At 70.3% G+C, this 113,757-nt stretch carries 104 protein-coding genes (2 of these 104 cut by a window edge); 60 read left to right on the top strand and 44 right to left on the bottom strand.

Features of this window, described 5'->3' with window-relative positions:
• Together GF068_RS09475 and GF068_RS09470 are read right to left on the bottom strand one after the other, a co-directional pair.
• A protein-coding gene (locus tag GF068_RS09475) for a hypothetical protein (RefSeq protein ID WP_153818981.1) crosses the window boundary here: on the bottom strand, positions 1-2,273 show its 5' portion. 349 nt of this gene lie to the left of the window's left edge; the window shows 2,273 of its 2,622 coding nt (coding positions 1-2,273); the start codon lies at positions 2,271-2,273; the stop codon falls past the left edge of the window.
• Positions 2,274-2,367: 94 nt separating this feature from the next.
• A complete protein-coding gene (locus GF068_RS09470; protein WP_153818980.1) occupies positions 2,368-4,131 on the bottom strand; it encodes a monovalent cation:proton antiporter-2 (CPA2) family protein in 1,764 nt (587 codons plus the stop codon).
• Positions 4,132-4,348: 217 nt separating this feature from the next.
• Between GF068_RS09470 and GF068_RS09465 the strand changes: the two genes are divergently transcribed.
• Together GF068_RS09465 and GF068_RS09460 are read left to right on the top strand one after the other, a co-directional pair.
• Positions 4,349-6,391: a monovalent cation:proton antiporter family protein gene (locus tag GF068_RS09465; RefSeq protein ID WP_153818979.1), complete on the top strand. Its 2,043-nt coding sequence runs from the start codon at positions 4,349-4,351 to the stop codon at positions 6,389-6,391.
• 13 nt (positions 6,392-6,404) lie between these two features.
• Complete coding sequence (locus GF068_RS09460; protein ID WP_153818978.1) at positions 6,405-7,778, top strand: universal stress protein; 1,374 nt, start codon at positions 6,405-6,407, stop codon at positions 7,776-7,778.
• 9 nt (positions 7,779-7,787) lie between these two features.
• Here the strand turns inward: GF068_RS09460 and GF068_RS09455 are convergent, their stop codons facing one another.
• The gene (locus GF068_RS09455) at positions 7,788-9,452 is read right to left on the bottom strand and encodes a cation:proton antiporter (RefSeq protein ID WP_153818977.1); all 1,665 of its coding nucleotides are present in this window, start codon (positions 9,450-9,452) and stop codon (positions 7,788-7,790) included.
• A gap of 131 nt (positions 9,453-9,583) precedes the next feature.
• On the opposite strand from GF068_RS09455, the gene GF068_RS09450 reads away from it, so the two are divergent.
• The 9 genes from GF068_RS09450 to GF068_RS09410 all read left to right on the top strand — a co-directional run bounded on the left by GF068_RS09450 (position 9,584) and on the right by GF068_RS09410 (position 18,268).
• Complete coding sequence (locus GF068_RS09450; protein ID WP_153818976.1) at positions 9,584-11,872, top strand: putative monovalent cation/H+ antiporter subunit A; 2,289 nt, start codon at positions 9,584-9,586, stop codon at positions 11,870-11,872.
• Positions 11,873-11,875: 3 nt separating this feature from the next.
• The gene (locus GF068_RS09445) at positions 11,876-12,295 is read left to right on the top strand and encodes a Na+/H+ antiporter subunit B (RefSeq protein WP_153818975.1); all 420 of its coding nucleotides are present in this window, start codon (positions 11,876-11,878) and stop codon (positions 12,293-12,295) included.
• Complete coding sequence (locus GF068_RS09440; RefSeq protein ID WP_153818974.1) at positions 12,292-12,639, top strand: Na+/H+ antiporter subunit C; 348 nt, start codon at positions 12,292-12,294, stop codon at positions 12,637-12,639. Before GF068_RS09445 ends, GF068_RS09440 begins: the two co-directional genes overlap by 4 nt.
• On the top strand, positions 12,636-14,147 hold the full coding sequence (locus tag GF068_RS09435; RefSeq protein WP_153818973.1) for a Na+/H+ antiporter subunit D: 1,512 nt from the start codon (positions 12,636-12,638) through the stop codon (positions 14,145-14,147). Before GF068_RS09440 ends, GF068_RS09435 begins: the two co-directional genes overlap by 4 nt.
• Positions 14,144-14,617, top strand: coding sequence for a Na+/H+ antiporter subunit E (locus GF068_RS09430; RefSeq protein WP_153818972.1), 474 nt, complete (start codon positions 14,144-14,146; stop codon positions 14,615-14,617). The genes GF068_RS09435 and GF068_RS09430 overlap by 4 nt, the downstream gene beginning before the upstream one ends.
• A complete protein-coding gene (locus GF068_RS09425) occupies positions 14,614-14,880 on the top strand; it encodes a monovalent cation/H+ antiporter complex subunit F (protein ID WP_153818971.1) in 267 nt (88 codons plus the stop codon). Before GF068_RS09430 ends, GF068_RS09425 begins: the two co-directional genes overlap by 4 nt.
• On the top strand, positions 14,877-15,497 hold the full coding sequence (gene mnhG / locus GF068_RS46955; RefSeq protein WP_338046305.1) for a monovalent cation/H(+) antiporter subunit G: 621 nt from the start codon (positions 14,877-14,879) through the stop codon (positions 15,495-15,497). The genes GF068_RS09425 and mnhG overlap by 4 nt, the downstream gene beginning before the upstream one ends.
• A 121-nt stretch (positions 15,498-15,618) precedes the next feature.
• Positions 15,619-16,698 carry a polysaccharide pyruvyl transferase family protein gene (locus GF068_RS09415; protein WP_240806752.1) on the top strand — a complete coding sequence of 360 codons (1,080 nt, stop codon included), beginning with the start codon at positions 15,619-15,621 and terminating at the stop codon, positions 16,696-16,698.
• Position 16,699: 1 nt separating this feature from the next.
• A complete protein-coding gene (locus GF068_RS09410) occupies positions 16,700-18,268 on the top strand; it encodes an FAD-dependent oxidoreductase (protein ID WP_153818969.1) in 1,569 nt (522 codons plus the stop codon).
• A gap of 9 nt (positions 18,269-18,277) precedes the next feature.
• Here GF068_RS09410 and GF068_RS09405 read toward each other — a convergent pair whose 3' ends face one another.
• Positions 18,278-21,415, bottom strand: a complete 3,138-nt coding sequence (locus GF068_RS09405) for a hybrid sensor histidine kinase/response regulator (protein WP_170319375.1) — start codon at positions 21,413-21,415, stop codon at positions 18,278-18,280.
• Positions 21,416-21,592: 177 nt separating this feature from the next.
• Between GF068_RS09405 and GF068_RS09400 the strand changes: the two genes are divergently transcribed.
• Genes GF068_RS09400 through GF068_RS09390 form a run of 3 tightly spaced genes read left to right on the top strand, consistent with a single transcriptional unit; the run spans position 21,593 to position 25,015 of the window.
• Positions 21,593-22,996, top strand: a complete 1,404-nt coding sequence (locus tag GF068_RS09400; protein WP_153818967.1) for a selenium-binding family protein — start codon at positions 21,593-21,595, stop codon at positions 22,994-22,996.
• Positions 22,993-23,640: a hypothetical protein gene (locus GF068_RS09395; protein ID WP_338046304.1), complete on the top strand. Its 648-nt coding sequence runs from the start codon at positions 22,993-22,995 to the stop codon at positions 23,638-23,640. Before GF068_RS09400 ends, GF068_RS09395 begins: the two co-directional genes overlap by 4 nt.
• Positions 23,641-23,689: 49 nt before the next feature.
• The gene (locus GF068_RS09390) at positions 23,690-25,015 is read left to right on the top strand and encodes a DUF2169 domain-containing protein (RefSeq protein ID WP_153818966.1); all 1,326 of its coding nucleotides are present in this window, start codon (positions 23,690-23,692) and stop codon (positions 25,013-25,015) included.
• A 75-nt stretch (positions 25,016-25,090) separates the two neighbouring features.
• Here GF068_RS09390 and GF068_RS09385 read toward each other — a convergent pair whose 3' ends face one another.
• The 6 genes from GF068_RS09385 to GF068_RS09360 all read right to left on the bottom strand — a co-directional run bounded on the left by GF068_RS09385 (position 25,091) and on the right by GF068_RS09360 (position 30,213).
• The gene (locus tag GF068_RS09385; protein WP_153818965.1) at positions 25,091-25,711 is read right to left on the bottom strand and encodes a type II toxin-antitoxin system RatA family toxin; all 621 of its coding nucleotides are present in this window, start codon (positions 25,709-25,711) and stop codon (positions 25,091-25,093) included.
• A gap of 162 nt (positions 25,712-25,873) precedes the next feature.
• Positions 25,874-26,368 (bottom strand): bactofilin family protein, encoded by a 495-nt coding sequence (locus GF068_RS09380; protein ID WP_153818964.1) that lies wholly within the window; start codon positions 26,366-26,368, stop codon positions 25,874-25,876.
• Between the two features lie 37 nt (positions 26,369-26,405).
• Positions 26,406-26,954: a glycine cleavage system transcriptional repressor gene (locus GF068_RS09375; protein ID WP_240806751.1), complete on the bottom strand. Its 549-nt coding sequence runs from the start codon at positions 26,952-26,954 to the stop codon at positions 26,406-26,408.
• Positions 26,955-26,964: 10 nt separating this feature from the next.
• Positions 26,965-27,522 carry an endonuclease dU gene (locus GF068_RS09370; protein ID WP_153818962.1) on the bottom strand — a complete coding sequence of 186 codons (558 nt, stop codon included), beginning with the start codon at positions 27,520-27,522 and terminating at the stop codon, positions 26,965-26,967.
• A gap of 38 nt (positions 27,523-27,560) precedes the next feature.
• Positions 27,561-29,468: a CARDB domain-containing protein gene (locus GF068_RS09365; RefSeq protein ID WP_153818961.1), complete on the bottom strand. Its 1,908-nt coding sequence runs from the start codon at positions 29,466-29,468 to the stop codon at positions 27,561-27,563.
• Positions 29,469-29,475: 7 nt separating this feature from the next.
• Positions 29,476-30,213 (bottom strand): hypothetical protein, encoded by a 738-nt coding sequence (locus GF068_RS09360; RefSeq protein WP_153818960.1) that lies wholly within the window; start codon positions 30,211-30,213, stop codon positions 29,476-29,478.
• A gap of 127 nt (positions 30,214-30,340) precedes the next feature.
• Here GF068_RS09360 and GF068_RS09355 point away from each other — a divergent pair, with 127 nt between their 5' ends.
• The 6 genes from GF068_RS09355 to GF068_RS09330 all read left to right on the top strand — a co-directional run bounded on the left by GF068_RS09355 (position 30,341) and on the right by GF068_RS09330 (position 34,478).
• The gene (locus GF068_RS09355) at positions 30,341-31,378 is read left to right on the top strand and encodes a periplasmic heavy metal sensor (protein WP_170319374.1); all 1,038 of its coding nucleotides are present in this window, start codon (positions 30,341-30,343) and stop codon (positions 31,376-31,378) included.
• 12 nt (positions 31,379-31,390) lie between these two features.
• The gene (locus GF068_RS09350) at positions 31,391-31,939 is read left to right on the top strand and encodes an RNA polymerase sigma factor (RefSeq protein WP_153818958.1); all 549 of its coding nucleotides are present in this window, start codon (positions 31,391-31,393) and stop codon (positions 31,937-31,939) included.
• Positions 31,926-32,312, top strand: coding sequence for a hypothetical protein (locus tag GF068_RS09345; protein ID WP_153818957.1), 387 nt, complete (start codon positions 31,926-31,928; stop codon positions 32,310-32,312). The genes GF068_RS09350 and GF068_RS09345 overlap by 14 nt, the downstream gene beginning before the upstream one ends.
• Complete coding sequence (locus GF068_RS09340; protein WP_153818956.1) at positions 32,309-32,740, top strand: hypothetical protein; 432 nt, start codon at positions 32,309-32,311, stop codon at positions 32,738-32,740. The genes GF068_RS09345 and GF068_RS09340 overlap by 4 nt, the downstream gene beginning before the upstream one ends.
• Positions 32,741-32,873: 133 nt before the next feature.
• Complete coding sequence (locus GF068_RS09335) at positions 32,874-33,983, top strand: S-(hydroxymethyl)glutathione dehydrogenase/class III alcohol dehydrogenase (protein ID WP_153818955.1); 1,110 nt, start codon at positions 32,874-32,876, stop codon at positions 33,981-33,983.
• Positions 33,984-34,022: 39 nt separating this feature from the next.
• Complete coding sequence (locus tag GF068_RS09330) at positions 34,023-34,478, top strand: hypothetical protein (protein ID WP_153818954.1); 456 nt, start codon at positions 34,023-34,025, stop codon at positions 34,476-34,478.
• 1 nt (position 34,479) lies between these two features.
• Here GF068_RS09330 and GF068_RS09325 read toward each other — a convergent pair whose 3' ends face one another.
• Together GF068_RS09325 and GF068_RS09320 are read right to left on the bottom strand one after the other, a co-directional pair.
• Positions 34,480-34,905: a hypothetical protein gene (locus GF068_RS09325; protein ID WP_153818953.1), complete on the bottom strand. Its 426-nt coding sequence runs from the start codon at positions 34,903-34,905 to the stop codon at positions 34,480-34,482.
• 48 nt (positions 34,906-34,953) lie between these two features.
• On the bottom strand, positions 34,954-35,391 hold the full coding sequence (locus GF068_RS09320) for a hypothetical protein (RefSeq protein ID WP_153818952.1): 438 nt from the start codon (positions 35,389-35,391) through the stop codon (positions 34,954-34,956).
• A gap of 136 nt (positions 35,392-35,527) precedes the next feature.
• On the opposite strand from GF068_RS09320, the gene GF068_RS09315 reads away from it, so the two are divergent.
• Positions 35,528-36,376: a TrmH family RNA methyltransferase gene (locus tag GF068_RS09315; RefSeq protein WP_170319373.1), complete on the top strand. Its 849-nt coding sequence runs from the start codon at positions 35,528-35,530 to the stop codon at positions 36,374-36,376.
• A gap of 3 nt (positions 36,377-36,379) precedes the next feature.
• Here the strand turns inward: GF068_RS09315 and GF068_RS09310 are convergent, their stop codons facing one another.
• Both GF068_RS09310 and GF068_RS09305 read right to left on the bottom strand, forming a co-directional pair.
• Positions 36,380-41,404: an AAA family ATPase gene (locus GF068_RS09310; protein ID WP_153818950.1), complete on the bottom strand. Its 5,025-nt coding sequence runs from the start codon at positions 41,402-41,404 to the stop codon at positions 36,380-36,382.
• A 128-nt stretch (positions 41,405-41,532) separates the two neighbouring features.
• Positions 41,533-42,087, bottom strand: a complete 555-nt coding sequence (locus GF068_RS09305) for a GNAT family N-acetyltransferase (RefSeq protein WP_153818949.1) — start codon at positions 42,085-42,087, stop codon at positions 41,533-41,535.
• Between the two features lie 193 nt (positions 42,088-42,280).
• Between GF068_RS09305 and GF068_RS09300 the strand changes: the two genes are divergently transcribed.
• Positions 42,281-42,760 carry a hypothetical protein gene (locus GF068_RS09300; protein ID WP_153818948.1) on the top strand — a complete coding sequence of 160 codons (480 nt, stop codon included), beginning with the start codon at positions 42,281-42,283 and terminating at the stop codon, positions 42,758-42,760.
• Positions 42,761-42,775: 15 nt separating this feature from the next.
• Here the strand turns inward: GF068_RS09300 and GF068_RS09295 are convergent, their stop codons facing one another.
• Complete coding sequence (locus tag GF068_RS09295; protein WP_170319372.1) at positions 42,776-43,510, bottom strand: alpha/beta hydrolase; 735 nt, start codon at positions 43,508-43,510, stop codon at positions 42,776-42,778.
• Positions 43,511-43,625: 115 nt separating this feature from the next.
• Here GF068_RS09295 and GF068_RS09290 point away from each other — a divergent pair, with 115 nt between their 5' ends.
• From GF068_RS09290 to GF068_RS09275, 5 genes are all read left to right on the top strand, one after another.
• On the top strand, positions 43,626-43,841 hold the full coding sequence (locus tag GF068_RS09290; RefSeq protein WP_153818946.1) for a hypothetical protein: 216 nt from the start codon (positions 43,626-43,628) through the stop codon (positions 43,839-43,841).
• A complete protein-coding gene (locus GF068_RS09285; RefSeq protein ID WP_170319371.1) occupies positions 43,838-44,245 on the top strand; it encodes an HNH endonuclease in 408 nt (135 codons plus the stop codon). Before GF068_RS09290 ends, GF068_RS09285 begins: the two co-directional genes overlap by 4 nt.
• A gap of 4 nt (positions 44,246-44,249) precedes the next feature.
• A complete protein-coding gene (locus GF068_RS47325; protein WP_420814113.1) occupies positions 44,250-44,375 on the top strand; it encodes a DUF5713 family protein in 126 nt (41 codons plus the stop codon).
• A 4-nt stretch (positions 44,376-44,379) separates the two neighbouring features.
• Positions 44,380-44,679 carry a DUF7677 family protein gene (locus GF068_RS09280; RefSeq protein WP_153818944.1) on the top strand — a complete coding sequence of 100 codons (300 nt, stop codon included), beginning with the start codon at positions 44,380-44,382 and terminating at the stop codon, positions 44,677-44,679.
• A gap of 261 nt (positions 44,680-44,940) precedes the next feature.
• On the top strand, positions 44,941-45,213 hold the full coding sequence (locus GF068_RS09275; protein ID WP_153818943.1) for a hypothetical protein: 273 nt from the start codon (positions 44,941-44,943) through the stop codon (positions 45,211-45,213).
• A 170-nt stretch (positions 45,214-45,383) separates the two neighbouring features.
• Here the strand turns inward: GF068_RS09275 and GF068_RS09270 are convergent, their stop codons facing one another.
• Entirely contained in the window at positions 45,384-45,599 is a 216-nt protein-coding gene (locus GF068_RS09270) for a hypothetical protein (RefSeq protein WP_153818942.1), read from the bottom strand.
• A gap of 24 nt (positions 45,600-45,623) precedes the next feature.
• On the opposite strand from GF068_RS09270, the gene GF068_RS09265 reads away from it, so the two are divergent.
• Positions 45,624-46,109 carry a hypothetical protein gene (locus GF068_RS09265; protein ID WP_153818941.1) on the top strand — a complete coding sequence of 162 codons (486 nt, stop codon included), beginning with the start codon at positions 45,624-45,626 and terminating at the stop codon, positions 46,107-46,109.
• A gap of 80 nt (positions 46,110-46,189) precedes the next feature.
• A complete protein-coding gene (locus tag GF068_RS09260; protein ID WP_153818940.1) occupies positions 46,190-48,547 on the top strand; it encodes a hypothetical protein in 2,358 nt (785 codons plus the stop codon).
• Here the strand turns inward: GF068_RS09260 and GF068_RS09255 are convergent.
• Together GF068_RS09255 and GF068_RS09250 are read right to left on the bottom strand one after the other, a co-directional pair.
• The gene (locus GF068_RS09255; RefSeq protein ID WP_153818939.1) at positions 48,544-50,442 is read right to left on the bottom strand and encodes a hypothetical protein; all 1,899 of its coding nucleotides are present in this window, start codon (positions 50,440-50,442) and stop codon (positions 48,544-48,546) included. The two genes, GF068_RS09260 and GF068_RS09255, sit on opposite strands and share 4 nt — an antisense overlap.
• Before the next feature lie 150 nt (positions 50,443-50,592).
• Positions 50,593-50,910 (bottom strand): hypothetical protein, encoded by a 318-nt coding sequence (locus GF068_RS09250; protein ID WP_240806750.1) that lies wholly within the window; start codon positions 50,908-50,910, stop codon positions 50,593-50,595.
• A gap of 170 nt (positions 50,911-51,080) precedes the next feature.
• Between GF068_RS09250 and GF068_RS09245 the strand changes: the two genes are divergently transcribed.
• The 5 genes from GF068_RS09245 (at position 51,081) to GF068_RS46950 (ending at position 56,681) form a co-directional block, all read left to right on the top strand.
• Positions 51,081-51,509, top strand: coding sequence for a hypothetical protein (locus GF068_RS09245; RefSeq protein ID WP_153818938.1), 429 nt, complete (start codon positions 51,081-51,083; stop codon positions 51,507-51,509).
• Between the two features lie 43 nt (positions 51,510-51,552).
• On the top strand, positions 51,553-52,422 hold the full coding sequence (locus GF068_RS09240; protein WP_153818937.1) for a hypothetical protein: 870 nt from the start codon (positions 51,553-51,555) through the stop codon (positions 52,420-52,422).
• A gap of 85 nt (positions 52,423-52,507) precedes the next feature.
• Positions 52,508-53,032, top strand: a complete 525-nt coding sequence (locus GF068_RS09235; RefSeq protein ID WP_240806749.1) for a hypothetical protein — start codon at positions 52,508-52,510, stop codon at positions 53,030-53,032.
• 55 nt (positions 53,033-53,087) lie between these two features.
• Entirely contained in the window at positions 53,088-53,846 is a 759-nt protein-coding gene (locus GF068_RS09230; protein WP_153818935.1) for a hypothetical protein, read from the top strand.
• A 36-nt stretch (positions 53,847-53,882) separates the two neighbouring features.
• The gene (locus GF068_RS46950) at positions 53,883-56,681 is read left to right on the top strand and encodes a TonB-dependent receptor domain-containing protein (RefSeq protein ID WP_153818934.1); all 2,799 of its coding nucleotides are present in this window, start codon (positions 53,883-53,885) and stop codon (positions 56,679-56,681) included.
• Here the strand turns inward: GF068_RS46950 and GF068_RS09220 are convergent.
• From GF068_RS09220 to GF068_RS09210, 3 genes are read right to left on the bottom strand one after another with little or no spacing between them, the layout of a single operon-like run.
• Positions 56,675-57,199 carry a hypothetical protein gene (locus GF068_RS09220; RefSeq protein ID WP_153818933.1) on the bottom strand — a complete coding sequence of 175 codons (525 nt, stop codon included), beginning with the start codon at positions 57,197-57,199 and terminating at the stop codon, positions 56,675-56,677. The two genes, GF068_RS46950 and GF068_RS09220, sit on opposite strands and share 7 nt — an antisense overlap.
• 42 nt (positions 57,200-57,241) lie before the next feature.
• The gene (locus GF068_RS09215; protein WP_153818932.1) at positions 57,242-58,162 is read right to left on the bottom strand and encodes an RluA family pseudouridine synthase; all 921 of its coding nucleotides are present in this window, start codon (positions 58,160-58,162) and stop codon (positions 57,242-57,244) included.
• A gap of 16 nt (positions 58,163-58,178) precedes the next feature.
• A complete protein-coding gene (locus GF068_RS09210) occupies positions 58,179-58,583 on the bottom strand; it encodes a VOC family protein (RefSeq protein WP_153818931.1) in 405 nt (134 codons plus the stop codon).
• Positions 58,584-58,649: 66 nt separating this feature from the next.
• On the opposite strand from GF068_RS09210, the gene GF068_RS09205 reads away from it, so the two are divergent.
• The 4 genes from GF068_RS09205 (at position 58,650) to GF068_RS09190 (ending at position 60,991) form a co-directional block, all read left to right on the top strand.
• Complete coding sequence (locus GF068_RS09205; protein ID WP_153818930.1) at positions 58,650-59,033, top strand: tellurite resistance TerB family protein; 384 nt, start codon at positions 58,650-58,652, stop codon at positions 59,031-59,033.
• Between the two features lie 61 nt (positions 59,034-59,094).
• Positions 59,095-59,487, top strand: coding sequence for a hypothetical protein (locus GF068_RS09200; RefSeq protein ID WP_153818929.1), 393 nt, complete (start codon positions 59,095-59,097; stop codon positions 59,485-59,487).
• Between the two features lie 167 nt (positions 59,488-59,654).
• Positions 59,655-60,467, top strand: coding sequence for a DUF4388 domain-containing protein (locus GF068_RS09195; protein ID WP_170319369.1), 813 nt, complete (start codon positions 59,655-59,657; stop codon positions 60,465-60,467).
• Positions 60,464-60,991, top strand: coding sequence for a PAS domain-containing protein (locus GF068_RS09190; protein WP_206079425.1), 528 nt, complete (start codon positions 60,464-60,466; stop codon positions 60,989-60,991). Before GF068_RS09195 ends, GF068_RS09190 begins: the two co-directional genes overlap by 4 nt.
• Here GF068_RS09190 and GF068_RS09185 read toward each other — a convergent pair.
• The 10 genes from GF068_RS09185 to GF068_RS09140 all read right to left on the bottom strand — a co-directional run bounded on the left by GF068_RS09185 (position 60,988) and on the right by GF068_RS09140 (position 69,618).
• Positions 60,988-61,206, bottom strand: coding sequence for a hypothetical protein (locus GF068_RS09185; protein WP_153818927.1), 219 nt, complete (start codon positions 61,204-61,206; stop codon positions 60,988-60,990). The genes GF068_RS09190 and GF068_RS09185 overlap by 4 nt on opposite strands.
• A 92-nt stretch (positions 61,207-61,298) precedes the next feature.
• Entirely contained in the window at positions 61,299-62,222 is a 924-nt protein-coding gene (locus tag GF068_RS09180) for a hypothetical protein (RefSeq protein WP_153818926.1), read from the bottom strand.
• Positions 62,223-62,284: 62 nt separating this feature from the next.
• The gene (locus GF068_RS09175; protein WP_153818925.1) at positions 62,285-62,794 is read right to left on the bottom strand and encodes a GNAT family N-acetyltransferase; all 510 of its coding nucleotides are present in this window, start codon (positions 62,792-62,794) and stop codon (positions 62,285-62,287) included.
• 22 nt (positions 62,795-62,816) lie between these two features.
• Positions 62,817-63,713, bottom strand: a complete 897-nt coding sequence (locus tag GF068_RS09170; RefSeq protein ID WP_338046303.1) for an FAD binding domain-containing protein — start codon at positions 63,711-63,713, stop codon at positions 62,817-62,819.
• Positions 63,710-64,189 carry a (2Fe-2S)-binding protein gene (locus GF068_RS09165; protein WP_153818924.1) on the bottom strand — a complete coding sequence of 160 codons (480 nt, stop codon included), beginning with the start codon at positions 64,187-64,189 and terminating at the stop codon, positions 63,710-63,712. The genes GF068_RS09170 and GF068_RS09165 overlap by 4 nt, the downstream gene beginning before the upstream one ends.
• Before the next feature lie 2 nt (positions 64,190-64,191).
• Positions 64,192-64,584 (bottom strand): lactoylglutathione lyase, encoded by a 393-nt coding sequence (gene gloA / locus GF068_RS09160; RefSeq protein ID WP_153818923.1) that lies wholly within the window; start codon positions 64,582-64,584, stop codon positions 64,192-64,194.
• Positions 64,585-64,620: 36 nt separating this feature from the next.
• Positions 64,621-66,840 carry a xanthine dehydrogenase family protein molybdopterin-binding subunit gene (locus GF068_RS09155; protein ID WP_338046302.1) on the bottom strand — a complete coding sequence of 740 codons (2,220 nt, stop codon included), beginning with the start codon at positions 66,838-66,840 and terminating at the stop codon, positions 64,621-64,623.
• 111 nt (positions 66,841-66,951) lie between these two features.
• Positions 66,952-67,992 carry an ADP-ribosylglycohydrolase family protein gene (locus tag GF068_RS09150; RefSeq protein WP_338046301.1) on the bottom strand — a complete coding sequence of 347 codons (1,041 nt, stop codon included), beginning with the start codon at positions 67,990-67,992 and terminating at the stop codon, positions 66,952-66,954.
• Positions 67,993-68,011: 19 nt separating this feature from the next.
• On the bottom strand, positions 68,012-68,641 hold the full coding sequence (locus GF068_RS09145) for a nucleotidyltransferase family protein (RefSeq protein ID WP_153818921.1): 630 nt from the start codon (positions 68,639-68,641) through the stop codon (positions 68,012-68,014).
• A complete protein-coding gene (locus GF068_RS09140; protein WP_338046300.1) occupies positions 68,638-69,618 on the bottom strand; it encodes an XdhC family protein in 981 nt (326 codons plus the stop codon). Before GF068_RS09140 ends, GF068_RS09145 begins: the two co-directional genes overlap by 4 nt.
• 85 nt (positions 69,619-69,703) lie before the next feature.
• Here GF068_RS09140 and GF068_RS09135 point away from each other — a divergent pair, with 85 nt between their 5' ends.
• A complete protein-coding gene (locus GF068_RS09135; protein WP_153818919.1) occupies positions 69,704-71,356 on the top strand; it encodes a HEAT repeat domain-containing protein in 1,653 nt (550 codons plus the stop codon).
• On the opposite strand, the gene GF068_RS09130 is transcribed toward GF068_RS09135, so the two are convergent.
• Complete coding sequence (locus GF068_RS09130; protein WP_153818918.1) at positions 71,357-73,108, bottom strand: protein kinase family protein; 1,752 nt, start codon at positions 73,106-73,108, stop codon at positions 71,357-71,359.
• 88 nt (positions 73,109-73,196) lie between these two features.
• On the opposite strand from GF068_RS09130, the gene GF068_RS09125 reads away from it, so the two are divergent.
• The 3 genes from GF068_RS09125 to GF068_RS09115 all read left to right on the top strand — a co-directional run bounded on the left by GF068_RS09125 (position 73,197) and on the right by GF068_RS09115 (position 75,259).
• A complete protein-coding gene (locus GF068_RS09125) occupies positions 73,197-73,442 on the top strand; it encodes a hypothetical protein (protein ID WP_153818917.1) in 246 nt (81 codons plus the stop codon).
• Positions 73,439-74,236 (top strand): hypothetical protein, encoded by a 798-nt coding sequence (locus tag GF068_RS09120; RefSeq protein ID WP_153818916.1) that lies wholly within the window; start codon positions 73,439-73,441, stop codon positions 74,234-74,236. The genes GF068_RS09125 and GF068_RS09120 overlap by 4 nt, the downstream gene beginning before the upstream one ends.
• 63 nt (positions 74,237-74,299) lie before the next feature.
• A complete protein-coding gene (locus GF068_RS09115) occupies positions 74,300-75,259 on the top strand; it encodes an oxygenase MpaB family protein (RefSeq protein ID WP_170319368.1) in 960 nt (319 codons plus the stop codon).
• Here GF068_RS09115 and GF068_RS09110 read toward each other — a convergent pair.
• The 6 genes from GF068_RS09110 to GF068_RS09085 form a co-directional block, all read right to left on the bottom strand.
• Positions 75,256-77,166 (bottom strand): hypothetical protein, encoded by a 1,911-nt coding sequence (locus GF068_RS09110; protein ID WP_153818914.1) that lies wholly within the window; start codon positions 77,164-77,166, stop codon positions 75,256-75,258. The genes GF068_RS09115 and GF068_RS09110 overlap by 4 nt on opposite strands.
• Before the next feature lie 41 nt (positions 77,167-77,207).
• Positions 77,208-78,959, bottom strand: a complete 1,752-nt coding sequence (locus GF068_RS09105; protein WP_153818913.1) for a hypothetical protein — start codon at positions 78,957-78,959, stop codon at positions 77,208-77,210.
• Between the two features lie 100 nt (positions 78,960-79,059).
• Entirely contained in the window at positions 79,060-79,821 is a 762-nt protein-coding gene (locus GF068_RS09100) for an outer membrane lipoprotein-sorting protein (protein WP_153818912.1), read from the bottom strand.
• Positions 79,822-79,835: 14 nt separating this feature from the next.
• Positions 79,836-82,703, bottom strand: coding sequence for an efflux RND transporter permease subunit (locus GF068_RS09095; RefSeq protein WP_153818911.1), 2,868 nt, complete (start codon positions 82,701-82,703; stop codon positions 79,836-79,838).
• 156 nt (positions 82,704-82,859) lie between these two features.
• On the bottom strand, positions 82,860-84,272 hold the full coding sequence (locus GF068_RS09090) for a serine/threonine-protein kinase (RefSeq protein ID WP_153818910.1): 1,413 nt from the start codon (positions 84,270-84,272) through the stop codon (positions 82,860-82,862).
• Between the two features lie 9 nt (positions 84,273-84,281).
• Positions 84,282-86,093 (bottom strand): hypothetical protein, encoded by a 1,812-nt coding sequence (locus GF068_RS09085; RefSeq protein WP_153818909.1) that lies wholly within the window; start codon positions 86,091-86,093, stop codon positions 84,282-84,284.
• A gap of 144 nt (positions 86,094-86,237) precedes the next feature.
• Here GF068_RS09085 and GF068_RS09080 point away from each other — a divergent pair, with 144 nt between their 5' ends.
• Together GF068_RS09080 and GF068_RS09075 are read left to right on the top strand one after the other, a co-directional pair.
• Positions 86,238-86,936 carry a hypothetical protein gene (locus tag GF068_RS09080; RefSeq protein ID WP_153818908.1) on the top strand — a complete coding sequence of 233 codons (699 nt, stop codon included), beginning with the start codon at positions 86,238-86,240 and terminating at the stop codon, positions 86,934-86,936.
• 407 nt (positions 86,937-87,343) lie between these two features.
• Positions 87,344-88,135 carry a hypothetical protein gene (locus GF068_RS09075; protein ID WP_153818907.1) on the top strand — a complete coding sequence of 264 codons (792 nt, stop codon included), beginning with the start codon at positions 87,344-87,346 and terminating at the stop codon, positions 88,133-88,135.
• 24 nt (positions 88,136-88,159) lie between these two features.
• Here the strand turns inward: GF068_RS09075 and thpR are convergent, their stop codons facing one another.
• The 4 genes from thpR to pdxH form a co-directional block, all read right to left on the bottom strand.
• A complete protein-coding gene (gene thpR / locus GF068_RS09070; RefSeq protein WP_153818906.1) occupies positions 88,160-88,744 on the bottom strand; it encodes an RNA 2',3'-cyclic phosphodiesterase in 585 nt (194 codons plus the stop codon).
• 56 nt (positions 88,745-88,800) lie between these two features.
• Positions 88,801-90,960 carry a glycoside hydrolase family 9 protein gene (locus GF068_RS09065; RefSeq protein ID WP_153818905.1) on the bottom strand — a complete coding sequence of 720 codons (2,160 nt, stop codon included), beginning with the start codon at positions 90,958-90,960 and terminating at the stop codon, positions 88,801-88,803.
• A gap of 26 nt (positions 90,961-90,986) precedes the next feature.
• Positions 90,987-92,348, bottom strand: coding sequence for a mandelate racemase/muconate lactonizing enzyme family protein (locus GF068_RS09060; protein WP_153818904.1), 1,362 nt, complete (start codon positions 92,346-92,348; stop codon positions 90,987-90,989).
• A 102-nt stretch (positions 92,349-92,450) separates the two neighbouring features.
• Positions 92,451-93,038, bottom strand: a complete 588-nt coding sequence (gene pdxH, locus GF068_RS09055; RefSeq protein WP_153818903.1) for a pyridoxamine 5'-phosphate oxidase — start codon at positions 93,036-93,038, stop codon at positions 92,451-92,453.
• Positions 93,039-93,153: 115 nt separating this feature from the next.
• Here pdxH and GF068_RS09050 point away from each other — a divergent pair, with 115 nt between their 5' ends.
• From GF068_RS09050 to GF068_RS46945, 3 genes are all read left to right on the top strand, one after another.
• Positions 93,154-93,870, top strand: a complete 717-nt coding sequence (locus tag GF068_RS09050) for a phosphoribosyltransferase (protein WP_206079424.1) — start codon at positions 93,154-93,156, stop codon at positions 93,868-93,870.
• A 239-nt stretch (positions 93,871-94,109) separates the two neighbouring features.
• On the top strand, positions 94,110-94,283 hold the full coding sequence (locus GF068_RS09045) for a hypothetical protein (protein WP_153818902.1): 174 nt from the start codon (positions 94,110-94,112) through the stop codon (positions 94,281-94,283).
• 25 nt (positions 94,284-94,308) lie between these two features.
• Positions 94,309-96,375: an NHL repeat-containing protein gene (locus tag GF068_RS46945; RefSeq protein ID WP_153818901.1), complete on the top strand. Its 2,067-nt coding sequence runs from the start codon at positions 94,309-94,311 to the stop codon at positions 96,373-96,375.
• On the opposite strand, the gene GF068_RS09035 is transcribed toward GF068_RS46945, so the two are convergent.
• Positions 96,372-98,186, bottom strand: coding sequence for a sensor histidine kinase (locus GF068_RS09035; RefSeq protein WP_153818900.1), 1,815 nt, complete (start codon positions 98,184-98,186; stop codon positions 96,372-96,374). The genes GF068_RS46945 and GF068_RS09035 overlap by 4 nt on opposite strands.
• 50 nt (positions 98,187-98,236) lie before the next feature.
• Positions 98,237-98,923 carry a cell surface protein gene (locus GF068_RS09030; RefSeq protein WP_153818899.1) on the bottom strand — a complete coding sequence of 229 codons (687 nt, stop codon included), beginning with the start codon at positions 98,921-98,923 and terminating at the stop codon, positions 98,237-98,239.
• Positions 98,924-99,000: 77 nt separating this feature from the next.
• Between GF068_RS09030 and GF068_RS09025 the strand changes: the two genes are divergently transcribed.
• The 13 genes from GF068_RS09025 to GF068_RS08965 all read left to right on the top strand — a co-directional run.
• Positions 99,001-100,428 (top strand): FAD-binding oxidoreductase, encoded by a 1,428-nt coding sequence (locus tag GF068_RS09025; RefSeq protein ID WP_338046299.1) that lies wholly within the window; start codon positions 99,001-99,003, stop codon positions 100,426-100,428.
• A gap of 10 nt (positions 100,429-100,438) precedes the next feature.
• Positions 100,439-100,969, top strand: coding sequence for a crossover junction endodeoxyribonuclease RuvC (gene ruvC / locus GF068_RS09020; RefSeq protein ID WP_338046298.1), 531 nt, complete (start codon positions 100,439-100,441; stop codon positions 100,967-100,969).
• 76 nt (positions 100,970-101,045) lie between these two features.
• The gene (lolA, locus tag GF068_RS09015; RefSeq protein WP_240806748.1) at positions 101,046-101,765 is read left to right on the top strand and encodes an outer membrane lipoprotein periplasmic chaperone LolA; all 720 of its coding nucleotides are present in this window, start codon (positions 101,046-101,048) and stop codon (positions 101,763-101,765) included.
• A 96-nt stretch (positions 101,766-101,861) separates the two neighbouring features.
• Entirely contained in the window at positions 101,862-102,263 is a 402-nt protein-coding gene (locus tag GF068_RS09010) for a hypothetical protein (protein ID WP_153818898.1), read from the top strand.
• 72 nt (positions 102,264-102,335) lie between these two features.
• Positions 102,336-103,574: a PrsW family intramembrane metalloprotease gene (locus GF068_RS09005; RefSeq protein WP_153818897.1), complete on the top strand. Its 1,239-nt coding sequence runs from the start codon at positions 102,336-102,338 to the stop codon at positions 103,572-103,574.
• Positions 103,575-103,686: 112 nt separating this feature from the next.
• Positions 103,687-104,394: a response regulator gene (locus GF068_RS09000; protein ID WP_153818896.1), complete on the top strand. Its 708-nt coding sequence runs from the start codon at positions 103,687-103,689 to the stop codon at positions 104,392-104,394.
• Positions 104,395-104,486: 92 nt separating this feature from the next.
• On the top strand, positions 104,487-105,251 hold the full coding sequence (locus GF068_RS08995; protein ID WP_153818895.1) for an energy transducer TonB: 765 nt from the start codon (positions 104,487-104,489) through the stop codon (positions 105,249-105,251).
• 39 nt (positions 105,252-105,290) lie between these two features.
• Positions 105,291-105,992: a MotA/TolQ/ExbB proton channel family protein gene (locus GF068_RS08990; protein WP_153818894.1), complete on the top strand. Its 702-nt coding sequence runs from the start codon at positions 105,291-105,293 to the stop codon at positions 105,990-105,992.
• Positions 105,961-106,386, top strand: coding sequence for an ExbD/TolR family protein (locus GF068_RS08985; protein ID WP_338046297.1), 426 nt, complete (start codon positions 105,961-105,963; stop codon positions 106,384-106,386). Before GF068_RS08990 ends, GF068_RS08985 begins: the two co-directional genes overlap by 32 nt.
• A 2-nt stretch (positions 106,387-106,388) precedes the next feature.
• On the top strand, positions 106,389-106,823 hold the full coding sequence (locus GF068_RS08980) for an ExbD/TolR family protein (protein ID WP_153818892.1): 435 nt from the start codon (positions 106,389-106,391) through the stop codon (positions 106,821-106,823).
• A 7-nt stretch (positions 106,824-106,830) separates the two neighbouring features.
• Complete coding sequence (locus GF068_RS08975; protein WP_153818891.1) at positions 106,831-109,719, top strand: TonB-dependent receptor domain-containing protein; 2,889 nt, start codon at positions 106,831-106,833, stop codon at positions 109,717-109,719.
• An 84-nt stretch (positions 109,720-109,803) separates the two neighbouring features.
• Positions 109,804-111,114, top strand: coding sequence for a T9SS C-terminal target domain-containing protein (locus GF068_RS08970; protein WP_153818890.1), 1,311 nt, complete (start codon positions 109,804-109,806; stop codon positions 111,112-111,114).
• A 166-nt stretch (positions 111,115-111,280) separates the two neighbouring features.
• Positions 111,281-113,757: the 5' portion of a cation-translocating P-type ATPase gene (locus tag GF068_RS08965; protein ID WP_338046296.1), read on the top strand. It continues 529 nt past the right edge of the window; 2,477 of the gene's 3,006 nt are visible here — the first part of the coding sequence; the start codon lies at positions 111,281-111,283; the stop codon falls past the right edge of the window.

Raw genomic sequence — 113,757 nt, 5'->3', positions numbered from 1 at the left:
CTGTTGGAGAGGACCTCGACCCAGCCGAGGTCCATGTCGATCTCGGCGCAGAGATCGGCCGGCGCGGAGGCGCGGCTGCCGAGGTCGGAGGCGCGCTCGAGCAGGTCCCGCGCCTCGGCGTACGAGAGCTCCCGCGCGCGCTGGTTGCCCACGCGGGCGAGCAGCTCGGCCACGGGGACATGCTCGACGTCGTGCTCGAGGGCGGTCTTCGTGGCCTCCTGGATGTGCGACCAGAGCTCGGTGCGCTCGCGCGCGCTCGCCTCGAGGTAGGCCATGAGCAAGAGGTCGAGCCCGTCGTGCAAAGCGGCCGTGCGTTGATCGGGCGTGGCGAGCTCGCGCACGCGCGACCGGAACGTGGGCTCGTAGGAGACGATGTCGGCCTCCTCGCGCAGGAAGCCGAGCTTGAGCAGGATCGGCAGCGCCTCGCCGAGATCCCCGAGGCGCTCGCGTGGCAGGTCGCTCTCGGCGAAATAAGCGAGGACGCGGGCGAGGCGCACGGCCCGGGGATCCTCGCGGTTCGCCTTGAGCAGGGCGCGGTCGGGCGAGACCTCGACGTCCGACTCGATGCCGGCGAGCGCGCGTAGCCGCTTCTCGACGGCGGTGAGCTCGGAGGCGTGGGCGTCGTCCGAGGCCGGCATGGGCAGCTTCTCGAGCACCTTGCGCGCGAGCTCGGCCCTGCCCTGGTCGAGCACGACCTTGCCAAACGCGGCCGCGAGCTCGGCCGGCGTGGGGAGCAGGCCGGGGAACTCGCGCGACCAGCGGCCCGGCAAGGCCATCGGCGAGAGCATGCGCATGGCGCGGTCGAGGTCCTCCAGGCCGCTCTCGATCTCGCCGTGGTGGGCCTTCCCGAGGGCGTGGGCGTGCCAGGAGAGGACGTCGCCGCCAGGCATGAGCTTGCCGAGGATGGCGCCGTGTTTCTCGGCGACCTCGCGCGAGAGCAGCCCGTCGTACATGCCCTCGCGGCAGCGCGCGATCCAGCGGAGCGCGAGCACGAGCTGCTGCGTGGTCTCCATGCGGCTCGACTCGACGGCCTCGTCGTCCTGGGGATCGTCGAGCCAGAAGAGGGCCTGCTCGGGGTGGTCGACGAGGAGGAAGGCGGCGGCGCGGAGGATGTCGGGCTGCTCGCGCGAGGGGATGGCGATGACGGCGCGAGGCTGGCCAGCCCAGAGCAGGAGGCGGCCGGCGGCCTTCTCGGGCGGGCGAGGGCGGCCTTCGTCTTCCTCGACGGGGGCATGGACGAGGTCGGCGACGGCGCGGCCGAGGGCGGCCCACTCGGCGAGCGGGCGGCCACGCTTGAGGTCGGCGCGCAGGGCGGTGACGACGCCGTGCAGGTGCTTGGAGGAGCGGAGCAGGTTGGCGAGGCGGGTGTCGGCGCACTCGGGCGACCACTCGGAGGACGGCAAGAGCTCACAAGCGCGGCCGATGCTGCGGAAGACGTCCTCGTCGAGCTCGTTGACGAGGCTCTTGGCGCAAGCGAGGCCGAGGTGCGCGGCGCCCGAGGAGGCGTCGAGGCGGAGGGCGGCCTTGTAATGCTCGACGAGGGCGGCGGGGTTCGAGCCGTCGTGCTCCTCGTGCTGGGCGGCGACGAGGTGCATGAGGGCGAGCGACTGCGCCATCGTGGGCGCCTTGGCGACGCGCGGCGCGGGCGGGCCGAGGGGGATCTTCCACTTGCGGTTGCGCTCGTAGAAGCGCTCGAGCGTGGTGACGACGCCCTCGACGCCGCCCTCGCCGTCGAGGCGGCCGGCGATGCCGACGAGGCGCTGGCGGCTGTCGAGGATGGGGCCGCCGGCCTCGTTCTCCTGGACGACCTGGAGCAGGCGCGGCAGCGGCGGCAGCGTGTCGGGCTGGGATTTGCGCGGCGGCGGCTCGTCGGGCTCGCCGGCGATGAGGGAGACGCTCGTCCAGTGCAGGACGACGGCGCGCTTGGCGAGGGCGTTCTCGACGCTGTCGCGGAAGCCGACGAGGGTGACGGGCGTGTCGAGCTCGAAGTCCTTGATCTCGTCGACCGGCATGAGCCGCAGGACGTGGGGCAGCTCCTCGGCGCAGCGGAGCACGGCGAGGTCCCCCTCCTCGGGCGGGAGGAACTGCACGACCTCGGCCGTCCGCGCCTGCTCCCCGGCGCGGAGGAGCTTCACGTAGGGGGCGTTCTCGCAGACCCGCGCGACCGTGAGCAGGTGATGGGGGCCGACCGCGACGGCGGTGAAGTGCCCGCCCCCGGGGGCGAAGGCGAGCCAGATCGCGGCTTCGACGGCGGGCTGCGGGGAGGGGGCCATGGCGGCGATTGTACCGGAAGCACGCGCCGAAGCGGTAGGAAGTGGCGGGGCGCGTGGAGGGCGCGCGTGGGAGAGCGCACGCCTCGGCGCCGATTCAGGCCCCGCCCTGCGCGTCTTGTTCGAAGAGCCGCTCGAGCTCGGCCGCGTATTGCTTCGCCGATTCGACGAGCGCCTTCTCGTCGTTGCGGTGCACGTACGCCTTGCGGACCATGATCTCGTCGTAGTCGCCGAACTTGCGCACGGTCTCGCGCGCGTCGCTCGCGGGCAGGCCGAGCTCCTCCAGCGTGAGCCGCGACGCCTCCAGGCTGCCCGCGAAGTTCTCGCGGATGACCGTGGAGACGCCGGCGTCGAGCAGCGCATACGCGTGCTGCCGGTTGCGCGCCCGCGCGACGATCTTGAGGTGGGGGAAATGCTCCTGCACGACGCGCAGCGTGCGCATGGAGGCGTCCATGTCGTCGACGGCGAGGACGAAGACCTCGGCCCGGTCGGCCCGCGCGGCCCGCAGGAGATCGACGCGCGAGGCGTCGCCGTAATAGATCTTGTTGCCGAAGCGACGCACGAAATCCACGTGCGTGGCGCTCGCGTCGAGCGCCGTGAACGCGATCCGCTTGAGCCGGAGCACGCGGCCGATGATCTGGCCGAAGCGCCCGAACCCGGCGATGATCACGCGGCTGTTCTCGTCGGGGATCTGGTCGAACGAGCGCCGATCCTGCGCGGCGAGGCGCCGGGTGATCGCGTCGCGCGCCATGAAGAGCAGCGGCGTGACGGCCATCGACAGCGTCACGACGACGACGAGCAGCTCCACCGTCTTCGTGTCGAGGACCAGGGCCCCTTTGCCCACGCCGAAAATGACGAACGCGAACTCGCCGCCCTGCGAGATGGACACGCCGAGGCTCGCCGCCGAGCGCGACGGGAGCTTGAGCGCGCGGCCGAGCGCGAAGAGCACGCCGAGCTTCACGGCCACGAGGCCGATCACGAGCGCGATCACCACGATCGGCCGCTCGAGGACGACGCCGAGGTTCGCCGACATGCCGACCGCCATGAAGAACAGCCCGAGGAGCAGGCCCTTGAACGGCTCGATGTTCGCCTCGAGCTCGTGCCGGTACTCCGAATCGGCGAGCAGGACGCCGGCGATGAACGCGCCGAGCGCCATCGAGAGCCCGACCTGCGCCATGATGAGCGCCGTCCCGAGGACGACGAGCAGCGCCGAGGCCGTGGACAGCTCGTGGCTGTGCGCCTGCGCGATGAAACGAAACGCCGGGCGGAGGAGGTAGCGGCCCGCGATCACGAGCCCGGCGATGACGGCGACGACGACGAGCGCGTGCTTCAACGAGCTGCCGGAGGAGGTCGCGGGGGCGGGCCCGAGCAGGGGCACGAGCGCGAGGACCGGGATGGCCACGAGGTCCTGGAACAGGAGGATGCCAAACGCGGCGCGGCCGTGGGGCGCGCCGAGCTCGTTTTTTTCGCCGAGGATCTGCGTGGCGAACGCGGTGGACGACATGGACACGCCGATGCCCGCGACGAGCGCCGCCGTCCACGGCGCGCCGAGCGCGCGGCCGAGCAGCGTGATCACGCCCGTCGTGAGCGCGACCTGCGCGCCGCCCAGGCCGAACACGATCGCCCGCATCTTCCACAGGCGGCTCGGCTGGAGCTCGAGGCCGATGAGGAACAGGAGGAGCACGACGCCGAGCTCGGCGAAGTGCAGCGTCTGCTCGACCTCGCCGGCGAGCTTCATGCCCGAGGGGCCGATCACCGCGCCGGCCGCGAGATAACCGAGCACCGAGCCGAGGCCGAGGCGCTTGAAGAGGGGGACCGCGACGACGGCCGCGGCGAGGAAGAGGGCAGATTGGGTGAGCATCACGAGGAGGTCGCTCCCTGCGTGCTCGGGCGCCGTCGTGGGGAGGTACGTCGCTCCACCACGAACGTGCAATCGCCCGAGCGTGACGATTTTCTTGTAGCCGTTCCCGGCGGCGACCGATACGGCCGGTCGCCCGCATTGCGTTAGAATTTGACGTCAAAAGAAGGATTGGCGTATCCCGAGGGTGGAACATGCGCCTCGACAAGGACACGCCCTGATGGGTGAAATCCCCCTCCTCGACGAAATCGCCGTCATCGCCGCCCTCGGGGTGCTCGTCACGGTCATCCTCTCGCGCCTGCGCTTGCCGACCGTGGCGGGGCTGCTCTTCTCGGGGGCCCTCGTCGGGCCCTTCGGGTTCGAGCTGGTCCACTCGATCCACTCGATCGAGATCCTCGCCGAGGTGGGCGTCGTCCTCCTGCTCTTCACGATCGGCCTCGAGTTCTCGCTCGCGCGGCTGAAGAGCATCTTCCGGCAGGTCGCGCTCGGCGGTCTCCTCCAGGTCGGGCTCACCACGGCCGTCGTGGCCGGCGTCGCCACCGCGCTCGGAGAGCCTCCGGGGCGGAGCGTCTTTTACGGCTTCGTCTTCGCCCTCTCCAGCACGGCGATCGTGCTGCGCGCCCTCGCCGAGCGGCGCGAGCTCGACGCGCCGCACGGGCGGTTCATCGTCGGCACGTTGATCTTCCAGGATCTCTGCGTCGTCCCGATGGTCCTCATCGTGCCCATGCTCGGGACGGCCGCGCAGGGCGGCGACATGGCGCAGTCGATCGGCGTGGCGCTCGGCAAGGCCGCGGCGCTCGTGGTCGCGACGATCCTCGTCGCGCGCCTCGTCGTCCCGCGCGCGCTCCGGTGGGTCGCCGCGGCGCGCAGCCGCGAGGTCTTCCTGCTGGCCGTCCTCGCCCTCTGCGTGGGCACGGCGTGGCTCACGGCGCAGGCGGGGCTCTCGCTCGCGCTCGGCGCCTTCCTCGGCGGCATGGTCGTCGCCGACACGGAGTACGGGCATCGGGCCATGGGGGACATGTTGCCGCTCCGGGACGCCTTCGTGAGCGTCTTCTTCGTCTCGCTCGGCATGCTCTTCGACTTCCGCGTCGTGATGCAGCAGCCGCTGCTCGTGTTGCTCTTGCTCGTGGGGTTCCTCGGCGCGAAGGGCTTCCTCGCGACGCTCGCGGCCTTCGCGATGCGGTTCCCGGCGCGCGTCGCGTGGCTCGCGGGCGTGGGGCTCGCGCAGTTCGGCGAGTTCGGGTTCGTGCTCGCGCGGCTCGGCGAGAGCGCGGGCGTGGTCGACGCGGCGGCGACGAAGCCGCTGCTCGCGGCCGGGATCGCGAGCATGTTCCTCACGCCCGTCTTCGTGCGCGTGGCGCCGCACCTGACCGCAGGCCAGCGCCTGCTCTTGCCGCTCGAGCGGCTCATCGGGGTGCGCAGCATCGACGAGGCGGACGGCGGCGACGAGCACGCCCTCGCGGGGCACGTGGTCATCGTGGGTTACGGCGTCGCGGGCAGGCTCGTGGCGCGCGCGCTCACGGCGTGCGGGGCGAAGTACGTGGTGCTCGAGCTGAACGCGGAGACGGTGCGGGTCGCGCGCGCGGCGGGCGAGCCGGTGTACTACGGCGACGCGACCAGCGAGGAGGCGCTCGGCCACGCGCACCTCGAGAAGGCCCGCGCGCTCCTGCTCTTGATGAACGACCCGCAGGCCGCGCAGCGCGTGGTGGACACGGCCAAGCGCGTCGCGCCCACGGTGCCGATCCTGATGCGCGCGCGGTACATCCTCGAGAAGGAGCCGCTACTCGCGATGGGCGCCACCGACGTGGTCGCCGAGGAGGTCGAGGGCGGCGTGGAGATCCTCGCGCGGCTCCTGCGCTGGCTCGACGTGCCCCGCAACGTCATCGAGGAGCGGATCGACGAGGTGCGCGCCTCGACGCAGACGACCGAGCGGAACGTGACGATCCCGCGGCGGGCGCTGGGTGATCACGGCGATCTCGCCGAGCTGAAGATCGAGAGCGCCCTCGTGACCGAGGCGAGCGCGGCCGTCGGGCGATCCGCGGCGGCGCTCGGGGTGCGACACGAGACGGGGGCGCTCATCGTCGCGATGCGGCGCGACGGGAAGCTGCTCGAGCAGACGGACCCGAACGAGCCGTTCCTGGCCGGCGACGTCGTGTACCTCGCCGGGTCGGTCGGTTCGGTGAAAAAGGCGGTCGATCTGCTGACGCGCCCGCTCGCCGGCCCGGCGCAGGCGGCCGGCGACGAATTGGGTCTGTCGGCATGACTTTTTTCGCTCGATGTCCTCAGGGGCGGCGTTCGGCGCGCTCGTGCTCGTTCGATGGGAGGTACCGGGGATGACGCTCGTCGTGGCAACCGACTTTTCCGCCGAGGCGCAGCGCGCCGGGATGATCGCGGCCGGCATGGCGGCGCGCGCAGGCGTCTCGCTTCATCTGGTGCACGCCTCGACCGATCCACGCGCCCCGTTCGTCCTCGGGACCTCCGAGGAGCACCTCCTCGCCGACGAGCGAAAGGCCCTCGCCGACGCGGCTTCGGCGCTCCGCGCGACCGCGAACATCCCCGTCGAGGAGGAGCTCGCTGCCTCCCCGATCGCCGACGCGATCACCGCCGCCGCCGAGCGCGTGGTCGCGATGGCCCTCGTCATCGCCCCGCCGCGGCGGCTGGCTCCGACGTTCGGGAGGAACATCGCGGAGCGCCTGGCGCGGCAGTCGCGGGTCCCCATCCTGATGGTGCGCGCGCCGGAGGCCTTCGAGGCGTGGCTGCGCGGCGAGCGCCCGCTGCGCGTGATGGTCGGCTCCGACGTCGGCGCCGCCTCGACGCGGGCGCTGCGCTTCGCCGAGCAGCTCACCAGGGTGGGCCCCGTCGAGATCACGGTGGCGTGCGTGGCCGGCCCCGACGAGACGAGCATCCGCCTCGGTTTGCCCTTGCCGCCGAGCGGCAACGCGCTCTTGCCTGCGGCCGAGACCGCGCTCCGCGGCGAGCTCGCGGCCCAGATCCAGAGCGCCGGCGCGCGCGTCGAGAACGTGATCATCCGGGCGGGGACCGCCGCGCCGGAGACGCACCTCTCGGTGCTCGCCGAGAACGAGCGAGCGGACCTCCTGGTCGTCGGGACGCGCAAACATTCGTGGGTCGAGGAGGTCTGGTCGGGCTCCGTCTCGCGGGGCGTGGTGCGCGCCGCGTCGACGAATGTCGCCTGCGTCCCGCGCTCGCTGGTCGAAGACAAACCCTCCGTGCCCCACACCCCGCGCGTCGTCGTCGCCGCGACCGATCTCTCCCCGCTCGGGGACATGGCCGTGCCGTTCGCGTACGGTCTCGTCGCGGACGGCGGCAAGGTGCACCTCCTCCACGTCGTCGACGCGGGGCCCTTCGTGCACAAGCTCGAGCGCGTGCGCGACGCGGAGCTCGTGAACCGGCTCGGGGAGCGGATCCCTCCCGAGGCCAAGGCGCGGCACGTGCGCACCGAGAAGCACGTCCTCTTCGGGCGCGCCGCCGACGAGATCGTCAAGTACGCCGAGCGGGCGGGGGCCGACGTCGTCTGCGTGGGGTCGCACGGCCGCTCGGGCGTCGGCGCGGCCGTGCTCGGCTCGGTCTCGCAGGAGGTCATCGCGAGGAGCCGCTGCCCGGTGCTGGTGGTGCCGGGGCCGCGGGAGTGAGCGGCGCGCTCAAGCCAGCGTGCGGCGGATCTCGCTGAGCGAGCGCTCGGCCATCGCCGCTTCGACGCCGAATCGATCGAGCGCCCGGCGGCCGAGCTCGATCGCGAGCTCCATCTCGCCCACCACCGCCTCCCCCGCGCCTTTGGACTGGAGCAGGCTGCGATCCTCGTAGCTGTGGGTGCGCGCGAGCACCGTCGTCGCTCGGCTGACGTCCTGCGCGTGCTCCAGCGCGCGGCGCGCGACCATCATGTCGGGGATACACAAAACGAGCAGCCGCGCCGAGCGTATCTGCGCCCGATCGAGCACGTCGGGCAGGCCCGCGTCCCCGAAGAGCGTGATCACGCCTCGCGCGCGGAGCTCCTCGACGAGCCGCAGATCCTCCTCGACGACGACGTAGGGCTTCTCGTGCTGCGCGAGCAGCTTGCAGACGATGCTCCCGACGCGCCCGTACCCGCAGACGACGGCGTGGTTCTCGATGGCGGGGGGCGCGACGGTGTCCGTGTCCTGCGCGGCGCGCACCTTTTGCCCCTGCACCCAGCGGAGCACGACGGGCGCCAGGTTGTTCACCATCGGCGAGAGCAGGATGGTCACGATCGTCGCGCTGAGCAGCAGGTTGAAGATCGGCCTCGTCAGCGCGCCTTCTTCGAGGCCGATCCGCGCGAGCAGGAACGAGAACTCGGCCGACTGCGCGAGCGCGGCGCCCATCAGCACCGCCACGCGCACCGAGCAGCCCACCCAGCGCGCGACGAAGGTCGTCACCGCGCCCTTGACGAGCACGATCAGCGCCACCGTGAGCAGGACGAGCGCCCAGGCGTCGACCAGGAACTTCGGATCGAGCAGCATCCCGATCGACACGAAGAAGATCCCCGAGAAGACGTCCCGCAGCGGGGTCACGTCCCCGAGGATCCGGTGGGCGAGGTCGGACTCGCCCACGACCACGCCCGTCAAGAACGCCCCGAGCGCCAGCGACACGCCGAGCAACGAGGCGCCGCCCGCCATGGCGAGGGCGAGCGTGATGACCGCGACCGCGAAGAACTCCCGGCTGCGGACCGCGGAGGCGCGGCGGAGCACCCACGGCAGCACCCAGAACGAGAGCGGAACGACGCCGAAGAAGAACAGCGCCGCCTTGCCGAGCAAGAGGCCCACGCTCTTCTCGCTGGGGGAGACGAACGCGAGGACGGCGACGATCGCCACCGTGGAGATGTCCTGCACCGAGGACCACGCGAGCCCGAGCCGCGCGTGGCGGCTGTCGATCTCCCCCCGATCGGAGAGGATCTTGCCGAGGACCGTGCTCGACGAGTTCGAGACGACCGCCCCGAAGGCATACGACGCGACGTGGCTCCAGCCGAGCGCGCGTCCGATCAGGTATCCGATCCCGATCATGGCCGCGACCTGGATGAGCCCACCCAGGATGGCGATCCGGCTCGCGCGGAGCAGCTCTCGCAGCGAGAGCTGCACGCCGATCACGAACATCAGGAAGATGATGCCGAGCTCGGCCAGCTCGGCGATGGCCTCCGTGTTGCCCATGACGCCGGGCGTGAACGGGCCGATGGCGACGCCGGCGAGGACGTACCCGATGATGAGCGGTTGCCGGAGTCGCAACGCGATCGCGGCGCCGATCATCGCGGCGACGAGGGCCGTGATCAGGTGCGCGAGGAGTCCGCCGCTCTGCATTGAATCATCTGCATTTGAAGGGTCCTATCAGCCTCGCGTCAGCGCGACGACCGTGAACCGGTCATGGCCGAGGTCGTTTGGCAGCCGGAACGCATCCGGTCCTCCCCGGCATCGAAGGGGAGGCTGCCGCGATGCTGTGGGCTGTCCTGAGCATATTCATCGGAGCTCTGCTGGCGCAAGCCCTGCAACGCGTGCTCGGTCGCCCGGCTGGCTGGCTCTTCGCGGCGTTGCCGCTCGGCGTGCTCGTGTCCGTGATGCCGTTCGTCCCGAGGCTCCTCGCCGAGGGGGAGGTGGTTCACGCGTCGCTGCCGTGGATCCCCTCGCTCGGGGTGGAGCTCGCGTTCAGCCTGGATGGGCTCTCGCTCGTGTTCCTCGCGCTCATCTGCGGCATCGGGGCGCTGATCTTCATTTACGCGAGCAAATATCTGCAATCGGATCGGCGGCTCGGGCGGTTCTACGCGTACCTCCTCCTGTTCACGGGATCGATGGCGGGCCTCGTGCTCGCCGACGACGTGTTCGTCCTCTTCGTGTGCTGGGAGCTCACGAGCGTGAGCTCGTATCTCCTCATCGCGTGGGACCACGAGCGGCCCGAGGCGCGCAAGGCCGCCTTGACGGCGCTCCTCGTCACGGGCGTCGGCGGGCTCGCCATGCTCGCCGGCTTCGTCCTCCTCGTCCTCTCGACCGGCGAGACGCTGATCTCGCGATTCTCGGGTGAAGCCGTCCGGGAGAGCCCCCTCTACCTGCCCATTTTGATCCTCGTCCTCGCCGGAGCGTTCACGAAATCGGCGCAGTTTCCCTTTTCGTTCTGGCTCCCGCGGGCGATGGAGGCGCCCACGCCCGTCAGCGCCTACCTGCATTCGGCCACCATGGTGAAGGCGGGCGTCTATCTCCTCGCGCGCCTGCACCCCACGCTCGGCGGCACGCGAGAATGGTTTCTCGTCGTGACCCTCGTCGGCGCCGCCACGATGGTCGTCGGCGCGGTCCTCGCGGTCACGCAGAAGGACCTCAAGCGGATCCTCGCGCAATCGACCGTGAGCGTGCTCGGCCTGCTCACCATGCTCCTCGGCATCGGGACCCGGGCGGCCATTTCCGCCGCGGTGGTGTATCTCATCGCGCATTCCCTGTACAAGGGCGCGCTTTTCATGACCGCGGGGACCCTGGACCACGAGACCGGGACCCGCGACGTCACCCGCCTGCGGGGCCTCGCGCGGCGGATGCCCGTCACGGCGACGGCGGCGGTGCTGGCCGCCATTTCGAGCGCCGGAGCGCCGCCCCTCTTCGGCTTTCTGGGGAAAGAGCTCTTCTACGAGGCCGTCTTCGCGTCGCCCTCGATGCGGGCCCTCCTCGGCGTGGCCGCGGTCCTGTCGAGCGTGCTGCTCGTCGTGGTGAGCGTGCTCGTCGCCTATCGGCCCTTCTTCGGCGGATCCCCCTCCGCGCCCAGGATCCCGCACGAAGCGCCGCCATCCATGTGGCTCGGGCCTTCTGTGCTCGCGGCCGCGAGCCTCGTCTTCGGCCTGGCGCCGCAATGGCTCGGAGACCTCCCGGGCGCGGCGGCGACCGCCATTCTCGGCCGCCCTGCGCCCCTCGAATTGCACCTGTGGCACGGCTTTTCGCCCGTGCTCGGGGCGAGCGCCGCGACCCTGCTCGCCGGCGTCGTGCTCTTTCGTGTCCTCTCCGGCCGTGAAGAGCGCCTCTTCGACGCTTCCACGCGCCTCGGCGCGTGGGGCCCGGCGCGCGTGTACGACGCTGCCTTCGCGGGGCTCATGCGGTTCGCCGCGTGGCAGACGCGGCGGCTCCAGACGGGGCACCTGCGCCATTACCTGCTCGTCACGGTCCTGACGACGGTCGTGCTCGTCGGGGCGCCGCTCCTCCGGAGCCTGCCCTTGTCGATCTCGCTGCGCGGCGTGGAGCTCCCGGAGCTCGTGCTCGCGGTCGTGATCCTCGGGGCCGCGGCGATGACCACGCGCACGCTCTCGCGCCTCGCCGTCGTGGCCGCGCTCGGCGCGATCGGCGTCTCCGTCATGCTCATTTACGTGATCTTCAGCGCCCTCGATCTCGCGCTCACGCAGATCATGGTCGAGGCGCTCACGGTCGTGATCTTCGTGCTCGTCCTGCACCACCTGCCGCGCTTCGTGAACCGGTCCCCGGCGCGCGTCTGGATCCCGGACGCCATCGTCTCCGTGATCTTCGGCGCGACCGTGGCCCTCTTGATCCTCATGTCGTCGACGCTGTATCCGGACCCGACCCTGAGCGAATACTTCGTCGCCAAGGGATACCCCGAGGCCCACGGGCGAAACATCGTCAACGTGATCCTCGTCGACTTCCGGGCGATGGACACGCTGGGCGAGGCGACGGTCCTCTGCGTGGCCGGGATCGGCGTCTACGCGCTCCTCCAGGTCGGCAGGCGGAGGGGAGCCTGAGCCATGCCCTCCTTGATCCTGCGCGCCGTCACGCCCGTCTTGATCCTGCTCCTGATCATCGTCTCGATTTACGCGCTCCTGCGCGGCCACCAGGAGCCGGGGGGCGGGTTCGTCGGCGGGCTCATCATTGCCGCGGCGTTTTCGCTCCACGTCCTCGCGTACGACGTCCCGTCGACGCGTCGGCTCCTCCGCGTCGCGCCCCAGACGCTGATGGGGCTCGGCCTCTCCACCATTCTTCTCTCGGGCATCCTCGGCCTCCTCGCGGGCGGCGCCTTCCTGGAGGGCGTGTGGATGGCCGTCCCCGTGCCGGGGCTCGGCCTGGTCGACGTGGGGACGCCGGTGCTGTTCGACGTCGGCGTTTATGCCGCCGTGATGGGCATGGTGCTCATGATCATCCTCATGGTCGCGGAGATGAATACATGACCCTTCTCCTCGCGATCGTCGTCGGCGCGTTGTATGCGTCGGGGCTCTTCTTGATGCTCCGGCGCAGCATCGTGAAGCTCGCGTTTGGCCTCGTGCTCCTCGGGCACGGGACGAACCTCCTCATTCTCACGGCGGGCGGCGTCGTCCGCGGCCGTCCCCCGCTGATCCCCAAGGGCGGCGCGCCCCTCGACGCGCCGCCGGCCGATCCGGTCGCCCAGGCGCTCATCCTCACGGCGATCGTCATCAGCTTCGCGGTCGTCGCGTTCGCCATCGTGCTCCTTCATCGTGTCCATCGGACGATGGGCAGCGACGATATCGACTCTCTCGAATCGACCCGCCCATGAAGGTGCTCCTCGTCCTTCCCGTCCTCGTCCCGATGGCCACGGCGGCCCTCGCGCTCCTTTTTTTTCGGCGCGAGAGGATCCAGCGCGCGCTCGGCCTCCTCGGCAGCCTCGTCGAGCTCGGCGTCGGCGTCGCCCTGCTCCGCGCCGTGGTGCGGGGAGGCATTCAATCGACCCAGCTCGGCGGCTGGCCCTCGCCGTACGGGATCACGTTCGTCGTCGACCTCTTCTCGGCGCTGATGGTCCTGCTCGCGGGGACCATCGCGGTCGCCACGTCGATCTATTCGGTGTCCGACATCGACCGGGAGCGGCGCGCGCACGGGTTTTACCCGCTCATGCACGTGCTCCTCATGGGGACGAACGGCGTCTTCGTCACCGGCGACCTCTTCAATCTGTACGTCTGGTTCGAGGTGACGCTGATCGCGTCCTTCGTGCTCCTCGTGCTCGGCAACGAGCGGCCGCAGATGCAGGGCGCGATCAAGTACGTCGCGATGAACCTCATCTCGAGCGCCCTCTTCCTCACCGGCGTCGGCATCCTCTACGGATCCGTGCACGCCCTCAACATGGCCGACCTCTCGCTGAAGGTGCCGACCCTCTCGGCGCCGATCCGGACCACGCTCGCGATGATCTTCCTCGTCGCGTTTGGCATCAAGGCGGCCGTCTTTCCCCTCTTCTTCTGGCTGCCGGACTCGTATCACACGCCTCCCGTCACGGTCACCGCGCTCTTCGCGGGGCTCTTGACGAAGGTGGGCGTCTACGCGCTCGTCCGGGTCTTCACGCTCGTCTTCGTGAGCGACGGGGAATCGACCCACGCGCTCCTCCTGGGCATCGCGGCCTTCACCATGGCGGTCGGCGTGCTCGGCGCCGTGTCCCAGCGGGAGGTCCGGCGGATCCTCGCTTTTCATAGCGTGAGCCAGGTCGGCTACATGGTCATGGGCCTCGGCCTGTTCACGTCGTCGTCCCTCGCGGGGGCGATCTTCTTCGTGTTGCATCACGCGATCATCAAATCGAACCTCTTCCTCATCAGCGGGCTCATGCGACCCGACGGCAAAGACGTCCGCCTCGATTTCCAGGGCGGACTCCTTTCGCGGAGCCCCGGGCTCTCCGCCTGCTTCCTCGTCACGGCCCTCTCCCTCGCGGGCCTGCCGCCCTTGTCGGGGTTCTGGGCCAAGCTCATTCTGGTGCGGTCGGGGCTCGAGGTGGGGTCGCGCGGGGCCGCGGCCGTCGTCGCCACGAGCCTCGCCGTCGGCCTCGTCACGCTCATTTCAATGACGAAGATCTGGAACGAGGCCTTCTGGAAGCCCGCGCCTCCCGAGGCCGAACTCGCGCCGCGCCCGCGCGTCTCGCGGCCTCGCGCGCTCCTCTACGTGCCGGTCGTCCTCATGACCGCGCTGGGCGTCACCATCGGTATGGCGCCCGAGCCGCTCCTCGAAATCGTCCGGCGGGCCGCCGCGCAGCTCGCCGATCCGACCGAATACGTGCGCGCCGTGCTGGGGGACGCTCGCCCATGAGAGCCCTCGTCCTCAACCTGTTCCTCGCCATCGTCTGGGTGAGCCTGACCGGCCGGGTGACCGCGGGGGGCCTCGCCTTCGGCTTCCTCCTCGGGTATCTCTTGCTCCTCTGGCTCCGGCGCCTCATCGGCCCCACGACGTATTTCGAGAAAGTGCCGGGGGTCCTGTCGTTTCTGCTGTTTTACGCGAAAGAGATGGTCCGGGCGAACCTCCGGGTCGCCCGCGACGTCATTTCGATCAGGCGCAAGAGCCGCCCCGGCATCGTCGCGGTCCCGCTCGATCTGAAGACCGACCTCGAAATCACCGTGCTCGCGAGCCTCATCGCCCTGACGCCCGGCACCTTCGGCCTCGACATCTCGAGCGACCGCCGCGTCCTCTTCGTTCATGCGATGTTCGTGGACAGCCCGGACGCGCTGCGCGTCTCCATCAAGAACGACCTCGAGCGCCGCGTGAAGGAGCTCTTCCGATGACCCCGCTCTTGCTCGTCGCCATCGCCGTCGTCACGGTGGCGTTCGTCGCCGCCTTCATTCGCCTCCTGCTCGGGCCGAGCCTGCCCGACCGCGTGGTCGCCATGGACCTCATGGCGACGGTCGGCAGCGCGGGCATCGCCCTGTATGCGATGGTGACCGACCATGGCGTCCTCCTCGACGCGGTGATGGTGCTGTCGCTCATCTTCTTCCTCGGCACGATCGCGTTCGCGTATTACCTCGAGCGGCAGGGGGAGTCGCCGTGATCGTCGATATCCTCGAGGGCGCGCTCCTCCTCGTCGGCAGCCTGTTCGTGTTGCTCGCGTGCGTGGGGATCCTGCGCATGCCCGACCTGTTCACGCGCCTCCAGGTCACCTCGAAGGCCTCGGTCCTCGGGATGACGTGTATCCTCACGGCGTCCGCCCTGCATTTCGGCGAGCCGGCCGTCACCACCCGAGCCATCGTCATCATTGCTTTCGTGGTGCTCACGATGCCCGTGGCCACGCACCTGCTCGCGCGCGCCGGGTACACGACCAACGTGCCCCTCGCGCCCGAGACCGTGGTGAACGAGCTCGTGGGGCATTACGATCCGACGACCCATACCCTCGCCGGAGCCGAGCCGCGGAGCCGCACGTTCGAGCTCTTGCCCGGCACCGCCGTCATCGGCAAGCGGATCGCCGATCTCGGCCTGCCTCCCGGCGTGCTCATTGGCTCCATTTACCGGGAGGGCGGCACCATCGTGCCCCGGGGTCAGACGATCCTCGAGCTCGGCGACAAGCTCGAGGTGCTCGCCGAGCCTGCCGAGATCGGGCGCGTGCGCGAGATCTTCGAGGCCCAGGTCGAGGCGCCGGAGGCGGACGAGCCCGACGGCAAACCATCATAGACAATGGCGCGAACCGGCCCCAGAGCCTCGCTCGGAGACCCGCACGCGGGCGGGGCGTGGAGGCGTGATGGACCGGGCGACAGAACCCTTCCGAATTGGCATCTCGGGCTCTTACGGCGGCATGAACCTCGGCGACGAGGCCATCCTCGACGGGATCCTCACGCAGCTCCGGGCGTCGATCCCGGCGGAGATCACCGTCTTCTCCCTCGATCCGCAGGACACGGCGCGCAGGCACCAAGTCGAGCGCGTCGTCCCCGTCCGCAGGCTCACCCGCAAGGAGGCCGCGGCCGAGGTCGGGCGGCTCGACCTCTTCCTCCTCGGGGGCGGCGGCATTCTTTACGATCGAGACGCCGCGACCTACCTGCGGGAGGTCTTCATCGCGAAGGAGCTCGGCGTCCCCGTCGCGCTGTATGCCGTGAGCGCGGGGCCGCTCCTGGATCCGGACGCGCGACAAGCCGTGCGGGCGGCCTTGAACGGGGCGGCCATCATCACGGTACGCGACAAGGAGGCCCGTCGCTTGCTCGAGGACGTCGGCGTGGACCGCGAGATTCACCTCACCGCGGATCCGGCCCTGCTCATCCACGAGGAGCCGTTGTCCATCGAGGCCATCAAGGCCGAGGGCGTCGAATTTGAGCGCCACCTCGTCGGCTTCTCCGTCCGGGAGCCGGGCCCCGCGGCGCCCGACATCGATCCCGAGGAATACTATTCGTTGCTCGCGAACGCGGCCGACTTCGTCATCGAGCGCCTCGACACCGACGTCGTGTTCGTCTCCATGGAGCGGACGGACGTGCAGCACAGCCACGCCGTCGTCTCCCACATGAAAAACGCCGAGCGCGCCGAGGTGCTTCGCCGGACGTATTCGCCGCAGCAGATCCTCCATTTCGTGGGGCACCTCGAGTTCGCGGTCGGCATGCGCCTCCACTTCCTGATCTTCTCGGCGCTGCGCGAGACGCCCTTCGTCGCGCTCCCGTATGCCTCCAAGGTGAAGGGGTTCATCGAGGACCTCGAGATGGAGACCCCGCCGCTCGGGACCATCAGCGCCGGTCAGCTCATCGCGCGGCTCGACCGCTCGTGGGACACGCGCCACGAGACCCGCGCCAAGATTCGCCGGCTCTTGCCCGCCCTGCAGGACCGGGCGCGCGAGACGAACCGCATGATCGTCGACCTCCTCTTGTCGCGACGTGGCCAGAAGGCGGCGTGACATGTACGCGATTCGCACCGACATCGCCATCATCGGCGGCGGGCTCGGCGCGTGCGCCGCGGCGCTCGCGGCGGCGCGGATGGGCCGCCGCGTGGTCCTCACCGAAGAGACGCGCTGGCTCGGCGGCCAGTTGACGAACCAGGCCGTCCCTCCCGACGAACACCCGTGGATCGAGGAGTACGGGGCGAACCGGAGCTACCGCGCCCTGCGCGACGGGATCCGCGCGTATTATCGCCGCAATCTGCCCCTCTCCGCGCCTTCGAGGGCCCTCACCACGCTGAACCCGGGTAATGGATGGGTCAGCAAGCTCTGCCACGACCCCCGGATCGCGGTCGCCGTCCTGCACGAGCTGTTCGCTCCGTACCGGCTCAACGGCAATCTCTTCGAGTTGCGCTTCCACCGGCCGATCTCGGCGTGGACGCACGGCGACCGCGTGAGCGGCGTCGTGGTCCGGGGTCGGGAGTCGGGCCGCGACATCCTCATCGAGGCCGACCTCTTCATCGACGCCACGCCACACGGCGAGCTCCTCGCCCTCGCGGGCGTCGAGCATGTCCTCGGGCAGGAGGCGCGCGCGGAGACGGGCGAGCCACACGCCGCCGAGGTGGCGAACCCGAGGGCCCAGCAGGCCATCACGGTGTGCTTCGCGATGGAGCACCTCCCCGGGGAGGACCACACCATCGACAAACCCCGTCAATACGATTTCTGGCGCGAATGCCGGCCGCCGAACTGGCCGGGCCGCCTGCTCGACTGGACCCACGTCCGCCCCGACACCGGCGAGCCATTGACGCGTGGCCTCTACGCAGGCGACGACGGCCACGGCTTGTGGACCTTCCGGCGTATCCTCGACAAGGACGTCTTCGAGCCGGGCTTCGCGCGGAGCGACGTCACCATCGTGAACTGGCCGCAGAACGATTACTGGCTCGGCCCCGTCTGCGGCGTCGACGCGGCGGAGGCCGCGCGGAACGAGGACGCCGCGCGCCAGCTCAGCTTGAGCGTCCTCTACTGGCTCCAGACCGAGGCGCCGCGCCCCGACGGAGGCGCCGGCTACCCTGGGTTGCGCCTGCGCTCCGACGTCGTCGGAGGCACCGCGGACGGCCTCGCGCCAGCGCCGTACATCCGCGAGTCACGCCGCATCCGCGCGGAGTTCACGGTGCTCGAGCAACACATCGCGCACCCGCTGCGCCCGCATGGCCCCGAGGTCTTCGACGACAGCGTCGGGATCGGTTGTTATCGCATCGACCTGCACCCGCGGGTCTCCGGCGGGGGGTACCTCGACATGGGGTGCTGGCCCTTCCAGATCCCGCTCGGAGCCCTCCTCCCGGTGCGCGTGGAGAATCTGTTGCCCGGGGGCAAGAACCTCGGGGTGACACACATCACGAATGGCACCTTCCGGGTCCACCCGGTCGAGTGGGGCGTGGGCGAGGCGGCGGGGATGCTCGCTGCGTTTTGCCTCGATCGCCGCGTCCCGCCGCGCCACGTGCGCGCCCGGAGAGAGCTGCTCGCCGATTTCCAGGCCCTGCTCGTCCAGAATGGCGTCGAGCTCGCCTGGCCGAAGCTCCGCCCCTTGTGACGGGCGTCGTCAGGCGCACCGCTTCATCTTCGACGCCACCCCCTCCACGATGCGCTGCACCTCCCCGACGTCCACCGGCTTCGTCAGGTGATGGTCGAACCCTGCCTCGCGCGCTTGCCGCCGGTCTTCCTCGGTCCCCCAGCCCGTCAGCGCCACCAGCACGACCTGGCCGAGCGCCTCCTCGGCCCGGAGCCGTCGCGCCACCTCGTAGCCCGTCATCCCTGGCAAACCGATGTCCAGGAACACCACGTCCGGCTCGAAGGTCCGCGCCGCCACGAGCGCCGCCGGCCCCGTGTGGGCCACCTCCGTCTCGTGCCCCGAGAGCTTCAGGAGCTCGGCCAGGCTCTCCGCGCCGTCGACGTTGTCGTCCACCACCAGCACCTTCAGGCCCTTCGCCGCTCCGCTCGTGGGCAACCCTCCGCTCGGCCCGTTCGCCGCCGGCGTCTCCTCCGCGGCCCCGAGCGGCAGCCGCACCGTGAACATCGAGCCTCGGGACGGGCCTTCACTCGTGGCCTCCACTGTCCCTCCGTGCAGCTCCACCAGCCGCCGCACCAGCGTCAGACCGATGCCCAGGCCGCCTTGCGCCCGCTCGATCGAGCGGCCCACCTGCGTGAACATGTCGAAGACCTTCGGCAGCATGTCCGCCGGGATGCCCACCCCCGTGTCCTCCACCCGCACGACCATCTGCGCGCCCTCCCGCGCCGCGGCGAGCCGGATCCGCCCGCCCGCGGGCGTGTATTTCGCGGCGTTGTTCAGCAGGTTCGCGAGGATCTGCGACAGGCGCGTCGGGTCCGCCGAGAGCCACAGCGGCTCGTCCGGCAGCGACACCAGAAACACGTGCCCCGCGGCCTCGATCAGCGGGCGGCTCGTCTCCAGCGCGCTCTCCAGCACCACGGCGAGCTCCACCCGCTCCTTGCGTAGCTCCACCTTCCCCCGCGTGATCCGCGAGACGTCGAGCAGGTCGTCCACCATTCGAACCATGTGCCCGACCTGCCGCTCCATCATCTCCCGCACGCGCCGCCCCTGGCCCTCGTCGCGGGCCATTTGCAGGAGCGACAGGCCCGTCCGGATGGGGGCGAGCGGGTTTCTGAGCTCGTGGGCGAGCGTCGCCAGAAACTCGTCTTTGCGCCGATCCTGCTCCCGCAGCTCGTCATAGAGCCGCGCGTTCTCGATCGCCACCGAGGCGATGTGCGCGAGCTGCACCAGGATCGCCTCGTCCTGCTCCGTGAAATCGCCCTCGTATTTGTCGGAGAGCTGGATGAGGCCGAGGTTCTTCCCGCTCCGTGCGACGAACGGCGCCGCCAGCCATCCGCGCAGCGGCGGGTGTTTGTCCCCCTCGCCGCTGAAATTCCGCCACGCCGGGTGGGCCAGGAGCTCGGCCTGCGTGAGCCGCATCGGCCGGTTCGACTGGCAGACCAGCGTGTAGATGCCCTTGCCCGTCGCGTTCGTCTTGTAACCGCGATAAGGCTCGTATTTGGCCGACAGCGACGCCGTGCTGATCGCCTGGGACCAGTCGTTGCCCATCGTCAGGCTCGTGACCGACTGGTGCGCCCCGATGATCCGCCGCGCCTCCTCGGTGATCACCCCGAGCACGCTCTCCAGCGACCCGGACGCGTGGATGGTGAGCGCCGCGTCGGCCACCTGCTCGAGCAGCCGGCCTTGCTCGCGCTCGCGCTCGAGCAGCCGCGCGAGCCGCTCCTCGTGGAGCTTGCGCATGGTGGCGTCGACCGTCACCCCGTCGAACCGCCGGGGCTTGCCGTTGGGTGAATAGGCCGTCCCGCCGAGCGCGCGGATCCATTTGATCGCGCCCGTGACCGGATCGACCGTCCGGTAATCGATGTCGTAAGGCGTCCCCTCGTGGATCGAGGCCTCGATGGCCTGGCGGGTCCGCGCTCGATCGTCCGGGTGAATCCGCGCGTAGAACGTCTCGATCGTCACGCGGGCCTCGGACGGGAGCCAGAAGTGCTCCTTGACCCGCTCGTCCCAGACGAGCTCGTTCTCTTCGAACGGCAGGTTGCAGTTGAAGAAGCCGATCCCGGAGAGCCGGACCGCGAAATCGAGCCGCTCGTCGCGCTCCCGCAGGATCCGGACCGTGCGGGCCCGCTCGAGGGCCTCCCAGCATCGGTCCGCGACGGTCTGGACGAGCTCGATCTCCTCGAGCGTCCAGCGCCGCGGCGTCGCCTGGTCGACGGCCAGCGCCGCGATGAACCGGCCGGCCTTGTGCAGCGGCACGCAGATGCCCGCCTGGATCTTCGCCCGCCGATAGGCCGAGAGGTCGCCGCCCGCCCGCGGATCCTGGTCCACGTCGTCCATCACGTAGGGCTCGTTCGCCTGCATCGACCGCTCGAACGCGGCCCCGAAGCCGGCGGCCGGCCATCGCCCGACCATACTCGGCACGTCTCGCGTGTGGTCCCCCATGATGACGAAGATTCGCTCGTCCTCGATCTCGGCGTACGCGCACCGATCGACGCCGAGGTGCTCGGCGAGCAGGCGCGCCGTCACGGCCATGATCTCGCTCGGATCGGTGAGCGGCTGCGTCCGGGCGGCGAGGGTCGCGAGGAACCGGTGGCGCACGGCGCTCGCGCGGAAGGCCTCGCTGGCCTGCCTGCGCTCCTCGGCCTGGGCGAGGACCTTCATGGCGTTCGCGGCGAACCGCGACAGGCTCGTGAGCAGCCGGGCGTCCTCCCGGTCGAATTTCACCTCGTCGGAATGGGCGACGGCCCAGACGGTCCCGACGGGCGTGCCGCCGTCGTGAAAAGGGACGGCCAGGGCCTCGACGACCGGGGGCTCGAACGTGGTGCACTCCGGGTAATGGCACGCCGGGTGGACGACGAGCAGGGGCGCGCCATGGTCGATGACGGCGCCGCAGACGCTCGTGTATCGGGGCACCACCTGGCCGACCTTGGTGTCGAACGCCCCGGCGACGGCGCGCCAGCGGAACACCGGCTCGCCGTTCTCCTGGTCGAGGACGCTCACGCCGGCGGACTCGGCGCGGCAGAGCTCGAGCGCGAGGGACACGAGCTTCGGCAAGATCTCCTCCGGGGGCCCGGTCAGCGCGCCGGCGAGCTCGACGAGCGCGCGATTCTCGGCCGCGTGATCCGGCGCCCGGGACGACCTTCGGGCGAGCTCTGCCTCACCGTCTTGCAAAGAGTCCCCATCGCTCGGGGGGACTGTCTGTACACGCATGAACTCTATCCATCGAAACCTGGAGAGAGAAGCAAGCGTAACTGACCTCACGCTGCGGAGCAACGAGGCGGGCCATTTGTCTTCCAAGCGAGCGCGACCTGGGCCATCCTCGTCCGCGTCGCAACGGAGAAGCCAGCCATGCCCTTCCGACCTGATCCCACGTTTTATCCGTCGCCGCGGATGGCCATGGACGCGCCGCGCGAGCGTCTCGCCTATGTCACCGCCCCCGACGCGAACGCCGTCCTTGGACGGCCGGACCCGCTGCGTGACGGCCTCGCCACGGTCGACCTCGACCCGCGGTCGCCCACGTACGGCCAGATCATCGCGCTCGCCGAGGTACCGAATTATGGCGACGAGCTGCACCACTCCGGCTGGAACGCGTGCAGCGCCGCGCTCTGCCCGTACGCGCCGCACCCCCACGTCGAGCGCCGTTATCTGATGCTCCCGGCCCTGCGTTCGTCGCGGATCTACGTCTTCGACACGAAGCCCGACCCGAAGAACCCCAAGCTCGTGCGCACCATCGAGGCCGAGGAGATCGCCAAGCGCACCGGCTACTCGCGCCCGCACACGCTCCACTGCGGGCCGGACGGCATCTACGTCTCGGCGCTCGGCAACCCCGAGGGCGACGGCCCCGGCGGCATCTTCGTCCTCGACTGCGAGAGCTTCGACGTGCTCGGCCGCTGGGAGCTCGATCGCGGGCCGCAGCACCTGCACTACGACTTCTGGTGGCACCTCGGCCACGACACCCTCATTTCGAGCGAGTGGGGCACGCCCAAGATGATCGAGGCCGGCGTCAACCCCGACCTCTTGCTCGGCAAGAAGTACGGCCACCGGCTGCATATCTGGGACCTGCGGCGCCGCAAGCACCTGCAGGCGCTCGACATCGGCGACGAGCACCAGATGGCCCTCGAGCTCCGCCCCGCGCACGATCCGACGAAGGCCTACGGCTTCATGGGTGTCGTCGTCAGCGTCGCGGACCTCTCGGCCTCGGTGTGGCTCTGGTATCGCGAAGGGGAACGCTGGGCGATCAAGAAGGTCATCACGATCCCGGCCGAGCCTGCCAGCGCGGACCAGTTGCCGCCGCTGCTCAAGGGCTTCGGCGCGGTGCCGCCGCTCGTGACGGACATCAACCTCTCGCTCGACGACAAATACCTCTACGTCTCCTGCTGGGGCACGGGCGAGCTGCGCCAGTACGACGTCTCGGACCCGCACGACCCGAAGCTCGTGGGCTCGGTGCACATCGGCGGCATCGCGCGGCGCACGCCGCACCCGCGCTCGGGTGGGCCGCTCACGGGCGCGCCGCAGATGGTCGAGGTGAGCCGCGACGGCAAACGTATCTATTTCACGAGTGCCCTCTACACGACCTGGGACGAGCAGTTCTACCCGGACGGGCTCAAGGGCTGGATGGTCAAGGTCGACGCCAAGGAAGGCGGCGGCATCTCGCTGGATCCGGAGTTCTTCGTCGACTTCGGTCCGCGCCGGGCCCACCAGATCCGGCTCGAGGGCGGTGACGCTTCCTCCGACTCGTTCTGCTACCCGTGACGAGCGCCTGGCCCTGGATCACGCTCGCGCTGCTCGGCGCCTACCACGGCTTGAGCCCCGGCATGGGCTGGCTCTTCGCGGTGGCGCTCGGGCTGCAAGAGAAAAGCGGCAAGGCCGTGCTCCGCGCGCTCGTCCCGATCGCCATCGGCCACGCCGCGAGCGTGGGGCTCGCGGTCGGGCTGCTCGCCGCCGGCAAAGCGAGCATTCCGTCGGGGATCCTGCCGTGGATCACCGGCGGCGTGCTCGTGGGCTTCGGCGTCTTCAAGCTCGTGCGCCCGCGCCACCCACGCTGGGTGGGCATGCGCGTGAACATGCGTGACCTCGTCGTGTGGTCGTTCCTCATGGCCACGGCGCACGGTGCGGGGCTCATGCTCCTGCCGGTCTTCGTGCTCGGCGAGGACAACCCCGCGCCTTGCCACGGCCCTGCCTGCCACGACGCCGCGGGCATCTCGCTCTCGAGCCCCGGCGGCTACCTGGCCGCGATCTCGCTGCACACGCTGGCGATGCTCCTGGTCTCGGCGCTCGTCGCGCTGGTCGTCTACTACAAGGTCGGCCTCGCGATGCTGCGGCGCGCGTGGTTCGACCTCGATCGGGTGTGGGCCGGGGCGCTGATCCTCGCGGGCGTGCTCGGGCTCCTGCTCTGACGAAGAAGCCCTCGCGCCCGGCTCTCGCTCTACGTACACTGCGGCCCGCGTGGAGGTCCTCTCGCTCTGCCCCTTTCGCGCCGGGGCCTTGATCTGGCAGGCTGCGCCGGGCGCCTATTCGCTCACGGTGATCGTCAAGGCGACGTTCACGATCGTGCCCGGCGGAGAGGCGTCCATCGCCGAGGCCCAGGCGCCCGTGACGACGCTCGCCGAAGGCGGCGCCGAGGACCTCTCCCCGCTCAAGCCCCGCGTCGACGTCCTCGTCCAGGGCGCGACCGACCCCGACGCGCGTGTCGTCGTCGAAGGCGCCATCCTGCCCGCCGGCGGCCCCATGCCCCTGCACGCGCCGTCGCGTAGGCTGCTGCTCGGCGACGACGCGTACGCCTGGGCGCAGGCCGCGCTCGCGGGTGGCGCCGCGACGGCGGGCCCGCCGCCCGAGGGCTTCGAGTTCGGCTTCTTCCAGTGCGCGCCGCGCGACCAGCGGATCGACCTGCTCCGCATCGGCGCCTCCATCGGCATGGACCGCGTCCTCTCCACCCCCGGCCGCATCGAGACGCGCCTGCCGCAGCGCCGCCCGCAGGCCTTCCGCGTCGATCCCAGGGGCGGGCGCGTGACCGAGATCGCCCTGCGTTGCGACACCCTCTGCGTCGACGCCGCGCAGAAGACGCTCGTCCTGACGTTCCGCGGCCTCGCCGACCTGAAGAGCGGCGCGGAGGCCGACGTGGGCAAGATCGTGGTGGCCGCGCACCCGGAGGGCAAGCGCATCCGCGCCGAGCGGATCGATCGGTTCCTGCGCCTCGGCGAGTCGCTGGAGGAGGACGTGGAGGCCGGCCTGAACATGCTCGAGATGCGGCACGACGCGGTGCTCATCGCCCCGAAGAGCGGCGACACGATGGTGCTCCCCGAGCAAGCGGATCTGCCGCCGCAGGTCACCTCCCCGGATCCTGCGCTGCCCGACGCCTCGGCGCGGCAACACCGCCCGCAGGATCCCATCGCGCCGCCGCCGCTCCCGCCTCCGCCGCAGGTGCAGCCGCAGCCGCGCGTGATCGCGGAGCCGCTCACCGAGGACACGACGCTCGACCTGCCGAAGGCCGCGCCGCCTTCGGTCAAGCGCGAGATCGGCCGCGTGGTCGAGCCGCTCCCGAACGCCCCTGCGCCGCTGGGGCCGCGCCTCGGCAAACCCGCCGGCCCCCCGCGGCCTACACCCACCAGCCCCCCGCGGCCGTCGGTGCCACGTCCAGGGCCGGCGCAGGCTGGAAAGGTGGTCGCGCCTGCGGCGGCTGCTGCGGATGCGGATGCTTCAGTTTCTGCGCCCGCGGATGCTGCGTCGGCGACTCCCTCACCCCCGTCCCCTCTCCCTCCGGGAGAGGGGTGACTGCTGCCTCTTCTCCCCTCTCCACGGAGTGGAGAGGGGTTGGGGGTGAGGCTGGGGTTGAGGTTGGGGGTGAGGCTACCGCGCCGCGTGTTTCTTCTCGGCCTGGTTACGCACCCCCGTGACGGCCTTGTCGGCGGCTGTGCACAGCTCCGGCGTCACGACCGCGGACGGCACGGGCATCTTCGGGTCGACGAGGATCTCGAGCTTCACGATCGTCTTGTCCCCGTCCACGGCGCGCAGCTTCCACGTGGCCCGGAAATCGTCCACGTTCCCGCGCTCCATGCGCGCCGTGATGCGCTCCTCGTTCCCGACCTTGACGGGCTGCCCGATCTTCGTGACGACCCAGACCGTCGCGGCGCCGTGCAGGATCGGCACCTCCAGGTACACCTCGCTCACGCCCTTCGATCGCGAGAGCAGCTTGCTCTGCTTGAACGGCTTGATGACCTTCTCGTAGTGCCGGTAGTCCGTGACGACCCGGCGCACCTCGTCGATGGGCGCGTGGACCAGGATCGCCGCGCCGCCCGTGTCGATCGAGCTCTCCGGGTCGACCGTCTTCTGCGTGTACCGCTGCGCCTTGCCGCGGGCCTCGAGCCGCGCGGCTTCTTCGTCACCTGCGCGTGCGTCGTCGGGCGTGGCGCCGAGGGTGGTCAGGGTCGTGAGCAACACGAGGGCGAGGTGACGCAGGCGAAGCTTCATGGGTGTCTCCGGAAAACAACAAGGTGGAGCCTGTCGCTCTCCAGAGGTGCACGAGCCGTGCCGACGACGTCGACGCCCCCCGAGACCTCCACGGATCCGGGGGAAATGCGGGGCCGCGGCGGATCGCGGGGCGCGCGGATCCTGCGGGGCGTGACGGTTCGTTCACTCCCCGCCGGCGGGTGGCGCCGGGGAGGCGGGGGTCGGCGGGGCCGGGGTGGAGGGGGGAGGGGTCGCTTCTTTGCTGGTGCGCGTGTCGGCCTCGTCGAGCGGGGCCATCTTGCAGGTGCCGTCGAACTGGACGCCTCGATCGATGAAGATGGCCGGCGCGTGCAGCGCGCCCGTGACCTTGGAGGGGGCGTAGAGCTCGATGGCGGTGCGGGCGCGGATGCTCGCCGAGACCTCGCCTCCCGTGACGATGCAGGCGCCGACGAGGATATCGCCGCCGACGCGGGCGCCGTCGCCGATGACGAGCACGTCGTCGCCGCGGATCTCGCCCTGGAAGTCTCCGTCGAGGCGGACGCGGCCCTCGAAGTAGAGCTTGCCCTCGAAGCGGGTGCCGCGCCCGAGCAAGGCGTTGATCTCCGTGGGTCGATGCCCGGCCTGCGCGGCCTGGGCTTCCACGCGTTGCGGATCGTCCTGCCCCGAGAGCGGCTCCATGCCCCGAGCCTTACTCCAGCCCTGGCCCGGAGAGCAATCAGGACTTGATGAGCGAGCGCACCTCGATCTCCAGGTTCTGCTCCTCGGCGACCGCGTCCATCACCTTGCGGACCTTGCTCACGCCGATCGACTGGGGCACGTCGATGCGCGCTTCCATGCGGAAGAGCTGCGATCCCGTCACGGGCGCGGCGTAGGCCGTGGCCTCGAGCGAGACGATGTTCACGCCTGCGTGGGCGAGCGCTCGGGCCACGGAGCGCACGATGCCCTCGTGATCGAGCGCCTCGGCCGTCACGGCGCAGGGGACCGTGGGGGCGCGGCGGTGCTCCTCGGGGGCCTTGGTCCGGCGCGCGAGCACGGTCAGGCCGGTGCTCTTTTGCAGCTCGGAGAGGTCCTTCTCGATGGCGTCGACGGTCTCGGGCGGGCCGGAGGCGAGCAGCAGGATGCCGAACTCGGCGCCGAGGATGGCCATGCGGCTGTCCTCCACGTTGCCCCCGTGCCGGGTGAGGTACTCCGTCACCTCGGCGACGAGGCCCGGCCGATCGGGTCCGAGGCAGGACAGGACCACGTACACGTCTTGTTGCGTCATGCGGCGCATCCTAGTCGTGGACGCCTGGGACCGCGAGCACGCTGGCGACGAGGTGCGCGACCCGGACGGGCTCGGGGAGCCGACCGTGCACGGCGAACCGTCGGATCACCGAGGCCGCCTCGTCCATGCCGAGGCCTGCGCGCTGGATGAAGAGCCCGGCGCACGGCTCCATGGGCCCGGCCTTCTCGATGAGCTGCCACTTGCGGGCGCCGCCGGGGACCTTTTCGAGCAGCGCCTTCCGCACGGCCGGGACGTTCGGGGCGCGCTTCGACACGACCAGCACGGCCATGCCGAGCCGCGCGGCGAGGTCGTGTACGTCGACCACGTTGAAGCCCGCGAGCGCGATGCCTTCCATCATCACGAGCCGCGTATGCGCGGCGAACCGCGAGCGGCTGATCATCGAGGCGAGGGCGTCCGTCCCGTTCGCGCCGTCGCGCCGCACCTTCGTGGAGAGCACGCCTTCGAGCCTCGTGCCGGCGAAGGCGACGCCCACGATGGGCACGTCGCCCCGGTGCGCGCGGGGGAAGGGCGCGTCGTCGACGCCGATGACGTGGGAGAGCGGGCTCATGGGCTTTCGTGCGGCGCGGCGGGCGAGCGAGCGTGCCTCTAGAAGATGACGTCGTAGGTCGTCGAGGCGCCGGTGTTGTTGGTCTCGTCGGTCTCCGGGACCTCGTTGCCCGGGTCGAGGCGGACGGCCTTGTAGTAGGCGCCGGCCGGGATCTCGGGGATCTTGCACTGGAACGAGTAATCGAGCGTCTGCTGGGGCCCGATGGAGTCGAAGAGGATCGTGCAAGCGAGCGTATCGTCCAGGCTCAACTGCATGTTGAGCGAGTAGTAGAGCGAGACCTCGAACGGCGGCACCGGCGCCGTGCCCGGGTTCTTGACCAGCACGTGGTGGGTGGCCGTGTCACCCGGGTGCCCCGTCCCGGCGCCGCCGTAGTACCCATCGAAGACGAGATCCATGTGCGGCGCCGTGAGCGAGACCGGGGTCGCGGCCGTGGCGGTGTTGTTTCCCTCGTTCGTCTCGGGGACCTGATTGGCTGGATCGACGATGGCCCCCAGGAAGTACGAATCGGTGGGGAGCAGCGGCACCTCGCACGTCTTCTGCACGACGAGCGGCTGATTCGGCGGCAGGCTCTGGCCCGACGCGGCCTCGCATATCTTGATGTCGAGGGGCGAGATGGTCGCGTCCGTGGAGTAGTAGAATGCGACGTTGAACGGGGGAGACGTCTTCGTGCCGCTGTTCGTGACGGTGGCCGAGAACGTCACCTGCTGCCCCGTGTCCACCGTGAAATCGCCCGTGGCGGCCGCTCCGATTTGCAGATCGACGTCCAGAGGGGTGATGGCCACCTGCGCCGCAGCGCTGGTGTTGTTGTTCGTCTCGTCGGTCTCCTTGACGACCAGATCCGGGTCGACGACGACGCCGAAATGGTAGGACCCCTCGAGGTTCGGGACGGGGCACGTGACGACGTACGTTTCGGACGCGAGGCCCGAAAGCCCGTTCGAATCGGTGTGTTTGCAGATGAGGGTGTCGCTCGACGTGACGTCCGCGTCCGTGGAATGGTAGAGCCCGACCTTGAACGAGGGCACGGGATCCGGCCCGAGGTTCTCCACGGTGAACGTGTAGTTCGCCATCTGGCCGGGGTAGACGTCGCTCTGCTCGGCCGCCGCGGCGCTGGGTCTCAGATCGGCGTTCGGACTTCCCTCGATCTTGAACCCCTGCGTGTCGAACCGGCCGTTGTTGCTCTCGTCCGACTCGTCGATGATGTTCCCGGGGTCCACGTAGATCCCGAGGTTGTAGTTGCCGTTGTAGACGCCGGCGGGGATCGTGACCGTCGTCTTCCAGGGGGCGGTCTGGCCTGGGGGGGTCAGGTACGGATAATGCCAGGACCAGACCTCGACGTCGTCCGCGTCGCCGAACACGGTGTTCTTGGAGAGCACGACGACGATATCGAATGAAAAGTCCGTGTCGACGACGCCCTCGTTCTTGATGGAGAAATGGATGTCGCTCTTGTGTCCGGGCGACATCGTGTGGTCGTCGATGTAAAAATAACCTGGCTTGAGATCGGGCTTCGGCGGAGGAGGTTCCGCGACGCACGTGCCGGCATCGCAGAACTCTCCAGCGCCGCACGATCCGCAGGTCGCTCCGCAGCCATTGTAGCCGCACGCCTTCCCTTCGCAGTTCGGCGTGCACACGCATTGCCCCGCCATACACACGTGCTGGGTTGGGCATGTCCCACAGAGCTGACCGCACGCATTTTCTCCGCAAGCGATGCCCTCGCAGCTACAGGCGCCCCCCATGCCTCCGCTGCCGCCCGCGCTCGACGACGACGAGGTCGATCCCCCCGCGCCTCCCGCGCCCCCCGTCCCGCCCGTCCCCCAGTTTTCGTCGTCGTCGATTCCGCTCGGGGGTCCGGGGTCCGCCGTGCAAGCCGCGAAGAGCCCGGCGCCGAGAGCGAGGATGGCCGCGGCCCACGGTGTCCGGGCGCGTGAGGACAGGGTTTTGCGAGTCATTTTCGAATCAATCATGGATTCCTGCTCGGCGGTGAACGCCGGACGTCTTGGAAAGTACGGGAGAGAACGGAGCGAGCTTCAGCACTGGAAATTTCGAGAGGAGCGACAGTAAGCTAGAAGCCGCAAGTCCGTCAACGGCCGTGTGCTGGCCCGCTGATGACGAACGGCAAGGATCCATCCGGCGCGACGAGACGCGAGGCGCGGTGCCCTTCTCGCGAGGCATCGTGCCCTCGGCGCGAGCGAGGGTGCCCTCGGCGCGAGCGACGGTGCCCTTTGCGCGAGCGAGGGTGCCCTTGGCGCGAGCGACGGTGCCCAAGTTGCGAGCGACGGTGCCCTCGGCGCGAGCGACGGTGCCCTTCGTGCGAGCGAGGGTGCCCTTGGCGCGAGCGACGGTGCCCAAGTTGCGAGCGACGGTGCCCAAGTTGCGAGCGATGGTGCCCAAGTTGCGAGCGACGGTGTCCTTCGCGCGAGCGACCCCGCCGTTGCGGAACACGACTCGGTCCTTGCGGAGCACGACTCGGTCCTTGCGGAGCACGACTCGGTCCTTGGGGAACACCACCCGGTCCTTGCGGGACACGACTCGGCCCTTCCGGAACACCACCCGGCCCTTGGGGAACACGACTCGGCCCTTGCGGAACACGACCCGGCCCTTGCGGAACACGACCCGGCCCTTGCGGAACACCACCCGGCCCTTGCGGAACAATACCCGGCCCTTGCGGAACACCACCCGGTCCATGCGGAACACGACTCCGCCCTCCCCGGACGGGCTCGACACGGAAAACATCGCCCCTTGGCGTAGGGACCCGGGAGCTCGCTCCGTCAGTTGGATCGAGACCTCGCTGATGGTTGCCGAGCGAGGCCCAGGAGAAACCATGAAGTTGCCCCGTACCCTGAAGTTCTTCGCTCCCCTGACCTTCGCCCTTGCCCTCGCCCTGGGCGGTTGCGCGTCGGCGAGCCCGGACGAAGAGGTCGCATCGGCCGCGGAGGCTGCGTCGGAGACCGAGTCCCCGCACGCGCACGGCAAGTTCGGTCGTCATCACGGCGGCGGCCACCACCTGCTCGGCGCTGCCCTCCACGAGCTCGACGACCTCACGCCCGAGCAACGCAAGACGATCGAGGGCGCGATGCAGTCGCTCGACGGCACGCACGAGGCCGATCGCCAGGCGTTCCACAAGGCGCTCGCCGACGGCGTGCGCGCCGGCAAGATCGACGAGGCCGCCGTCAAGGCGAAGCTCGGCGACACGGAGAAGCTCGCGAGCGAGCGGCGCGCGGCCGTGGTGAAGGCCCTCGGCACGCTGCACGCGACGCTCACGCCGGCCCAGCGCGTGGCGCTCGCCACGCACGTCGAGGAGCGGATGGAGAAGTTCGCGGGCAAGCACGGCCCCGAGGGCATGAAGCGCGGCCGCCACCACGGCCCCGAGGACGGCGAGCGCGGGCCGCGGGGCCCCGAGGGCATGAAGCGCGGGCCACGCGGCGAGCACGGGCCGATGGGCTTCTTCCTCCACGGGCTCGAGCTCCGCGAGGAGCAGAAGACGCAGATCCACGCGGCGCTCGAGGCCTCACGCCCCGAGAAGCCGGAGATGCATGGGAAGATGGACAAGGAGGCGTGGGCCAAGAAGCACGAGGAGCACCGCGCCCGCATGAAGGCCGCGATCGCGTCGTTCCGCACCGACACGTTCGACGCCGAGGCGCTCCTGCCCCCGAAGGACGCCCGGCCGATGCCGATGATGATGGGCGACCACCTCGTGAAGGCGCTCTCCGCCATCGTGCCCGTGCTCGACGAGGGGCAACGCGGCGCGCTCGCCCAGCGGATCGAGGAAGGCCCGAAGATGCCGCATTTCCGCGGCAAGCGCGGCGGCAAGCACGGGCGACACCACGAGGGCGCGACGCAGGCGCCGCCTTCGCGCTAGAGTCCGGCCCGCATGTCCGTCGATCTGAGGCTCGTCGCGGGGCGCGTGGCAGGGGGGGACGTGGCCGCCTTCCGGCCGATCGTCGACCACACGCGCGTGCCGCTCTACCGGCTCGCGGCGCGCCTCTGCGGCAACCTCGCCGACGCGGAGGACGCGCTCCAGGACGCGTACGCGAGCGCCTTCCGCGCCCTGTCGGACGGGCGCTACGACGGCCGCGCCAAGATCGAGACCTGGCTCTACCGGATCGTCACGAACGCTTGCGTCGACCTCCTGCGCAAGCGCAAGGAGCGCCCCGCCGAGGACACACGTGAGCCGCGCTTCGACGGCCTCGTGCGCGCCGAGGCGCGGGTCGCGTTGACGGAGCTCGACGCCATGCTGAAATCCCTTCAGCCCCAGGACCGCGCGGCCCTCGTGCTCGTGACCGTGGAGGGGCTCTCGGCGAAGGAGGCCGCCGAGGCCCTCGGATGCACCGAGGGGGCGCTCGAGCAGCGCCTCGTCCGAGCGCGCGCCGCGCTGCGCACGAAGACCGAAGCGGGGGAGGTGTCCGATGGCCGAGCATGACCGTGATCCGCTCTCGAACCTCGAAGCGCTCGCCCGCGAGACGGACGACCTCCGCCCGACGGACGAGCTCACCGATGCCCTGCTCCGCGTGATCGAAGCTCCCGACGATCGCCTCGCGCGGCTCACGCAGGAGACCTCGGACCTCGCCCCGAGTGATGACTTCGCCGCGTCCGTGATGGCCGCGATCGGCGAGACGAGCGGCGCGCGTCGGTTCGAGCTGCCCTGGTCCTCGGGCGTCGTGCGCTTCGGGCGGCTCGCGCTCGTCAGCGCGGCGGCTGCGGCGGCGCTCGCGCTCTGGCTCTCGCAGACGGCGGAGAACCGGTACGACTCCACGGTCCTCGAGGCCGTCGCCGCCGTCGAGGTGTACGAATGAAGTCCCGCCGCCTCTTGCCGGCCCTCGTGCTCGTGGGCGTGTTCGTGTTCGGCGGCGTCGCCGGCGCGGGCGCGATGCGCGCGTACATGCTGCAGGACATGCGCGCTCGTTTCGGCGGCCCGCCGGGCGAGGTGCGCACGCACCTGCGAGTCGAGTCCATGCGCCGGCACCTCGACCTCACGGCCGACCAGGTCACGCGGGTCGAGGCGATCTTCCGCGAGAGCGACGGCGACTTCGAGGGCGCGATGAAGCCCTGCCGCGAGGAGCTCGAGGCGCTGCGCAAGCGCACCGACGAGCGGATCGTCGAGGTCCTCGACGCCTCGCAACGCGCGCGGTTCCAGGAGTACGCCGAGAAACGCAAGCGAAGGCCGCATGGTCACGGCCATGGCCCTTTCCCGCCTCCTCCGGGCCCGCCGCCGCGGGATTGAGCCGCGCTCGACGCGCGCGCGTGAGCGAGGTTGGCCACGACAATTTTTCTTGCGGCGGTGATCGGCCCCGTGGCTACGATGTGCCCGCGGGCGCCGGGAAGGCCCGCGTTGTTCGAGGCCGGAGGACGAGACCATGAAGATCAAAGCCGCGGTCGCGCATCGACCGAACGCCCCGCTGAGCATCGAGGAAGTCGAGCTGGAGGGCCCGAAGGAAGGGGAGGTCCTCGTCGAGATCAAGGCGACCGGGGTTTGCCATACCGACGATTACACGCTCTCGGGCAAGGACTCCGAGGGTATTTTCCCCTCGATCCTGGGGCACGAGGGCGCGGGCGTCGTCGTCGACGTCGGCCCGGGCGTGAAGAGCGTGAAGAAGGGTGATCACGTGATCCCGCTCTACACGCCCGAGTGTCGCCAGTGTAAATTCTGCCTCTCGCGCAAGACGAACCTCTGCCAGGCCATCCGCGCGACGCAGGGCAAGGGCCTCATGCCGGACGGCACGAGCCGCTTCAAGATCGGCAAGGAGACCGTGTACCATTACATGGGCACGTCCACGTTCGCGAATTACACCGTATTGCCCGAGATCGCCGTCGCGAAGATCCGCGAGGACGCGCCGTTCGACAAGGTGTGTTACATCGGCTGCGGCGTGACCACGGGCATCGGCGCCGTCATTTACACGGCGCAGGTGAAGCCCGGCGACAACGTCGTGGTGTTTGGCCTCGGCGGCATCGGCCTGAACGTCATCCAGGGCGCGCGGATGGCCGGCGCCAACATGATCGTCGGCGTCGACCTGAACCCGGCGCGCAAGGAGATGGGCGAGAAGTTCGGAATGACGCATTTCGTCAACCCGAGCGAGGTGCAGGGCGACCTCGTGCCGTACCTCGTGAACCTCACGGACGGCGGCGCCGATTACTCCTTCGAATGCGTCGGCAGCGTGCAGGTGATGCGCCAGGCGCTCGAGTGTTGCCACAAGGGCTGGGGCGTCTCCGTCATCATCGGCGTGGCCGCCGCGGGCCAGGAGATCGCGACGCGCCCGTTCCAGCTCGTCACCGGCCGCGTCTGGAAGGGCAGCGCGTTCGGCGGCGCCCGCGGGCGCACCGACGTGCCGAAGATCGTCGACTGGTACATGGACAAGAAGATCAACATCGACGACCTCATCACGTACGTCCTGCCGATCGACAAGATCAACGAGTCGTTTGATCTCATGCACTCGGGCAAGTCGATCCGCTCTGTCGTGACCTTCTGAGCTTTGCAAAGGTGGGCCGGGCGGGGTACACCCACCCGCATGAGGGGATCCATCCTCGCCCTGGCCTCGCTGCTCGTCCTCGCCGGATGCGAGAAGCCCGCGCCGCCGCCCGCGACTTCGTCGCAGCGCGTGACCCTCGTCCAGAAAGGCCCGGCCCAGATCGAGCTCGTCCCGGCCGCGGGGCAGCCGCCGTATTGCCTCGTCTTCACGATCGCCGAGGGCGGCCCGATTCGTCACCTCACGACGCTCGAGGACAAACTCTCGCCCGATTGCCCGGCCGGCGAGCCCGTCCTGGGCAATGTCTTTCGTATCCCGCCGCGCGAGGGCACGGTGAAGATCTTCGTCGTCTTCTCGGACCGCGCCCTCGAGGCCGACCCCGTCGCGCGCCAGATCAGCGACCTCGTGAGCCAGAAGCAGCCCGTCACCGCGATGGACCTCCGCGCCCCGGGCCGCGTCGTCGTCGAGATGCTCTCGTTCACGCCCTCCGCCGGGTGATTCACCCTGCCCTGCTGCGGAACTCGTCGATACGGGCGCGCGCCTCCACCTCCGTGGACACGAACTCGAAGTGGAACTCGAAGAGCGACGGCGCGACGAGCCGGCCGGCGCGGTACACGGTCATGATCACCGCGCGCGTCGAGAAGTTCGCGCCGAAGACGAGCACGCTGCGGAACGGATAAGGTTTGTCCGCTCGCGTCCACGCCGCGCGCGACCCGGCCTCGATGAATACGAGCTCGCTCGCGTCGAACACCACGTGATAGGGGCCGACGCGCTCCCCGATCTCGGCGTAGATGGCGCGGATCCGCATGGCTTCGGCCGCGGACGTGGGACCACGGAGGGTGAGGAACACGAGGTCCGGCCGCTCCCACCGGACCAGATGACGGCCTATCTCCCAGCTCGGCGTCGGCGCATCCAACGGATCCATGTCGGCAACGTTACCAGGAACGTGCGATGCGCACAACAGGTTCGACGATCATGCGGTAGGGCGTACCACGCTGCCGTGCAGGGACTCGAGCCGAGCGCGCGCCGCGGCCTCGGTCGGGAAGAAGTCCACGTCCCAGCGGAAGGCCGCGGGGGCGATGAACCGCCCGGCGCGGTGTGTCGTGAGCACGAGCGTGCGGATCGCGAAGCTCGCCTGATAAACGAACGCGCGCCGAAATGGATACGGCCGCTCCGCGCGTGTCCAGGCCCGACGCGCGGTCACCTCGAACGATCCGAGCTCGCCCAGCCCGACGAGCAGATCGTAGGGGCCCGACAGGTCGCCAATCTCGAAGAGGAGCTTCTGCACCTCCGCGATGTATTCGGCCTTGTTGGGCCCGTGTATGACGAGGTGGACGAGGTCGGGGCGCTCCAGGCGGACCGAGGTCCTGCCCACTTCCCAGCTCGGCGTCGGCGTATCAAAAGGATGCAAGGGACACGCACGATACCAGCCCCGCAGGGCGCGCACAATGCTGGTATGACCACCGATTCGCGTGTGAGCCTCCGCGCGTCGAATGGCCCGGGCTTCCCGCGCGAGCGCGTCGTGTGATAGGTGTTTGCCCCCGTTCATGAAGCACAAGCCTCTGCCGCCGGCCCCGGACGCCCAGGCCCCCGAGATCGTCTACGGCCTGCGCGCCGGCCTCGCCGTCTTTGCGCGCCGCCCGGACGACATCCTCCGCATCTCGTACGGGCGCGAGGCGCGCCGCGAGATCGAGGCGCTCGCCCGCTGGGCCGCGGCGCGCCGGATGCCTTGCCTGGAGGTCCGGGACGACGAGCTCGAGCGGATCGCCCACTCGAAGAACCACGAGGGGCTCTGCCTCCACACGAAGCGGCGGGCGTGGCTCGGGACGAACGAGCTCGCGGACATGCTGGTCCGGACCCGCGGCGCGAGTATTGCGCTCGAGCGGGTGCGCAACCCCTACAACATCGGCGCGATCGTGCGGAGCGCGGCGTTTTTTGGCCTCGACGCCGCGCTGCTCGGCGCGCCGGCCCCGCACCCGGGCCTGCCGCCCGACGCCGTCCGCGTGGCCGAGGGGGGCGCCGAAGAGCTCGCCTTCGCCCGCACGACGGACCTGCCCGACACCCTCGCGCGGCTGCGGGCCCGCGGCATCTCGATCGTCGGCGCCGAGAGTGACGCGGCGGCGAACGCGTTTGGTTTCTCGTTCCAGCGCCCCGTCGTGCTGGTGATGGGGCACGAGCGCGAGGGCTTGTCGGAGCGAGCCAAGGCGCAATGTGACGCGCTCGTGGTGATCCCGGCGGCGGGGCCAGGGACGGTCGGGTCGCTGAACGTGTCGATCGCGGCGAGTATCCTCCTCGCCGAGGTTGTCCGAGACAACTTGCTGAAACAGAGCGTGGCTCCCGTGCAGGCAACGCCCCCCGCGAGCCCGCCCCGAACCCGTGCGCCGCGTCGGCGCTGAGGATCAGCGGGGCCGGCGCGCCTTGCCGAGCGCATAACGAACGCCGTGCTGCAGCGTCGCGAGGGTCACGATCCCCCCGAGGTCGCCGCCCGTCTCCACGATCCGCCGCGCCACGTCCGGCCGCATCCCCGTGAGCACGGCCTCCGTGCCGAGCAGCCCGAGCGCCCGCGCCGCCCGGAGGAGCGCGTCCGTCACCGAGGCGTCGACCATCTTCACGCCGGTGATATCGAGGATCACCATTTCCGCCTGCGTGGCGTGGACGCCCTCGAGCGCGATCTCGAGCACCTGCGAGGCGCGGCGCTCGTCGACGATCCCCACGAGTGGCATCACCATGACCCGATCCGTGAGGGGGATCAGCGGCGTCTGCACGCGGATGAGCTCCTCCTCCAGCGCCGCGCGCGCCTGCTCCGAGAGCTTCCTCTCCACGAGCTCGGCCTCGAGCCGCGCGTGGGCGTCGAGCAGCGCGACCTGGGCCTGCTCGCGCTCCGCGAGCTCCTGCGCGAGGCGCTCGTTGGCGTCGCCGATCGCCTGGGTCTGTCGCCGGATCTCCTCGACGAGCAGCGCATTCTCCACGGCGACGGCGGCCTGCGCCGAGAGGAACTCGGCGAACGCGACCCGCGCCGCGCCGAATACGTGCGCCGCCGCGGCATTCTCCAGATAAACGACACCGGCGAGCTCGGCCTTGTGTTTCATGCCGAGGCAAAGCACGCTCCGGGGCCTCCGCGCCGCGAGGAACGGGTCTCGGCCGAACCGCTCGTCCGCCGCCGCGTCGCCGAGCACCACCGGCTCGCCCGTCCTCTCGACGAGCTGCACCACGGTGGCGGGCACGTCCCCGGCTTCGAGCAGGGGCGCGTCGAGCCCGACCTCGACCCGATCGGGATCCACCGTCCTCTTCGCCGCGACGCGTAACGCGCCGCCTCGCTTCAGCATCAGCACCGCGCGCCGAGCGCCCGTGCTCGCCACGACCACGCGCAGCACCCCCTCGAGCACGCGGTCGAGCTCGATCTGGCTCGTGAGCGCCTGGGCCGCCTCGAGCAACGCGCCGAGGTCGATCTGCGCCGCCGAGGTCGACGCCGTCGTGGTCACCGTGCGTATCGTGCCCCCGAGGCCATGCTCCTCCGGCGCGCCGAGCAGCGACGCGTGCGCCTGCGCCATGTCGGCGACCTTCGCGCTCGCGCCCCACCGCGTGTAGGCCCGCTGCGCGGCGACGAGGTACACCCGCGCGACCGCCTCCTGCCCGCGGCCGAGGTAAAACTGCGCGGCCCGCTCGTTCGCGAGGGCCTCGACCTTCATGTTCCCCTGCGCGCGCGCCGCCGCGACGGCTGCGTCGTAGAGCTCGCGCGCGTCGCCGGAGCGGCCTTCGATCCGAGCGACCTCGGCGCGGAGCAGCGCGTGATGATGCCCGAACGTCGCCTCGCAGAGCCTCGCGGCGTGGTCGAGCTTCTCGGCGCACGCGGCGAGGCGCGCGGCGAGCTTCTCCCTCTCGACGACCGGGGCCGATGCGTGGGCGCTCGCCAGCGCGAGGCCCAGGTGAAAGGGCATCTCGGAGGCGACCGGCAGCGCCGCCGCGGGGCCCATGCGGGGCTCGATCACGTCCGCGGCGTCGATCACGCAGGCTGGATCCCCGTGCACGCAGCCGACGAGCATCTTCGCCGCGAAGTAATAGGGCACGATCAAATGCAGCCCCTCGCGCTCGGCGCGGGCGAGCCAGGTGGCCTCGTCGAACTGCTCGTCGCTCAGCGACGACCGGCCGCGGGTACGTCCCTCCAGGTTCGCGACGGCCTGGAGCGCGATCGTCAGGCCCTCGACCGCGATTCCCTCCTTCACCCGCCGCGCGAACGAGAGCTCTTTCTCGGCGCGGGCCCGCGTCGCCGCGAGCTCCTCGATCCCGGTGAGCTTGATCCCGACGATTTCGAGGGCGCACGAGCAGCCGAAGACGATATCCCCGGCGACGAGGCCCGCGCGCAGGGCTCGTTCGAAGCCTGCGAGGACCTCCTCGGCCCTTTCGAAGTGATGGGACGTGCAGGCCACCGTGTGCAGGGCCCTGCAACGCCGGCCCGGCGTGCCGATCTTCGCGTCGAGCGCGGGCGCGAGCGCGAGGAACTGGCGCGCCTCGTCGTACCGCTGGAAGGCGGCGCAGAGGACGAAGGCGTGAAATGCGTAGGCGTGTGGCGAGACGTCCGTGTGCCCGTGCCGCAGGCCTTCGTTCACCATGGCGTGGGCGAGCCACAGGACCAAACGCATGTCGTGCACGCACATCGGCGCGACCAGGTGCCCGAGCAGCTCGAGCCGCATCACCAGCTCGGGATCGGTCGAGACCGGGGCGTCCACGAGCTCCTCGATCCGCCGGGAGGCAAGCGCCGTCGCGAGCTCCTTCATCTCGGCGCCGATCGCCTCCGCGAGCTCCTCGTGGGTCTCGGGCACCTTCAATCCGAGCAGCGCGAGGCCCTCCTTTCCCGCCTGGATAGAGTCCACGATGCGCAGGCTCGAATGGCGCAGATCCACGAGCAAGAGGCAGATCCCCGCGCGCTCCATCCGCGTCCGGGCGCGCGCGCGCAGCCGCTCGAAGGTGGCCTCGGCCTCCTCGGGCCGCCCGCTCAGGTATTCACACTCCGCGTGCTCCCGCGTGAGCGAAAAGGCGAGCTCGTAATCGTCCTCGAAGCCCGCCTCGCCGAGCAACACCACGCCCGCGCGCAGATACCGCGCCGCGGCCTCGTACGCGACGCCCGCCTTCGCGCGCCTGCCCGCGGCGAGGTTGTACCGCGCGAGGGCGCGGCGCTCCTCCGGATCCTCGATCCCCGCCGCGCCTTCGTCGAGGTGATCCACGATCTCGAAGAGCCGGTCCTCGCGCGCCCGCTCGTCGCATCGCCCGAGGAGCAGCCGGCCCACGTCGAGGTGCAGCCGCGGCCGATCCGCCTCCGGGATCAACGCGTACGCCGCCTGCTGCACCCGATCGTGCAGGAACCGATACCCCACCTCGAACGGCGCCTCCGCCGCGCTCGGCCCCGCGTCCTCGCCCGCGAGGTCCTCCGCCCATTTGTAATCGGCGTCGAGCGGCAGGACGAACCCCTCCCGCAGCGCCTCCCAGAGCGCGGCGGCCGTCGTCCGCGGCGAAGACCGGGCGACGAGTGATAACGTGGACAGGTCGAACGTGTGCCCGATACACGCCGCGAGCCGAAGCACGTGCTGCGTCGCCTCGGGCAAACCGCGCACCCTGCGCGAGAGCAGGTCGATCACGTTCTCCGTGGCGGCGCGGGCGCGCGCCTCCGCGAGGTCCCAGCGGAAGGCGCCCGCGCCCGGATCGAACCGGACGACGCCCTCCGCGACGAGGCCCTTCAAGAACTGGCCGAGGTAAAATGGATTGCCGTGCGTCTTCTCGAACGATAGCGTCGCGAGGGGCGTGACCTCCTCCGCGGGGCGGCCCAATGCGTCGGCCAGGAACGCCGCCACGTGCGCGGGCTCGAGCGGGCCGAGCGAGACCTCCTCGAGCGGCACGCCCGCCTTGCGCAGGCCGGCGAGCGAGAGCGTGAGCGGGTGCGCGGCGTCCACCTCGTGGTCGCGGTAGGCGCCGAGGACGAGCAGGTGCCCGGCCTCCGGATCCACGAGGGCGAGCTCGAGCAGCTTGAGGGACGCCGGGTCGGCCCATTGCAGATCGTCGAGGAAGAGGACCAGCGGGCGGGCCAGGCGGCAGAGGGCGCGCAGGAAGTCCGAGAGCGCCATCTGGAAGCGGTTCTGCGCCTCGGCGGGCCCGAGCGGCGGCAAGGGCGGCTGCGGCCCGAGGATCCGCGCGAGCTCGGGGACGAGGTCGCAGACGACCCGCGCGTGTTCACCCAGCGCGTCGCCGATCGCCGCGCGAAAACGCGCGAGGACGGCGTCGGGCTCGCCGAGGATCCAGCGGAACATCCCGCGGAGCGCGTGGATCACCGCGGCGTAGGGCGCGTTGCGGCCCTGCTGATCGAACTTCCCGGACGCGAGATACCCGCCGCGGGCCGCGATCGAGCGGCGCACCTCGCTGACGAGCGCGCTCTTGCCGATGCCCGCGTAGCCCGACAGCGCGACCAGGACCCGCGCGCCTCCGCAGGCCCGCTCGAACGCCCCGAGCAGCGCCTCCGCCTCGGCCTCGCGCCCGTAGAGCTTCTGCGGCAGGCGCAGCACGCTCGTCACGTCGTCCTGGCCGAGCTCGAAGGGCGCGATCTCGCCGCCTGCGTCGAGGCGCGCGAGGCACGTGGCCAGATCGGCGCGCAGGCCTCGCGCCCCCTGGTAACGATCCTCGGGGTTCTTGGCGAGCAGCTTCATCACGATCGCCGACACCGCGGCGGGCACGTCCGCCGAGCGTTCGTGTGGCGGGACGGGGGCGCGCGCGAGGTGCGCGTGGACGAGCTCCGCGGGATCGGTCGACATGAACGGGCGCTCGCCCGTGAGCATCTCGTACAGGGTCACGCCGAGCGAATACTGATCGGACCGATCATCCACGACCCGGTTCATCCGCCCCGTCTGCTCGGGCGACATGTACGGCAGGGTCCCCTCCAGCCGATCGGCGCCGAGCTGGCTCGACGTCTCCTCCGACATCCGGGCGGCGATGCCGAAATCCGTGAGCGCCACGGCCAGCGTCGCGGGATCCACGAGGATGTTTTGCGGCTTCACGTCCTTGTGGATGAGCCCGCGGCCGTGCACGGCGGAGAGCGTGTCTGCGAGCGTGATGCCGATGCGCAGGGTGGCGCGCAGGTCCGGGCGCCCTTCCTCGAGCCAATCGGCGAGCGGCCGTCCCTCGAAATGCTCGAGCACGAGCGCCACCGAGGCGCCGGCCTTCTCGAGGCCGAGGACCCGCGCCACGCCGGGCACGTCGAGGTCCCGCGTGATCAGCCATTCGTGCCGGATCCGGGCGATCTGCCGGACGTCCGGCGCCTCGGACCGGGGCATCTTCAGGGTGACGGAGGCGCCGTCCGACAGCCGGCGCGCGCGGCGCACGAGGATCTCCGGTCCCTCGTGCAGGATGGGTCCCAGTTCGTACTGCGGCAGGTCGTTCATGGGCGCATCCTCCCGAAGGCAGCGCAGGGGCCGCCCGAGATGAGCCTATTCCCGAGTCCGTTCGTGCTACAAGAGTACGCGCTTACGGAAGTACGACGATCCCCAACGTGTGACGTCGCCCGCGTGGCTCACCCCACTTTCCTCGCCCGCGTCTTGCCCAGCGTCTTGCGCACCAGCAGCCGATCTCCGGCTTCCGCCACCCGGACGAACCCTGCTTGCAGGAGCACGCCGAGGGGCCCCGACTCCTTTCCGGGCCGCATCTTCGGCGGGTAGGCGTCCAGGAACGTCGCCCCCTCGGCGGCGAGGGAGCTCTCCGCCTCCGCGAGCAGGACCCGACCGAGCCCCAGCCGGGCGTGGCGCGGGGCGACGAGCAGGCAGGCCACCGTCGGCACCGGCTCCGGGGCCTCGGCGCCGCCGGGCCCGAGCGCCGCGAGTACGCCGACGAGGCAGAGCCCCGCGGGCAAACCCTCCACGTACGCGGCAAAGCCGGTCAGCCGGCCCTCCCGCATCAGCTCGGCGAGGTCATTCACGACGGCCCAGGGGTCGTCCTCCGGCGCCTGTCGCGACAGACCGGGGAAAACCGCGGCGGGCACCTCGTCGAGCTCGTGCTCCAGCAGCGCCAGGCTCTCGGCCACCGTGGTGGGTTCGTCGGGGGAGACGCGGAGGACGTGGGTGTCGACCATGAGGTTTTACGGGACCTAACCATAGAGTCCCCTCATTCAGGTCCATGTGTCCAGCGAGCTCTTCGTCCAAAAAAAAGAACGAGCGGACGCAAAAAAGTTTGCCCCCGGGGAAAAACCGTCGGGAGGAGCACTCCGCCGGATGAGGTCGCGAGGGGGATCGCGGTGGGGGGCGGGGTGCGTTATCCTGGGTTCGATGGTCCGGAAGTTTGGTCTCCCTGTCCTCGCGCCCAGGCCGCCGCTCCCGACGGTGGACGCCATGCGCAAGCGCCTCGGCGGGCGCGCCTCGACCGAGGCGGGCGCGGGCGACGCGGTCACGTTCACCACGCCGGGCGGCGTCCGGCACGTGGGCGTGGTCCTGTTCGTCCGCGGGGACGAGCTCGACGTGTGGGTCGACGAGAACGTCGTGCGCCGGACCCGCCGCTCATCCGCGGCCGCGGTCGACGCCTCGCTCCCGCGGGACCTCGTGGCGATCGCGAACGACGCGCGGGTCTTCGCGGCGCTCGCCGAGGGGCAGCGGATCCGTTACCTCGACGAAGGCCGGGTGGACGAGGGCACGCTGGTCGAGAAATGCAGGTTCGGCGCGCTCGTCGAGCGCGCGGACGGCACGATGGTCGGCCTCGGCTTCCGGAGGCTCTGGCCGGCGGACGCGGAGCCGTCGCGCGAGCCGTCGTAACGACAGAGAGGCGGTCTACGCGCCGCCGAGCCGCTCCTTTGCGAACGTCCCGAGCGCGCTCACGACGCCCTGCGGGATCTCGTGCGCGCCGCCGTGTGGCACCCACGTCACGCGTGCTTTCGCCGTGGTCATCATGTCCCGGAGGATCTCGGCGCGGCCGAAGGGCAGGAGCGGATCCCGCCGGCCATGTGAAACGAGGGCCGAGAGCCTCTCCCCGAGCGCCTCGAACCCCTCCTGCCATCGGTCGCCGCCGAGCCGCGTGCCCGAGAGCACGGCGAGGCCGGCAAAAGGCTCGCGCAGGTGGGTGACGAGCTCGGTCGTGACCATCGCGCCTTGCGAAAACCCGCCGACGACGAGCCGATCGCGCTTCACGCCGTGGTGCTTTTCGAGGGCGTCGATGGTGGCGGCGAGGGCGTCGCGGGCGGGAGCGAGTCCGTCGGGGACCTCGTCGAGGCGCTTCATGGCGCCGTCGATGTCGCCGCGCATGACGAGGGCCATCAGCCGATCCATGCCGATGTCCCACCAGGCCCGGCCGCGTATACCGGGGCCGACCTCGACCTCGAGGGGGGCTTCGGGGAAGAACCAGCGAACGCCGCGGCCGGCGTCGACGACGCGGCAGAGGCTGACGAGGTCCTCGCCGGGAGCGCCGAAGCCATGGCAAAGGAGGATGGCAGGTCCGTCGCCGCCGCCGCGGTGATCGTCACCGCCGCGAGCGTGGACGCGCAGGGGGCCGATGAGGCTGGGTTCCATGGGGGGTGGACGGTAGCACGTCCAGCCTCGGCCCGGCCCGTCGCTGTACCCGACACCATTGCCGATGGGCGGCCGAGGTTGTAGCGACGGCGTGGGGGTGGCATGCTGCCGGCGCATGGACAAGCGAACCTTGGAGCAACTCGAAGCTGCGCTCGACGCGGTCAGCAAGGAGCTCGCCCCGCGCGTCGAGGAGCTCTCGCGCAAGAGCACCGCTGGCGTGCTCACGCCGGAAGAACATCGGGAGTACGCCGAGGTCGTCCGGTTGAATGACACGCTGAGCCTCCTCAAGCTGCAGGCCGAGGAGCTCTGGACCGTGCGCGCCGCCTCGTGAAGTTGTCGAGCGACACGCGGGATCTGGTCGAGCGGCGCGCCCAGGGCTCGTGCGAGTACTGTCGCTTTCCTCAGAGCGCCTCAATTCTGCCACATCACGTGGACCACATCATCGGGCGGCAGCACCGTGGATCGGACGACGTGGACAACCTGTGTCTTTGCTGTATTCGCTGCAACCTGAAGAAGGGTCCGAATATCGCGTCGATCGACTCCGAGACGAGCAAGATCGTGGCGCTGTATCATCCCAGGCGGCAGTCGTGGCGAGAACACTTCGCCGTAGGCGCGGATGGAAGCATTCGTGGGGTAACGGCCGAGGGGCGCGCGACGGTGCAGCTCCTGGACATGAACGAAGAGGGACGCATTCGGCTGCGCACATTGCTGTTGCGTCGCGGATGGCGTCCCTGATTGGATCGACCTCCTGAACCCAGAGGCAAGAGTACAAAGAGGGATCATGCTGGCCGACGTCGATTTCATCCTGAAAGCCTACGGCTACGAGGTCGACATCGAAGAGGCGATCGCGCCGCGCGACTGGTGACGCCATGCCGAAAGCGAGCCCCTCCGTCCGTCACGCGGTTCGCCTCTTCTCGTTCTGGCTGGCGAACCGCACCGTGGGCTTGCCTTTGCTCGACGGCGTGGACTATTCGGCCATCTTCGAGGAGCCGAGCGCGCTCGAACAGGCATACGCGATCTTCATGAACGTGCTCGAGTTCGACGACGCCGGCATCGTCCAGAATGCCAGGCACGCCGAGCGCCGCGCCGCGCAGTTCATCCGGCGTTACGTGGAGCCGAGTTACATCGTCGAGCCCCCATTCGAAGACTGGGAAGTCGAGCTTCACTGAAGAGCCTGCCGTCGGGGGCCCTCGGGCGCGTGGTCGAGCCGGGACGTGGAGGCAAAGGGAATTCGCGGTTCCCGCTCGGCGACCGCGGTTGCCGTGGCAACTGAAAGTCTCGATTCGTCGGGGGCAGCCGAGGCCCGTCCCGAACGCTTGCGATTCGAGGGCGCGCCGCCATGTATCTTCCGTGACGAGGGCGCTCTGCTCGCTCTCGTCATCGCCACGGGGAACCACGGCGTATCGAGCAGATGGGTAGCAGGGGGGGACATGAAGAAGCAATTCGCTCATTGGGTTCCGTTCGGTATCGGCGCGGCGCTCCTGACGGCGGCCGCCTTCACGTGTGATACGGCGAGCGCGCAGGCCATCGCGGAGTGTTCGGCGCGCAGCGGCACGGTCCGGGCTGTCGTCAGGCAGTCGACGCGCATCCCGGGGATCTGCATCCGCATGATCCTGTCCGGGCCGCCGGCTCCGGGGGCGCTCGACTGCTGGGCGACCGTTCGAAACGATCCGTCATTCACCTGTACCGAGGTCGTCGACTGACACGAGGGTCGAGGCGGCCGATCCACGCGCGCGTCCACCGCGGCGGATCGGCCGCCCTCGCCTCGTGTCCCCTTCGAAGTGCACGAGGACACCGTCTTCCTCCTTCAGGACGTTTTCGTCTCGTGCCAACTCGCCCTCGTCCAGCACGACGACGCGCGCGCCTCCCCGGATCACGACCTCGTCCTGCCGAGGACGAGCTCCTCCGACGTCACCACCAAGTCGTCTGACGCAACCACGACTTCGTCTGACGCGAAGCGGCATTCGTCCGCCCCGACCTCGCGCTTGTTTCGCACGATCTCGACGGCGACAGTGCACGATTCCAACGCGAACAGATGCAGGACGATTTCGTCCAACCACGCGTCGGCAGCAACCGGCAGCGATTCCACCCCTACGACCCACAGGAGGTTTTCATGGCCCACGTAGAAAGGACCCCGTACGCAGGCGAGCTCGAGATCAGCGCCACGGATGCGAAGGACATCCTCTTCGACCTGCCCGACCACGCCACGAAGGCGCTCAAGCACGAAAAGGACGGCGTCGACGAGGCGGAGGCCGAGCTCGCGGTCGCCCTGCCCAAGTACGCGGGCGTGCTCGGGATCGCGCCGGAGATGATGCAGAGGATCGAGGACAGCACGAAGAAGATCACGCTCCTCCGCTCGAAGCGCGGCCGCGTGCGCAAGCTCGAGGAGGTGCTCCGCGAGAGCGAGCTGCTCCACGAGGACGAACGCGAGGCGCTGCTCTCGATCATCGCCGAGACGGTGAAGAAGACCTCGGCCCGCCTCGATCCGTCGGTCAAGGCCGCCTTCGAGAAGACGCTCAAATACGTCTCGCAGACCGCCGACAAGGCCGCCGCCACCCGCCGCAAACGCAAGGCCGCCGAATCAGGCCGCGTCGGCTGATTCCCCCGCCCCCACCCCCGCCGGTTTTCCGTTGATCCCGCCCCCGCCTTGGAGGACGCTTCTCCCCGGAGCGTCCTCCAATGCCCGACCCCATTCTCCTCCGTTTTCGTGCGCCCCAGGGTGAAAACGTCGACGTGCCGGTCGTCCTCCTCGGCGCCGGCAAAGCCGCGGCCGAGCAATTCCAGGCCGCGCGGCGCACGCCGGGCGTGCACGTGTTGCTCGCCGGGGATCGCGATTATGCCGTGCGCCTCGCGCTCCCCGCCGAGGAGGCCACGATCCGGCTCGTCCAGGCGAACCGGAAAAAGAGCGCGCGGATCGTGTTCCCCGGACGATCACCGGTGCGGCGCAGGATCGAGGACGTCGCCGTCGTGCCCGAAGCGCCCGCCGCCGCGCCCGAGGCGTCCGTCGCCCTCGATTTGACCGCCGGGCGCGAGGGCGCGCCGCCTTTATGGCTCCTGCCCGATGGGTCGTTCGCCACCGAGCCGGGCGCTGCGCTGCGTGGCCTCGCGGCCGGCCCCGCGCTCGTCCACGCCGCCCGGTGGATCTCGTCGCGCCGCACCACGACCTTCGAGCGCCTCTTTCCCCCGAGCGCTTTCCACCCCGATGAACCCTTGCGGCCCGAGAGGCTCACGGCCGCGCAGGCCGCGGGGCTGCTCGCCCAGGTCCGTAGCGCGCTCGCCGCCGCCGCGACGAACGCTGAATACGCGCGACAGGAGCCCATCGCCGCCGCGCAGGTTCGATCGGCCGCCGTCACGGTGCTCTCGCACCTCGTGGCCACGGTGCTCCGGGATCCGACGTTCCGCGACGCGGCCGACGAGGCCGCGGCCTCGATGTTCGCGCTCGTCACGAGCGAGGAGGGGCCCTCCGCGGTGCCGGCCCTGAAGGCGCACGTGATCCAGCTCCTCTCGATGCGCGCGCCGGCGCTCTCCGCCGCGGACCGCGAGCTCGCGCGGAGCCTCGTCCGCGGCCTCGTGCGCGAATCACCGCCCTACGAAGCCCTGCCCGGGCCCTGGCGCTTCGCCATGTGCTCGGCCCGCGATTTCCACGAGGGTGAGGTCGACATCTTCATCAACCGTTATGGCTTCCGCGACGTCCCGCCGCCCGAGGGCTCGCCGAGCCCCCCCGTCCGGTACGGGACGTATCGCGTGCTCGAGGCGCCTTTCCGCACCCCGACGGGCGCCCCCGTCCTTCTTTACGCCCGCGCGGCGAAGCCCGACGACGAGAACCTCGAAATGGCCATGGAGGCGTTCGTCGGCGTCTTCATCAACCGCCACGCCCAGCTCGGCGCCTACGACATGCGCGCCTCCGCCGTGACCGTGCGGCAGGCCGGCTACAAGCTCATGTTGAACGCGCAATGTGCGGGGCTGACGACCCGCTTCGCCATCGCGCGCGCCTTCCCCGACGCGGACATCTATTCGTCGTGGGACAGCACGTATTTCCGCACCGGCGCGGGCGGCAAGATGAACGCCTCCGAGGGCGTCGATTGCTTCGTCGAGCTGCTGCGCGGCATGTGCGAACAGGAGTCACACGCCCAGATCGAGGCCCGCATGCGCCGCGTGCAATGGCACCACGCGCAGGCCCGCTTCCCCGGCTTCTCGCAGTTCGTCGGGCCGGGCAACCCCCTCGTCGTCGCGCGTTTCCAGGACGTCAACCGCGACGGCCGCGCCGACCTCTACGACGGCTTCCTCGACCTCACGATCGCCGAGATCGCCGAGGACCTCCGCGCCTCGCTCACGCCGAAGGACCCCGGCGTCGGCCCCTCGCAGATCGGCGGCGCCGCGGCGACCGGGCTCGGCTGGGCCGCGGGCAGCCTGAACCGCGTCACCCAGTATTCGGACCTCTGGGCGAGTTTGCCCGGACAGAGCGAGCTCTTTTACGTCTTCCACGCAGGCGGCTTCTACAGCCGGAGCGAGCCGCCGGCCGACGTGCCCGGGGGTCTGCCGGAGGAGCGAATCGGCGCGCTGCCGGCGGTTTGTCGGTACGTGCGAGGCGCGGAAGGGCCGGCGGGTATCCACGCGGACGTGATGCTGCACGCCCACCTGAGCCACGCGGGCAAGGAGATGAAGCGCTTGCTCTGCGCGGCGGACGCGATGTGGCGCGCCTTCGATACGGGCCTGCTCGATGGGCCGCCCATGCACACGCCCGAGGGCAAACGCGGCGCCGTCCTGCTCACGCTGGCGGGCCTGCTCGAGTTCCCGGCCGACCAGAACTTCGTGGACGGCCTCTGGGCGATGGCGCTCGAAGCCCTGCGATTCCCGCCGATCTCGCGGTCGCTCGTCCGCGCCTGCATCACCGAGGCGGACCACCAGGCGTCGAATTATTACGGGTCGAAGCGAGGGCTCGCGCAGCTCCTCGTGGACCTCGGGAAATCGGATCCGCTGGCGCTGTCGGCGCTGGAGAGCGAGGATCCGAAGGTGGGACGGGCGAAGGAGATCTAGGGCTTCGGGGCGGGCAGCTTCGGGGCGAGCTGCTCGAGGTCGTCGGCGTCGAGCTTGCCGTAGGCCTTGCTGCCGATCTTGAAGAAGACGCGGCGCATCTTGTCGCTGAGCTGGTCGAACGCGCGCGCGGCCATGACGTCGTAGACGCGGCCCACGCTCGGGCCCCCGCCGATGCCGTACATCGGGTTCGTGTAGTCGACCGTGAAATGATCGGGCGGCTGCACGCCGAGGTCGAACTCCAGCGTGGAGGTCTCGCCGGGGATCTTCATGACCACGTGGAAGTCGACCACGATGCCGACGAACTTGCGGTCACCCTTGTCCTCGGTGAAGAAATCACCCGCCCAGCCGACCTCGTAACGGACCTCGATCGTCGGCGCCTCGACGTTCTTGACCGCGGGCTCCTTCCGGATGTCGCCCTTGATCGTGTCGAGGATCTCGCGGACCTCGTCCGTGTTTTTGTAGTCGACGTTCTTCAGCCGATCGAGCGGGTTACGATCGTCCTTCGGCTGCACCGCGAGGGGTTTGCCGTCGGGGCCGATACGCGGGCCATGCTTGAGGGCCATCACGTCCGCGGGGAAGACCTTCTCGAAGCCCTGATGCAGGCTGCGCACGATCTCGGCCTCGCGCTGGACGCTCACCTTGTCGTTGAAATGCGGCGCCACGGGGACGATGTTGCCGCCGCCCGCGATCTCGCCGCCGAGCTTGCTCTTCAGGAGCTCGTCGACCTTGTTGAGCTTCTCCGTCGACGGCGCCTCGAAGCGCGCCTCGACCCGCGAGCTCTCGTTTTTCTCGAGGTACGCGAGCAGCTTCTCCATGAACGGCAGGAGCTTCGGATCGTCGGTCGAGGCTTGCTCGCGGAACTCGCCGAGCGTCTTCGTGAAGAGCGCGTGCACCTCGTCGCGCGCCTGCTGCTCGACCACCGACTTCGGGTACTTCTCGAGGAACTCGCGCAGCGCCGTGACCGAGCCCTTCTCCTTGGCCCCGCGCAGCGCCGCGCGCGGCAGGTGCTCGTCGCGCGCCTCGTCGACGTGGCGCTTGCCCTCGCGGACGTAGTGCTCCCACGCCCACTCGTCATCACTCTGCTTCGCCCGCGTGAACATCGCCTCGTCACTCGCGACGTTGCGCAGGTGCCACGCGGGCAGCGCGATCACGGCCGCGGCGGCCGCGGAGACGCCGAGGATCGTGCCCTTCGCGAAGAGGCCGCCGATCGATTTCGCCGCGGGCTCTTGCACGTCCTCGTCGCGCGGCGCCGTGAGGCTCCACGTGTCCTTGACGCGCACCTCGAAGAGCGGATCGAGCTCGATCAGCTTGTCGAAATCACGCGCCACGATCGCCTCGCGGATCTGGCGCTGCGTCTCGCCGAGCTGGCGGAGCACCTCCTCCGCGCGCTCCTTGCCGTGGACCGTGAACGACTCGGTGACGCCACCCTCGAAGGTGAAGGTGAGCGTCGTGCCGCTGTAGACGCCGTTCGTGTGCTGATGGACGCCGCGGAAATCCACGAGCGTGTTCATCGGGACGATACGCAGGACGCGATCCTGCGCGTCGATGAAGTCCATCGGGAAGAGGAAGCGCCCGGGCTTGTACGGCAGCGCCGAGCCCAGGCGGACGCGCCGGACGAGGAACAGGATCGACAGGAGCGTGATCGCCGCGCCGAGGAAGTACACGAACATCATCGGCATGGACTGGAGCGTCCGACCGAACTTGGCGGTGGACACACCCACGAGGATGCCCGCGCCGACGAGCGCGAGGAAACACCAACCCGCGATGGCCGCGCCTTGCGACGGCACGCTCGACAAAAGGGGGTACGGAAACGACCGGTGCTGCATGCAGCCGATGAGCCGCTCCCGCACCTCCCTCGGCAATGCATTGAAATCGACGCGCTTGGCCTCTGCCATGGCGACCTCCGAACGGAAGCCGCGATGTCGAGCGACCTCCCGAGCGGAGCACGATACGCGAGGCGCTCTCGACGTGTCTACGGGGGCGGCGTCGTTCGTGAGGCCAATCGAGAGATCACGCGCCGACGGATTTCGCTTCGGCCGATCCGCTCAACGCACCACGCCGCGCGACGAGAGCAGCTCGTGCTCGATCTTGACGAGCTTGTTGTAGACGCCGATGAGGAGCAACGAGGGCACCCACTCGCCGACGAAGTTCGCGAGCTCGAGGCGCTTCGAGCTCCCGAAGCGCCGCTGCGGGCGCGCCGACGCCGCGATGCCCGCCGAGAGCACCATCGAGCCGAACGCGAGGCCGAGCCAGGCGATCGAGGGCAGCCGCGAGGTCTGCCGCTCGATCATCGCCGTCGTCTTGCCCTCGTTTTTCATGGTCGAGGTCATGCCCTGCGTGGAGACGTCGAACGACTGATCCATGGATTCCTCCCGGGGCAACCCGTCCAAAAGGCGCCCGCGCCGCCGACGCTTGCGATGATCAGGCCAACGCGCCGAGCGTGCAGCGGAGAGGCGAGGGATCGGGCCCGGCGTCGTCCGGCCGTCGACCACGCTTGCTGCACGAGCGAACTCGGGTGATGATGGCGGACCGCATGAGCCATCAGGGCCCGTACTTCATCCCCTCCGGCGCTCCCCCCGGGACGCCCCTCCTGATGGAGGAGGATCGGCCACCGGAGGCGGTTTATTATTTCCGCGTCTATGCGGTGATGATGCTGCTGATGCTGCTCGGCTCGTTCGGCTCGGGGCTCTACCTCATGCTCGGGCCGCTCATGCGGGGCGCGTCCGGGCCCTCGGCGACCGGCGAATGGGTGATGGGGCTCATCATCGCCGCGATCTCGTTCGTCATCATCATCCCGCACGCGGTCGTGCTCTTCGCCGGCAGGGCGAAATGGGCCTACACGCTGGGGATCATCCTGATCGGGCTGAACATGCTGTGGAACACGTGCTGTTTGCCCATCACGATCCCGCTGCTCGTCGTGTGGATGAAGCCGGAGACGAAGCGCTGGTACGGCGTGAATTGACCCGAGACGTCTGCGCGTAAAGCGTTCGTCGCCGACATATCGCGTGCAACGTGCGCCCGGCGCGGGAGGTGCACGGCCGGGGCTCGATATGAAGGCGATGATGCTGGCGATCCTGCTCGGGCTTTTCATGCTCGGGTGCTCCATGAACGTACGTCAGCCGGCGCGGGAGGCGACGCTGGGCGCGCTCTCGGCGATCGACACGCCGCCCGAGGACGCCGAGCTCGCCCGCAAGATGGGGGCCGTGCTCGACCGTTTCTTGACCAAGGCGCTCGAGTCCGGCCCGCCGCCGAGCATCGAGGCGATCTCGGCGGACGTGATGCAAGGCGCGATGCGGGGGCTCACGAACACCGTGCCCGAGCAGCGCTGGATCGTGCGGCACCTCGTCACCGAGTCGCTGCGCACGGCGGTCGACACCGTGATGGATGAGCGCGGCCCGATCAGCCAGGCAGCCGCGAGGGCCGGCGAGCAGGCGGCCATGGGGCTCGTGCGCGGGATGAACAGCCGCGAGGACGAGGCGACGTCACTCGTCGGCGAGGTCTCGGGCGAGATGGGCCGCTCGCTGACGCGGGCGATGGGCGGCGAGATCGCAGGCTGGTTCGGCCCGGACGCCGAGGGGCCGCTCGCCGACGCGATGGCGGCGGCGGCCGAGCGCGCAGCCGGCGCGGCCGTGCGCGGGGCGATCGCAGCGGCGAAGGACGAGCTCGCGCTCTGCACGGAGGCGACGGGCGAGCCGTGCGTGAGCGACGTCGTGGCCGCGCTCAGCCGCTCGGCCGCGCGCGGGGCGAGCGAGGGCGTGCGCCGGGAGATCCAGCCGCTCCCGATCGCGGTAGCCTTCGCCGTGGGGCTCGTGATGGCGCTGCTCGGTCTGCGGATCGTGCGCGAGTGGCGCTCGCGGAAACGTCCGACCACGTGATCGGGAGGCTCGGCGCGTCCGCTTCCGTCTTGCCGCCCGGCCGCGGATCATCTTACAAGCGGGCGCATTGGAGGAGCGGGAGGTCTTGCTGAACAACGAGGCGGGCACGGTCGTGGCCGAGGGCCCGCTCGTGCTCGTCTGCGACTGCCCCGGGGGCTTCGCCGAGACGATGGTGAAGCTCTACGCGCCGTTCGCGCTGCTCGCGTCGATCCTCGTCTCGATCATCGTCGGGCTACGCGCGGCGCCGTTTCCGATCCTGTTCATTGCGATGGTCTGGACGACGGCCTCGACGATCGGTAATGCCCTGGCGAGGCGGAGCGCGCGCAAGCACGGCCGCTTCCGGATCGACCTCGAGCGGGGCGAGATCGTGCAGGAGGGGCAGGGTTTTTCCCGGACGCTCGACGCGCGGGCGCTCGTCCACGTGGCGACGCCCGTGGTGGCGGGGGTGGAGGGCAACGCGGCCGAGCCGGGGTTCGAGCCGCGCTGGTTGCTCATCGCCATGAAGAACGGTGAAGAGCTCCGGCTCGGCAAGGGGCCGGCGCACGCGCTGCGCCCGGTCGTCGTTTTCCTGCGGGAGGCGGGGGTGCCGGTGCAGGTGAATCGCGGCTGAATCGTGCCATCCGGATTGTGCGGGGATCGGCAGGTCCGGTAGCATGCTGCCGCACATGCTCGTCCTCTTACGCCGGATCGCCCCTTTGCTCCTGCTCGCGACGACCGCGGCCTGTGAAGAGCCGCCCGCGCCGTGCCACGTCCCTTCCATGTCTTATTTTGCCCGCTACAGGGTCCTCTCGGGCGACAGCATTTCGTGTGAGGTCCGGCTCGGGGAGAACGTGGGGCTCGAGGTGTATCCGGGGGCGGGGCCGGACGGGCCGGATCCGAGCCGGCCGAGCATCGCCGTGCAATCGAGCACGCTGGGCAATCATCGGCTGGCGGCGGAGCTCGGCGGCTCCCTCGGCGACCAGCGCTCGTATGCGTTCGGACAGTTCCCCGCGTTCGCCGACGCGAACGGGATCTGCCGCGCGGAGGAGCTCGCGCCGGCCGAGATTCGTCTTCCCTCGATGGAGGCGCTCGACGAGTTCGGCAACATCATCGTCATCCCGGGCCCGCACGTGCGGGAGACCTGGCGGGACGTCGCCATGCACGTCACGCACGAGGTGCCGGGTCTGCGGTTCGCCGCGGAGCTCGTGGTGGAGGATCTCCGGCAGGGCTGCGAGGTGACGTACGAGGTCTCGGCGCTCTCGCCGCCGGTCGTGTGCTCCGATTTCATCGAGGTCGACTCCACGCCGCGTGACGAGTATTGCCTGCCGGAGCCCCGCCCGGAGGTGGGCCTCTGGGGCTCCGGGATCCACCCGAAGATCCCGGCGAAGTGCGATCCGGAGACGCTCCACTGCGTCGTCGTGGGTTCGCCCCTGGATCCCCTCTGACCCGTTCGGTCCAAAAACGTTCTGGAGAGACGAACCGTGGTTTTTCCTTCCCGGATCCCCTGCGCCGCGTCCCTCGTGGGCGTCTTGCTGGCCACGCCGCTCGCCCTCGCGGAGGGGAGCGCGACGCAGTGGGGCGAGTCGCTCGATCCGGCCGCATTGCGCCTCCTGCCGCTCTCCGCGCCCGAGCTACGCGGCGGGCCCGCGCGGTCGTTCGAGAACCTCGCATTGCTCCTGCCGGGCACGCGGGAGGACATGTACGGGGTGTCGTTCGTCGGGACGAGCTCGCCGGAGAATACGTTCTTCGTGGACGGGATCCGCGTCGGCGATCCGACGTACGGGCTCCTCATGATGCCGCTGTCGATGGAGTTCGTCGGGCAGGCCGAGGTGACGGTCGCCGGGGCCGATCCGGCGCTCGGGCGGGGGATGGGCGGCGTATACGACGTCACGACGAGGAGCGGGGGTGATCGATTCCAGGCGTCGGCGTGGGGCGGGCTCGCGCCGGGCGCGCTCGAAGGGGAGCGGCCGCCGCGGGTCTTCGAGGGCACGGTGGTCCAGATGGATCCGCGCCTCGACGCCGTGCGGGATCTCGGCGGATCCGTGGGCGGGCCCCTCGTGAAGGACCGGCTCTTTTTTTTCGTGGGCGGGAGCCTGGCGCGGCGCCGGTATCGCCTCGAGCGTAACTTGCGCGCGTTGCAATGGACGGAGGCGATCGACGAGTTCGGCGGTCTCCAGATCGTCCCCGTGATCGACCCGGAGACCGGGGCGCAACAGAAGACGCGCTTGCCGGGCACGGACGGCACGCAGTTCGCCCAAGGGGACATCGGGCAATGGATCGGCAAGCTGACATATCGGCCGTCGACGACGCAGGAGGTCTCGCTCTCGGTGTTCGGGACCTTCGCGGGATCGGGGGGCGGCGGGACACACGCGTTCGATTCGAAGAGCGGAGGGATCGGCATCGATGACCTGCAAGGGGAGTACACGGCCCTCGGCCGGCGGGAGACGGCCCTGACGAATGCGGTCGTGCTCCGCGGGAGGTCCTTGTCGAGGGGCGGGGACCTCGAGCTCGACGCGGCGCTCGGCTGGGTGCGCAGTGAAATGGAGAGCCTCGCGGCGGACGCCTCGGGGGTCGACGATATCGCCACGCCGGGCAAGCTCGCGCACGTGCCCCGGATGAACTGGAGGCGCTCGTCCGCGCCGCACCCGATCATCGATTTCGAGGACCTGTCGACCGACGCGCTCCTGCTCTGCTCGCCGACGGGTGATCCCGCCATTCTGGCGAGGAACTGCCCCGCCGGCGCGTATGCCATGGGGGGCCCGGGGCTCCTGTCCCGGTTCACCGCGGATCGCGTCGAGGGGCGGGCCGTCGTCACGCTGCGCGCGCGTGGGCTCGGCGAGCACCGGATCCGGGCCGGCGTCAATTTCGAGATCGCGACGCTGTCGAAGGTGCAGGGGTATTCGGGCGCGGCCCTCCTGCGCGAGACCCTGGGCGGCGGATTCGTGCAGGACGAGGCGTTTGGTTATCTCCGCGGACCGGACGATCCCGTCACGTACGATACCATCGATACGCGGGTGACCTCGTATGCGGCGGGCGTGTTCCTCGCGGATACGTGGCGCATCCGGGAGAACCTCGTGGCCGAGGCGAGCCTGCGCTGGGACGCGCAGCTGTTCGGCGGCGGGGCGCTCGTGTTTCCCTTCATGCTCGCGCCGCGCGCCGGGATCGCCTGGGATCCGACGAAGAAGGGCCGCGCGCGGGTGTTCGTGAGTTACGGGATGCGATACCAGGCCGTGCCCCTCGACGTCGCGGCGCGGGGGCTCGCGAGCGAGCCGCGGATCTCGAGCTTTCACCAGTCCCCGCCTTGCCGCGTCAACGAGCCCGCGGATCTTTACGGCGGCTGCGATCGAGCGTCGCAGGTGCAAGTCCACGACGTGTCCCACCCGAGCACCGATCACGAGGTGCGGCGGGGCCAGGTTTCGATCGATCCCGCGACCTCCGCGCCCGCGTCCCACCAGATCACGGCGGGTGTGGACATCGCGGGGCCGCTGGGCACGCGGGTCGGGCTCGTGTACGTGCGCGACCAGCTCCTCCGCGCGCTCGAGGATACGAATACGGCGGCGAACGGGCTCCTGATCGGAAACCCGGGCTCGGGGGCGGCGGCGATGGCGACGCAGGCAGAGCGCACGTACCATGGGCTCTCGATCACGTTGATGCGGCCGTTCGCCGACGGGTTCGTGGGGCTCGCGAGTTACACGCTGGCGAGCTCGTATGGCAATTACAGCGGGCTCTTCCGGCCGGAGACGGGGCAACTCGACCCGAACGTGACGCGTGATTTCGACCTGCCGGAGCTCGACGAGAACCGGACCGGGGCTCTGCCCGGGGATCACACGCATTCGATCAAGCTCTACGCGGGCAAGGAGTTTTTCCTGCCGAAAGGGGTGATCCTGGAGGCGGGGGCCGGATACACGGGGCGATCGGGGGCGCCGTACGGCGCGCTCGGCGCGCACGCGGCCCACGGGCCGGGCGAGGTGTTCCTCCTGCCGCGTGGCTCCGTCGGGCGGACGCCGTGGGTCCATCGAATCGACGCGCGGCTCGGCGTGTCGGCGCTCCTGCGCAAGGACCTCCGGCTCGGCGCGAGCGTCGAGGTCTACAACCTCGCGGACAGCCAGACGCCCACGGCGTTTGACCAGAACTACACGTACGACAGCGCGGTCCCGGTCGAGGACGGCGCGACGAAAGACGACATCCCGGAGCTTTACACGAAGAACCCTCGGTACGAAAAGCCGGTGGCCTGGCAGGCGCCGCGGCAGGTGCGGTTCGGGCTGCGGGTGGATTATTGACGCGGCGCGGCCCGCACGATTTCCCCCGGCGCGGGCAGGGTCTCGCTCGAGGGGGCCGCGACGAGCTCGGCGTAATCACATTCGGCGATCATCTCGTTCGCCCGCGCCGCGTCGACCCAGGCGACCTCGAGCTTCAGGATCCCCGAGACATTGTGGTGGAGGAAATACCGCCCGCCGGGCTCGGCGTTCAACGTCGCGTCGACGAGCTCGTCCGAGCCGAGCTTCTCGTCGACGTCGTCGCCGTATCGCGTGAGGATCGTATGAAACCCCGGCTCGGCGAGGTAACAGAAATACGACGGGCCCTTGGTCATGCCGACGAGCCGGCCATTGTCACGCACGACCGCGGGGACGAGCGCGGCGACCGCGTGCGGGCGCAGGACGCAGATACGCGCGGCGTTCGGGGGCAGGGCGCCGAGGGCGCTCGGCGGGGCCGTCTCGTGCAGGGCGAGCTCGTAACTCGTGCAGGACGAGGCGAGCAGGGAGGCGAGGGCGAGGGGGAGGGCGCGCCGGGCGAGCATGCCCTGCGTGATAGAGTGCCACGCGGGGGGCGTCAACGAGCGTCAACGAGGAGGAGGCGCGGCGCCGCGTACCCCTTCGAGCCAGGTCGCGAGGTCGTCGGGCCACGGGCTCTCCCAGGAGAGTGCTTCACCCGTCCGCGGGTGCACGAATCCGAGGAGGGTGGCGTGGAGCGCGAGCCGCGGCGGATCGACGGGGCTCGGGCTGCCGTATTTGCGATCGCCGAGCACGGGGTGGCCCTCGTGCCGCGCGTGCAGGCGAATCTGGTGGGTGCGGCCGGTCGTGAGGCGGAACCGGGTGAGCGTCACGCCGGGCGAGCCGGGCGGAGAGAGGCGCTCGAGCACGGCGGCGTGGGAGATGGCGCGTTTGCCGGCGACGGGCTCCTCGATGGTGCGCTCGTCCCAGGGGACGTGGCCGTGGAGCGCCGCGAGATAGACACGATCGAAATCGTGGGCGCGAATTCGATCGGAGAGGGCGCGGTTCGCGGATTCGGTCCGCGCGAAGACGACGAGGCCGCTCGTGTCGAGGTCGAGGCGGTGGACGACGTAGATCGTGCCGCCGAGGGCGCGGCCGAGCAGGTCGGCGAGGTTCCCGCGGTCGCTCTCCGGCGTCGGCGCGGTGACGAGGCCGGAGGGTTTGTCCACGACCACGAGGTCCTCGTCCTGGTGGACGACGCGGAAGGGCGGGAGGTTTTTCTCGTCCCTGGCGCGGGCGGCGGCGCCGACCTCCTTGGTCGCCCGGTCGAGCGCGCCGCCGAGGTGGGCGAGGATGGTTTGTCCGGGTTTGATGGCGCGGCCGGCGACCTTGACGCGGGCGCCGTCGACGAAGACGCCGCCGAGGTCGATGGCGACGCGGGCCTTGCGGCGCGAGAGGCCGGGGACGTTGGCGGCGAGGACCTGGTCGAGCCTCTGCCCGGCGTCCTCCGGGCGGGCGACGAAGCGGTGGCGCTGGTGGGAGAGGCTCATCGAGGTGGTTCTTGGATCAGGGGGCCGGATCGGGAAAGTGGCTGAGGCCGATCAGGTTGCCGTCGGGGTCGCGCGTGTAGAGGGTATACGCGCTCTCGCGTTCGATGGGGAAACCTGCCTGCGTGAGGGTCACGCGAAGGCGCTCGCGGGCGTCCGGGCGGATGCCGAGGGCGAGGCAATGCAGGCCGGGCGCCCCGTCGTCGCGGCGGGGGGCATTCGGCGCGCGGGGGTTCGTGGATGCACGTTCGAGGGCGAGGAAGGCGCCGCCGCCGAGCGTGAGCCATACCGAGCGCGGCTGGCCCCGGTCGTCGTCCCAGCGGCGCTGGACGGGCAGGCCGAGGACGCCCGAATAGAAGCGCTCGGCTCGGTCGAGATCGGCGACGACGACGGCGAGGTGGTGGACGGACAGAGGCGGCTGCATCGGTGGGGGGGCAGGGTATCACGAGGGGCTTGACGTCCTCCGCGGGGAACGGCAAAAGCTTGGGTCATGCGCGAAGAGAACATGGGGATCGTCAAGTCGCTCGTCAGCGTGGCGTGGGCCGACGGCCATTTCGACGCGAAGGAGCGCGAGATGGTCGAGGCGCTCATCTCCGCGTTCGAGGCGACCGAGGAGCAGGCCGCCGAGATCCGCGCGTACGCGGCCGAGAAGAAGACGCTCGACGACATCCCCGTCTGGGACATGTCGATGGATGACCGCCGCGTGCTGCTGCAGCACGCCGTGCTGCTCACGTACGTCGACGGCGAACAACACGAGAGCGAGAAGAAGTTCGTCGAGGATCTCTGCGGCCGGCTGGAGATCGAGGCGCCGGAGGCGAAGGCGATCGTCGAGGCCGCCGAGCATCGCGCCAAGAAGTACATGAACCTGCTCTGATCACCTCGCCGGGCCCTTCCGACGCCTCGGCCGCGCGGTTACGCTGCGTGGTGGAGGCGACATGCAGGATCAACGCAGGGACGGGCCCGAGGGGCAGGGCGAGCGGCACGAGCGGCGCGACGAGGGGCACGGCGGAGGGCGCCGGGCCGAGGGGCCGAAGGACACGGGCTTCCTCGACCTCGAAGTGTCGAAGGTGCTCTACAGCGAGGCCGAGGCGCTGACACGCGCGGCGGCGCGCGAGATTCTGAAGGACGCCATCAAGGAGCGGCTGCGGGCGCGGCTCGGGTCGAGGCTCGAGGCGATCGCGCGGATCGCGGCGGACGAGCTCGCGGACGACATCGAGGCGAATTTCGCGGTCGAGTCGCTCCTGGAGAGCCGCAGGCACGCCCGCGCCGCGCGGGACGAGGCCCTCCGGAAGGCCCTCGACCCGACGCTCGGCCACACGAAGGAGTAGGCCCACCGCGTCGAGGTTGAACGAACCTTCTACGTTCGGGTCGAGATCCGGGAGCCGTGGGCGGCTCCCTGCGGCTCTTCCTAACCGGAGAACTTGAAATTCCTGCTGGACGCTCCTGACCAAACGTTGTACGAACCATGTACAACAAGAGAAGGAAGGGAGTGCTCATGTTCGACAACGCGGCCCCTGGGGACGGGGGAGGAGCGTGGCTCGGAGGGACGGACGCCGCGTGGTCGGCCGATCGGGCCGGCGTGTCCTCGGAGCGCGCGCGGGGTCGGCTGATCCTTCGAGGTCAACTCGACGAGGTGGGGCTCGACGATCTGCTCGGCTCCCTGGGCTCCCGAGGCCGGACGTGTGTCGTGGAGGTCCGAGCCCTCAGGCGGCGAGGGGAGGTCATGCTGGAGCGAGGGCGCGTGGTACGCGCCCGGGTCGACGATCTGCCCACCGAGGCCGACGCCGAGGTCGCGCTCACGGCCATCCGGTGCTTCCGCCAGGCGGTCTTCGACGTGATCGCGCTCGACGAGCGCGGGTCGACGCCGCCGCCGCGCCCGCCGTCGTCGGAGAGGCCACCCGTGTCGCTGCGCCCGGCGATGCTGGAGGGAAACGCGACCGAGGTGGCGCTGGCCGCGGCCGTGATGAATGCGTGTTCGATCTACACGCGCAAATGGCTGGGGCCGAAGCTCGCGTCTTCGATCATGCAGACGGCCTGGTCCCGCACGGCGGCCGCGCACCCGGCGATGGACGCGTTCCGGATCTCGGCGGACGGCCTGGTGATGGTGGCGGGCGTGGAGCGGGCGAGGTCGGCGATCCCGAGGGCGGTGGCCGCGTGGGTGTTCGCGGTGTTCGAGGCGGGCTCGATGTTCAACGCGGCGCATTTCCAGAGGTATTACGTCCCCGAGATGCTCGGGGGCCTGATGCGACTGCTCGACAAGGGGGGATGGGGTGAGGCGTTCCGAATGCGAGAGGGAGGTGTCCGTTGAGCAGCGAGTTGGTCACGGCCGTACAGGCCCCCATGGTGTCGGAGGACGGCGCGCTCGACGCGATCGAGCGTCTCGCGGCCATGTCGAAGGAGGAGGTCGACGAGCTGCCCTACGGGTTCGTCGTCCTCGATGAGGTAGGTACGATCCTGCTTTACAACCGCTACGAATCGGAGCTCTCGCGCCTGCCCCCCGAGCGGGTCGTCGGGAAAAACTTCTTCACGGAGGTCGCGCCTTGCACGCGGGTGGAGGCGTTTTACGGGCGCTTCCGGGCGCTCGTGCAGGACGAGGCCCGCCAGGAGGAGGGCTTCCGCTTCCGGTTTTATTTCCTGCACGGCGCGCAGGACGTGGCCGTGCAGTTCGTGAAGGCGCCGCCCGTGATGACGCAGCCGCTCGAGCAGGTAGGGACGGCAGCGCGGCTCTTCATGACCGTGGTGCGCCGCCCGGTCGCCGAGGTGGCCGAGGGCGAGGGCGGCGCAGAGGACGCAGCGCCGAGCGAACACGCGCCCTCTGCGGGGGTTCTCTAGGGCTTTTCCGGGCGAAAACGGATCACGCTCATCGGCTGCGTGTCGTCCCACGCGAGGTCCACCATTCCGCTCGGCGGCGGCGGGGTGGAGTCGAGCGTGGGATCGGCGCGCGCAGGCCGCGGCGCGGGGACGAGCGGCTCCTCCGCCGCGTCTTGGGCCGCGGGGGCCTCGGGGAGGACGTTTCCAGGACCGGGGAACGGGAAAAACGAGGGCATGATGGGCCTCCTGGTCGAGCGAGGGATCGTCCCCCCGCCCTCGCATATCGACCGGAGCCCCCCGGCAGTTGCGTCGATCGCCAGGCCGAACGTTATTTTTTCTGCCCCGCGTCCTTCGCCCGCTTGTCCACGTCGGCGAGCAGCGCCGTCATCGCGTCCGCGTGCCGCTTCTGCGCGGCCGTGATCCGCTCCTCCATCTTCGGCTCCATCTCGCGGCCCTGCGTCAGCGCGCTGTCGATCTGCGCCTTGCTCTCCTGGGCGCGCGTGATCCGGGCCTCGCTCGCCTTCTGATCCGCCGGTTTGCCCTGGCCCTGCGAGGCGCGCTCCCGGGTGATGTAATCGTCGAGCGTCTTCTTCACCTGCTCCGCTTCTTCGAGCAGGGCGCGCAGGCGCACCTTCTCCTCGACCATCGCGATGTGCACGAGGTAACTCGCGCGGCTGATCTGGTCGGCCTGCTCCTCGAGCGTCGCCGCGTCCTCCTTGCCGAGCTGGGTCCGGTGCCGGTCGATGATGGCGTGGGCCTCGTTCCGCTCGCGGAGCCGCTTCTCGAGCTGCTTGTCGACGGAGTCCTCGAGGGACTTGGCGACGACGCCCGAGAGGTCGGCCTCGCAGCCCTTTTGCTTGGCCGCGTACGTGGCCGAGCCGGCGACCTTCTTGACGATCTCGTCCTGCTCGGCCGCGAAGAACGCCGCCGCGCCCGTGACCTCGCGGGTGCGGTCGACGTACGCGCGGCTCCGGCCCGCGTCGTCCGCGCTGCGGTGAATGTCGCCCACGACGCTCCAGTCGGGGGCCTTGAGGCCCTGCGGGTACTGGGAAAAACCCGAGGAGAGCGTGCGGGAGTCATCGTCGTCGCGGCCGAAATCCTTGACGATTTGCTGCATCGCCGCCGGATAATCCTGGGCGTATCCGGGCTGCGTCGCCGAGGAGGCGATATTGGGCTCGGGCGGGGGCGCGCCACACGCGACGGCGCCCATGGCGAGCAAGAAGGCGAGGGGAAGGGCTCGAAGACCGTTCATGGGGGAAGTAAAGACCCCCAGCTTCGGAAAAAGCAAGTCAGGAGCAGCCTTGGTTCGCGCCCTCAACTGGTCACGGCGGGGACCAGATCGAGCATGTAGAAACGATTGCAGCCGTGGTGTCCGGTGCACCCGCGCTGGCGATCGAGGCGGCGAAAGCCGAGGCGCTCGTAAAGGCGCATCGCAGAATCCATGCCCGTGAGCGTCTCGAGGTAGACCCGGGCATAACCGCGCTCGCGCGCGGCCACGTCGAGGACGTGCCGGAGCAGGCGCTCGCCCATTCCCTTGCCGCGCGCCTCGCGCAAGAAGTACATCTTGCGGAGTTCGGCCGTGTCCGCGTCGCCGCCCTCGAGCGGACCGAGCCCCGCGCCGCCCACGATGCGCCCGCCCATCTCGACGACGAAATAAGCCGAGCGAGGCCCGGCATACGCCGCGCTCATCGCCGAGACCTCGGGGTCGTGAATGGCGAAGTCGGGCCCGTCCGCGCCAAACTCGGGCATCACGGCGCGGATGACGGCGGCGACCGCAGGGTCGTCCTCGGGGCGGATGAGGCGAAAGGTGAAGTCTTCGGTCATGTTTGCCCCGCCAATCGAGTTTTCAGACGGGCGCGCCGAGGTCGCGCAAGAAGCCCCGCACGACGGCCTTCGCGGCGTGCAGGCGGTATTCGCGGGTCGAGCGGACGTCCGAGAGGGGCGCGATGTCCGAGAGGACGGCGGCGTCGAGGTCCTGCGCCGTGATCGCGGGGAGGGGCCGCGAGAGGACGAGGGCGCGCGTCTGCAGGAGCGTGGCGGTGACCGGCGCGACGGAGGCCATGCCGAGGCCAAAGCGCACGGCCCGATCCTCGGAGCGCGCCGCGATGCCCGCGAGCGCGACCTTGGAGATGGCCTGCGCCCGCCGCGTGCCGACCTTGCGCCAAAACCAGGGCGAACCCTCGGGCGGGACCGCGATCTCCACGGCGACGATGACCTCGTCCGGCGCGCGCGTGCCCTGCTTGTAGCCCGTTTGCAGCGAGGAGAAGGGGATGCGGCGCTCGCCGCGGACGCTCTTCACGACGACGGTCGCGTCGTACGCCGCGAGCGCCGCGACGCCGTCCGCCGCAGGCGAGGCCGTGGCGAGGTTGCCGCCGAGCGTGCCGCGAGCCTGGATCTGGAGGGCGCCGAGCTCGCGGGCCATGGCCACGAGCAGGGGCGTGCGCTCGATGACGGCGGGGTTTTGCCGGATCTCGAGGTAGGTCGTCGCCGCGCCGATACGCAAGAGGCCCCGCGTGAGCGAGATGCCGCGGAGCTCGTCCATGCGAGAGATGTCGACGACGAGCGGCAGGGGCGCGCCGTCGCCGCGCGGGGGCTTGAGCTCCTGCTCGACGACCCAGTCGGTGCCGCCCGCGAGCAGGACGGTGCCTTCGCCGCGCGCGTGCCTTTCGGCGAGGAGGCCGCAGAGCGCGTCGAGGGAGGCCGCGCGCTGCATCGTGTGCGAGGGCAGATCCGCGAGGCTCACGCCGCGCCTCCCGCTTCCCGACGCTCGCGCGCCGCCTCGCGGATGCTGTCGACGATACGCTGGTAGCCGGTGCAGCGGCAGAGGTTGCCCGCGATGGCCTCGCGGATCTCCTCGTCGCTGGGCTCGGGCCGGCGCGCGAGCAAGGCCTCGGCCGAGACGAGCATGCCAGGCGTGCAGATGCCGCACTGCGCGCCGCCGTGATCGACGAAGCAACGCGCGAGCGGGGCGAGGTGCGTGGCGTCCGAGAGGCCCTCGACGGTGGTGACGGCGCGCCCCTCGCACTGGCCGATCGAGACGAGGCACGCGTTCACGGGCTCGCCGTCGAGCAGGACCGTGCACGAGCCACACTCGCCCTCGCCGCAGCCCTCCTTGGTCCCCGGCAGGCCGAGCGGACCCCGGAGCGCGTCGAGCAGACGCACGAGCGGCGGCAGATCGACCTCGCGCGCGTGGCCGTTGAGGGTGAGCGTGATCTTCAAGGTTACTCCTCCACCTTGCGCTGGATGAACTCGATCTTGTAGCCGTCCGGATCCTCGACGAACGCGATCACGGTGGTGCCGTGTTTCATCGGCCCCGCCTCGCGCGTGACCTTGCCGCCGCGCTTTCGCGCCTCGTCGCAGGCCTTCGCCGCGTCGTCGACCTGGATCGCGATGTGGCCGTACCCCGTGCCGAGGTCGTAGCTCTTCGTGTCCCAGTTGTGCGTGAGCTCGAGGACCGCCGTCTCCGACTCGTCGCCGTACCCGACGAACGCGAGCGTGAACCGGCCCTCGGGGTAGTCCCGCCGGCGGATGAGCTTCATGCCGAGGACGTCCTGGTAAAACGCGAGCGATCGGTCGAGATCGCCGACGCGGAGCATGGTGTGGAGGATTCGCATGGCCCTGGGTTCTCCCTCGGTTCGCGGACGACCGGTTCAGCCCTTTTGCGCGTTCTGGAGCTCGAGCAGGCGCTCGGGCAAGAGGGGTAGATCGCGAGAAACAATGCCCGTCGCGTGCTCGATCGCCGCGGCGATCGCCGGCGCGCCGCCGTCCATGGGCAGCTCGCCGACGCCCTTGGCGCCGCCGCCGGGGCCGTACGCATACGGGGCCTCGACGAGGTCGACGTGCATCGGCGGGGCGTCGAGCGCGGTCGGGATGATGTAGTTCGTCATGCGCGGGTTCAGGATGAGGCCGTCTTTCCAGACGACGTCCTCCCAGAGCGCCCAGCCGATCGCCTGGAGGCTGCCGCCCTCGATCTGGCCCTTGCACATGACGGGGTGGATCGCCTTGCCCACGTCCGTCGCGGACCAGAAGCCCGTGACCGTGACCTCGAGCGTGTCGAGATCGACCTCGACCTCGGCGACGTCACACGCGTAGCCGTACACGGGGTACGCGTCGCCCTTGTACGTGACGTCGTCCCAGGTGACCCAGCCGGGGTGCTCGTACTGCACGAGCGCGGTGACCTCGGGTTCCTTGGAGAGCAAATGATCGGCGGCGGCGGCAAAGTCGCCACCTCCCGTCTCTTGCTCGGCGTGGACGCGGGCCGCGATCTCGCGGGCGGCGCGCTCGACGATGCCGCCGACGACCATGACGGTGCGCGACGCGACCGTGGGGCCGGAGTCGGGGACGTACGGGGTCGCAGGGACGGCGAAGTCGACGTCCTCGATCCCAACACCCGCGGCGTCGGCGGCGATCTGGCGGAAGACGGTCTCGGTGCCCTGGCCGATGTCGGTGGAGGCGGTGCGGATGCGGAGGCGGCCGCCGGGGAGCAGATCGATGGCGACGCGCCCCTTGAGGTACTTCTCGCCCGATCCGGTGAAGCCCGCGCCGTGCATGAAGACGCTCGCGCCGATGCCCCGCGCGACACGGCCGCGGACGACGGGAGGCGCCTGGCGTTTGTCCTTGTACCCGCTCGCCGCGAGGGCCTTCTCGACGCACTCGGCGACGCCGACCGAGCCGCGCAGGATCTGGCCCGTCGCGGTGGTGTCGCCCTCGCGCAGCATGTTCTGCGCCTTGAGGTCCACCGGGTCGCGGCCGAGCTCCCTGGCGACACGATCGAGGTGCCGCTCGATCGCCCAGATGGTCTGCGGCGCGCCGAAGCCGCGGAAGGCGCCGTTCGGCGGGGTGTTCGTGGCGACGGCGATGGCGTCGATGCGCACGTCGTCCCAGCGGTAGACGCCGGCCGCGTGCAGGGCGCCGCGCGAGAGGACGACGGGCGTGAGCGTCATGTACGCGCCGCCATCCATGAGGATGCGGATGGAGAGGGCGCGGAGCGTGCCGTCACGATCGCAGCCGCTGACGATCTCGCAGATGGCCGGGTGACGCTTGGTGGTCGCCTCGATGTCCTCCTTGCGGTCGTAGATCAAACGCACGGGCTTGCCGCTCTTCTGCGCGAGCGCCGCGGCGTGGAGGGCGAGGACCGAGGGATACTCTTCCTTGCCGCCGAACCCGCCGCCGGTGACGGCCTGCGTGACGTTCACGCGTTCGGCAGGTAGGCCGAAGGCGTGCACGAGCGCCTTGCTGACGTAATACGGGCACTGGAGGGATCCGGTGACGTGCACGCCGCGCTCGTCCCAGCGAGCGATGACGCCCTGCGGCTCGATGTAGAGCTGCTCCTGGTGGTGCGTCGTGTAGCGGCCGCGGACGACGACCTCGCAGCCGGAGATGGCGGCCTCGATCGCGGCGGCGCTCGCGCTCGGATCGGGGAGGTCGGCGCGGCCCTTGGTGATGGAGAAGCGCTTGTGGACGTTGTCCTCGCCCCAGATGACGTCGACCTTGGCGAAGGATTGCTCGGGGTCGAGGACGGGCGCGAGCGGCTCGAGGTCGAGCTTCACGGCGCGCACGGCCTGCGCGAGCTTGCGTTTGTCCGCGCACGCGAGGAGGACGACGGGCTCGTAGGCGTGGCGGATCTCCGAGGCCGCGAGGATGGGCTGCTCGGCCGAGATACACTGGACCTCGTTCACCACGAGATCCGAGGCGCGCACGACGGTGACGTCGCTCCAGTCGAACGAAGGATCGAGGGTGACGCCGCGGAGGCGGGCCCGCGGGACGGGGCTACGCACGGTGGCGCCGAAGAGCTCACCGGGCTCACGCGGGAGGTCGTCGACGTACGCGGCGCGCCCCGTCACCTTGGCCGCACCGTCGGTGCGAGGCACGTTGGTCCCGATGAAGGGAGGCCGGGGGGACGAGGCGTTTTGCGCGGCGGTCGTCATCGCAGGCGACACGATACCGCGGAACGCGGCGATGGAGAAACGCTTCTCTCCTCGCTACAGCCCGTCCGCGAGCTCGAGCAGGCGGCGCGGATGGTAGACGTCACGCAGCGCGCTCGGCGGGCCGTCCTGGAGCGCGCCGAGGACACGCTCGCGCCACGCCGCCGGGATCGCGTCCTCGCCGAAACGAGCGCCGAGGAGCGCGCCCGTGATGGCGCCGTTCGTGTCGGCGTCACCGCCGCGGTTGACGGCGTCGATCAGCGCGGCCTCGTAGGAGGGAGCGTGCAGGAGCTCCCAGAACGAGAGGCGGAACGCCACGCGGACGAACCCTTCGTGCTGGTGGATGTGGAGCTCGGGGCCGTAGAGCTCGGGATCGTCCCGCACAGCGAGCTCGAGGTCCTTGCGCAGCGCGGCGAGCGCCGCCTCGACGTCACGGCCGTCCGTGGGGACGAGATCGATGAGCGTCGCGGCCGCCGCCTCGACCTCGGCCCGCGCCGCTTCGAACATGTCCGTCGCCGAGGTCCGGCCCGCGCCAGCCGCGGCGATCGCGGCGCAGAGCGCGGCGCAGGTGATGCGGCAACGCGGGTCGTAGTGGGTGATCGCGCTGTCGGCGAGCGCGGCGAGGCGGCGCGCTTCGGGGCTCTGCGCGAGCGCGACGCCGAGGGGCGCGATCCGCATGAGCGAGCCGTTGCCCGCGGTCCTGCGCTCGGAGTGGAGCCAGGCGCGGCGCGAGGCCTCGCCGAGGGAGACGCCGCGCGTGATCATCGAGAGCGAGGCGTGCGTGAGGTTGCCGATGTCGAAGGCGTGCGGGATCCAGTCGACGTAGCGCTGCGCGACGTCGGGCGCGTGAAACCGCCCGTGCGCCTTGAAGGAGAGCGCGAGGCACGTGGCCATCTGCGTGTCGTCGGTGACCTGCCCCGGGGCGACACCAAAAGGACCACCACCCGTGACGCCCGTGTGCGGGCCCTTCGCGAGCTCGGGGAAGGGCGGCGCCTCGCAGGCCTTGAACTCGAGCGTCGTGCCGAGCGCATCGCCGACCGCGAGCCCGAGCAAGGTGCCGCGCGCCCAAGCGCGCCGGGTTCCAGACGTCTCTCCCACGAGAAGCTCCTCTCCAGGTCTACTCACCGAGGAACGCGGGCGGCGCGCGCAGGTACCGCATCGCCTCGGCAGGCGTGTTGATGTCCACGAGCACGTCGGCGTCGTCGACGTCGACGTCACGAAGGTCGCCGCCGAGCGCGTGGAGGTGATCTCGCAGCGGCGGCGGGTTCGGCTGGCGATACCGATCGAGCGCGCGGCCCTGCAGCGCGACGGGGTGCCCCGCGCGGCCGCCGTGACGCGGGCGCGTCGCGAGCGGAGGCGCGCCGTCCGCGCCGAGGGCCGAGAGCAAGGCCGCCGTGGTCGCCGCGCGGGCAGGCAAGGTGTCGACGGGACACACGAGCACACGATCGTCCGCGCCGACGCGCTCCGCCGCCGCGGCGATGGAGCCCGCGGGGCCGAGGTCGTCGGCCGCGTTCGAGACCAGCAGGTCGAGGCCCGGACGAACGAACGGGATGAGCGCCTGCACGATGGGCTTGCGCGCGACGACGACGACCCGCGAGGACTCGGCCGAGAGCCGGGCCTCGGCGTGCGCGATCGCGAGCGGACGCGGCTTCTGCCCGGGCGCGCCGGGCCAGAGGAGCAGCGCCTTGGGCCCGCCGAGGCGCAGACCTTTCCCGGCCGCGAGCACGATCGACACGGTATTCGTCATGCGTCCTCTTCCTTCTCGATCTCGCCGTGGCCCGAGGCCCGCGCGCCGCGGCGGCTGCCGTTCAAACCCGCGCGCCACGACACGAGCTCGGCCGCGATCGCGACGCCGATCTCGGCAGGGCTGCGCGCGCCCACGTCCACGCCGAGCGGCATGCGGACGCGCGTGATGTCCGCCGCCGAGGCGCCCTTGGCCTCGAGCCGCGCCCGCGTCCTCGCCGCCTTCGCGCGGCTGCCGACGCCCCCGACGAAACCGAAGCCCACGCCGAGCGCCCACTCGATCACCGCCTGATCGAGCTGGTGGTCGTGCGTCATGACGAGCGCCGCGGCGCGGCCGAGATCCGCGGGGAGCGAGGCGCGGACCTCGGGATCGTCGTGCTCGGCCTGGAGCAGGCGCAAGCGCGGCGAGGCCTCGGCGCCGCCGGGCGGACGCGGCAAACGCGCGGGATCCGCCGCGACCTCGCGTGCGTCGCAGAGCGTCACGCCAAAGCCGAGCGAGGCGAGCAGCGGCGCGAGGTAAACGCCGACGTGCCCGGCGCCGACCACGAGCACCGCGAGGTCGGGCGAGAGGGGCTCGATCAGGATCTCGGCGGAGCCGCCGCAACACATGCCGAGCGAGGGCCCGAGGCGGAAGGTGTCGACGCGCGGAGGAGGCGCGGCCGCGGCGAGCGCGTCGGCCATCGCCCGGAGGACGGCTTTCTCGACGGCGCCGCCGCCCACGGTGCCGATGGCCGCGCCGGCCTGGAAGAGCGCGAGCTTCTGCCCAGGCGTGCAAGGCGCGGAGCCCTGCCGGGCGATCACGGTGGCGACGACGACACGTTCGCCTCGCTCGAGCGCATCGAGCGCGGCCCGCAGCACCTCGGCCGGAGGCGCGGTGCGAGGGATGACGGCAGATACGTCGAGCACCGGATACGCCGAGTGTAGCGGCGGAAGGGGGGGCAGGAAAGGCAATGAACGCCGGAACCGGTGGCGAAAGGGCACGCGCGCCGTATCCTCGCGCCGTGGACGAACGGCGAGTCGGAGTCGAGGCGGCGCGCGCGCCGCGCGGGGCGAGCGAGCAGAGGTCATGACGGCGCGCAGAGCTCCGGATTTCCGGCTGGAAGACGCGATCCGGGATCCCGGCTTCTCGCCGCGCAGGGGCGACGCGGCCGCGCTCTGCGAGCTCGTCGCAGCCGAAGGAGAGCTCGCGGACGACGCGGAGCGATCGCTCTTGCGGCTCGGCGCGGAGGCCGCCCGCGTCGCGATGGAGCGAGCACGCGCGGCCGAGGCGAAGGCGCGCGCGCGGCTCGTCGCGTTCGTCGGGAAGGTCGCGGCCACCGAGGACGCGCCCGAGCTCTCGGCGTTCCTGATCGACGCGCTCGGCGACGCGGATCCACGGGCGCGCCGCTTCGCCGCGAACGCGCTCGGCAAGCGCAAGAGCCCCGAGGCCGCCGCCGCGCTCGCCGCCGCGCTCGCCGTGGAGAGCGACGCGCCGGCCCGTCGCGTGATCGCCTCGGCGCTCGGAAAAACCGGGGGCGATGAAGCCGCCCGCGCGCTGCGAGAGCTCGACACGGGCGGCGACGAGCTGCTCGCGCGGGCCACGGCGAAGGCCTCGCTCATGGCGCAGCGGACCGCGGGCCGCGACGTCCCCTCGTCCTTCGAGGTCGACAAGCCGGCGCCCTCGCCCGTGCCGGTCGCGCTCCACTGCCGCGCGGGCCTCGCCTCCATCCTGGTACGCGAGATCGACGTCAGGCTCGCGCCTCGCGTCGCGCCGGACGGCGAGGGGGATCGTGTCCTCGCCACGCTCATCGGCCCGCCCGCGCGCCTCTTCCAGGCGAGGACCATGCTCTTCTTCGGCTTCCCGCTCCCGCCCGTGCCGCTCGGGCCCTCGGGCGACGTCGCCGAGGCCGTCGCGGCTGCCCTCACGTCGCCCGAGGCTCTCCGCCTGCTCGAGCACTTCACGGCCGGCCCCATCCGCTTCCGCATCGCCTGGGCCGGCGGCGGCAAGCGCCGCGCGAGCATCTGGCGCGCGGCCGAGGTGATCGCGGCGGCGAACCCGAAGCTCGTCAACGACCCCACCGAGAGCACCTGGGAGGCGCTCGTGCACGAGCTGCCCGAGCGCAAGGCGATCGAGGTCGAGCTCTGCCCGCGGGTCGCCGATCCACGCTTCACCTACCGCGGGCGCGACGTGCCCGCGGCCTCGCACCCGACGATCGCCGCCGCGCTCGTGCGGGTCGCGGGCGTTCGGCCCGAAGACGTCGTGTGGGACCCGTTCGTCGGTTCGGGCACCGAGCTCTGCGAGCGCGCGCTCGCCGGCCCCTACGCGCGGCTGCTCGGCACGGACACGTCGGCTTCGGCGCTCGAAGCGGCCCGCCAGAACCTCGCGGCGATCGGCATTCAGGACGCCGTGCTCGCGCGCGGCGACGCGCTCTCGTTCGTGCCGCGCGGCGCGCCGCCGACGCTCGTCCTGACGAACCCGCCGATGGGCCGGCGCGTGCTGCGCGGGATCGATCTGCGCGTGTTCTTCGATCGATTCCTCGAGCACGTCGCGTCCGTCCTCGAGCCGGGAGGTCGAATCGCGTGGATCTCGCCGCTCCCCGCCGACAGCGCGCGCGCCGCGCGGGAGCTCGGGCTCGATCGGGCCTTCGCTCAGCGCGTCGACATGGGCGGCTTCGACGCGGAGATCCAGCTCCTCGTGAGCACGCGCCGGGGCAGGCCCCGCGCCCCGGGCTGGCGGTGATCACTTCTTGAGCAGCACGACGTAGACGCCGACGCCCGCGGCGAGCAGCACGAGCGCGATGAGGGCGCCGAGCAGCAGGCCCTTCGCGGCGCTCGGCGGCGGCGGCGCCGGTTGCATCGCGACATAGGGCGGCGGCGTGACACGCGGCGAAGGCGCGCTCTCCCGTGGGGCGGTGAGCGGCGAAGGCGCGCTCTCCCGCGGGGCCGCGAACGGCGACGGCGCTGGTTGAGGCATCGCCGCGGCGCGCATCGATTGCTCGGCGGAGAGCGGCGGGCGCTCGTCGGCGACGCTCCCGAAGAGATCCGGCAGCGAGTCCGCCCTCGGCTGCGCAGGCGGCGCCACGTCCGCGAAGCTCGCGGGCATGGGCGCCGACGCGCTTTCCTCGGGCAGGACCATCGTCGGCTCGGGCGCGCGCATCTCGGGCGCGGGCGCGGGCGCCAGCGCGGGCATGGGCGTCTCGCGCATCACCGTCGCCTCGTCGTCGAAGGCGTGCGCCATGTTCTGCGCGGGCGGCGTGGGTTCGTCGCGGAGGCCCTCGCCCGTGGCCGCGGCGGCGACCTCGGCCGAGATCGGGTTGACGGGTGTCGCGCGATCGGCCTCTCCGCCGCCGTCGCTCGTCGTCTGGCGGATGAGCTCGAGCGGCGCCTCGCGCATCACCGTCGCCTCTTCGTCGTCGCCGTCGTCGATGACGGCCTCGCGCGAGATGCCGCCCACGGGCGGGGCGAGGGGCGCCTTCGGGGCCGCGACGGGCGCGGCGGGTTGCGCCGCGGCGCGCGCGCCTGCGGCACCGGGGCGCGCGACGGCTGCGCGGGCTGCGACGCCTCCGGGCGCGCGACCACCCATCGGGCCGAACCCGGTCGCCGGCAGCACCGCGCCCGTGCGCGTGGAGGCCGGCGCGGGCGCTGGGGGCGCGGGCGCGGCGTTGTTCCCGGACGGCGCCGGCTTTCGCATCGGCACCATCGGGATCTTCATGAGCGACGTCTTCGCGTTCTCGTCGTCGTCCTCCAGCAGATCGTGCGCCCTCGGCAGCGGCGCGCCTGGCACCGTCGCGGCAGCGAGGGCGGTGACCGCCGGCATGTTCGGCACCGTCTGCGCGGCCGCGCGTGGCGCTGGAGCGGGCTCGCGCTTCGCCATCACCGCGCGCATCTGCTGCATGTTGGGCACCGCGCGCATGACCGTGCGAGCCTCGTCGTCGTCCTCCTCGAGCTCGTCGTCGACGAGCGCCGGCAGGTCCTTCACCGTCGGATCCGGGTGCCACGACTCGAGCGCTTGCCGGAGCGCGGTGATCGTCGAGGCGCGACGGGTCGCGTCTCGTTCGAATGCGGCGTCGAGGATGTGCTGCAGGTCGTCGTCGCCGACGTCGAAGACCGAGAGCGGCGACGGGGACGTCGACACGATCTTCTGCCGGATGCTGTCCTCGTCGGCCGCGTGGAAGGGGCTCTGGCCCGTCAGGAGCGTGTAGAGCGTCGCCGCCGCGGCCCACGTGTCGTCGGCCAGCGCGACGCTGCCCTTCAGGACGCGCTCCGGCGAGTGGAATTCGGTCCGGCTCGGCGCGGAGGTGCTCGGCGCGAGCATCCCGAGCGACGTGCGCGGCACGGCTGCCGCCTTGATGGCCGCGGGCGACACGCTGCCGTGCGTCTGCCCGCGCGCGTGGAGCGCCTCGAGCTTCTTCGTGAGCCGAATGATCCAGCCGACGGCGTCGAGCTCGTTCAACGGGCCGTCACGCGTTATCCGATCCGCAAGCGTTTCCACCGAAGTCCTCAGCCTAGTTGCCGGAGCGACCCGTCGTCTACGACGACGCTCGTTCGCTCGTGGGAAAATCTGCTAGGGTCGCCGCGTCATGGGCCTGCGTGTTCGTTTTCCTCAATCGACATGGCCCACGTGGCTTCTGCCGCTTGCCCTGCTCGGGTGCCAGCGCGAGCTCGACATGGCCAAGCATTACGACGATCGCAACGCGGCCACAACGATCCGCTACATCGGCGTTCGCGAGGCGACCCGCCAGTACCCCGACTACGGCGTCATCCAAAGCACCATCCTCGTGGGAGAAGGCGGCGGCGGCGCGAAAAAGGAAGGGCGCGCCCCGTGAGCCGCGTGCTCGCGCGCACCTCCGGCGCGGTCGTTTTCGCCGTGATCGTGGCGGGGCTCCTCGGCTGCACCTCGTCCCAGAAGCTCGCGGCGGAGCTCGTCGCCGCGGCGACCCCGGGCCACCTCCGGCCCGTCGTCGCCTGCTGGGAGCAGGAGTACGAGGCCTCCGGCTTCCAGGGCGAGTACATGGCCACGTTCGACGTGGAGATCTCCGCGTCGGAGGTCATCCGGAGCGCCCGCGTCACCGCGCTCGAGCCGACGGGAGAGAGCCTGAGCGAGCGCGACACGGGCCCCTTCCGCGCGTGCCTCGAGAAGGCCTTCATCGGGATCGAGCTGCCGAGCAAGGCGGACGCCGATGGGCCCGGCTACAGCTCCCTCGTCGGGGCTTCGGTGCAGAACTACAAGATCGCGTTCCTCGGCGATCAAGACGAGCGCCGCAAGCGCGCCGGAGGCCGGCAGGCGCATGTGCTCATCGGCCCGCGCGCCGATCGATGCCAGGGCCTCTACGTCTACCATCCGCCGCGCGACACCTCCGCGCTCTTCACCGAGATCGCGCTCGGCAAGTCGAGGGCGGCGGCCACGCGCGGCAAGGACCTCGACCTGCACGCGCGCGAGCTGCAGAAGACCTACGATCTCCAGCTCGAGCTCGAGGCGCGCCTCCGCGCCGATCTCGCCGACCGCTCCCTCCCGCCCGCCAACCGCAAGCGGCTCACCGAGGCGCTCGAGACAGCCCGAACGGAGGCGCGTTCGACCGGGGCGGCCATCGGCTGCAAACCTGTCGAAGACCGTCGATAAACCTCGGAATTTCGGTAGCGTGAGGTTGCTTCGGCAACATCACACGTGGGGGGACACATGACGGTGACGAGGGCAGATCTCGAGCGGTGCCTCGACCTCGTGAAGGGCTCGGTGAACGAGCCTCGTGTGGGCCTGTTCGGCCCCACGAGCCTCACCTGGCACATCGGGCGCGAGGGCGTGGTGTTCCTCGCGGGCGGCGCGGCCGCGCTCTTGCAGCTCGCGCATCCGTTCGTCGCGTACGGCGTCTTCGAACACTCCGTCACGCGTGAGGACACCTTCGGCCGCTTCTTGCGCACGTTCGAGAACGTCTACGCGATGATCTTCGGCCCGCTCGATCGCGCCCTCCGCTCGGCGCGCGCCGTGCACACGATCCACGAGCGCGTGACCGGCGTGATCACGGAGGCCGCCGGCCCCTGGCCCGCGGGCGCGCGGTACCACGCGAACGACGAGGGCGCGCTGCGCTGGGTCTACGCGACCTTGATCATGAACGCGGTGCGCTCCTACGAGCTCGTCCTTCGCCCGCTCGAGGCCTGGGAGAAGGACGCGTATTACGCGGAGTCGCGGCGCTTCGCGCTCCTCTTCGGGCTCGAAGCCGAGGACCTCCCGGAGGACTTCGCCGCATTCGAGCAGCAGTACGAGGACATGCTCCGCTCGGGCTCCCTCGTCGTCACGCCGCCTGCGCGCGAGCTCGCGGACTACCTCCTCGCGCCGCCGCACCCTGCGCTCGGTCTGGCCTGGCGCTGGTACTCCATGATGACCGCGTCCCTCCTGCCCGAGCCGCTGCGGGAAGGGTTCGGCCTCGTGTTCGGGCCGCGCGAGCAGGCGCGCGTCGAGGCCTCGATCGAGGCGATCCGCCGCGCCTACCCGCGCATCCCCGCCCGGCTCCGCCACGTCCCCGCCTTCACCGCGGCCGAGCGCCGGCTCGCCTCGGGTGACGCCTACGTCCGCGAGCCGAGCACCGGCCGCCCCTTCTTGCTCAAGCTCCTCCTGCGCATGAGCCGCGCCAGCGTCTCCACCTTCTAACCTCGCGCCGGCCGCCTCCGCTCCTTGAACCAGGCGCGCACCTTGCGCATGCGCGCGAGCTGCTTCCACGGCGCTCGCATCTTGCACGTCGACGCCTCGTCCGTGCCTTCCTTCGCCCCCCAGCGCACCTCGGGGCAGTCGTTCGGGTTGTATCCGACCTCCAGCGACGCGGCCCGCGCGACCACGTCCGCGAGCGAGAGCGAGAACGACGACCCATCACTGCGCACGTACGAAAAACGCCGCGCCTCGAGCTCCCGCGCGAGCGTCGCGTCGAGCTCCGCGCGCACCTCGGCCGCCGTCTTCCCCGCCGGCATCGCGTACCGCTCGGGCCTTCGCTCGACGCGCGCGGGCAGCGCGCGCGCCACGTCGATCGCCACGAGCAGCCGGAGATCCCGCGACGGCGTGGAGAAATCTTCCCACGGCCCCACCGTCTGGAAGATGCTCGCCCCCTCGGGCATCTCCACCGACTTGCCGCCGCCTTGCCGGTATTTTCGCCCGTTCTCCACCGACACCACGCGCCCCTTCACCTGCTCTTCGAGCGCGTCGATCGTCTCGATCAGCGCGCGTGTCGGGTCGAGCGGCAGCGGCGAGAGCACGTCGTCGACCCGATCGTAAAACCCCTCCACGCCGTGCTCGTACTGCTCCATCGCGTGATCCCCGTGGTCCGGGTGCGCCGCGATCTCCTCGTTCGACAGCGCGCGTAACCTCCCGCGCTCCATCACGAGCGGCCGGAACCGCTTGAAGCCCGGGCTGCCGAGCGACGGGTCGAGCGCGAAGAGAAAGTTCCCGCGCCAGTACCGCCGCCGCGCCACCGTCCCGTCGGGCTGCCCGTCCACCGCGAGAAGCATGCCCGCCCGCTCGTTCGTCTGCGGCAAACGCTTCACCACCACGAGCACGTGCCCGTACGGATCCGCGTAAATCGTCCCGGGCCGGAGCCCTCGTTCGTCCAGACGGACCGGGTAGAAATCCGTCTCGTCGTCGTCGCCCGCGGTCCGCCCCGTCCCCGAGTGCACCGTGTCCGCGAGCGTCGTGCGCACGAACTCGGCGAAGCCGGCCATCGGATCCGAGCGCACGTGCCGCGGCCATTCCAGGCTCGTCCGCGGCCGTTTGCAGTTTGGCGCGCGCCCTCCGCCGCCGCGCGTGCACGACGAGTACGCGAAGGGCAGCTCCATCTTGAAGGCGAAGTACGCTCGCAGCGCGTAGGGCAGATCCGCGCAGTCCGGATCGAGCACCGGCGCGTTTTCCCCCGGCTCGTCCTCGCCGCGGCCGAGGTGATCGTGAAGCAGGTTCCGCTTCGGATCCCGGAGCGCCTCGTGCAGCGCCGCGAACGTGAGCGGCTCGCCGATCGGCGCGTCGAAGAGCGCCTCGATCCACGCCGCGTACAGGTTCTCCGTCGCCTTCTCCCACGCCCTCTCGGCCGGCCACATCCCGCGCCGGGCGCGCGGCGGCTCCTCCGCGTCGTCGATCGTCACGTCCTTGCAGGCGCGCGCCTCTCGCGCCTCGGCGAGCACCACGCGGAGCGTCCCCGCCTCCGGCGCGGGCACGGTCACGTTCCAGAAGTACGGCCCTGCGCCGCGCCGCTCGTCCGCGCGGGCCACCGTGTCTCCGCTCCCGTCCCGGACCACGAGCGCCCCTGTGCTCGCCTCGTCCGCGACCGCGACGATCCGGAGCGGCCTCCCTGGGCGCGGCTTGCGGGGCGAGACGAAGAGGGCGAACGCGGGCGCGTCCGTGCACGACGTGATCACGCGCGGCGCATCGTTCGTCGGGACGGACGCTACGGCCGACGCGCTCGGCAGCGCCGTCGCCGCGGCGAGCCCGCGTTCGGCGGTGATGGGCGCGCCGCGCCCTCCGGCCTCGCCACAACCGGCGAGCGCCGCGAGCGCGAAGAAGGCCCCGAGCCGCATCATGGCCGACACTTACCGCGGCGGAAAGTCGGGATGCAATAACCTTAGAAGCTGTACTTGGCGCGGGTGAACACCGTCGACCCGCCCGTCTCCGCCGACCCGAACTTCGTGTACGGCTTGCCGAGCTGCAGCAGCGCCCCCGCCGCGAGCTCGAGACCATTGCCGAAGTTGTAATCGAGCTCCGGGAAGATCACCATCGAGAAGCCCTCCGCGCTGAGCGGCGAGATCTTCCTCTGCACGCGCTTGCCCTGCTCGTCGTCCCAGGTCTCCTCGACGAGCGGCGTCGCGTCGAGGATCGCGAACAGCCGGAACAGGCCCGCCTGGTTCGCGAACTTGAAATCGGCCCCGAGCACCACGTAATCGCCGAGCCGCGGCCGCAGGATCTTCTGCGTGCAGCTCTCGCCGTTCTTCGAGAGCGCGCAGGCGAGCACGTTCGACCCCTCGATGAGCCCGCTCTGCCGGACCACGTACCCTTCCTTGATCCAGTCCCCCGCGCCGAACTCGTCCACGAGCCCGTGCACCCACATCGCGTTGACGTACACGTGCTCGCCGAACGTGTAATCCAGGCCGAGCACCCATTTCATGAACGGCGTATCGTCCACCACGAGCGGCTCCCGCCCGCCGGGCTGGCCGTCGGCGTCGTAATCGTATTCGCCGGCCGGCTGGGGGATTCCGAAGGCGAGCTCGTCGTTCGTCAGCCGGATCGACTGCCCGCGCGGCACCACGAGCGCGCCCTCGAAGCGGTACCCGATCCCGTTGATCTCCTCCGAGATCCACTTGAACGGGTTCACCTCGCCCGTCACGTTCAGCCCGTAGACGTGCATCTTCGGGAATTCGAGGTTCACGTCCGTGAGCAGCAGCCCCTCGATGCAATCGTTCGCATCGTCCGGGTTGCAGCGCCTCCCGAGGGCCTGGCGCGTGTGGTTGCTCCGCGGCTGCGGGAAATCCGTGCGGCCGTTGTAATACGAGAGCGCGACGTCGTGCTCGCCGATCGTCCCGGCGATCCGGTAGGCGAACTGCATGTTGTCGAACGTCGGCTCGGGCATCACGGGCGTCACGCTGCCGATGATCGTCGGGTGGCCGAAGAGCATCTTTGCGGCCGCCTGCTCGGCGACCACGCGGTCCCCGAGCGCCCCCGAGACGAAGGGCACGCGATCGAGCTGCGCCAGCGCGAGCGAGCCCGAGAGCGGGAGCATCGCGGGCTTGAAGATCGGCACGAGCACGCCCGAGATCGACCAGTCCTCGCTGATCCAGTAATCGGCCTTCACCATGAAATTGGCGACCTGCCGGCCGAACAGCAGCGGATCACGCAGATCGTCGGGGTTCAGGTTGTTCGTCGGGTTGAACTGGTCGCCGACGCCCCACGAGACGACCTGCTGGCCGATGCGCAGGTCGAGCCCCTTCACGAAGATCCCCTCGGCCTCCACGTAGACCGCGCGTGGCTCGAGGCGGTACGGCTCGGCCTTCTCGATCCGCGACAGGTCCCCGACGCTCGTCATCCGCTCGGGGTAGCCGCTCCACACGAAATCGACCGCCGCGACGGCGTGGAACCTGCCGTAATTCGCCTCGAGCTTCAGCCCGAGCGTGTTCCAGTTGCGCTCCACGCCTGCCGGCAGCTCCTGCCGTGCATACCAGTCGCCCACGCCCACGGGCTCCAGGCGGAAGCGCAGGTCGCTCTGGATGCGGCCGCTCCAATCGAGCTCGAGCTCGTCGTCGGCGTGGGCGCGGGGCGCCGCGCCGAGGAGGAGGGCGAGGGCGCAGGCGGTTATGCTGCGCCGACGAACGTGGCGACTCATGATGGCTCGTGACCTCGATCGTTGAAATGCATCGCGCCGCCCGTCCTGTGGAAGGAGAGGCGGCGCGCGCGTCTTTACTCGATCTGGCCCGGGGCGGAGTCTATTTTTCGAGGTTGCGCTTCGAGAAGAGGTTGTCGCTCATCGCCTCGTTCACCTTCCACGCCTTGCGGATCATCTTCGTCCAGTGGCCTCCCTTCGTGTGGTCGACCATCTTGAGCTCCTCCGGGGTGCAGACATTCCCCTGGCAGGTGTAATTGGTGCGCGTCTCGGTCTTCACGTGGGTGCCGGACGTGTTGAAGTACTTGAGCTCCGTCGGGAGGTTCTTGTCCTTCGCGACCAGGAACTCGATCTTGCCGTGGGGCGTCGTTTGCCCCGCCTTCGCTTTGGCCACGAGCTTCATCTCGGCCGCCGCGTCGGACGCGACTTGCGCGTCGTAGAGCGGCGCGTACATCTGCGTCGCGAGGTCGTCCTGGCTGAAGGCCAGGCCCATGAAGCCCTGGTCGGTCACGTGGCTGGCGATGCGGCGGATCTTCCCGAACGCCGGCAGGTACACGTACATCTGCGTGGGCGACAGGATGAGGACCTTCGTCCCCTTCATGTCGGCCGGCGCCGTGAACTCGGTGAGGCGCTTCTCGCCCTTGAGCCAGACCTTGAGCGCCATCTTCTTCTCGCTCTTGCCGGGCTCCTGGTTCACGACCTCGTACTCGAAGTACTGGGTCTTGGCGCGGTTCATCGCCTCGTCCATCCCCTTCAAGGCCTTGTCGCCCGGGGCGTCGGCGCTCGCGTGGCCCGTCCAGAGCAGCGCGGCACCGAGGAGGGGGGCGGAGGCGGAAAGCCAGCTACGGAAAATTGCGCTCATCATCGAACCTCGTTCGTTCAGGGAGGGCTCGTGCTCGTGTCGAGAACTGCGTCCGACGCCTCGGACGAGGGGACCTCGGCCGGTATTCTAGATCCATCGCCGTAGTAGCGCGTCTTGCGGGCGAAGAGGGGGATCACCAGCATGGTGGCGAGGGCGGCCGTGATCATCGCCGCCGCGGTCAGGCCTCCGACGTTCTGCAGGGGACGCGCGTCGCCGAGCGTCAACACGAAGAAGCCCGCGGCCACCATCAGGGCGTTCACCCAGATCGCGGGGCCCGTCTGCCGCGCGGCCGTCGTGGCCGACTCCGCCAGGGGGGACTTGTCCGGGGCGCTCCACGCGACCATCAGGTGCACCGCATAGTCCACTCCGGCCCCGATGATCAAGCTCGCCAGCATCGACGTCCCGATGTCGAGCCGCACCCCGACGAGGCCCATGCCGCCATAGATGACCGCCATCGTCAGCACGATGGGCAGGACGCCGAGCAGCCCGCTCCAGAACGACCGGAAGAGCGCCGTCATGATGACGAGCACGCAGCCGAGCGCGAAGAACAGGCTCTTCCACTGGTTCGACTCGACGCTCTTCGAAAGGCCCGCGTGCATCACCGGCAAGCCCGTCACCGACACGCCGAGCTTCTGCGCTTGATCCCCCGCGGCAGGCGGCAAGGCGAGGGAAGGGACGTCGAGATCCATCAACGCCGTCGCGATCGCCGCGTGGAGACGTTTGCCCTTCGCGCCCTCCGGCGCCGCGATCTTCGCCGCAGCGACGAGCTCCTTCGCCCGCACCATCGCCTCGCTGCGCCGCCAGATCTCCTCGAGGGGACGATCCACCGTGTCGGCGAGGTCGGTCACGAGCGTGTCGTCCGTGCTCTTGCCGAGCGCCTGGGCGATCGCCTCCGTGAGCTTCGCCGCCTCCGGGCGCGGGCCGAGCGCCGCGAGCGCGCGGGCGACCGCGTTGATCACCTCGGGCCCTTCGAGCTCCACGCTGCACTCCTCGGAGCCGAGGAACCGCACGAGCTCCGCCCGCGTGGGCTCGGCCGCGCCTTCCACGTTCCCCGCCCCGAGGCGCTCGCCGAGCGCCGCCTCGTCCGGCACGGAGACCCCGAATTGCCGACCGATCGCGGCGATCCGGCTCGTCACCAGCGTGCGCGCGCGTGAGGCGACCTCGTCCTTCCGGCCGCCGTTCGCCTCGGCCACCGTGTACGTCGCTGCGATCGCCGTGCTCGTCACGCCGCGGATCTGCTCGATGAGCGGCTCGGTCTCGGCGGCGAGGTTCGTGTCGAGCTTGATCTGCACGAGCGCCCGCTGCCGATCGTCCGTGACGAGCTGCGAGACCGCCTTTTTCCCCTCGAGGAAGCCGTAGAGCAGCTTCACCTTGGCCGCGCTGTCCGGGATGCGCCGGTCGCCTTCCATCGCCTCGTTGATCTGCGCGACCACGGCGCCCACGTGGTTCACCGAGCTCACGTGCGGCAGGACCGCGATACGATCGGCGAGGACACGCAGCTCGCGCAGCACGACCGGATCGGTCATGTCGCCCTCGACCTGGATCTGCAGGAAGAGCGAGCCGCCGAAATGGTCACGCAGGAACGTCTCGGCCTGATCGGGCGGGCTGTCCTTCGAGAAAAACGCCGCGTTGTCCATGCGGCTGTCGACCTTGCCGACGAAGATCCCGCTGGTGATCGCGAGCGCCGCGAGCACGGGCGCGACGACGAGGCGCCTCCGTTGCGGCAGCGTCGTCAGCCACACGTGGAAACGCGCCGGGCCCGCCGCCTCGGCCGGCTTCCCCTTCAGCCGCACGAGGTAAATCACCGCGGGCACGAACGTGAGCGAGAGGATGAGCGTGATCAGGATGCCGAGCGCCGTGAAAATGCCGAACGTGCGCAGCGGCGCGATGTCCATCAGCAGGAAGGACAAAAGGCCCACGAACGTCGTCAGGCCGCTGGCGAGCACCGGCGGTCCGATTTCGCAGAGCGTCCGCACGAGGGCCGCCGCCGGGTCCTTCTGCTCGTGCGCGGCCACGTAATAACGGCTCAGGATGTGCACGGCATACGCGCTGCCGAGGGCGAAGAGGATGACCGGTAGCGAACCGAGCACCACGTTCACCGACACGCCGAGCGCGCCCATGAGCCCGAGGGACATCACGATACCGAGGCCCGTGGAGAGGAGCGCGAGGCCGGCGCCGATGAAGTCGCGGAACGACAGCACCGTGATGAGCACGATCACCAGCACCGCCCAGGGCGCGAGCCTCCGCATGTCCTCCTGCGTGACGTCATAGATGTACGTCGATATGAACGGCGCGCCGCCCCAGTATTTTGCCTCGCGCGGAAATGCCTCCTCCACCGCCTCGCGGACCTTCGCCGCCACCACCTTCGGCTCGGCCCCGTAGCCCGCGAAACAATAAAGGAGCGTCGCCTTTCCGTCCGCCGAGATGAGGTTGCCCACCACGTGATCCCGCGAGAGCACCTTCTCGCGCAGGGCGGCCTGCTCCTCGGCCGTCTCCGGGATCTTGCCGACGAGGTAATCGGTCGTGATGCCGCCCTTCTGCGGATCCGCCGCGAAATCCTCCACGTTCGTGAGGGTCATCGCGTAGCCGATGCCGTCCGTCTCGTTGAGGCGCTTCGTCAGGGCGCGCAGGCGCGTCAAAAACTCCGGAGAGAGCGCGTCGTCCGTGCTGATTCCGACCAGCGCGACGTCGAGGCTGCCGAATCGCTTGCTCACGTCGTAGAAGACGCCGACCTCCGGGTTCTCCCGCGGCAGGAACGAAAGCACGTCGTCGTCGCGATCGACCCGAGACGCAAAAAAGAGGCTCGCGAGCGAGAGCAATACGACCGCGAGGACGATGGTCCACGCCGTCGCTCGACGAACGAGTAGATGTGCGAAGGCTTGCATCGAGGTGCTTCCTGGAGGCTTTTGGGCAGCGGCGGAGCAAACCCAAGCCAAAGGGGGATGTCAAGCGCGCAGACGTCCGAGACGTGCGCACCACGGGTGCCGGCGCGCGCTTGCTGCAATGCAGCGTGTTATCGCGCGGCTATCGTTATGCAAGCGTCAACGCGACGGAGGCGCGGCCGAGGGGGCCGCGGGCGCGTTTGGCTTCGAGGAGCGCCCCCCGGACAAACTGACGAACGCCAGCACCCCGACGAGCGCGAGGACGCCGAGCGTCAGGATCACGAAGCCGATCCACCGCCGCTCGGGCGGAGCCTGCGGCGCGGCCGGGAAGGGCTGCATCATGGCCTGGTTCTGCCCCGTCATGGCCTGCCAGCTCGGCGGCGGCGCCTGCGGCTGCGGGGGCTGCGGCTGCGGGGGCTGCGGCCCCCAGGACGACCTCTGCGCCTCGGACAAACGCGGCGGCGGCGCCTGGCCTTGCATGCCGGCGAAGCTCCCCTGCGGAGCGCTCCTCGGAGGCTCGGGCTGCGAGGGCGGGGCGGGCTGCGGATACGAGGGCGGCGGGCCCTCCCGCATCGGCGCCGGCGCGCCCGGCAGCGGCCCCGGATATGCCGCGAGCGGGATCGTCTTCGCGACCTTGTGTCCCGCCGAGGGCGGTCCATTCGCCCCGGGCCGGTAGACCATCGTGACCGCGAGCCCGCCTTCGTCCCCGTCGTCCGCGGGCGCCGGCCCGGCGCTCTGCGCCCTCTCGGTGATCGGCTCGAGCCGCGCCACGATCTCCGCCGCCGACGCGATCCGCGCTCGTTTGTCGCGCACGATGCAGCCGGCGACGATCTCGTCGAGCCCTGGATCGATCCCGGGAACGACGTCGCGCAGGCGCGGGATCGGGGCGGTGAGCACCGTGTTGATGAGGTCGGGGCCGCGGCCCGCGAAGGGGCGCTGTCCTGCGAAGAGCTCGAACATGAGCACGCCGTACGACCAGATGTCCGTGCGTGGATCGAGGTCCGGCGCGCCGGCGATCTGCTCGGGGCTCATGTACGCGGGCGAGCCGAGCAAACCCCCGGGTATGGTGAGCATCTCGTCGACGCCCATCGGCTTGCAGAGGCCAAAGTCGAGCACCTTCACGAGCTCGCCCGGGGCGCCCGCCTCGCGGTGCAGGAAGACGTTCGCGGGCTTGAGATCCCGATGGATGATGCCCTGCGCGTGCGCGGCGGCGAGGGCGCGGCCGATGTCGCGGGCGACGGGCAGGGCGCGCGCGGGGGCCATGCGGCCCTCGCGCTTCATGCAGGCGTACAGCGTGTCGCCCGAGAGGAGCTGCATGACGAGGAAGGGATCTTCCTCCGCGGTCTCGCCGACGTCGTAGACCTCGACCACGTTCCGATGCGCGATCTGCCCGGCCGCGCGGGCCTCGCGCAGGAGGCGGCGGCGCAGGTTGTCGGTCGCGTTCACGATGAGCTTCACCGCGACGCGGCGCGACGTCATCTCGTGCACGGCCTCCCAGACGACGCCCATCGCGCCCTGGCCGAGCCTGCGGGCGAGGCGGTACTTGCCGCCGATGAGGTCACCGGCCTTCATGCGAGACCGTCACTGTACCACCGCGGCCGCCTCCTCCGCACCTCCCTTGATCGGCCGCACGGTCCCGTCCGCGCCGATGCGGATCGCCTTGACGCCGCTCACCGCGTGCAGCAGCAGGATCGCCGCGTCGCCGCGCGGAAACAGGCGCATCGCGTGCAGCCGCCCCGCGCCGTTCACGTCCTGGCTCGCCTCGTCGTAGACCACCACGTCGGGCGCGGACGTGATCGCCGACGGGAGCGCGATCCGCGCGCGCACGCCCGCCTCCGGCGTCCTCCACACGACGAGCAGCGACGCGCCGAGCGAAGCCGCGAGCACGGTCGTCTCCTCGTTCACCGGCGGCGCCGGGCGCGACATCGGATCCCGAGCGCGGAAGAGATCGGCCTCCGCGACGACGACCGTCTCGCACGTCTCCTTCGTGCACCGCGCCTGCCGCACCTCGTGTGCCGCCTTCGCGCCGTCGCCCTTGCGCAGCACGAGCGTCACCGCCGCCGCGTCGTCGTCACACGTCACGATCTCCGAGACGACTGCGGCGCTCGGGGGCCTTCGTGGCTCTTCGGCGCGCACGAGCGGCGAGCCGCCGCGACGATCGCGGCGCGTCATCCACGTTGTGCCTCGGCCGTCCCTCGCGAGCAGCACGAGGCTCTTCGGCGCGTGGCACGCGGCGAGCTGCATGGCGTCGTGTGGCAGCGGGCCTGCGTCCTCGATCGGTCCGGGCGGGCCTGCCGAGGTGCCGAGGCGGCGCAGCAGGAGGTGGGGTTTGCCCGCGCGTGGCTCGATCCACGTGAGCGCGTCGCCGAGGACGAACACGCTCGAGAAGCGCACGCGCGGCGGCGGATCGATCCGCGCGTGACCGACGCGCCTCGTGCCCTCGCTCCGATCGAGCCAGAGCGCGCGCTCCTCGCCTCGTGGTCCGAGCTCCATCTCGACGACGCCCACGACCTCCTTCGCCGCCGAGAACCCGCCGACCACGTGGTACGCCTCCCCGAACGCCTGCCCGGTGTCGGCCCGGTAAAACGTCGTTCGTGCCGAGCTCCGATCGGCGACGAGCGCGGGCCCGTCGTCGTCGGCCGAGGGCCAGAGGTGCGGACGCGGCAGGCGGGCGCGCGGCGCGAGCGGCGTGCACGTGGCCGAGCCGAGCCCCGCGGGGAACACGCACGCCATGGGCGGCCCGCCGCGATCACCCCGGAACACGAGGCGCAGGGTTCGTCCGGGGACGGCGTCCGCGGAGTGATCCCCGAACGTGATCCGCTCGCCGAGGTTCGGCGCGTCGAGATCGACCGGCGACGCGGGCGCGGGGGGCAGCGGCACGTCCCTGGGACCGCCGTCCGGATCGGCCATGCTCCAGATCGACTCGAGCGGCAGGTCCGATCGCGCGAACATGTCCTGCGCTTTCTGGATCACGCGGGCCGCGAGATCCGGCGGCGGCGCGAGGGTGGCGCGGCCTCTGCGTCGCTCGGCGTCCGCGAGCGCCTCGGCGTGCGTGGCGCATCGGCCGGGCCACCCGGGGCCTTCTGCCGAGACGCGCTCCGGCGCGGGCAACGACACGGCCGTGAGCAAGATCCTCCGCAGCCGTCGCTCCGGCGTCTCGCCTGCCGCGGGCGTCTCGCCGAAGAGACAACGGAAGAGCGCTGCGCCCGCGCGCTTCGCGTCTCGTGACGCGGTCCATCGTGGCGCCCCGTAAAACGTGGCGAAGGTGCCTGCGCCGAGCACGAGGGCGCCGAGCGCGCCGAGCGTGAGCTTGCGCCGCCGGCCTGCCCCGCCCTCGGGTTTCGCTTCGGCTTTCGCCTGGCTGGCGTCGCCTTCGGGTTTGTCTTCGCTCACGGCTTATCGGCTTCTTTGGAAGAGACTATACGATCGGCGGGGGTCGAGGTGTCGTCCTCGTCGCGCCGATTGACCTCCGCCCTTTATTTGCAGTAATGGTGGGGCTCGCTTCCCCAAAAATCCCGCACCACCGAGAGGTCGATCATGACCGACCCCCGCATGGATCCCTACGAGGCCATCGCGTATGGCCGCTTCACTGCTGCGCAGATCAACACGCTCCTGCTCGGGCTCGATCACGAGCTCGACGGGACCTTGCGCCTCATGGCGGGCCGCGTGGCCGCGGCGAGCGACGCGCTCGAGGCGGCGCTGCTCCGCGCCGGCGTGCCGGAGCTCTACCTGCACCGGGCGCCCGAGGGTGAGCCCGATCCGGTCCTCGCGGCGCGCGAGACGCTGCGCGCGCTGGTCCACTATGCCGAGGCTTGCCGCGACGGGTTCATGATCGCGTCGCGCCTGCTCCAGGGAGAATCGCTCAGCACGGCGGTGCGGCGTACGCCGATGAAGCTGCTCTTGCGGCTGGAGCACGCGCTCGAGGCGATCGAGAAGATGAAGCACATGATGCCGGAGCACGCGAGCTGGTCCTCGCGTGTGGAGCAGACGCGCGCGGCGCTCGAGACGTTCGACGCGGAGGTGCACGCGGGCAGGTCGGAGCGCCGCTCGATGACGGCGGACGTGGCCGGGGCATGGAACGCGTGGCAACGAACGTATGCGTCGGCCAAACACGTGGTGCTCGGTTCGCTGGCCGGCATCGACAAGGTGCCGCTGATCCGGGAGGTGTTCGACGACCTCGCCGACGAGAGCCCGTCACGGCTGAGCCAGCTTCCGCAGGTGCCGTCGACGTATTGACAGTCGCGGCGGGGGAGCACCCGAAAGCAGCAAAAGCCACGAAATCAGCCATTCGCGCCCCCCGCGCCCCCACCTCTCCCGGAACAAAACCCCCGATCGACCCCCGCGCCCCCGCCGCGCCGTGACGATCCCCCCGATCGACCCCCACGACGCCGCCGCTTCCCGGACGAAAACAAAATCCGGACGCCGCGACGCCTCCGTTTTGTGTACGTAGCTACAAATCTGCCCCCGCGACGCCGCCGTTTTGGTGACGGAACCCCTCCCAGGCCGCCGCGATCGTGCTCCGTAACTTACGGAACGTGTCCGCGGCACGTCCGGACTGGACACCGACGGGCGCAAGCTCGTAAGCTCCCTCGCTCGATGTCCGCCTCGGGGAGGTCGGGCGCTTCACGTGAGGGAGGTCGTTCGTGGCGAAGAAGTCCAGGCAGGTCGATAACCGCATTCAATCGAGCGAGCATGTCGTTCATGCCGCGAAGACACACGCCGAGCAGGTCGCCGAGAGGCTCGCGGCGCGCGCGATCTCCGTGCAAGGCGTGAATACCATGGCGACGAAGGAGTTCTTTCACGTCCTCCTCGCCTTCTTGACCGATACCCTCGGCGCGTCGGCCCAATCCCTCGACGAGGCCGAGCACCGCGTCCTCGCCGAGCGCTCCGACGACGTCGGCCTGCGCGAGGAGCGTGATTCGGTCACCGCCGACCTCCTCCGCGCCGCCGTGCGCGTCAAATCGATGGTCTCGGACGCGCTCGGCCCGGAGGGGATCGCGACCTACAGCCTCGAAGGAGAGACACCACGCGCGCCCCGCGAGCTCGTGAGCCACGCCGAGAGCGTCTCGAACCTGATGATCAAAAAGCCGTTCCTCGTCACCGTCGAGGGCATCACCTTCGACAGCGCCGCAATGGCCCAGACGCTCGCCACGAAGGCGAGCATGCTCGACAAATCACTCGCCACCATGAAACGCGAGGAGCAGGAGCTCGCCGATCAGCTCGGCCTCCGCGAGCAACGAGTGTTCGCCTGGATCGAGGACCATCAAGGCATCGCCGACACCCTCGTCGGCCTCTTCCGCCTCGCCGGCCGAAAAGACCTCGCCGAGCGCGTCCGCCCGACGAGCCGCGCCCTCGCAGGCGAAGAGGTCACGCCGCCCGCCGAGGCGCCGCCGACGACGACGACGCCGACCAACGAAAACCCCTCCGGCGGCTGAGCCTCACCCACCCCGACGCCGCCCTCAATGCAAAGGCGGCGGCGCCCCCCCGAGCGGCAATCGCGTCACGGCCTCGTATCGCGCCCCCGCGGGCGAAAGCACGCTCTCGTAAAGCACGATCTCCCGCACGTCCACCTCGCCGAACGATTCTCCCGCGAGCGACCGCGCGGCCAGCACGAGCCCCGTGTCTCCGCCGAAGCCCGAGGCGCGCGCCAGGGTGAGGTGCGGCGAAAAGACGCGCTCCTCCGGCACGTACCCGACCTCCACGAGCGCCTCCGACAGCTCTTTTTGCACGAGCCCGAGCGCCGGCACGTCGCCCTCGACCCCGGCCCACAAAACCCTCGGCTTCCGCCCGCCGAAACACCCGGCGCCCTCGAATCGCAGCGTGAGCGGCGCGTGCCTCGCCGCGACGGCCTCCGCGTTCGCCACCACCGCGGGCACGAGCTCCTCCGCCACCGCGCCGAGGAACACGAGCGTCACGTGAATCCCCTCCGTCCGGACCCATTTGGCCCGCGGGGCGGACGTGCGCGCTCGGCTCACGGCCTCGGCGATCTTCGCCTGGCAGGTTTCGCTCGGATCCACGGCCAGAAAGAGGCGCCTCGATCGCATGGGACACGATCGTCGTCGCGCGGACGGCGCGGCTCGTCAAGGGGGAATGGCGGGGACTACTTCACGAATTTGGAGAGCAGCCGGATGTACGCGACCTGGTAGCCGTTCGAATTCTCGGTGACGGACCACGAGTTCAAGGGCCAGCTCGTGTTGAAGTCCTTGTACGACTTCTGCGCAGGTTGCCCCTTCGGCGGGTTGATCGCCTCCGACGCGCAGACGGCGTTGTTCTCGGCGCTGCCGCAATTGCCCGGGCAGCAGCCGTCCCAGTCGTAGCTCGGGTTCGGGCCGCCCGTCAAAAAGCCCGGGGCCGGGCCGTAGGTCGATGCGCCCACGCGATCCCATGACGCGCTGCCATTCTCGAACCACGCGTGGTAGAACTCGTTCGCGCTGTTCTCCGCGCCGTGGTCGTTCATGTTCGAGAGGTACACGAGCCCGAGCGGGTTCGTCCCGTGGAGGTAATGGATGTACCGCGCCGCCGCCCGCTCCGCGGCGGTGTTTTTCGCCGGGTCGATGCCATAGACGAGGATGTTCTCGTACATGTTGCCCTGGTGCGACTTCGTCCCGTTCGAGCCCCAGACGTAGTCCTTCATGTAAGCGCGGTACGGGTCGGCCCCGCTGTTGATCGCGCCGAAATTGTCGGCCCCGTCCATCGCGCCGTTGTACGTGTTGCGAATGGCGGTCACGACGTTCGTGGTCGCGCCCGGCACCTTCGTGTAATAAAGCAGCGCGTCCTGCTGCTCGGTCTCGAACGGGAAGGCGTAGTTCCACTGCATCAGGTGGATCTGCTGGTAATTGGCGTCGAAGAACTGGCGGTAGGTCGCCTTGCCCGTCGCGTGGAAGAGATAGGCGGCGGCCTCGATCTTCTTGCTCAGCCTTCCGTAATCGTTCGTCTCCTGCTGCCCCGCGCCGAGGCCCTGCGAGCCATTGCCGGCGTCGTTGTTCTGGAAGGTGACGTTCGGGTTCGCGTTCGCCCAGCTCCAGGCATTCTCGGCCCGCGCGACGAGGTCGTCCGCGTAGGCCGTGAACGAGCCGCCGAGCGAGCGCAACACGATCGAGCCATACGCGAAGGCCGCGGCCGCGCTCAGCGTCGCCGAGGTGCTCGGGGGGCCGTAGCGGCTCGGGCCCGTCGCGGCCGAGGGCGGGCTCGCGTGCGCGACGCCCACGATGCTCAGCACCGAGCCGTTCGTGGTTTGCATCTTGATGAGCCAGTCCATGCCGAACTTCACCTCGTCCACGACGTCGGGGATCCCGTTGCCCGACTCGGGGATCCCGTAATCGTCGGTGAAGGCGGCCTTGGCCTCGTCGTAGGCAAAGAGCAAGGTCGTCACGTACCTGGCGTGCCAGTTCGTGTACTTGTTGTAATCCCCCGCGTCGTACCAGCCGCCGGAGAGGTCCCGCTCGGCCCCCACGTCGTTCGGCGTGTTGTAGAGCCGGGCGTTCTTGTCCTGCCCCGGGCCCACGTGGCTCGCGCCGTCCGCCCAGCCCGCGCCCGCGTGCGCGGCCGTCTTCTCGTATCCGGCGCGCTGGTAGAAGAACGTGCGCACCGCGGCCTTCAGGACGTCACGATAGACGTTCGTCGCGATCCGGAACTCGTGCGAGCGCAGGTCGAGGCCCGTGTCGAGCACGTAATAGGTGCCGGGCGTCTGCACCGACGAGAAATCGAAATGCCAGGCGCGATCTCCCGACGAGGGGTCGACGCCGCCCTGGCCCCACACGACCGTGCTGCCCGTGAGCACGTGCTCGCCCGTGTCGGCATTCACGAGCGCGTACGCTCCCCCGGGCGAGAACGACTCCGCGGCGTCGAAGCCATTCTCGGGATCGCGGATGACCGCAATTTTCTCGCCGTTCGGCAAGTACCCGAATTGATCGACGACGATGTACGGGGTGACGGGTGGCTTCACCTGCATCATGCCGCCACCTGCGCCGCCACCACCGCCCGCGCCGCCCATTCCGCCGACGCCGCCGGATCCACCCATTCCGCCGACGCCGCCGCCGGATCCACCCATTCCGCCGACGCCGCCGCCGGATCCACCCATGCCGCCTGCGCCGCCGCCCGCGCCACCCATGCCGCCGGTCGCGCCCGCGCCGCCCATGCCGCCGGTCGCGCCCGCGCCGCCGCCGCCCGTATTCGAAGAGCTCGTGTTCCCGTCGCCCCCGCAGGCGGCGAGCACGACGAGCGAAAGTGCAGGAATCGAAGCCAAGAGGATATGTCTCATGAAGACCTCCGGGCCGCGATGCTACATCAAAATGGCGGCTCGGGAAGCGCGAATTCGGCGAGCGCGCTCCGGTCCTCGACCTCGCGCTTCTTGTTGCGCAGATACACCGCCTCGCGCCAGCCGTGATCGAGCACGGTCCAGGCGGCGAGGCTCGCCTTCGTGACGACGTCGATCCGCTTGCCGAAGCGGCCGATCACCTCCCAGTCGATCTCCACGCCGAGCCCCGGCTCGTCCGGGATGCGGATCCGGCCCGCGTCGTCCCGCGCGAATCCATGACGGAGGAACCGCGCCCATTGCGGCATCTGCCAGTAGAGGTCGTGAGGCAACTCGAAGAGGCCCCGCTCCGCCGGCGGGAGCAGGCCAAAGAGATGGAGGTTCACCGCGAACCCGAGCCCATTCGTCCAGGTGTGCGGCGAAAACCGGAGCGGCCGGTCCTCGTTCTTCTCGCGCGCGGCGTGGTTGCGCCGCCGGATCTCGCGCACGAGCCAGCGGACGACGCTCACGCCGCCGCCGTACGTGCCGCCCGCGAGCACGGCGTCGGGCTGGTAGACGTCGAGGCTCCCGGCGTCGAGCATCGACCGGAATTCGCGCCACGAGGGTGTCGCCTCGCCGCCCGCGATCGGGACCTTCGAGCGGCGACGGAGCCGCGCGAGCGCCTCGTGATCGGCTCGGTGGAGCGGCTCTTCGAGCCAGGAGATCCGATACGGCTCGATGTGTTCGAGGAAGCGGAGGGCAAAGTCCTCGTCCCAGCGCGGGCTCTTTTCGACGAGCTCCACCGGCCAGCCGAGGTTGGCGTCGACCATGAGCTCCATCGATTCCCCCGCCGCCTCACGCGCGGCGGCGACGACGGCGACCATCTTTTCGAGATCGTCGCTCTTCACCCGGATCTTGACGCCGGCATACCCCTCGCCCCGCCGCTCGGCGACGAGCCGCGCGACGACGGCCGGGTCGTGTTCGTGATTCGATCCGAGCGAGGCATAAGGCACGGCGAAGCCACCCTCGCCGCCGAGGACCCGGAAGAGCGGCTCGCGGCGGATCTTGCCGACGAGATCCCAGAACGCCGCGTCGATCCAGCCGTTCCGCATGCCGAGGATCGAGAACTCCTCGATTCGCTGGTTCACGAGCCGCATGTCGAGCGGGTTCAATCCGAGCAGGTACGCGCCGAGCAAGGCCCCGAGCGACTCGCGCTCGCGGCCCATCGCCGGGATCGCCGCGACGCCGTCGAGACCCGCGTCGGTCACGAGGCGGAGCAGGTAGAAGCGCAGGTCCGTCTGGTGGTAGCCGGGGATCCAGTTGGGCTCGAAGACGACGCGCTCGTCGAAGAAACCCGGCCGATCCCCGGAGAGCGGGATCTTGACGTAGTAGAGCTCGACTCGCTCGATCTTCATCGTGGGCTCCTGCCTTCAGGGACAACGGCGGCTGCCCTTCGTTTCCTACACTCCTTTCTTGGCGGACGAGCGACCGGAAGGCAAGATCCCGACGCTGGATCCTCAGGGTTGGAGCCGCTCGCAGCGCCACCCGTCGCCGTCACGCACGTACACGTGACGGTCGTGAAGGCGACTGTCCCTGCCAAACCAGAATTCGATTCGATCGGGGACCACGCGATAGCCGCTCCAGTGCGGCGGCCTCGGCACGGGGCGGCCCTCGAAGCGGGCGGTCACCTCCGCGACGCGGGCCTCGAGCTCCGCGCGGGAGACGAGCGGGCGGCTCTGATCCGAGGCCCAGGCGCCGATCTGGCTGCCGCGCGGGCGCGAGGCGAAGTAGGCGTCCGCCTCCTCCACGCTGACGGGCTCGACGCGGCCCTCGACGCGGATCTGCTCGGCGGCCTTGGGCCAGTGAATGCAGAGCGCGACGTGAGGGTTTCTCGCGAGCGCCTGGCCCTTGCGGCTCTCCAGGTTCGTGTAGAAAGAAAAACCACGCGCGTCCACGCCCTTCAAGAGGACCACCCGGGCCGAGGGGCGGCCGCCCTCGTCGATGGTGGCGAGGGTCATGGCCGTGGGGTCGTGGTCCTCGCGCTCCTCGGCGCGGGCGAGCGCCTCGCGGAACGCGGCAATGGGGTCCGATGCAGGATGGCTCATCGCGGCGCAGCATAGGGGCCGGGCGACGGCCGGAAAAGGGCGAAACGTTTCCCGGCCGCCCCCGCATGACAGCGGGCGCCCCGGGGACGATGTGTCCGGGGGCGGGGAGGGCGTCATGATGTGGAAGGATCGGGAAGAGGCCGGCCAGTCGCTCGGAGCGCATTTGCAGGGCATCGGGGGGCTCGAGGGGGCGGTGGTGCTCGGCATTCCGCGCGGCGGCGTGGTCGTCGCGGCGGGCGTGGCCGAGGCGCTCGGGGGCGAGCTCGGCGTGATCGTGGCGCGGAAATTACGCGCGCCGCACCAGCCGGAGCTCGCGATTGGCGCGGCCACCGCCGACGGCTCGTGCTGGGTCGAGCCGCGCGCGCTCCGGGTGCTCGGCGTGGACCCGGAGTACCTCGAGGCCGAGCGAATACATCAAGCCGAGGAGGCGCGGCGGCGGGAGGAGCTCTTCGCGCGATATCGAAAGCCCTCGCTCGCCGGGCGGCCGGTGGTCGTGGTGGACGACGGAATCGCGACCGGCGCGACGGCGATGGCGGCCCTGCGCGCGGCCAGGTCCGCCGGGGCGACGACGGTCGTGCTCGCGGCGCCAGTGGCCTCGCCCGAGCGGGCGGACATGTTGCGCGGCGAGGCGGACCTCGTGGTTTGCCTGGTCGAGGACCCGAACCTTTATGCCGTGGGCCAGTATTACGAGGATTTCCGGTCCATCGAGGAGGACGAGGTCATGAGCCTGCTCGAGAGCCACGGCAGGAAACCCTCGACCGAGAGGCGGACGTCCACGCGCGGCATGGGGCGCCGGCCGAGCGGCGCGGGCGGGCCGTCCTCGCCGGCGTGATGCGGATGCGGGAACGAAATGTTCAGAAAAACGACGATTCGAAAGGCTGGGGCCGACATGGCCCTTGTCGTCGTATCACCCAGCCCTCGGTTTTTCTTGTCGGGAGGGTCCGTAATCCCTGCGCTGTGCCGCACCTGAGGGAGGTCCGGCTCGCCTGCATCCTCGGCGCGGGGCCGCGATGGTATCCCCTTCGCGCCGCGCGCTCGTCGTGCTTCGCTGCGTCCGAGGAGGCCGGAACCATGAAAGCCATGACGCTCGTGCTCGTCGCCCTTGTCTCTCTCGCCCTCGCCGGTTGCGAGGACAAGGCCAAACCCACGCCGGACAGCAGCGCCAAGCCCGCCGAGAGCGCCAAGGCCGCGCCGAGCGCGGCGCCCGCAGCCAAGCCGGCCTCGACGGAAGGCGGCGGCTGGTAGAGGCCGAAGCGCGGCGATGAAGCGGGTGAGCGGTTCACGCCGCGCCGCGGGCCTCGTGCTACTCCACGCCCTCGCCTCGGCCGCGGGGTGCAAGCGAGAGGATCCGCCCGCCGAGGCGAAGGCCGCCGCCGCGCCGGACCCGCTGCCGGCGCTGCGCGTGTACGAGGCCTCGCGGCGGGCCGCGGCCGATTTCGTGGCCCTGCCGCCGAGCGACGCCTCGTCGGGACCCGATCCCTACGCGCTCGCCGCGCTGCCGGGCGGCGAGCGTTTCGTCGCGCTCCTGCGCGGGCGCGACGTGATCGTGGTGCTCGACGCGTCGATGCGCGAGCTCACGCGTCTGCCCGCGCCCGCTTCGCCGAGCGGGCTCGTGGTGACGCCCGATGGTCGCCGCGTGTTCGTCGTGGGCGAGCGCGACGCCGGCATCACGCGGTTCGATGTCCAGGAGGCCGCGCCGTACCTCGCGCGGAGCGATGACGCGCTGAACACGAGGGCGCGGGGGCTGCGGGACATCGCCGCGGGGCCCGAGGGCGTGGTGTACGCTGTCGAGGAGGACGAGGGGCGGCTCTTCACGTTCTGGCCCGACGCCCCGAACGCGCAGGAGGAGGTCGCGACGATCGGCGGCGGGCCGATCCACGTCGAGCGCGTGGGCTCGTTCGTCGTGATCGATACGCTCCACGCGCATGCGCTCGTGATCCGGTCCGTGGACGAGAGAGGGCGCGCGCTCGACGCGGGCGAAGAGCGGATCGTGCACGACGGACCGATCTGGGGTTTCTCCGCGCTCCCCGACGGAGACGGGCTGCTCGTGCTCGCGGGCGGCGTGGAGGATCATCCGCTCGATCGGAAGGGCGGGTTCTTCGGCTACATCGACTCGTTCGTCTTTCTGTACCGCGTCGAGCGCGGCGCGGCGCGGTTGCTCTCCGCGGTGAACGTGAGCGAGCTCGGCGTCGTGACGCCGAAGGCGCTCGACCTCGCGAAGGAGGAGGACGGCACGCTCGCGGCGCTCGTCACGGGGTACGGCGGGGAGAGGGCGGCGCGGCTCGCCTTCGACGCGAGCGGCAAACCTCGCGCGCATGCGGCGAAGACGATCACGCTGATGCCGGGCACGCGCGACCTCGTGAAGCAACCCGGCGGCGGGTTCGTCACGGTGAACCCCTTGCTCGACGCGTTCGTGATCGTGCGTCCGGGCGAGCCACGCGAGGTGAGCGTGCCCGTCGTCGATCACGATGGCCCGCCGCCCCCGAGCGCCGAGGCGCGCCTCGGCGAGGCGCTTTTTTTCTCCACGCTCATGGCCCCGGAGAACATCACCGAGGGCGCGCACAGCCGCTTCACCTGCGAGACGTGCCACTTCGAGGGCTACGTCGACGGGCGCATCCACCACACGGGCCGCGGCGAGGTGCGTGTCGTGACGAAGCCGCTCCTCGGCCTCTTCAACAACCGCCCGCACTTCTCGCGCGCGCTCGATCCGGACCTGTCCACGGTCGCGCACGCCGAGTTCCGCGTGGCCGGCGCCGAGAGTGGTCACTCGCCCTGGTTTTCCCTCGATCCCGCGAGGCACCCGGTGCTCGCCGCGCTCGGCCGGACGGAGGCGAGCGCCCTCGAGCCGCTCGCGCTCCGGAAGGCGCTGATGACCTTCCTCATGGGTTTCTCCCACCGGCAGAACCCGCGCACGGCCGGGCGAACCGCGTTCTCGGCGCTCGAGCGCGAGGGCGCGAAGCTCTTCGAGGCGCGCTGCGAGGGCTGCCACGAGGCGCGGCTCTCGGCCAACGAGCCGGGCAGCCGCGTGCCGTTCGAGCGCTGGGAGAGGCTGCTCTTCACGCCCGCGGGGCCGATCGTTTGGGGCACCAACGAGTACCGGAAGACGGGCGTCGTCCCCTACGTGCACGAGCGCGGCGCGCGCGTGCCGTCGCTGCGCAGGCTCGCCAAGAAGCGGCCGTACCTGACGAGCGGCGCGGCGAAGGACCTCCCCGAGCTGCTCGCGCGGGCGCGGTGGACGAAGGACGGCGCGTTCTTCCACGACGGCGCGCCCGAGGGCGCGGCGGGGCTCGAAGCGCAGGAGCGCGAGGCGCTGCGGGGGTTCCTCGACCTGCTCTAACCCGCGCCCTCGATCGGCAACGTGAACCAGAAACGCGCGCCCACGCCGGGCTCGCTCTCGACGTGGATCGTCCCGCCATGCGCGCGCACGAGGCCGTCGGCGATGAAGAGGCCGAGGCCCGTGCCCGTGGCCTTGTTCGTCTCGGCGTGGAAGTACCGATCGAAGACGTGCGGCAGGTGATCACTCCGGATGCCGGGCCCGCTGTCGGCGACGTCGATCCGCGCGGACGAGCCCTCTCGCCGGAGGCACAACGTGACGACACCTCCCTCGGGCGTGAACTTGATCGCGTTGCCCACGAGGTTCCACAGGACCTGCAGCACACGCTCGCGATCGACCTCGGCGAAGAGCGGCTCGTCCGGGAGATCCTCCTCGATCTGGATCCCCTTCGGCGCCGCGAGCGGCTTGAAGTGATCGATCGCCTCCTGCACGACCAGGCGCACGTCCTCGCGCGCGACCGTGAGCGCGAGCCCGCCCGTCTCGATCCTCGAAGCATCGAGCAGATCCCGGATCATGCGATCCATGCGGTCCGCCGAGCGCAAGATGAGGGCGGTCTTGCCCTTGACGCGCGCGTCTCCTTCCGCCTCGCGCCCGAGCTGCGTGGCGCTGAGCTTGATGGCGACGAGCGGGTTGCGCAGGTCGTGCGACACGATCGCGAGCAGATCCTCCCGCGCCCGCACGGCGGCCTGCGAGGCGCGGTAGAGCCGGTCGTGTTCTTCCCGCGCGAGGGCCGCCTCGCGTTCGCCCTGCGCCGCTCGATCCGAGAGGACCGCGAGCGCGAGCTTCCGCGCGAGCTCCTCGGCCACCTTCACGTCCGTGCGCAAGATCCGCCGATCCGCGCGGCTCGCCGCGAGCGTGAGCGCCCCGAGCGCGCGCCCCTGCCAGACGATCGGCACGAGCATGCCCGCCGTGATCGAGACCGCGCGCAGGACCGCGAGCGCCTCCGCGTCGCTCATCGTCGCGGCGAGCATCGCGTCGGACGTCTCTGGCAGGACGTGCGCCACGCCCGTGCGTATCACCCGGGCGAGCGGGCTCTTCGTCGAGTCGAGCGCGGGGCTCCGGTACATGCACGGCTGCCGCAGGAGCGCGGCCTTCTCCGGGTCCTCGTGATCCACCGCGACGAGCCGCGCGCCGGTCGCGTCGAGGAGGTGGACGAGGCAGAAGCCGCCGATCCACGCGGCCGCGCGCGAGGCGACCCTGGCCAGCCGAGGCGCGAGCTCCGCCGCGTCCCCGAGCGCCTCTCCCACGTCGAGCAAGAGCCCGAGGGAGCGATCGACGCGGCCCCGATCCTCGGCGCCCGCGACGCGGGTGATGCCGAGCGCGAGCGGCGCCTCGAGCGCGAGCAACGTCCCGAGCTCCGGCGCGTCCGGGACGTGGCCCTTCCGGTCGTAGAACTCGGCGACCCCGATGATCTCGCCGCCGAGGTGGATCGGGAAGGCCACCGCCGACTGGAGCCCGGCCATCGCCGCGGCCGAGCGGCGCACGAACAGCGGCTCGCTGGCGAGGTCGTGCATGAACGTCGTCGCGGCGCGCGCCCAGGTGAGCCCGGGCAAACCCTCGCCGTACGAGAACGTCATCCGCATCGAGTCCGCCTCGAACACGGGCGCGCCGGGCCGCTCGGGGTCCTGATACGTCGCGACGCAGCGGAGCACGTAGGCCTCACGATCGAGGCGCCACGCGATGGCGAGCTCGAAGCCCGCCGCGAGCACCGCGTCGCGCAGGATCGAGCGGACCGCCGCGTCGGCCTCTTCCGTGAAGAGGGCGTGCATCGCTGTGACGTGCAGATCGCGTGGCTCGACGTGGGCAGGCAACATGCGGGGAGACGGGCCTTGTTCCTAGGTCGGCCCCTCTCACCTCGCAAGCATCACGGCACCTTCGCGTGCAGGACGGAGATCGCGTCGAGATCGAACCCCGCGTTTGGCTCCGCGCCGATGCCCTGGAGATCCCGGATGCGGACGAACCGAGCCTCGCTCACGCCGAGCTCCGCGAGGTCGAAGGCGTCGCCGCCGGACACCGCGGGATCCAGGGACGAGATGCCCAGGTCGCCGTTCGCGAAGACCGGGGAGAAGCCGGCGCAACCCGCGGGTGGCTCCGCGTCTTCGGCGCACGGGAACACGCTCCAGCTCTCCCCGTCCATGCTGACGGAGACCTCGCCGAGCTCCGCGTACACGTTGTTCGGATCGCCCGCCGCGAAGAACGGGTTTTCGAAGACCACGAAGTCCGGGCCTTCGCCGTCGACGATCGTGTTGCCCCCGAAGCCGAGCACGATCGAGCCACCACGGCCGAGCGAGAGCACGTCGAGCCCGCCCGACGTCGTGCCGCTGCCGAGCGGCTCGCCGTAGACGATCTCGGGGAACCGATCCGATCCGAACCCGCCGTCGTCGCCGGGGTCGAACGCGGCCACGCACGACGCCGTCCGTGTCGGCGCCGCGTCCGCGGAGCAGGCGTGCGGCTCGCCTTGCGTGTTCGTCGATCCCGCCGAGCCCTCGCCCCCACACCCCACGCCGGCGAGGCCCAGCGCGCCCAGGAAGACCACCATGACGCGATGCATGGGAGCGCGATACCAGGCTGCAGGAGGCGCGCATAGGGGCCGTCGCCCGAGCGCGGGATCCGTACTAGAAGTCGAACGTGCTCCGTCGCGCGCCCTTCCCCCGACCCTCCGCCGCCGCCGTCGACAAGGCGCGGCGCTTGCTCGACCGGGCCCTCGGCCCGTCGAAGGTGATCACCTCGCCCGACGGCTGCGAGGCGTACGCGGGAGACGAGTCCGATCAGGAGCCCGTGATCCCCGACGCAGTCGTCGTCGCCGAGACGCCCGACGACATCCGGTGCGCGCTCGCCGCGGCGAGCGAGGCCGAGGTCCCGATCGTCCCTCGTGGCGCCGGCAGCGGCAAATCGGGCGGCGCGGTGCCCGTGGGCGGCGGCGTCGTCGTCACCACGCTCGGCATGCGAAGCATCAAGGAGATCGATCGCGAGGAGCTCGTCGCCGTCGTCGAGCCCGGCGTGATCCTCGGCGACCTCCACGCCGCCGTCGAGGCCGAGGGCCTCTTTTACCCGCCCGATCCGAACTCGCTCAGGATGTGCGCCCTCGGCGGCAACCTCGCCGAGAACGCGGGCGGCCCGCGCGCCTTCAAGTACGGCGTCACGCGCGAGTACGTGCTCGGCCTCGAGGCGCTGCTCGTCGACGGCACGCGCCTCCGCACCGGGAGGCGCACGGTCAAGGGCGTCACCGGCTACGACGTCACGAGCTTGCTCGTCGGCAGCGAGGGCACGCTCGCCGTCTTCACCGAGGCCACGTTGCAGCTCATCCCCAAACCTCCGAGCGTCACCACGCTGCTCGGCCTCTTCGACACCGCCTTCACCTCCGGCCGCGCCGTCTCCGCCATCATCGCCGCCGGCCTCGTCCCGCGTTGCCTCGAGCTGCTCGACGCGGGCGCGCTCTCGGCCGTCCGCGCCCGCGGCGTGCCTGTCGACCCGCGCGCGGGCGCGCTCCTCCTCATCGAGGTCGACGGGGATCCCGCCTCGTGCGAGGCCGCGATGGAGCGCATCGGCGAGGCGTGCGTGGCCGAGGGTGCGCTCGACGTCCTCGTCGCGCAGGACGCCGCTCAGCGCGAGCGCCTCTGGGAAGCGCGCCGCGCCCTCTCGCCCGCGACCCGCGCGATGGCCCGTTACAAGATCTCCGAGGACGTCGTCGTGCCTCGCACGCGCTTGCCCGAGCTGCTGCGCGAGATCGACCGCATCAGCGAGGAGACGAGGGTACGCATGCTCTCCTACGGCCACGCGGGCGACGGCAACCTGCACGTGAACTTCCTCTGGGACGACCCCGACGCGGCCCCTCGCGTCGAGCGTGGCCTCGATCGCCTCTTCCGCAGCGTGATCGGCATGCGCGGCACGCTCACGGGCGAGCATGGCATCGGCACCTCCAAGGCCGAGTACCTCCCGCTCGAACAGGGCCCCGAGCTCATCGATCTGCAGCGCCGCTTGAAGGCCGTCTTCGACCCGAAGGGCCTCCTGAACCCGCACAAGATCTTCCCCCGCCGCGGTCACGGGGTCTGCTAGAACGCCCCGCGTGCGTGTCCTCGGCATCGATCCTGGCAGCCGTCATCTCGGGTGGGGCGTGCTCGAGCGTGTCGGCACACGCGTCGAGCACGTCGCGCATGGCGTCATCGACGTCGACCTCGACGGCACCTTCGCCGACAGGCTCGTCGACATCGACGATCGCCTCGGCGAGGTCATCGCCGCCCACGCGCCCTCACACGCCGCGGTCGAGAGCATCTTCTTCTCCAAGGACGCGCAGAGCGCGGCCAAGCTCGGCCATGCGCGTGGCGTCGTCCTGCTCCGGCTCGCCCGCGCGTCCGTCCGGACGTTCGAGTACGCGCCTGCGCTCGTGAAGCGCACCGTCGCGGGCAAGGGCGCGGCGGACAAGCGCCAGGTGGCCATGGTCGTGACGGCCATCCTCCGGCTCGGCGCCCCGCCCCGGTCGGACGCCGCCGACGCCCTCGCCATCGCGCTCACGCACTGCAACGTTGTCGGCTTCCAGACGGCGCTCGCCGCCTCTGCGCCTGCCCGCCCGGGTCGACGGCGCGCCAGCGTCCCTTGATCTTGCATCGCCCGTGGGCGCCCTGCGTCCAACCCCGCGAGCTTTGGTCCCGAAAGCGACGCGGAACAGGAAGAAAATGATGCGTAAGGTAAAGTCCCTCTCGATCTCCTCCCTCCTCGCGGCGTTCGCCGTGGTCCCCGCCCTCCTGCTCTGCTCGACCGACGGCCACAGCCAGGCCGCGAAGCCCGCCGCCCCTGCCGCGGCGAAGGGCCCCACGGCCGACGAGATCGGCCGTCGCGTGCAGCAGTTCTACGACTCCACGAAGACCTTCAAGGCCACGTTCTCGCAGACCTACACGATCAAGGTCCAGAACGTGAAGAAGGAGTCGAAGGGCACGGTCACCTTCGAGAAGCCCGGCAAGATGAGCTGGACCTACGCCGCGCCGAACGGCAACCGCGTCGTGTCCGACGGCAAGGTGATCCGGGTCTACGAGAAAGAAAACGAGCAGATGTTCGAGTCGCCGGTGAAGAACTCGCAATACCCGGCGGCGCTCGCCTTCTTGATGGGCACGGGCCAGCTCGTGAAGGACTTCAACCTGAAGCTGCTCGACGCCGCGCAGATGAAATTCGAGGGCGGATACGTGCTCGAGGGCACGCCGAAGGACGCGACGCCCGCCTACCAGAAGGTCCTCCTTTACGTCGACGCCGCGACGAACCAGGTTCGCCGTGTGCTGATCCTCGACGCGCAAGGCAACAAGAACCGGTTCGACTTCAGCGCGCCCGTCGTCAACCAGCCCGTCGCCAAGGGCGAGTTCGACTTCAAGCCGCCGCCGGGCACGCGGGTCGTCAAGCCGTGAGGAGAGTGCTGGAAACGATGCAACCGGACGGAAAGTCTGGTACATCCAGAGTTGCTTGGAGGTGCGATGAACGCGCATAGCTGGATGGGTCGCGGGATGCTTTCGGTCGCCTTTGCGCTGCTCTTCGCGGCGTGCGGCGGCCCGCTCGAGTACATGACCAAGGGCACGCCGCGCGCGCCCGACGCCGACGCGAAGATCGTCGCCGAGGTCAACAGCAGCACGGTTCTGACCACCGTGAGCATCGAGGCGGAGCACCTGGCCCCGCCCGATCGTCTCATGCCGGGTGCTTCGGCCTTCGTCGTCTGGGCCCGCAAGGACTCGAGCAGCGAGTGGCAGCGCATCGGGTCGCTCGCCTACAACGCGGACAAGCGCACGGGCTCGTTGCCCGCGGCGACGGTGCCTCTCACGAGCTTCGAGCTCATCGTGAGCGCCGAGCAACAGAACGCGCCGAAGTCGCCTTCGCCGCACGTGGTGATCCAGCAGAAGGTCGCCGACTGACCTCGCCCTCGCGGCGGCACATTCGATAGGATGAGCGAACGCCCGGCGCGTGGATGCGTCGGGCGTTCTGCCATGAACAACCCCTACGGATCGCCGCCCGGCCGTCACGGCCACGCTCCTTACCCGTACCCGCAGCATCCCCAGGCGCCGTACCCCCAGCACGGTCACGGCGCGCCGCAGCGGCACGTCCCGCAGGAGCCGCCCGATCCGGACAAGCGCCGCCGCGTGGTGGGGCTCGGGCTCTGGATCGTCGGCATGCTCGCCGGGGTCGTGCTGAACATCCTCTTCACGATGGCCGAGATCTTCCTGTCGAAGGCGCCGGGGCGCATGCTCTCGGCGGTCCTGACGGGCGCGCTCTTCGCGTTCTTGCCGCTCGGCTTCTACCTCTTCGTGCCGATGGTGCTCGATCGGTACGATCCCGAGCCGTGGTGGTGCCTCGCGATGGCGTTCCTCTGGGGCGCGGTCGTGGCGACGGGCTTCGCCGGGATGATCAACACGGGCGTGCACATCGTGTTCGCGGGCCTGTTCGGGCCCAAGGTCGGCAATTTCATGACGACCGTGGTGAGCGCGCCGCTCTCGGAGGAGCTCTTCAAAGGGCTCGCGATCCTGGGCTTCTTCTACTTCCTTCGGCGCGAGTTCGACGGCGTCGTCGACGGCATCATCTACGCGACCTTCTGCGCGCTCGGGTTCGCCGCGGTCGAGAACGTCAGTTATTACGCGCGCGCGGACATGGCCGATCAGCTCGGCACGACCTTCTTCTTGCGCGGCGTGCTCGCGCCCTGGGGTCACCCGCTCTACACGTCGATGACCGGCATCGGCTTCGGCATCGCGCGTGAGTCGAGCCGGACGTGGGTGCGGTGGGTCGCGCCGATCGGCGGGTTCTTCGTGGGCGTCTTCCTGCACGCGCTCTGGAACTTCGTGCCCACGGTCATCCCGAACGCGTTCGTGGTGATGTTGCTCTTCTGGTTGCTCTTCGTGGCGGCGTTTTTCTGCATCATCGTCGCGCTCGTGATGCGCAAGGGCCGCACGATCCGGCAGTTTCTCCGGGACGAGGTGCTGCTCGGCAACCTGAGCCAGGACGAGCTCGAGCTCGTGTGTTCGCCCGTCGGCCGCATCAAGTGCACGTTCGACGGGCGCGGCGCCGAGGGGCGCGCGTTCATCCGGGCGGCGTCGCGGCTCGCGCTCAGCAAGTGGCACACCGCGCGCGCGATGAAGGGGCAGAAGCGGACCATCAGCGCCGATTTCATCGGCCCGCTCCGCCGCGAGCTCGCCACCTTGCGCGCCGCCCTGCGCGCCAAAGCTCCTCGCTGAAGACGTCTCGACACGTCGTATTCACGCAATCGTAACGAAGCGCGGAATTCCCCGCCGACCTGCAACACGGGCTTCATCGGCGCGTAACAGGAGGGGAGTACAAGCGGGCTCGATGGCACGTATCCTGGTCATCGAGGACGAGCCCGCGCTCCTCAAGGTGCTCGATTACAATTTCCGGCAGGCGGGGCACGAGGTCCTGCTCGCGCCGCGCGGCGAGGAGGGGCTCCGGCTCGCGCGCGAGCGGCGCCCGGACGTCATCCTGCTCGACCTGATGCTCCCCGACCTGCAAGGCACCGAGGTCTGCCTTCGCTTGCAGCAGAGCGAGGAGACGCGCGATATGCCCGTGGTCATCGTGTCGGCGCGCGGCGACGAGGTCGACCGGGTCGTCGGCTTCGAGCTCGGGGCCGTCGATTACGTGGTGAAGCCGTTCAGCGTCCGCGAGCTCTTGCTCCGGGTGCAGGCGATCCTGCGGCGCGCGAAGGCGAAGACCGGCGAGCGCCGGGTCCTTCAGTTCGGCCGGCTGCGTATCGACGACGAGGCGCACCGGGTATGGGTCGACGGCGCCGAGGTCGAGCTCACCTTGCTCGAATTCAAGCTCCTCGTCGCCCTCTACGAGAATCGCGAGCGCGTCCAGACGCGCGGCGCGCTGCTCGAGGGGGTGTGGGGGATGGACGTCGAGATCACGACGCGCACGGTGGACACGCACGTGAAGAGGCTCCGCGACAAACTCGGGCCGGCCGGCGACTACGTGCAGACGGTGCGGGGGATCGGCTATCGATTCGGCGGCGACCCCGACATGCCCGGCTCGCACCCCGATTGAAGGAGCGTCATACGACGCGCACGTGATCGTTTCGCGACGTTCACGAGGTTGTCACGAACGATCGTCAAGGTGGGGGCCGAGGAAAGACGGCAATGGGCTTCGAGGCGTGGAGCGTCGGGGAGACCGATCCCGGGCGCGGCAGGAGGCTTCTCATCGGATATGCGGCGGCGATCGCCATCTGCACGGCGGTCGGCGTCGTCGGGGCGACGATGAAATCGAGCGCGCCCGCCGTGGAAGAAGAAGAGGAGGTCGTCGCCGTCGAGCTCACGCCCACCGTGGAGCCGCCGAAGCCGCCGCCTCCTCCGCCGCCGCCCGCGGACGCGGCGCCGAAGCCGCCGGCGCCGCCCGGGCCAAAACACAGGCCGATCGCCGCGCCGGTCGAAATGCCGACGGAGATGCCGAAGGAGGCAGATCCGAGCAAAGCGAAGGCGAGCGACGACGATTATGGAGAGGGCTCGGGGGAGGGCTCGGGTGGGACGCCCGGGGGAATGGGGACCGCGGCGGCGGTGGCGCCTCCTCCACCGCCACCGCCGCCGCCGCCGCCGCCTCCTCCTCCCAGAGCGGCGGGTCCCATCGTCCTCGGCGAGGACGGCACGCCGCCGTCGCCGATATCGAAGCCGCAGCCACCGTATCCCGAGGACCTGAAGGGCCAGGGCGTCGAGGGCACGGTCATCGTACGGTTTGTCGTGACAGAATCGGGTGACGTCTCGAACGTCACCGTCGTGCGAGGGGATCCGCGGCTCGCGGCGCACGTGATCGCGACCGTGAAGACGTGGCGCTTCAAGCCGGCCATGGTCGAGGGCCGCCCCGTCGCGACGTACCAGAACGCAAGGTTCAATTTCAAGATCAAGACCTGAGTTCGTCGGGCATTTGCTGTTCCGACAAGGAGCCACACCATGCAATTCGATCTCGCGCACATCTGGGCGAGCATGGGCCTCGTCTCGAGGCTCATCGCCTTCGTGCTCGTGCTCATGGCGGTCGCGACCATCGCGGTCGTGGTCGAGCGGATGATCGCGCTCGCGCGCATGAACGCCGAGACCCGGGCTTTCGTGAAGGAGGCCGAGCCTTTGCTCGACGCCTGGGATACGGAGGAGCTGCTCCGCGTCTCGGACCGATATCGGCTCTCGGCGCTCGCGCGGCTCGTCTCCTCGGCGATGCGGCGATTCTTGCGGGCCGAGAGCGAGGCATCCGGCAATCTCACGCCCGTCGAGCTCGCGCGGCGCGAGGTCGAGCGGCGGCGGGAGGCGCTCTCGGCCGATTTGCGGCGCGGGCTCTCGGTGCTCGCCTCGGTCGGATCGGTCGCGCCGTTCGTCGGTTTGCTCGGCACGGTCGTCGGCATCATCTCGGCGTTCCAGGGCATCGCGGCTACGGGCTCGGGCGGGCTCGGCGCGGTGAGCGCGGGCATCTCGGAGGCGCTCATCGAGACGGCGCTCGGCCTCTCGGTGGCCATCCCGTCGGTGCTCTTCTTCAATTACCTGACGGGCAAGATCACGGCCGTCGAGGCGGCGCTCGAGCGGAGCGCGGGTGAATTGCTCGACGACATGGAGAACCAGCATGGGCGCGCGAGTGAAGAGCGGATCTTCGAAGAAGCTGCCTGAGCCGGACATCAACATCACGCCGCTCGTCGACGTGGTTTTGGTGCTGCTCATCATCTTCATGGTGATCGCGCCGGAGCTCGAGCACGGCGAGCGCGTGGAGCTGCCGAGCGTGGTGCAGCCGGACGAGAACAAATCGAAGCTCGATCCGATCACCGTGACGCTCACCGCGCGGGGCAGCCTCTTTCTCGAAAAGGAGGCCCTCCCGGACGTGGCGGCGCTCGAGGCGCGGCTCTCGGCGATGCATGGGACCGAGCCGGATCGGCGGGTCGTGCTGAAGGGAGACGCGACGGTGCAATACGCGAGGATGCGCGACGCGTTCGCCGCGTGTCAGCGCGCCGGATACACGGGCGTCGCGCTCAGCGTGAGCCAAAAAGGCAAGGGAGAGGAGAGCTAGCCATGGCGATGGACGTCTCCTCGGGCGGGAAAAAGGGCGCGATCGCGCCGACGATGAACGTCACGCCGCTCGTCGACGTGGTGCTCGTGCTGCTCATCATCTTCATGGTGGTGACGCCGCTCTTGAACAAGCAGCTATGGCTGAACCTGCCGAAGAAGGACGAGGACGCGAAGAACGAGCCGCCTCCTCCGGACGCGGACAAACCCGTGGTGCTCCGGGTGGACGAGAAGGGCACGATCCGCATCAACCAGACCGAGGTCTCGCGGGCCGAGCTCCGGGATCGGCTCTCGCGGATCTTCGCGGCGCGCGCCGACAAGCTCCTCTACTTCGACGCGGCGGACGACGCGCCGTACGGGATCACCGTCGAGGTGATGGATATCGCGAAGAGGGGCGGGGCCAAAGGCATTGCAATCTTGACCGAGAAGCTCGGCGGCTGACTCCCCCATGCGAAACATCATCGTTACCCTTGCCTCGGCGTTCACGCTCCTCCATCCGGCGCTCGTGCTCTCGCAGGAGGCCGCGGACGAGGCGCTCCTCGGCGAGGAGGACCCGGCCCGCGCTGCGCCCGCCGGGAAGGGCGTCGTCTGGGGCGTCGTCACGGACGCGAAGACGAAAGAGCCCATCATCGACGCGCAAGTCTCGGTCGTCGGGACGAACAAGAAGGTGATCGCGGATTTCGACGGTCGATATCGGCTGGAGCTCGCGCCGGGCACGTACGAGCTGCGCGTCTTTTATCAGCTCTACAAGGCGCAGCGGGTGCAGAACGTGCGCGTCGCGGCGGGCGTGGTCGAGGAGGTCGACGTCGCGCTGTCGACCGAGGAGGCCAAGCAGGAGATCGTGGTCGAGATCGAGGCGGACCCGGATCGGGCCTCGGCCGCGGCGCAGACGCTCATCCGCAAGAACGCGGCGCACACGGGCGACGCGGTGAGCGCGCAGGAGATCGCGCGGACGCCGGATCGAAATGCGGCGGACGCGGCGCGCCGCGTGGTCGGCGCATCCGTCGTCGGGTCGAGATACGTCTACGTGCGCGGCCTCGGCGACAGGTACACGAATGCGCTCTTGAACGGCGTGCCGCTGCCGAGCCCCGAGCCAGATCGGCAGGCCGTGCCATTTGACCTGTTCCCCACGACGGTCCTCAGCGATCTGACGATCATCAAGACGTTCACGCCCGACATGCCGGGTGATTTCACGGGCGGCTCGGTGCGCGTCTCGACGCGCGAGCTCCCGGAGAAGTTCACGATCAGCGGCACGTTTTACCTCGGGGCGAACACGGAGACGACGTTCCGGGATCGGCTCACGTACGCGGGCGGCGGGCTCGATTTCCTCGGGATCGACGACGGGACGCGGGCGCTGCCTCCGGGGTTTCCCACCGATCACAAGGTCGGGAAGGGCGAGGAAAAGCCGGATGGCTCGTTCATGTCCTCGCGCGAGGCCGACGAGTACGGTCGCGCCTTGAACAGGCCGATGACCACGTCGCGGACGACGGCGCTGCCGAACATGAGCGGCAACCTCACGATCGGCAATACGCACAGGTTCGGCGAGGATCACGAGCTCGGGTACATGGCGGCGCTGACGTACGGGCGCAAGTTCCAGATCCGGCAGGGCGAGATCCTCCGGACGCTGAGGATCGACCCCAACGTGTCGGACGATCTCCAGCCGCAGAACGATTACCGCGTGGATACGGGCCTCGACGTCGTATCGTGGGGCGGGTTCGCGGGGCTCACCTACCGGTACAAGAAGGACCACAAGGTCGCGCTCATCGGCCTGCACAGCCGCTCGTCGGAGAACGAGGCGCGCGAGATCTCGGGGCTCAGCGAGGAGGGCGGGCCGGGGCGCACGTTCTACGATACGCGCCTCCGCTTCGTGAGCCGCTCGCTCACGTTCGGCCAGCTCGCGGGTGAGCACAAGGTTCGCAACGCGAACGACGCGACGCTCGAATGGAACCTGACCACGTCCCTCGCGACGAGCGACGAGCCCGGCACGCGGGAGAACGTGTACCTGGAGGACGCGGGGCGGAGCGCTTGGCAAAGCACGACGCTCTCCGGAATGCATTTTTACGCGAACCAGGCCGAGACGGCGATCGGCGGAGCCGTCCATTACACGCAGCCGATACGGACGGGGGATATGCCGATCCGCGTGAAGGTGGGCGCGCTCGCGCAGTCGCGCGACCGGGCCTTCGACGCGCGCCGCCTGCGGTACATCCCCACGGCGGAGACGACGGCGGAGGCCGCCGCATATTCGCTCCCGGCCGATCAGCTCTTCGTGAACGAATACATCGGTAGTTCGCTCTCCCTGACGGAGTATACACGACCGACCGACTCGTACGACGCCACGCATCGGGTCATCTCGGGGTACTTCATGACGGACACCTCGATACGTCCGTGGATGCGCGTCGTGCTTGGCGCGCGGCTCGAGGCGTCGACCCAGCGGCTCGACACGGTCAATCCGTCGTCGCTCCTGCCGCGCCAGGTCGAGCTCTCCACGACGGACCTGCTCCCCTCGCTCGGGCTCGTTTTCAAGACGAACGAGCGCTCGAACCTGCGCGCCTCCGTGACGCGTACGCTCGCCCGGCCGCAGCTCCGCGAACTCGCGCCCTTCTCGTTCACCGATTACTTCGGCGCCCGCGAGATCCAGGGCAACCCCGGCCTCGATCGCACGACGATCGTGAACGCCGACCTGCGCTTCGAGTTTTTCCCCACGCTCTCCGAGGTGGCGGCGATCAGCGTCTTCTACAAGGATTTCACGAATCCGATCGAGCAGATCATCATCCCCTCGAACCGCGGCATCGTGTCGTACCAGAACGCGAAGGGGGCCCAGAACGCGGGCGTCGAGCTCGAGTTGCGGAAGAACCTCGGCTTCATCAGCCCGGTCGTCTCCGACCTCGGGGTGCTCGCGAACCTGACGCTCGTGCATTCGCGGGTCTCGCTCGACGACGCGGGGACGAGCGTGCAGACGAACAACGTCCGCCCGCTCGCGGGGCAATCGCCCTACGTGGTGAACGCGGGCCTCGATTACGCGAGCGACAAGCGCGGGACGCGCCTGCGCGTGCTCTACAACGTGTACGGCCGGCGCATCGCGCAGGTGGGCTCGCTCGGGTTGCCCGACGTCTACGAGCAGCCGCGCCACCTGCTCGACGTGACCGTGGCCCAGCGTATCGGCAAATTCGTGGACCTGAAGCTCTCGGCCGAGAACCTCCTGCTCGCGCCGGTCGTGTTCACGCAGGGGCCGAGCCGCGCGGAGGTCCCCAATGCCGTCATCTCCGACCTCACGAACGTCGTACAGCAATTTCAGCCCGGCGCGACCTTCACGCTGAGCGCCACCATCCAGAATTGACGGGTTGTCGCGAGATCGTTACGCGCGCCTTTCCGTGACGTCACGCGGCATCACCACAATGCATGCGCGGAGGAATCACCGAACATGCGATCGAAGGTATTGCTTGCGACGAGCGCGCTCTTTCTTTCCAGCCTGATCGGCTGCGGCGGAGACGAGACCGGACAAACCCCGGCGCCCCCCGCGAAGAGCGACGAGATCCCGACGAGCATCACGTCGGACCTGACGCTCACGGCGGACCAGGACTGGATCTTGAAGGGGATCGTGCACGTGCGCGCAGGCGCGACGCTCACGATCGAGCCGGGCACCACGATCAAGGGCGACAAGTCCACGCTCGGCACCCTGGTCGTCGACCCGGGCGCCCGTATCCACGCCGAAGGCACGAAGGACGAGCCCATCGTCTTCACGAGCCGCGCCGAACCCGGCGACCGCGCGCCCGGCGACTGGGGCGGCGTCATCCTGCTCGGCAAGGCCCCGATCAACGTGCCCGGCGGAAGAGCGAACGTCGAGGGAATCGAGGCGACCTCGGAGACCGAGTATGGCGGGGACGACCCCGCCGACAACAGCGGCGTGCTGAAGTACGTGCGGATCGAGTTCGGCGGGATCCTCCTCTCGACCGACAACGAGATCAACGGGCTCACGTTCGCCGGCGTCGGCAGCGGGACGACCGTCGATTCCGTGCAGGTCCGCTACACGCTCGACGATTGCTTCGAATTCTTCGGCGGCACGGTGAACGCGAAGCACCTGGCCTGCACGTACAACCAGGACGACGGGATCGACTGGGATCTCGGGTACACCGGGAAGCTCCAGTTCGTCGTGATCCAGCAGGATCCGGCGGCCGTCGACGACACGAACGGCTTCGAGGGCGACAACGACGCGATGGGCACGACGAACGCGCCGATCGCCGAGCCCACGATCTACAACGCGACGCTCGTCGGCAAGAACGTGGACGTCGACAAGCAGCAGTACGCGATGCTCCTGCGCCGCGCGACGAAGGCGAACCTCTTCAACATCGTCGCGACGGGCTTCGAGGCGGGCATCGACATCCGCGACGCGTCGACGTCGGTGACGCTCGAAGGCTCCATCTTCCACGGAAACCTCGCGCAGAACGTCGCGTACGTGGAGACGGCCGACGGCGAGGGCTCCGAGAAGGACGACGACATGGGCTTCGACGAGGTGAAGTGGTTCGCCGACAGCGGCAACACCGAGGCCGACCCCGAGCTCGTCGCGCCCTACGATCGCACGGCGCCCGATTTCCGGCCCAAAGCGACGCTCACGACGGGCGCCGTGACGCCGCCGAGCGACGGCTTCTTCGACACGAAGGCGACCTACGCGGGCGCCTTCTCGCAGGACGACACCTGGCTCGACGGGGCCTGGATCTCGTTCACGCCCAACTGATCCCTTCCTCCCGCCGCGCCGCGCGGTCCGGCTCGCTCGCTCCTCGCGGCGAGCCGTGGATCGCTCTTTGCGTTCATCCTCCCGAGTGCGTTCGGCGATCATGAAGTGGCGCGCCCTCGCCCGAGGGCGCGCGTCAGTGTCACATGCTGGCAAGCCCTCTGGGCGCGTGCTGCACAGCGAGCAGCGGCTCAGGGTCGAGGTGGCCGGGCTCTTTGGAGAGCCGGTGCGCGCGAGGCGGATCGAGCGCGCCCTGGGCGAGCTCCCCGGCGTGACCGCGGCGCGAGCGAACGAGCATACGGGCACGGTGCTCTGCGTGCTCGCGCCGAACGCGCCGACGACGCGCGCGGAGGTGCTCTCGATCCTCGCGGAACACGAGGACTCGCAAGCACCGCCGCCGCCCTCCTTGTCGCGTGTCGTCGAGAACGCGGCGGCCTCCGTGCGCGACGTGCTCCGCGCGTACAACACGAACGGCGGCGTCGAGGACGAGGTGGACGTCACGCCGACGACGCCCTGGCACGCGCGCTCGATCGAGGAGCTCACGCAGGCGTTTTCTGTGGACCTCGAGGGTGGGCTCGCGACGGCCGAGGCGCACCGGATCCTGCGCGAGGTCGGGCCGAACGTGCTCGCGGGCATCGCGCCGCGCACGCGGCTGGAGATCCTCTCGGGCCAGGTCTTCACGGTGCCGACGGCGCTGCTCGCGGGCGCGGCGGGCCTCTCCGTGCTGCTCGGGGACCTCCTCGAAGCAGGCGCGATCCTGCTCGTCGTGGGCTCGAACATCGTCGTCGGATACTTCACGGAGTCGCGCGCGGAGGAGCTGCTCGACGCGTGGAGCAAGTTCCGCGTGGAGTGGGCGCGTGTCCTGCGGGACGGCGTGGAGACGACCGTCGCGGCGAGCGAGGTCGTTCCGGGCGACGTGCTCTGCGTGCGGGCCGGCGACGCGATCGCGGCCGACGCGCGGATCGCCTCGGCCTCGGATCTCACGGTCGACGAGAGCACGTTGACGGGCGAGAGCGAGCCGGCGGAGAAGGGGCCGGCCGCGGTGGCCGAGGGCGCGCCGCTCGCGGATCGCGACGACATGCTCTACGCGGGCACGGTCGTGTCGACGGGCCAGGCGCGCGCGGTCGTCGTGGCGACGGGCAGCGCGACGGAGCTCGGCACGATCCAGCGCGCGCTGTCGCACACGGCGGACCGCGCGGCGCCGCTCGAGCAGCAGCTCGATCACCTCGGCAAGCGGGTCGCGACGCTCGCGTTCGGCAGCTCGATCGCGGTGACGGCGCTCGGCCTCTTGCGTGGCCAGCCGATCGCGGCGCTCGCGCGCTCGGCGGTGGCGCTCGGCGTGGCCGCGATCCCCGAGGGCTTCCCCGCGGTGGGGACGACGGCGCTCGCGCTCGCGAGCCAGCGGCTGAACAAGAAGGGCATCGTGATCCGCAGGCTCGCGGCGGCCGAGACGCTCGGCGCGGTGAGCGTGGTCTGCGCGGACAAGACGGGCACGCTCACCGAGAACCGCATGCGCGTCGCCGAGGTGTTCCTGCCGGCGGACGGGCTCGTGCGGGTCGAGTACGGCGGGCCGTCGGGCGACGACGGCGCGCCCTTGTCACTCTGCCTCCTCGGGGAAGATGGCCGGCGCGTGTTGGTCTCGTCGCTCCGCGAGATCGGGCGCATCGCGGCGCTGAACGCGGACGTGGAGCTCGACGAGCGCGACGAGATCACGAGCGGCAGCGGCACGGAGCGGGCGCTCGTGGAGTTCGCGATGGCGATCGGCTACCCGGTGCGGCGGCGCCGCCGCGCGATGAAGCGCGTGCGCGAGGAGCGGCGGAGCGCGGAGCGGCCGTTCATGGTGACGGTGCACGAGCACCCGGACCTCGGCCGGATCGAGCTCGTGAAGGGCGCGCCCGAGCCGGTGATCGAGCTCGTGAGCGTGCCTCCGGAGGAGCGCGCGAAGCTCGTCGCGATGAACGAGGCGATGGCGTCGCGGGGTTTGCGCGTGCTCGCGCTCGCGTGGCGGAAGGACGGTGATCCGCAGCGGACACGCGAGGCGCCGCTCGTGCTCGCGGGCCTCGTGGGGATGCGTGATCCGCCGCGGCGCGGGGTGCGCGAGGCGCTCGCGGTGCTCGCGGGCGCGGGCGTGCGGACGATGATGCTGACGGGTGATCAGGCGCGGACCGCGCAGGCGATCGGCGCCGAGCTCGGCATCGGCGCGGCCGACGTCTACAGCCGCGTCACGCCCGAGGCGAAGCTCGACGTCGTGCGCGAGCTGCAGGACGGCGGCGCGATCGTGGCGATGACGGGCGACGGGGTGAACGACGGCCCGGCGCTGAAGGCGGCGGACGTCGGCGTGGCGATGGGCGAGCGCGGGACGGACATCGCGCGCGCGGTGGCCGACGTGGTGCTCGCGCACGACGACCTCGGCAGCCTTGCGGACGCGGTGAGCGAAGGCCGGAGGCTGTACGACAACGTGCGGCGCGCGATCGAGTACCTCGTGGCGACGAACGCGAGCGAGGTGATGGTCATGCTCGCCGGGTCGATCTTCGGGGCCGAGCCGCTCGGACCGCTGCAGCTCCTGTGGATCAACATGCTGACGGACGTCGCGCCCGCGCTCGCGCTGGCGATCGAGCCGGCGGACGCGGACATCATGCGCAGGCC

The sequence above is a fragment of the Polyangium spumosum genome (genome assembly GCF_009649845.1).
Taxonomy (GTDB): domain Bacteria; phylum Myxococcota_A; class Polyangia; order Polyangiales; family Polyangiaceae; genus Polyangium; species Polyangium spumosum.
The sequence above is the reverse complement of the archived record's forward strand: the minus strand, read 5'-3'. Positions and strand labels throughout refer to the sequence as shown.

Excerpts from the sequence above, each read along its gene's own strand:
- GF068_RS09470 (WP_153818980.1), bottom strand. The coding sequence starts at position 4,131 with ATGCTCACCCAATCTGCCCTCTTCCTCGCCGCGGCCGTCGTCGCGGTC.
- GF068_RS09465 (WP_153818979.1), top strand. The coding sequence starts at position 4,349 with ATGGGTGAAATCCCCCTCCTCGACGAAATCGCCGTCATCGCCGCCCTC.
- GF068_RS09460 (WP_153818978.1), top strand. The coding sequence starts at position 6,405 with ATGTCCTCAGGGGCGGCGTTCGGCGCGCTCGTGCTCGTTCGATGGGAG.
- GF068_RS09455 (WP_153818977.1), bottom strand. The coding sequence starts at position 9,452 with ATGCAGAGCGGCGGACTCCTCGCGCACCTGATCACGGCCCTCGTCGCC.
- GF068_RS09450 (WP_153818976.1), top strand. The coding sequence starts at position 9,584 with ATGCTGTGGGCTGTCCTGAGCATATTCATCGGAGCTCTGCTGGCGCAA.
- GF068_RS09445 (WP_153818975.1), top strand. The coding sequence starts at position 11,876 with ATGCCCTCCTTGATCCTGCGCGCCGTCACGCCCGTCTTGATCCTGCTC.
- GF068_RS09440 (WP_153818974.1), top strand. The coding sequence starts at position 12,292 with ATGACCCTTCTCCTCGCGATCGTCGTCGGCGCGTTGTATGCGTCGGGG.
- GF068_RS09435 (WP_153818973.1), top strand. The coding sequence starts at position 12,636 with ATGAAGGTGCTCCTCGTCCTTCCCGTCCTCGTCCCGATGGCCACGGCG.
- GF068_RS09430 (WP_153818972.1), top strand. The coding sequence starts at position 14,144 with ATGAGAGCCCTCGTCCTCAACCTGTTCCTCGCCATCGTCTGGGTGAGC.
- GF068_RS09425 (WP_153818971.1), top strand. The coding sequence starts at position 14,614 with ATGACCCCGCTCTTGCTCGTCGCCATCGCCGTCGTCACGGTGGCGTTC.
- GF068_RS09415 (WP_240806752.1), top strand. The coding sequence starts at position 15,619 with ATGAACCTCGGCGACGAGGCCATCCTCGACGGGATCCTCACGCAGCTC.
- GF068_RS09410 (WP_153818969.1), top strand. The coding sequence starts at position 16,700 with ATGTACGCGATTCGCACCGACATCGCCATCATCGGCGGCGGGCTCGGC.
- GF068_RS09400 (WP_153818967.1), top strand. The coding sequence starts at position 21,593 with ATGCCCTTCCGACCTGATCCCACGTTTTATCCGTCGCCGCGGATGGCC.
- GF068_RS09385 (WP_153818965.1), bottom strand. The coding sequence starts at position 25,711 with ATGAAGCTTCGCCTGCGTCACCTCGCCCTCGTGTTGCTCACGACCCTG.
- GF068_RS09380 (WP_153818964.1), bottom strand. The coding sequence starts at position 26,368 with ATGGAGCCGCTCTCGGGGCAGGACGATCCGCAACGCGTGGAAGCCCAG.
- GF068_RS09375 (WP_240806751.1), bottom strand. The coding sequence starts at position 26,954 with ATGACGCAACAAGACGTGTACGTGGTCCTGTCCTGCCTCGGACCCGAT.
- GF068_RS09370 (WP_153818962.1), bottom strand. The coding sequence starts at position 27,522 with ATGAGCCCGCTCTCCCACGTCATCGGCGTCGACGACGCGCCCTTCCCC.
- GF068_RS09365 (WP_153818961.1), bottom strand. The coding sequence starts at position 29,468 with ATGACTCGCAAAACCCTGTCCTCACGCGCCCGGACACCGTGGGCCGCG.
- GF068_RS09355 (WP_170319374.1), top strand. The coding sequence starts at position 30,341 with ATGAAGTTGCCCCGTACCCTGAAGTTCTTCGCTCCCCTGACCTTCGCC.
- GF068_RS09350 (WP_153818958.1), top strand. The coding sequence starts at position 31,391 with ATGTCCGTCGATCTGAGGCTCGTCGCGGGGCGCGTGGCAGGGGGGGAC.
- GF068_RS09345 (WP_153818957.1), top strand. The coding sequence starts at position 31,926 with ATGGCCGAGCATGACCGTGATCCGCTCTCGAACCTCGAAGCGCTCGCC.
- GF068_RS09340 (WP_153818956.1), top strand. The coding sequence starts at position 32,309 with ATGAAGTCCCGCCGCCTCTTGCCGGCCCTCGTGCTCGTGGGCGTGTTC.
- GF068_RS09335 (WP_153818955.1), top strand. The coding sequence starts at position 32,874 with ATGAAGATCAAAGCCGCGGTCGCGCATCGACCGAACGCCCCGCTGAGC.
- GF068_RS09330 (WP_153818954.1), top strand. The coding sequence starts at position 34,023 with ATGAGGGGATCCATCCTCGCCCTGGCCTCGCTGCTCGTCCTCGCCGGA.
- GF068_RS09325 (WP_153818953.1), bottom strand. The coding sequence starts at position 34,905 with ATGGATCCGTTGGATGCGCCGACGCCGAGCTGGGAGATAGGCCGTCAT.
- GF068_RS09315 (WP_170319373.1), top strand. The coding sequence starts at position 35,528 with ATGAAGCACAAGCCTCTGCCGCCGGCCCCGGACGCCCAGGCCCCCGAG.
- GF068_RS09310 (WP_153818950.1), bottom strand. The coding sequence starts at position 41,404 with ATGAACGACCTGCCGCAGTACGAACTGGGACCCATCCTGCACGAGGGA.
- GF068_RS09305 (WP_153818949.1), bottom strand. The coding sequence starts at position 42,087 with ATGGTCGACACCCACGTCCTCCGCGTCTCCCCCGACGAACCCACCACG.
- GF068_RS09300 (WP_153818948.1), top strand. The coding sequence starts at position 42,281 with ATGGTCCGGAAGTTTGGTCTCCCTGTCCTCGCGCCCAGGCCGCCGCTC.
- GF068_RS09295 (WP_170319372.1), bottom strand. The coding sequence starts at position 43,510 with ATGGAACCCAGCCTCATCGGCCCCCTGCGCGTCCACGCTCGCGGCGGT.
- GF068_RS09290 (WP_153818946.1), top strand. The coding sequence starts at position 43,626 with ATGGACAAGCGAACCTTGGAGCAACTCGAAGCTGCGCTCGACGCGGTC.
- GF068_RS09280 (WP_153818944.1), top strand. The coding sequence starts at position 44,380 with ATGCCGAAAGCGAGCCCCTCCGTCCGTCACGCGGTTCGCCTCTTCTCG.
- GF068_RS09275 (WP_153818943.1), top strand. The coding sequence starts at position 44,941 with ATGAAGAAGCAATTCGCTCATTGGGTTCCGTTCGGTATCGGCGCGGCG.
- GF068_RS09265 (WP_153818941.1), top strand. The coding sequence starts at position 45,624 with ATGGCCCACGTAGAAAGGACCCCGTACGCAGGCGAGCTCGAGATCAGC.
- GF068_RS09260 (WP_153818940.1), top strand. The coding sequence starts at position 46,190 with ATGCCCGACCCCATTCTCCTCCGTTTTCGTGCGCCCCAGGGTGAAAAC.
- GF068_RS09255 (WP_153818939.1), bottom strand. The coding sequence starts at position 50,442 with ATGGCAGAGGCCAAGCGCGTCGATTTCAATGCATTGCCGAGGGAGGTG.
- GF068_RS09250 (WP_240806750.1), bottom strand. The coding sequence starts at position 50,910 with ATGGATCAGTCGTTCGACGTCTCCACGCAGGGCATGACCTCGACCATG.
- GF068_RS09245 (WP_153818938.1), top strand. The coding sequence starts at position 51,081 with ATGAGCCATCAGGGCCCGTACTTCATCCCCTCCGGCGCTCCCCCCGGG.
- GF068_RS09230 (WP_153818935.1), top strand. The coding sequence starts at position 53,088 with ATGCTCGTCCTCTTACGCCGGATCGCCCCTTTGCTCCTGCTCGCGACG.
- GF068_RS09220 (WP_153818933.1), bottom strand. The coding sequence starts at position 57,199 with ATGCTCGCCCGGCGCGCCCTCCCCCTCGCCCTCGCCTCCCTGCTCGCC.
- GF068_RS09215 (WP_153818932.1), bottom strand. The coding sequence starts at position 58,162 with ATGAGCCTCTCCCACCAGCGCCACCGCTTCGTCGCCCGCCCGGAGGAC.
- GF068_RS09210 (WP_153818931.1), bottom strand. The coding sequence starts at position 58,583 with ATGCAGCCGCCTCTGTCCGTCCACCACCTCGCCGTCGTCGTCGCCGAT.
- GF068_RS09205 (WP_153818930.1), top strand. The coding sequence starts at position 58,650 with ATGCGCGAAGAGAACATGGGGATCGTCAAGTCGCTCGTCAGCGTGGCG.
- GF068_RS09200 (WP_153818929.1), top strand. The coding sequence starts at position 59,095 with ATGCAGGATCAACGCAGGGACGGGCCCGAGGGGCAGGGCGAGCGGCAC.
- GF068_RS09195 (WP_170319369.1), top strand. The coding sequence starts at position 59,655 with ATGTTCGACAACGCGGCCCCTGGGGACGGGGGAGGAGCGTGGCTCGGA.
- GF068_RS09185 (WP_153818927.1), bottom strand. The coding sequence starts at position 61,206 with ATGCCCTCGTTTTTCCCGTTCCCCGGTCCTGGAAACGTCCTCCCCGAG.
- GF068_RS09180 (WP_153818926.1), bottom strand. The coding sequence starts at position 62,222 with ATGAACGGTCTTCGAGCCCTTCCCCTCGCCTTCTTGCTCGCCATGGGC.
- GF068_RS09175 (WP_153818925.1), bottom strand. The coding sequence starts at position 62,794 with ATGACCGAAGACTTCACCTTTCGCCTCATCCGCCCCGAGGACGACCCT.
- gloA (WP_153818923.1), bottom strand. The coding sequence starts at position 64,584 with ATGCGAATCCTCCACACCATGCTCCGCGTCGGCGATCTCGACCGATCG.
- GF068_RS09145 (WP_153818921.1), bottom strand. The coding sequence starts at position 68,641 with ATGACGAATACCGTGTCGATCGTGCTCGCGGCCGGGAAAGGTCTGCGC.
- GF068_RS09135 (WP_153818919.1), top strand. The coding sequence starts at position 69,704 with ATGACGGCGCGCAGAGCTCCGGATTTCCGGCTGGAAGACGCGATCCGG.
- GF068_RS09125 (WP_153818917.1), top strand. The coding sequence starts at position 73,197 with ATGGGCCTGCGTGTTCGTTTTCCTCAATCGACATGGCCCACGTGGCTT.
- GF068_RS09110 (WP_153818914.1), bottom strand. The coding sequence starts at position 77,166 with ATGATGCGGCTCGGGGCCTTCTTCGCGCTCGCGGCGCTCGCCGGTTGT.
- GF068_RS09105 (WP_153818913.1), bottom strand. The coding sequence starts at position 78,959 with ATGAGTCGCCACGTTCGTCGGCGCAGCATAACCGCCTGCGCCCTCGCC.
- GF068_RS09100 (WP_153818912.1), bottom strand. The coding sequence starts at position 79,821 with ATGATGAGCGCAATTTTCCGTAGCTGGCTTTCCGCCTCCGCCCCCCTC.
- GF068_RS09095 (WP_153818911.1), bottom strand. The coding sequence starts at position 82,703 with ATGCAAGCCTTCGCACATCTACTCGTTCGTCGAGCGACGGCGTGGACC.
- GF068_RS09090 (WP_153818910.1), bottom strand. The coding sequence starts at position 84,272 with ATGAAGGCCGGTGACCTCATCGGCGGCAAGTACCGCCTCGCCCGCAGG.
- GF068_RS09080 (WP_153818908.1), top strand. The coding sequence starts at position 86,238 with ATGACCGACCCCCGCATGGATCCCTACGAGGCCATCGCGTATGGCCGC.
- thpR (WP_153818906.1), bottom strand. The coding sequence starts at position 88,744 with ATGCGATCGAGGCGCCTCTTTCTGGCCGTGGATCCGAGCGAAACCTGC.
- GF068_RS09065 (WP_153818905.1), bottom strand. The coding sequence starts at position 90,960 with ATGAGACATATCCTCTTGGCTTCGATTCCTGCACTTTCGCTCGTCGTG.
- GF068_RS09060 (WP_153818904.1), bottom strand. The coding sequence starts at position 92,348 with ATGAAGATCGAGCGAGTCGAGCTCTACTACGTCAAGATCCCGCTCTCC.
- pdxH (WP_153818903.1), bottom strand. The coding sequence starts at position 93,038 with ATGAGCCATCCTGCATCGGACCCCATTGCCGCGTTCCGCGAGGCGCTC.
- GF068_RS09050 (WP_206079424.1), top strand. The coding sequence starts at position 93,154 with ATGATGTGGAAGGATCGGGAAGAGGCCGGCCAGTCGCTCGGAGCGCAT.
- GF068_RS09045 (WP_153818902.1), top strand. The coding sequence starts at position 94,110 with ATGAAAGCCATGACGCTCGTGCTCGTCGCCCTTGTCTCTCTCGCCCTC.
- GF068_RS09035 (WP_153818900.1), bottom strand. The coding sequence starts at position 98,186 with ATGTTGCCTGCCCACGTCGAGCCACGCGATCTGCACGTCACAGCGATG.
- GF068_RS09030 (WP_153818899.1), bottom strand. The coding sequence starts at position 98,923 with ATGCATCGCGTCATGGTGGTCTTCCTGGGCGCGCTGGGCCTCGCCGGC.
- lolA (WP_240806748.1), top strand. The coding sequence starts at position 101,046 with ATGATGCGTAAGGTAAAGTCCCTCTCGATCTCCTCCCTCCTCGCGGCG.
- GF068_RS09010 (WP_153818898.1), top strand. The coding sequence starts at position 101,862 with ATGCTTTCGGTCGCCTTTGCGCTGCTCTTCGCGGCGTGCGGCGGCCCG.
- GF068_RS09005 (WP_153818897.1), top strand. The coding sequence starts at position 102,336 with ATGAACAACCCCTACGGATCGCCGCCCGGCCGTCACGGCCACGCTCCT.
- GF068_RS09000 (WP_153818896.1), top strand. The coding sequence starts at position 103,687 with ATGGCACGTATCCTGGTCATCGAGGACGAGCCCGCGCTCCTCAAGGTG.
- GF068_RS08995 (WP_153818895.1), top strand. The coding sequence starts at position 104,487 with ATGGGCTTCGAGGCGTGGAGCGTCGGGGAGACCGATCCCGGGCGCGGC.
- GF068_RS08990 (WP_153818894.1), top strand. The coding sequence starts at position 105,291 with ATGCAATTCGATCTCGCGCACATCTGGGCGAGCATGGGCCTCGTCTCG.
- GF068_RS08980 (WP_153818892.1), top strand. The coding sequence starts at position 106,389 with ATGGCGATGGACGTCTCCTCGGGCGGGAAAAAGGGCGCGATCGCGCCG.
- GF068_RS08975 (WP_153818891.1), top strand. The coding sequence starts at position 106,831 with ATGCGAAACATCATCGTTACCCTTGCCTCGGCGTTCACGCTCCTCCAT.
- GF068_RS08970 (WP_153818890.1), top strand. The coding sequence starts at position 109,804 with ATGCGATCGAAGGTATTGCTTGCGACGAGCGCGCTCTTTCTTTCCAGC.